Raw genomic sequence first — 102,428 nt, 5'->3', positions numbered from 1 at the left:
GTAGGCGGTGTTGAACTCGCGGTTGACCACGAGCTTATCTTTCAATACAAAGCCCAGGAAGCGGAGGCGGATTTCGGAGTGCGAGTCGTAGATGCGGCGGTGCACCGACGAAAGGTCGATGTTGACCTTGAGCAGGCTCCGCGATGATGAGGTGCACGTTGCGCGAGGTGCTGGGGTGCCGGAACGAGCCCGTATCGGTCATGATGCCCGCGTACAGCGCCTCGCCGATGCCCTTGGTGATGAGGTGCTGGTCGCCCAGGTCGCGGATGATTTCAAAATCAGCTCGGCCGTAGCTGCCGCGGTGGGCACCGAAAAAACAATGTCGGCGAAGTCTTCGGGCTCCTGGTGGTGGTCGATGAGGACCTTGGTGGCCGAGGACTGGCGCACGTACTCGCCCAACTCGTTGATGCGGCCCAGGCAGCTAAAATCGAGGCAGCAAATGACTTCGGCGCGGCTCACCAGGTCGCGCACCTGGCGGTCGTTCTGGCGGCGGTCGTACACCACCACTTCGTCGTTGCCCTCCATCCATTCGAGAAATGCCGGATAGTCGGAAGGGGTCACCACCGTCACGTGGTGGCCTTTCTGCTTTAAGTAGCCTGCCCAGGCCAGCGACGAGCCCAGCGCGTCGGCGTCGGGCTTGTGGTGGGTGGTAATAACAACCTGCTTGGGCTGCGCGAGCAAGGCCTGCAGGGCGGAAATAGGAGTTGACATCGACAACGTGAATGGCCCCAAAAAATAACTGAGGGCCGGTGGCTTACGAATAAATGGGGCGGCAAAAGTCGGAAGAAATCTTTTCTTAACAGCCAGCCCCCCGGAAGGTTCTCCCAAATCCAACGAACGGGCGAGCATGCCAAGCGAGTGAAAAGGCGGGTTTATCCTCCATATTGCCATTTCGTCCACTACTTGTAATGCGCACTATTTTCTTTGGGGCCGCTCGAATAAAAGACGGGGGAGGGGCCTGCTGGGCGCTGCTGGCAGTATTGCTGGGGCTGAGCGCCTGGTTCTACCACGATTCCATCCGGCTGTATCCGTCGTTTAATCATGCCTGGGCCCAGGCCGATTGGCTGGCCATCGCGATAAACTTTCGGGCCCGCGGCTACGATTTTTTCATCCGGCAACTTTTAATCTGCTTACCGACAACGGCATTACCGGCGCGGGCTTTCCGGTGCCCGCGTACGTGGCCGCGCTGCTCATGGGCCTTGTCGGCCGCGACGCGCCCGGCCTCATGCGCGCCGTGACGCTTGCCTTCAGCCTGGGTGGCCTCCTGGCTTTGTTTGGACTGGTGCGCCGGGCCAGCGGCTCTGCCTTCAAAGGGGCGGTAGCGGCGCTTTTCGCCTTCTGCAGCCCAATTTATGTGTTCTATCAAGCGAACTTCCTGCCTTCGGTTCCGGGCTTCGCTGCCGCTTTGGTGGGGTACTACTGGTTTTACCGAACCTTAGCGGAAGCTAACGCGCCTCCGACAACGCGCCGCCACCTGGCAGCGGCAGTGGCTTGGCTCACCCTGGCCGCGGCCATGCGCACCCCGTTTGTGCTGCCGCTGCTCTGCACCCTGGGCCACTTAGCGGTGCTTAGGCCGCGCCGCACAGCGGCTGAAGTAGGATGGCGAGCCGTTGGGCTACTGTACGGGGCGGCTTTCCTGGTATTAGGGGCTGACTTTCTGTATAATGAATACTTGAGCCACGCCTACCACGGCTCCATGTTCCTGGCCCGGCCGCGGGCTTTTTCATCGTGGGCCCAGGCCATGGAGGTGACCAAAACGGTGCGCGAGTATTGGCTCTGGAGTTTGCTGAGCAAGCCCCAATGGCTGCTGTTCTGCGCCGCGGCCGGGACCATGGCGGTGCAGCAACGCCGCGCGCTGCTGCAGAGCAGTTGGGCTGGCCACTGGCTGGCGTTGGTTGCCGGGGGCCTGGCTTATTACGGCCTGATGGGGCAGCAATACGCCATCCACGATTACTATTTGCTCGATACCTTCTTTCTGCCTCTCGTGCTCGGCTTTGGGGGCAGCCTCGCCGTGCTGCGGCTGGCGTGCTCAAGCCGCTACGGCTGGCGCTGGCCATGGCCGTGCTCCTGGTAGGCGCCCTGGCCGCCTGGCAAGCCCGAGCCGAGCAGGCGCGCCGGATTTCTCCTCCGCCAACCGACAAGAGCGTGCTCACGCGCGAAAATTTTGAGCGAAGTGCGCAATGGCTCGACTCGCTCGGCGTACCCGTACCGCTACCGTGTTGGTACTCGACGCCTACTCTTACAACCTGCCCCTGCTGCTGGCCCAACGGCGCGGCTGGACGATGTTGAAAAACAGAAAGTCGCCGGAGGACTTATCCGCTGAAAACCTGCGCCGGGCCATGCGGCTGCCGGCCAGCTACGTCATCACGCAAAATGCTACCTATGCTGCGGAGGTAGTGGATGTTTTTCCCGGCATTGCTGCCTACTTACGCCCGCTTGCCAACAACGGCCGCTTAACCTTGTGGCAGCTTCGCAAGTCTCCGTTGGCAGCCCGATGGACCGTCTACCCCGATTCTGCAGCCCAATCTGCCCCTGCCTGGCGAGCTGCTTCGGCGCACGTAACCGCAGGCCCGCCTGCTTTGGCTCAACCCGATGATGCACGCCTCCCCAACGGTTGTGCACAGCGCCTTATCTGCAGCTATTCCGCGCAGGCCGTCGGCATCAGCCCTGGCGAACAGCTGCTGCTGGCCGCCCGGTACCAGGCCGGCCCCGACACCGGCGCCTACCTGTCAGTTTGCCTGGAAGCCGGCCCCGGCGGGGCCTCTTACTGGCAGGAAAGAGTTGACTGCCGGCCTACACGTCCGGGCGAATGGGAGCCCGTGGGCGCTGCGCTGACCTTGCCCGCCCGGCGCGCTGCCACGGATATCCTGAAGGTGTACCTGATAAAAAAGGGCACGGGTAGCGTGGTCTTTGACGCTATGGAAATGAGTGTTTTACCAGCAACACCGCGCAGTTGACGACCGTTGGGTTGGGCGCCGGCCCGGGATTTGGTACTTTTGCTCTTTCAATTCTTCATTTTTATTCGAATTACCCTGCCCATGGCCACCAACCGCACATTCACGATGATTAAGCCCGACGCCGTCCAGGAAAACCACATCGGTGGTATCCTGAACATGATGGAAGAAGGCGGGTTCCGCATCGTGGAGCTCCAAAAATTGACCCTGACGGCCGAGCGCGCCGGTCAGTTCTACGCGGTGCACGCCGAGCGTCCTTTCTACAACGACCTGGTGAAGTACATGTCGAGCGGCCCCATCGTAGCCGCTGTACTTGAGAAAGACAACGCCGTAGCCGATTTTCGTACCCTCATCGGCGCTACCAACCCCGCGCAGGCGGCCGAAGGCACCATCCGGAAGAAGTACGCCAAGAGCATCGAAGCGAACGCCGTGCACGGCTCCGACTCCGACGAAAACGCCCAGATTGAGGCCGACTTCTTCTTCGGCGCGAAGTAATCGCCAAGCGCTTAGCTCAACAAAAAGTCAACAAAAAGCCCGCCCTGCATTGCGCAGGGCGGGCTTTTTGTTTGTGCCAAAAGCTGACTGTTTTTGTACCAATTTTGTATTGTTGAGCTTAGTTTACCGGCTGAAACCGATGCGACCGGGTGTTTTCAGCTCGCTGATGAAGTCGGTTTTCTCGCGGTTGTAGAGGTCGGCCAGGGAAGTAGGCTCGGTTACCGGCTCGGTTTGGCCCAGGATGGTGGCCAGGGCCTGGGCCTTTTCCTGAGCCAGCGCTTCGAACCGGTAGGAGGCAATCAGGCGCCCCTTGCGCAGCAGGGCTTTGTCGATGCGGGCCAGGTCGGCGTTGAAGGTGCAGATAATCTGGATGTGGAAGCCGTCGGAGAGCAAGCCGTCGGAGAGGTTGAGCAGGTTGCTCACGGCGTTGCCGCCGTGGCCGTCGCGCTTGGCCAGGAGCTCCTCGGCGTCCTCGATGAGCAGGATGGAGTTCGTGTTGTCGTGGAGCAGGTTGATGAATTCCGGGTCGGCAATGCGGGTGGCCAGGTTGGGCGGAATAAACAGCTTGGGTTTGTCGGTGAGGCCGCAGAGGTGGCGGATGTAGCTGGTTTTGCCGGTGCCGGGCGGGCCGTGCAGGATGATGATGCCTTTCTCGTCGGGCTGCTGCAGGCGCCGGAGAATGGCCTCGTGGGCGGGCAGCAGGTCGTCGTTGTAGTGGCTGGAGAGGTCCAGCGCCGGAATCTTGATGGGCAGCGGCGAAAACTCCAGCTCACCAAAAGCCAGCCGCAACACTTGGATGCGGTCGTGCTCCAGCTTGCCGGTATCGAGTTGGGCCGCCAAGAGCTCCTGCACCAGCGCCAGGCGGGTGGGGTCGGTCTGCGGGGAAAAGAACAGGCTGGCCGGCGCGGTCGCCGTAGGTGCCGCGCTCGTAGAACCACAGCAGCAGGTGCGGCGCGAGGCACAGGGCGTAGTGACTGATGTCGGGCGCTTTGTCTTTCTTGTCCAGGTACACCGCGTGGGCCACGGTGGCCTGCTCCAGGTCATACGTCTTGGCTAGCGCATCCAGGATGGTCTGGCGGGCTTCGGCGCTGGCTAGCTGGTAGATTTCACGGCGCGGCAACACTCCAAACGCCGAGTAAAACCAGGAGACGGGCTGGAAATAAGTGTCTCTATCGAAAGATTGCGAGAGGTCGGGAGTGGCAACCGGAGGCAATGCTGTTTTCTTGCCGTTGACTTTCATTCCCAAAAATACATTTATCAGGTTGGAAAGCAACCCCGCTGGTCAGCCAATAAATGTGGGGATAGTGCCCCGAAAATCACAGGTTTATAGAAGGGATTTGGCCCAATATGCCCGGCTCAGGGGTGGAGCGGGCCGATAACGCCTTGTTAAGCGCAAGCATGGAACCGGACGTTATTTCACCAAAAAAGCCTCGCAATTGCGAGGCTTTTTTGGTGAAATAACGAAGAATGTCAAATCCAGCCCAACGGCGCCTGGCTATACTTGCTCTACCGTGAGAAGGCCCTCGGGGTGCGCTTCTGCGGTTGGCTGGGCGCTGTGCTTGTGCTTGAAGAAGATGACGAACAGCACGGCAATTGCCAGAGAGTAAGCAGCGAAGGAGAGCCAGATGCTGGGCCAGTCTTTGGCACCGCTGGCATCGGTGAAGAACTCCTGGATGACGATACCGCTTACCGAACTGCCCAGCACGGCCCCAAAGCCGTTGGTCATCATCATAAACAAGCCCTGCGCGCTGGCCCGGATGCTGGGCTGTGTCTGGGTTTCGACGAACAGCGAGCCGGAAATGTTGAAGAAATCGAACGCCATGCCGTACACGATGCACGAGAGAATAATCATCCACAGGCCCTCGCCGGGGTTGCCGTAAGCAAACAGGCCGAAGCGCAGCACCCAGGCTATCATGCTGAACAGCATCACCTGTTTGATGCCGAAGCGCCGCAGGAAGAAGGGAATGGCCAAGATGAACAGCGTCTCGGAAATCTGCGAGATGGACATGATGATGGCCGGGTACTTCACCGTGAGGGTATCCTGGTAAGCCGGAGTCTTGTCGAAATCGTGCAGGAAGGTGTCGCCGTAAGCGTTGGTGAGCTGCAGAGCGGCCCCCAGCAACAGCGCAAACAAAAAGAAGGTGAGCATCTTACGGTCGCGCAAAATCGCAAACGACTTGAGGCCCAGGATTTCCATCAGGCCCTGGCTGGAAGTATTGGTGGACTGCGGCGGGCACTTGGGCAGCGTGAAGGAATAGAGGCCCAGCACGAAAGCCGCGCCGGCCGCCACGTAGAATTGGCTGGCCGATTTTTCGAAGCCCAGCAAGCTCACCGTCCACATCGCCACAATGAAGCCGATGGTGCCCCACACGCGAATGGGCGGGTAGTCCTTCACCACGTCCAGCCCCTGGGTTTTCAGCACCGAAAACGACACGGCGATGGAGAGTGACAGCGTCGGCATGTAAAAAATCATGTTCAGCAGCATCACCCAGAACATCGTGGTCGGGTTGTCGACCATCGGAATGGTGAGTAGCGTAAGGCCGCCCAGAATGTGCAGGATGCCGTACAGCTTCTCCGCGTTCACGTATTTATCAGCCACAATGCCCATAAGCGAGGGCATGAAAATGGACGCAATGCCCATGGTCGAGAAGATGGCGCCAAACTGCGCCCCCGACCACTGCTTGGTTTGAAACCAATAAGCGCCAATTGTTATCAACCACGAGCCCCAGATAAAGAATTGTAAGAAACTCAATACAATGAGGCGCAACTTAGTATTCATGCGGAGGCGGGATAAAAGGAAGGTGGGATTTAGCCGATAAAGATACACGGCTTCCCGCCACAAGTGGCAAAGCAGCGCGGTTACTGCGGTGGTTTTGCCCGCTGGGCCTTAACAAAGGTTAGCTCAGGGCCTTGCCTGATAATTAATGCCTGGTGCCGGAACTCGGGCCTGCATATTTAGCTCAACGACATTTCTTGGGCAGTAAAAAAGCCCCGGCCAATGAAGGCCGGGGCTTTTTGTTGTTAACGGAAGCGGGGGCTGCCTATGCCTGATAGCTGGGCGAGAACGTACCGGCCGGCTGGCCATCGGCCATCGGGTAATCGGTGTAGCCGTCGGCAAAGCCGTTGGGGCCGGGTGCGTAGAAGGTCGCCTGGTCGGCTTCGGCCAGCGGGGCGCCACTCTTGAGGCGCTCCACAAAGTCGGGGTTGGCGATGAAGGGACGGCCCACGGCCACGAGGTCGGCGCGGCCACTCTCCAGGGCCTCGTCGATGGCTTCCAGCGTGGTGTAGCCGCCGCTCAGAATGAGCGTGTTGGTGAATTTCTCCCGGATGGTGGCCACCGTCTGGGCGGGCACGGCCGGGGCGCCCATGCTTTCGTGGTCGACCAAGTGCAGGTACACCACGCCGATTTTCTGGAGCTCCTCGGCCAAGTAGGCGTAGGTCTCGTCGATTTCGGGGTAGTGCGCCATGTCGCTGGCCATGCCCCAGGGCGAGAGGCGGATGCCGGTGCGCTCGGCGCCAATGGCGTCGGCCACGGCCTTGGTTACTTCGAGCACGAAGCGGGCGCGGTTTTTTACGCTGCCGCCGTACTCGTCGGTGCGCTGGTTGCTGTTGGGGTTCAGGAATTGCTCCAGCAGGTAGCCGTTGGCACCGTGCAGCTCCACGCCGTCGAAACCGGCTTCAATGGCGAGCTTGGCGCTGTGGACGAATTCGTCGCGCACCTGGGCCAACTCCTCGGTGCGGATGGCGCGGGGGCGGGCTGGGGCTGCATCTGCTCCTGGTCGGTCCACATGTCGCCGGCGGCAGCAATGGCCGAGGGGGCTACGCCTTCGGCCCCTTCGGGCAGGTTGTGCGGATGGAAAATGCGGCCGGCGTGCATCAGCTGCACAAAAATGTGGCCGCCGTGGTGGTGCACCGTTTCGGTGACGCGCTGCCAGTTGGTTACCTGCTCCTGGTTGAACAGGCCCGGGATGCGGGCGTAGCCCAAGCCGTTGGCGGCCGGGGAAGTACCCTCTGTGATGATGAGGCCGGCCGTGGCGCGCTGGCGGTAGTACTCCGCCATCGCTCGTTGGGCACGTTGCCCAGGGCGCGGCTGCGCGTCATGGGGGCCATTACGATGTGGTTGGTAAGGGTCAGGGAACCCAATTTGGCGGGCTCAAATGCTTTGTTCGACATAGGATAGGATAAGCCGCGGGCGTGGGCGCGGCGGCGAATGAATGAAACGCGGTAATAAACCAGGTACGTACACGAATTGTTTGACAAATGGTTGTATTGAGCTGGGCATTAGGCTGAGCATCAGGCAGAAAAAGCCCGCCCCACAAAGTGGAGCGGGCCTTCTCAGGGCAATTCACCGGTGAAACCAGCAAGCGGCCGGTTTACATGGGCGTGGCTTCGGCGAAGCGGCGGTTCACCTCGTCCCAGTTGATGAGGTTGTAGAAGCCGGCGATGTAGTCGGGCCGGCGGTTCTGGTACTTGAGGTAGTAGGCGTGCTCCCACACGTCGAGGCCGAGCACTGGAATGCCTTTGCAGCCCGCGTCGGGCATCAGCGGGTTGTCCTGGTTGGGGGTTGAGCAGATTTGCACCGAGCCGTCGGGCTGTTTGCACAGCCACGCCCAGCCCGAGCCGAAACGCGTGGTGGCAGCTTTGGTGAATTCCTCCTTGAACTTGTCGTAGCTGCCAAAGGTGCTGTTGATGGCCTCGGCCACGGCGCCGGTGGGCTGTCCGCCGCCGTTGGGCGACATGATGGTCCAGAACAGGGAGTGGTTCCAGTGGCCGCCGCCGTTGTTGCGCACGGCCACCGGGGCCTTGGCAATGTTGTGCATGATTTCCTCGAGCGACTGGTTTTCCATCTCGGTGCCCGCAATGGCCGCGTTCAGGTTGGTCACGTAGGCCTGGTGGTGCTTCGTGTGGTGGATTTCCATCGTTTGCGCGTCGATGGTGGGTTCCAGCGCGTCGTAGGCGTAGGGGAGTTTGGGGAGTTCGAAGGCCATAATTGAAGTGTTTTGGGTGGTCGGGATGTGAAAAACTATCCGGGCAAAAACAGCCCAACTAGCTACCTAGTTACGACCATTTTCAGCCCAAGTTCAAAAGTAGATTTATTTACGTTTTAAACTAAAGAATTCTTGCATCAACGCGGCGCATTCGGCGGCCTGCACCCCGCCGCGCAATTGCGTGCGCGGGTGCAGCAGCGCCCGTGCCGCCGAAACCCCACTTTGGGCTCCTCGGCCCCGAACACCACGGCCTTGAGCCTGAGCCCAGTAGCTGGCCCCGGCGCACATCACGCACGGCTCAATGGTGACGTAGAGCGTGCAGTCGGCCAGGTATTTATTACCCAGGTGGTTGGCGGCGGCCGTCAGGGCCAGCATCTCGGCGTGGGCCGTTACGTCGCGCAGCCTGCTCGGTCTGGTTGTAGCCCCGGCCTATTATCTGCTTCTCAAATACCACCACGGCGCCGATGGGAATCTCCTCGGCGGACAGCGCTTTTTCGGCTTCGGCCAGGCTTGGAGCATGAAATAGTCGTCGGTCATGGTAATTAGAGCCCGGGCGATGCGGGTCCGACAAAATTAGCCCAATAAAGAAGCCCCGGCGCTGCGCAGCGCCGGGGCTTCTTTTATTGGGCTAAAGAAAAGTCAAGCCAGGAAAGAAATTCGCCTGTGCCGGCTGCCTTACTTCAGGGTGATGGCATTCATCACGGCCTGAGCCGTGGACTGCCATTGAGTCTGCTCTTCGGCCGGGGCCACAAAGGTGAATACGTACAGCTGCTGGCCCTGAATGGCGTACTGCACGGCCTGGTAGCGCTTGATGGGCGCCGCCTGGGCGGTGCGCCGCGCATCCGATACGGTCGACACGAATTCGAAATAGATGAAATCGCGCCCATTTACGGTGCGGATATCTTCCTTAATAAAATCAACCTTGGTATACAGGCGCTGGATGCTGGATTTGTAAATCTTAATCAAAACGCCATAGTCCATGCTTTCGAAGGTGGTGGGGCGCACGGCCACGCTGTAGTCCACGCGCCCGCTGGGGTTGGAGTACACGGCCAGCGGCTTGCGCGGCGAGGGGTACTTCACGGCAATGCCGTCGTCGGGCAGGGGGCAAAGCCGGCCGGTACGCCCACCGTCAGGCCCGAGCCCAACTTCACATTGGTAAGCTTGGGCTTGGGGGCAAAGGCGGTTAGGCCGAGAATCAACAGTAAAAACGAGAAAACCTTCATAGTAAGCAGCAACGATGCGGGGATAAAGTAGTGCCACGGCTTAGGGCCGTGGCACTGCCGGGAATAGGAAGCAGCGCTTAGCGCCGCGCGGCGGGGTACTTAATCCGCACCTTCTTCCAGTACACGTAGTTGCCGGTTTTGGCTTCTACCAGGTAGGTGCCGGCCGGAATCTTGCCCAGGTCCACGGGCGCGCCGGTGTTGTTGACCGGGTCCAGCTCGGTTTGGTAGATAACGCGGTTTTTGTAGTCGGTCATCACCAGTGTGCCGGGTTTGGTAAACTGCTGCGTAAAGCTGAGCAGGATACTGGTGGAGTTGGGCTTGGGGTACACGTCGATGCCCGACAGGGTTTCGATGCGCTTGATGGGCCCTCGAGCGTCACGGCCCCGGCCGAGCCCTTGGACTTAACGACCGTGCCCGACTCGTCGGCCTTGCTTTTGGTTTTGATTTTGGTTTGCGCCTGAGCGGTGCCGGCAAACAAGAGAGCGGCCGCGAGTGCGAAGGAGGGAAGGAATTTCATGACAATTGAAGGATTGAGAAGACAAAGGAACGCACTTGCCGTCGGCCTTTGCATACTCCGTACCAAAGTTTGAGTTTCGACCCGCGAGCCCAGTGGCTAACTTCGCGGCAGATTCAGTTAATAGTTAGCAGTGAACCGTTAACAGGGCAACCGGTGGATAAACAACTGGTGAACCCTGGAAAGCGCAGCCTGGTAGTTGTTAATTGTTCACTGCTAACTGTTAACTGAAAAATGCTCCGTACCCACACCTGCGGCGAACTCCGCCCCGAACACATTGGTCAAACCGTCACGCTTTGCGGCTGGGTGCAGCGCACCCGCGACAAAGGCGCCATCCTCTGGATTGACCTGCGCGACCGGTACGGCCTCACCCAAATAGCCCTGGAAGAAGGCGTGGAAGCCAATGAAGTGCGCGAAACCGCCCGCACGCTCGGCCGCGAGTTTGTGCTGAGCGTGACCGGAAAGGTGGTAGAGCGCCATTCCAAGAACGACAAAATGCCCACCGGCGCCATCGAGATTCGTCCCGAAAAGCTCGAGATTCTAAATGCCGCCAAACTCCCGCCCTTCCTCATCGAAGACGAAACCGACGGCGGCGACGACCTGCGGATGAAGTACCGCTACCTCGACCTGCGCCGCACGCCCGTGCGCAACAACCTGATGCTACGCCACAAAATGGCCCAAGCCGTGCGCCGCTACCTCGACGGCCAGCACTTCATCGAAGTCGAAACGCCGGTGCTCATCAAGTCCACGCCCGAAGGCGCCCGCGACTTCGTGGTGCCTTCCCGCATGAACCCCGGCGAGTTCTACGCCCTGCCGCAGTCGCCGCAGACGTTCAAGCAGCTGCTCATGGTATCGGGTTTCGACCGCTACTTTCAGATTGTTAAGTGCTTCCGCGACGAAGACCTGCGCGCCGACCGCCAGCCCGAGTTCACGCAGATTGACTGCGAAATGGCCTTCGTGACCCAGGAAGACATCCTGAACACCTTCGAAGGCCTCACCCGCTACCTGTTCAAGGAAATCAAGGGCCTCGACTTCCCCACCGTGCCCCGCATGACCTACGCCGACGCCATGCGCCGCTTCGGCAACGACAAGCCCGACACGCGCTTCGCCATGGAGTTCGTTGAGCTAACCGACATTGTAAAAGGCCAGGGCTTTCCCGTATTCGACAACGCCGGGCTGGTTGTGGGCATCAACGCCGCCACCTGTGCCCAATTCACCCGCAAGCAGCTTGACGAGCTGACGGATTTCGTAAAGCGCCCCCAGATTGGCGCAACGGGCCTCATCTACGCCCGCGTCGATGCCGGCGGCGAGGTGAAATCATCGGTTGATAAGTTCTACTCGCAGGAAGAGCTGCAGCGCTGGAAAGCAGCCTTCCATGCCAACGAAGGCGACCTGCTGCTCATCATCGCCGGCGAGCCCAATAAAGCCCGCAAAGCCCTCAGCGAGCTGCGCCTGGAGATGGGCCAGCGCCTCGGCCTGCGCGACAAAGACGATTTCTCACCGCTGTGGGTGGTCGATTTTCCCCTGCTCGAATACAGCGAAGAGGAAAACCGCTACTTCGCCATGCATCACCCCTTCACCTCGCCCAAGCCCGAAGATGTGGCCCTGCTCGACTCGCCCGAAACCATCGGCCAGGTCCGCGCCAATGCCTACGACCTCGTGATTAACGGCGTGGAAGTGGGCGGTGGCTCCATCCGCATTCACGACCGCGCCGTGCAGGCCCGCATGTTCGGCCTGCTCGGCTTCACCCCCGAAGAAGCCCAAGCCCAGTTCGGCTTCCTGCTCGACGCCTTCGAGTACGGTGCCCCGCCCCACGGCGGTATCGCCTTCGGCTTCGACCGCCTCTGCAGCCTCTTCGGCGGCGCCGATTCCATCCGCGACTTCATCGCTTTCCCAAAGAACAATTCCGGCCGCGACGTGATGATTGATTCTCCCTCGCCGATTTCGGGCGCTCAGTTGAAGGAGTTGAGCATAGCCACGGCGGTGGTGGCGAAGTAGTATTTAGAAACAGTAGAAACAAAAAGCGGCGGCTGATACTTCAGTCGCCGCTTTTTTATGCCCAATTAAGTAGTGCTGGTATTCATTTATTATATAATCTGAATATTTGGCCGGTTAAAAAGAGACCGTTCACCGAGTAACCCGAATCCTTCAGCGAGGTGGTAAATCCGAAGGCAGACCCGCCCAGTAAGTTTGAGCAGTTATCCTCTTAAACGCTGTCTGCTCGTGTCTAAATTCTACGCCTTCGCCGCCTTGGTTCTGTTTATGGGTTTGAGCACTTCGCTTATTCGCCTGCAACTTGTGTCGTCGCCCGTATCGAAGATGCGCGTGCCTACTTACCGCTCCGTATCGGTGGCCTCGCACGCCATGGTGCAGGTAGCCCGTCCCATCGTTCGTATTTACAATTAAAGAGCCATTGGCTACTTAAAGCATTCTAGCCATTTGCTGCAAACAAAAGAGCCGCTCCCATAAGGAAGCGGCTCTTTTGTTTGCGGGATATCAAAACTTAGAAGTTCCGCTCGCCGGTCTCACGTTTACCCAGCATCACCGAGCCCACCATGGCTGCCAGCAGCAATATCGAGGCAAGCTCAAACGGCAACGCGTATTGCTGAAACAACACCAAGCCCAACCGGTCGACCATACCAATCTGCGAATCGAAGCTAGCGGGGTCGTAGCCAGCCGGAGCGATGTCGCGCATAGCGGCCACCAGTATCAGCAGCAGAGAGCCGCCAGCTATGGCGGCCGCAACCTTGGCCAGGGCCGGCTTGTGGGGCTCGGTTTCCTCATTCAGGTTCAGGAACATAATCACGAACAGAAACAGCACCATGATGGCACCAGCATACACGATGATGTTCACGGCGGCCAGGAACTGCGCGTTCAGCAGCAGATAGTGGCCGGAAAGTGTGAAGAACGTGAGGATGAGGAAGAGTACGCTGTGGACCGGGTTTTTGGCCAGTACCACGCCCAGCGCACTCAGCAAGGCCACGAACGAGAGGAAGAGGAAGAGAGGGGACATAGGTAGCGTGGACTCTGAGAGTCCGCGTTTTGGACGGTGTGAAGGAATTACTGCAAAACGCGGACTCTCAGAGTCCACGCTACAAGATGTTACGCCATTTGAGCCCGTAGCTTGTCAGCTTGCTCGGGCGTGAGCTGGATGCCGCGCTTCGAGCGGTTGTCCGGCGTCACGGGCTCTACCAGCCGGTCTTTGCCGTAGATGAATTCGTCGCGCTCGAAGCGCGGCGGGGCCATTTTGTCGGCTTGCAGGTACACAGCGGCTTTCGGGCAGGCTTCTTCGCAGAGGCCGCAGAAGATGCAGCGCAGCATGTTGATTTCGTAGCTCACGGCGTACTTCTCCTCGCGGTAGAGACCTTCCTCGCCCTTCTTGCGCTCGCCGGCCACCATGGTGATGGCCTCGGCGGGGCAGGCCACAGCGCAGAGGCCGCAGGCGGTGCACCGCTCGCGGCCGGCTTCGTCACGCTTGAGCACGTGCAGGCCGCGGAAAACGGGGGAGAAGGGACGGGTCTCGTCGGGGTAGCGAACGGTGACTTGCTTCTTGGTCGCAGCCCGGAAAAAGTGCCGCATCGTAATGGTAAGGCCCTGGAAAATAGCCGGTAGGTAGGCCCGCTCGGCCAAGGTCATGGGCTTCTTTTCGAGGACTTTGGCGCGTTTGCTTAAGGATTCCATGGTCGTTAGTTAATTACGCCGAACGTAATCAGGCCGCCCGTAAGTAGGATGTTGAAGATGGCCAGAGGGATGAGGATGGTCCAGCCCAAGCGCATCAGCTGGTCGTAGCGGAAGCGCGGCAGGGTCCAACGCACCCACATGAAGAAGAAGATGAAGGCGAAGATTTTGGCGAACAAGCCCACCAAACCGAGGATGGTGATGATGTTCTGAGCCGTCACCAGTTCTAGGCCTTGCGACGATACCAGCCAGTTGCGCAGCTCGGCTTGGAACGGAAAGTTGAAGCCGCCGAAGTACAGCACGCTCATCACGGCCGAAGCCACGAACACGTTGATGTACTCTGCAAAGAGGTACAGGCCCATTTTCATGGAGCTATACTCCGTGTGGTAGCCGCCAATCAGCTCAGTTTCGCACTCTGGCAAGTCGAAGGGCGTCCGGTTGGTCTCAGCGAAAGCGCACACAATGAAGATGATGAAGCCCAGCGGTTGCTTCATTATGTTCCAATTGAAGATGTCCTGCCATACAAAAGAGGCATCCGACGTCTGCTGGAAGGTGATTTCACGCAGCGACAGCGTGCCCGACATCATCAGCACGGCAATCAGGGCGAGGCCCATGGCGATTTCGTAGCTGATGTTTTGCGAGGCCGCGCGAATGGCGCCGAGCAGCGAGAACTTGTTGTTCGAAGCCCAGCCGCCAATCATGATGCCGTACACGCCTAGCGAGACCATGCCGAACACGTAGAGCATGCCGACGTTGATTTCAATGCCTTGCAGGTGAATGACCGTATCCCCGAATTGCAGCACGTTGCCGAACGGAATTACCGCCGATGACATCAGGGCCGTGGTCATGGCCAAGCAGGGCCCAAACACAAACAGCGCCCGGTTAGCACCAGCGGGGAAGAATTCCTCTTTAGTGAAGAGCTTCACGGCATCGGCCAGCGGCTGCAGCAAGCCGAAGGGACCCGCGCGGTCCGGGCCCACCCGGTCCTGCAGAAATGCGGCGATGACGCGCTCGGCATAAGTAGAATACGTGGCAATCAGCAGCGAAACGCCGAAAACTACCAGAACGACGAGGCCTTGCCAGCCCAGAGCGGGAAGAGTCATATGTTATAATCGTTTGTCATGCTGAGCGCAGCCGAAGCATCTCGCTTGCACAACTAATTCAATCGATTGAGTTACTACCACACGCGAGATGCTTCGACAAGCTCAGCATGACGTTCGGTTTTAATTAGCCATTGATGCCGCCCAAGCGCAGGGGCGGGTTGCGTTCCAGTTCGCGGGTGGTGCTTTCGGGCAAGTCCAGAATTACCTGCGGGTTTACCACTGGCAACTCGTAATGATTCTGTGAGATAACCGAGGCGCGGTTGATGTGCGCCGGCCCTTCCAGTGTCCAATCCGAGGTTTCCTTTTTATCGAAGCGGCAGGTGTTGCAAATCCACTCCTTTACTTCTCCGTACTGGTCTTTGCGGGCCGTCACGCGAAGCACGTCCTTGCCTTTATACCAGAGGGTTACTCTGCCGCAGCACTTCTCGTTTTCGCAGTCGCGGTGGGCGTTCACGGGTTTTGTGAACCACACACGCTGTTTGAAGCGGAAGGTTTTGTCGGTCAGCGCGCCCACCGGGCAAACGTCGATGACGTTGCCGCTGAACTCGTTGTCGATGATGTTTTCGATGTAGGTGCCGATTTCCGACGCATCGCCGCGGCCCAGTACGCCGTGCACGCGCTCGGGAGTGAGTTGGTCGGCGGTGTACACGCAGCGGTAGCACAGGATGCAGCGCGTCATGTGCAGCTGGATTAGAGGGCCGATGTCGATTTTCTCGAAGGTCCGGCGCTCTTCCTCGTAGCGGGTGGTGCTCACGCCGTGCTCGAAGGCAAAGTCCTGCAAGTCGCACTCGCCGGCCTGGTCGCACACCGGGCAATCGAGCGGGTGATTGATGAGCAGCATTTCCACGATGCCCTTGCGCACGTCCATCACCTGCTGCGAGGTGGTGTTCTCGACCACCATGCCGTCTTGCACCGTCGTGATGCACGAGGCCACCAGCTTGGGCATGGGGCGTGGGTCTTTGGCCGAACCGGCCGCCACGCGCACCAGGCAGGCGCGGCATTTGCCGCCGGTGCCCTTCAGCGGGGTGTAGTAGCACATGGCGGGCGGCACCACGCCCCCGCCAATCTGGCGGGCCGCGTTCAGGATAGTGGTTCCGTCCGGAACCTCTACCTCAATGCCGTCAAAGGTAATTTTAGCCATTGTATGGGAGGATAATCGTCAAGGATATTAGGCCAGCACCGGGGCGCCGCGGTACGCCGCGCCGGGCATGGTGGCCTCTTTGGGGTTGGTCACGTGCCACTCAAACTCGTGGCGGAAGTGACGCACGGCCGCAGCTACCGGCCACGCCGCGGCTTCGCCGAGCGGGCAGATGGTGTTGCCTTCAATTTGCTTGGCCACGCTCACAATCAGGTCGATGTCGTGCATCGAGCCGTGGCCGTGTTCGAGGCGGTGCAATACTTTTTCCAGCCAGCCCGTTCCCTCACGGCAGGGCGAGCACTGCCCGCACGACTCGTGATGGTAGAAGCGGCTGAAGTTCCAGGTGTTTTTCACGATGCACGTGGTTTCGTCCATCGCAATGAAGCCACCGGAGCCGAGCATAGTGCCCGTAACGAAGCCGCCGTCCGACAGCGACTCATAGGTCATCAGACGGTTTTCGCCGGCGGCAGTTTTCAGGATAAGCTCCTTGGGCAGAATCGGTACTGACGAACCACCGGCCACTACGGCCTTCAGGTCGCGCCCTTTCCAGATGCCGCCACAGTACTCATCGGAGTAGATGAATTCCTCCACCGGCACGCCCAGCTCAATTTCGTAGATGCCGGGCTTGTTCAAGTGGCCGCAAGCCGAAATCAGCTTGGTGCCCGTGCTTTTGCCCACGCCGATTTTGGCGTACTCGTCGCCGCCTTCGTTCACTATAACGGGCACGGCCGCAATGGTTTCCACGTTGTTTACCACCGTGGGACGGGCGTAGAGGCCCTGCACAGCGGGGAACGGCGGCTTGTTGCGCGGGTTGCCACGCTTGCCTTCCAAGGATTCAAGTAGCGCGGTTTCCTCGCCGCAGATGTAGGCGCCGGCACCGGGGTGCACGTGCAAGTCGAGCGAGTAGCCCGAGCCGAGGATGTTTTCGCCCAGAAAACCGGCCGCATAGGCTTCGGCAATGGCTTTTTCCAGAATGCGCAGCACGTACAACAACTCGCCGCGGATGTAGATGTAGCTGGTGCGCGCGCCCAAAGCATAGCTGCCCGTAATCATGCCCTCGATGAGCAAGTGGGGCAGTTTTGACATCAGCTGACGGTCCTTGAAGGTGCCCGGCTCCGATTCGTCGGCGTTGCAGACGAGGTAGCGCGGCACGCCCTCGGGCTTAGCCAGGAAGCTCCATTTCATGCCCGTGGGGAAGCCTGCGCCGCCGCGGCCGCGCAGGCCCGACTTCTTCACTTCTTCCACCACTTCGTCGGGCGTCATGGTTTTGAGCGCCTTCTCTACGGAGCGGTAGCCGCCGTGCTTGCGGTAGACTTCGAAGGTATCGATGCCTTCGACGTTGATATGTTCAGTTAATAGCTTGCGGCCCATAGTGGTAAGCGTTGTGCTGATGGCCAGCCGATTAGTAGTTCTTCAAGGAGTTGGGCAAGCCCGTTTCTTCCCATGGCAAAATGGGGCGGTGTACCAGACTCTTCAATTCGCTGAGCATGGCGTCCACCGCTTCCGGGGTATCCAACTGCTCGTAGTATTTCTCGCGCACCTGCACGATGGGGGCGAAGCCGCAGGCAGCCAGGCACTCTACTTCTTTCAGGGTGAAGGTACCGTCGGGCGAAGTGCCGCCCACTTTGGCGCCGGTGATGCGCTCGAGGTGCGCCGTCAGCTCGTCGGAGCCGCGCAGCATGCAGGGGCCCGTGCGGCAGATTTCCAGCACGTGCTTGCCCACCGGCTTCAGGTTGTACTGCGTGTAGAAGGACGATACTTCGTACACTTCAATGGGCTTGATGCCAAGGGTTTCAGCTACCAAGTCCTGTACTTCGGGGCTTACCCAACCGCCGAACTCGGCTTGCGCAATGTGCAGAATCGGCAGCAGGGCCGACTTGCTCCGGTCTTCTGGATAGTGCGTGAGCAGGCGCTTGATTTCCGCTTGGGCAGCGGGGGAGAATGTCGGTTTGGTGGGCGCGGTGGTCGGCTCCATATCAATCAGATTCAACGAAAACTAAGCGTCCAGCTCGCCAGCGATGACGTTCATGGACGAGAGAATGACAATGGCGTCCGAGAGGTGGTGCCCACGGCCATTTCTGGGTAAGCTTGGTAATAGATAAAGCACGGCCGGCGGAAGTGCAGGCGGTAAGGCGTGCGGCCGCCGTCCGAAATCAGGTAGAAACCCAACTCGCCGTTGCCGCCTTCCACCGAGTGATATACCTCACCAACAGGCGCATCAATCTCGCCCATGATGATTTTGAAGTGGTAAATCAGGGCCTCCATGTTCTTGTACACTTCCTGCTTAGCGGGCAAGTAGTAGTGCGGGGCATCGGCGTGGTAGGGGCCTTCGGGCAGGTTTTCCAGCGCTTGCTTGATGATGCGCAGGCTCTGCCAAATCTCCTCGTTGCGGACGATGAAACGGTCGTAAGTATCGCCATTAGTGCCCACCGGAATGTCGAACTCGAAGTCTTCGTAGGAAGAATAAGGGTTCATGGCGCGTACGTCGTAGTCGACGCCGGCCGCCCGCAGGTTGGGACCGGTGAAGCCGTAGTTCAACGCCTTTTCCGCCGAAATTGGGCCCACGTTCACCACGCGGTCCATGAAAATGCGGTTGCGATTGAACATCGACTCGAACTCCTTCATCACGGCCGGGAAGGTCTTGAGCCAGTCGCGCAGCTTCTGCAGCGCCACGGGCGAGAAATCCCGCTCCATCCCGCCCACGCGGCCCATGTTGGTGGTCAGGCGCGAGCCGCACACCTCCTCGTATATTTCGTAAATCTTCTCGCGCTCCTGGAACACGTATAGGAAGCCGGTGAAGGCGCCGGTGTCCACGCCGAGGATAGAGTTACAAATCAGGTGGTCAGCAATGCGGGCCAACTCCATCATAATCACGCGCATGTACTGTGCTCGCTTGGGCACGGTCACGCCGAGCAACTTCTCCACCGTCATGTGCCAGCCCATGTTGTTGATGGGCGACGAACAGTAGTTCATCCGGTCGGTGAGCGGCGTGATTTGGTAGAACGGCCGGCGCTCCGCGATTTTCTCAAACGCGCGGTGGATGTAGCCGATGGTGGGCACGCCCGACACAATCCGCTCGCCATCCATTTGCAGGATGTTCTGGAAAATGCCGTGCGTAGCCGGGTGCGTGGGGCCCAGGTTCAGCGTCGTCAGCTCCTGGCTGAAGTCGTTGAGCAGGGGCATGAGCTGGCCGTGGCGCTGGGCGGCGGCCTCCTCGTGGATTTTATGGGTGCCTTCCAGCGTGTCGTTTACTGCCATGATATATGTATCAGGGGCCTATCGGCCGAAAAACAGGTCGGTTTTGTCCTCGCGGGTACCGTCTTCGAGCGGGTATTCGCGCCGCATCGGGAAGTAGTCCATGTCCTCGACGTTGAGGATGCGAATGAGATTGGGGTGGCCGGTAAAGATGACGCCGAAGAAATCGTAGGTCTCGCGCTCCATCCAGTTGGCGGTGGCGTAGAGGTCCGTGAGCGTTGGCACCACCGGGTCGGCGATGGGGAAGTAGATTTTAATCCGCAGGCGGATGTTCTGCGTGAGGCTGTGCAGGTGGTAAATCATGCCCAACTCCTTGCCCTCGTTCTCGGGGTAGTTGATGCCACACATCGTGGTCAGGAAATGGAATTTGATTTCCTGGTCTTGCTGCAAGCCGGCGATGATGTCGTGGATGCGCTCCCGCGTGGTGGTCACCGTCAGCAGGCCGTAGGGCTCCTCCACATCGGTGAAAGTGGCCTCGCCAAACAGGCGGGTGAGCAAAGCCAGCACCCGCGCATTCTGGACCTTAATCGGGTCTTCGGCAACAGCGACTTCGGGAGCGGCGGCAGATTCCTGAGGATTCATTCGGGGTTGGTAAGGGCCGGTAGTCGGAAAAAGGCGGCCTTTCTTCCGACTACCCGCTACCTGATGCAGATTACTTAATGTTGTACGACGCCAGCAGGGCCTGATACTCAGGAGCGTTGCGGCGGCGGAAAGATTCGTTCTTGGCCAGGTCCTGCACGCGCATCAGGCCGTCGAGCACTTGCTCGGGGCGGGGCGGGCAGCCGGGCACGTACACGTCGACCGGGATGATGCGGTCGATGCCTTGCAGCACCGAGTAAGAGTCGAAAATGCCGCCCGAACAGGCGCAGGCGCCCATGGCCAGCACCCAGCGGGGCTCGGCCATTTGCTCGTACACTTGCTTCACGATAGGAGCCATTTTCTTGGCAATGGTGCCCATTACCATGAGCAAGTCGGCCTGGCGGGGTGAGAAGCTGGGCCGCTCGGAGCCGAAGCGCGAGATGTCGTAGTGCGAGCCCATGGTGGCCATGAACTCAATGCCGCAGCAGGAGGTAGCGAAAGGCAAGGGCCAGAGCGAATTGGCGCGGGCAATGCCCACCACTTTCTCCAGCGAAGTGGCAAAGAAGCCAGCGCCTTCAACGCCCTCGGGAGCCTCGACAGTTTTGATTTCCGGAACTCGGGTATCCATAGTTGAGATAGGTCTGATTTGGGGGCCTAATGGCCTATTTGCCAACACAAGCTGCGCGGCAAAAGTTTGGCTGAATTAGGCTTCGTTCCAGCGCAGAATGCCCTTTTTGATGATGTAGAGGAAACCCGCGAGCAGGAAGAACATGAATAGTATCATAGCGATGAAACCATCGGTGCCAAGGGCCCGAAAGTTCACCGCCCACGGATACATGAAGATGACTTCCACGTCGAACAGCACGAACACAATGGCCGTGAGGAAGTACTTCACCGAAATCGGCGTGCGGGCGTTGCCCACCGACTCGATGCCGCACTCGAAGGAGGCGTCTTTCACCGTGCTGTGACGTTTCGGGCCCACGAGGTGGGAAACAATCATGGCGAAGGCCACAAAAGCCAGCGCCAAGCCGAATTGAATGAGAATGGGGAGGTAATCGGAAGGCTGATAATTGGCAGCCGGCAGGACTAATAACATAACAATCAGACTAGTGGCAAGCAGGCCCCAAGGGCGCTGAAGGGCAAAGGTAGCGCGCACGGGTTTGGGGCGCAATGTTGGGGCTATGCGCAGGCCAAGAACCGATATCAGGAACGCAAGCTGCTACAAAAGCTGCGCCAATCGCAATCGGGTAACTATTTGTAAATCAATAATTATTTGCGGCTTCCTGCTGGCAATAATCAGGAGCTTATCACGCCTGGCTCAGCAAAACCCTTGACAACTATTCTACGCCTTGCCAGAAAGCGGTACGGTAAGAGGTGCTGCGCAACGTCCCCTGGATTTCGGTCATGCCGGGAGGCGCGCAGTTGATGCTGATGGATTAGCGCCAATGTGCTTTCTTTAGCAATGCAACCCGCTGGGCAGGTCTACACCCGCGGCGGGCTCTGGTACGACGAACTTCTCCAAACCATGCTAAACCGCGAAATGCCGGTGGACAGTGCGCCTTTCGAGCAAAGCGCGGAAGCCGTTTTTGTGCTGGACCAGGCCGGGAATTTCAAGCGCGCCAACGCCAGCTTTGCGCACTTGTTGGGCTGCGCCCCGCGCAATTGCCGGGCACGGCATTTTTGCAGTACCTCGCTTCGGGCGAGACGGAGCGGGGCGAGCAGCACCTCGCCCGGGCCGCCGCGGGCGAAATTGTGCGCTACGAAACCAGCGTGACGGCTGCCGCCGGACCCCTGAAACTGAATCTTGAGCCTGCTGCCGGTACTCACCGAGGCAGACCAACTCGCGGGCGTCTATGGCATCGCCACGCCGGTGCCTGGCCCACCCACCGCCACCGAGGCGTTGGTGGCGCGGGAGCATCAACTTTCCGTTATTTTCAATACCATTGCCGACGTCACTTTCGTGCTCAACGTGGAAGAGGATGGCCGCTACCGGTTCATTTTTGCGAACAAAGCCTTTGAAAGAACCACCGGGGTGCCGGCCGAAAAAGTGGTGGGCAGCTACGTCGACGAAGTAATTCCGGAGCCGTCGCTCAGCATGGTGCTGGCCAACTACCACCAGGCCGTGACCACGCTGGAACGGGTAATCTGGCAGGAAACGTCCGATTACCCGACCGGCCGGGTCACAGGCGAGGTGAGCGTGACGCCCGTGTGCGACGAGGCCGGCCGCTGCTTCCGGCTGGTGGGAGTGGTGCACGACATCACCAAGGAAAAGCAGGCCGAGGAAGAGCTGCGCCTCAGCAACGAGCGGTTTGCCTACGCCCTGAAGGCCACTTCCGATGCCATTTACGACTGGAACGTGACCAACGACACGCTCTATTGGGGAGAAGGATTTGCGCACTTGTTCGGCTACCGGCTGGGGCAGAACCCGTCGCCCTTCAGCGATTGGGCCGATTACATTCATCCCAAGGACAGCCACCGCACCGTGACGGGCCTGCTGCACACCGTGTACGAAACCACGGATACCTTCTGGGAAGACGAATACCTGTTCCGCCGGTCCAATGGTTCCTGGGCCGTGGTAGCGGACCGGGGCAACATCCTGCGCAATGCCAAAGGCCAGGCCGTGCGGATGATTGGGGCGATGCAGGACATTACCGAACGCAAGAAGGCCGAGGTGCAGCAGCAGGCGATGGCCGAAAAGCTCATAAAGCAAAACGCCTACCTGCAGCAGTGCGGCTTCATGGTATCGCACAACCTGCGCGCGCCGCTGGCCAATGCCTTGGGCTTCGCCGATTTGCTTTCCCGCATCGACAAAGAGTCGCAGGTATTTGCCGATTCGCTGGCCAACCTGCGCATCAGCCTCCGCCGCCTCGACGACGTGGTGGCGGATGTCAACACCATTCTGTCTATCCGGGACCAGCAGGATGCCGACCTTACGGAGCCCGTGGCCCTGGCGGCCGTGTGCCGGCAGGCCCTCGAGCACGCCCGGCCCGACCTGGAGCAATGCGGTGGCGAAGTGCTTAGCTCAATTCCGGAAGCGCTGTACGTGGACGGCAACCGCGCCTTTTTTCTCAGTATTTTCGACAACTTGCTTTCCAACGCCATCAAGTACCGCTCGGCGGCGCGTCCCTTGCGTATTGAGATTACGGCCTCGTGGACCCCCGGCCAGGGCATCACCATTAATTTTCGTGACAACGGTTCCGGCTTCGACCAGGAGCAGGCGGGCGGCGACGTTTTTCAGCTTTACCGGCGCTTGCACGCCGACGTGCCCGGGCGTGGAATTGGGCTATACCTGGTGAAAGCGCACGTCGAAGCCATGAACGGACACGTCTCCGTCCTGAGCCAGGTCAACGTAGGAACCGAATTTACCCTCCAATTCAGGCCCCGTGCGGATGAGAACCTATCTGATTGACGACGACTACCTCGCCATTTACCTCACCGAGCAATTGTTGCGGGCCGAAGGCTTTTCCAATTCCATTTGCACATTCCGGTCGGCCGAAGAAGCCCTCGATACGCTGGTAAAAGGCGAGCAAGAGGTGCCGCAGGTCGTGTTTCTGGACCTGAACATGCCCGTGATGGACGGCTGGGAGTTTCTGGAGGCCCTGGCGCCCTACGAGAAGAAACTGCGCGGCAACTGCCACATCTACATCCTCACCTCGTCGCTGGCCCTCACCGACTTGGAGAAATCCAAGCACTACGACCTGGTAGCTGGCCTGATTCACAAGCCCCTCGACAGCGAAGAAATCCGCGCCATTCAGGCACAGCTGGAAAATGACTTGGAGGCTTGATAAAAGCCAGATAGCCTGCAGATTGAGCTAAATTAAAACCAAGATTCGTGGTAAAAGCAAAAGCCGCCTCCAGTGCTGGAAGCGGCTTTTACATATTGAACTGAATTTAAATCAGTTCCAGGAAAACGCTCTTACAAGCCTTTGTCGCGGTTCAGGTCTTCGGCCGGCTCCGAACCCAGGAAGGGGTAGCGGTAGTCGGTAACCGGCACGAAGGTTTCCTTGATGGCGCGGGGCGACACCCAACGAATCAGGTTGAGCTGCGAGCCGGCTTTGTCGTTGGTGCCGGAGGCGCGGGCGCCGCCGAAAGGCTGCTGGCCCACCACGGCGCCGGTGGGCTTGTCGTTGATGTAGAAGTTGCCGGCCGCGTTCATCAGGCGCTTGGAAGCCAGGTCGATGGCGTACCGGTCCTGGGCAAACACGGCGCCGGTGAGGGCGTAGGGCGAAGTGGTGTCCACCAGCTCCAGGGTCTCTTCAAACTTGGTCTCGTCGTAGACGTGTACCGTGAGCACCGGTCCGAACAGCTCCTCGCACATGGTCACGTACTTCGGGTCTTTGGCCACGATGACCGTGGGCTCGATGAAGTAGCCTTTCGACTTGTCGTGGCCGCCGCCGGCAATGATTTCCACGTTCGGGTCGGCCTTGGCGTCGTCGAGGTACTTGGCGAGCTTATCAAAGGAAGCCTCGCTGATAACGGCGTTGACGAAGTTGCCGAAGTCTTCCACGTCGCCCATTTTAAACGAGGCGAGGTCTTCCTTCACGTAGCCCAATATTTCGGTGGCCGTGTTCGACGGCAGGTACACGCGCGACGCAGCCGAGCATTTCTGGCCCTGGTATTCAAACGCGCCCCGGCTCATGGCCACGGCCACGGCTTTGGGGTGAGCCGAATGGTGAGCCAGGATGAAGTCCTTGCCGCCGGTTTCGCCCACGATGCGCGGGTAGGATTTGTAGAGGTGAATGTTCTGGCCGATGGTCTTCCAGATGTTCTGGAACACGCCGGTGGAGCCCGTGAAGTGGATGCCGGCAAAGTCGCGGTGTGCGAAGATGACGTCGCCGGCCGTGGGGCCGTCCACGTACACGAGGTTAATCACGCCGTCGGGCACGCCGGCTTCCTTGAACAGCTCCATCAGCACCTGAGCCGAATAAATCTGGGTGTTGGCGGGCTTCCACACTACCACGTTGCCCATCATAGCGGCCGACGACGGCAGGTTGCCGGCGATGGACGTGAAGTTGAACGGCGTGAGGGCAAACACGAAGCCTTCCAGCGGGCGGTGCTCCACGCGGTTCCACATGCCGGGCAGGCTCTCGGGCTGCTGCTTGTAGATTTCCTGCATGTAATACACGTTGAACCGGAAGAAGTCAATCAACTCGCAGGCTGCATCGATTTCAGCCTGAAACGCATTCTTGCTCTGGCCCAACATGGTGGCCGCATTGATGCGGGCGCGGTACGGGCCAGCCAGCAAATCAGCTGCTTTCAGGAACACGGCGGCACGGTGCTCCCAGGGCAATTCAGCCCAAGCCGTGCGGGCAGCCAGGGCGGCCTCAATGGCGAGGGTAACGTGACTGGCGTCGCCGGCGTGGAAATGGCCAATGGTGCGCTGGTGGTCGTGGGGCGGGCTGATGCGCTGCGTCTTGCCGGTCCGTACTTCCTTCCCGCCGATATACATCGGAATGTCCAGCTCCAGCTGCCGCAGGCTCTTGAGCTGCTGCTGCAGCTCGAGCTTCTCTTTGGAGCCCGGCGCGTAGCCTTTCACGGGTTCGTTAATCGGGACGGGGACGTTGAAAAAGGCGTTGGCCATAAGGTGCGGGTTAGGTGTTTATGGAGTTTTGAGTGGGAGGAAGCAAAGGTAAAGCGAATCTCAAAGCCGTTTCGCCAGCTCCTTTACTTGCTGCTCCAGGTCCTTGAAAGAGCCGGTATTGTAAATCGTAAAATCAAAGTGCTGATACGTATCCATCGCGGTTTCGCTGGGATGGTTGTCGTCGCGGGTGCCGTCGCCGCGCTGCTTGAGCGGGTCGCCTTCGATGCGCAGCATCAGGCCGCCGCGGGCCCGGATGGGGTCGGCTTCGTTGGCGAAGCGCACGTCGGGCACCAGCACACAGGCATCGTGCGGCAGCGCGGCAAAAAAGGCATCGACCCACACCATGGGCTCCCACACGCGCAGCGCCTGGCCCACTTGCTGCAGCATTTCGCCCCGGGTGCGCTGGAAGGTGGGCACCAGTGGGCCTTGCCTTTCTGGGTGTAATAAGGTGCCACGTCTTCGCCCGTGAGGGCCGCGCAGACCGACTTGATAGAATCGCCGAAGGAGCGGATTTGCCAGAGGCGCTCGGGCTGCTGGCGCTGCAGCAGGCGCGCCACGGTGTCTTTGCCGCTGCCCCGGCGGCCCGACATGCCAATCAGATGTATCATAAGGGGGCTATAGAATGTGCTTCAATTCGCTCAGACAGCTGATTTCGTGCGTTATCTGGTTGAAATGGCGGCGTTTGTCGGGGTTGAAATATACCTGGTCGATGCCGGCGTTGTAGGCGCCCAGCACGTCGCATTCCAGGTTGTCGCCTATCATCAGGCTTTCGGCAGCGGTGGCGCCGGTGCGCTCCAGCGCGTGCTGGAACATGCGCGGGTCGGGCTTGAGGTGGCCGCTGTGCTCGGAGGTAATCACTTCCTCGAAGTAATGCGTCAGGTTCGACGAAGCCAGCTTGATGCCCTGGATGTCGTTGAACCCGTTCGTTATTAAGTGCAGGCGGTAGCTCAATTTCAGGTAATCCAGCACCTCGTGGGTAAAGGGAAATACCGCCGATTTCTGCGGCAGAATGTCGGTGAATTCGGCCGAAATGGTGGGCGGAATATCCGCCTCCGCTACGCCCAGCTTGGTCAGCGTCCGCACAAAGCGGACCTCCCGCAGCTGCTTTTGCGAGATTTTATTGCTTTGGTACAAGCGCCACAGCGCGTGGTTAACGTCGCTGTACACGTTGATGAATTCCTCCACGGTGAAGGTGCTGAAACGGGCAAAATTGTGCCGGTCGTAGAGCGTGCGCAGCGTCTCGTTGGCGTTTTTCTCGAAGTCCCACAGTGTGTGGTCGAGGTCAAAGAAGAGGTGGCGGTACGTTTTCAAACAGCAAATACGAATAGTGAATAATTAACCGACGCTCCCGGCCAGCGCCATGCTCAGCACCCCCGCCAGCATAATGCCCTTGCACCAGGCACTGAGGTGCTTAAAGTGACGCCGGCGGTCGGCGCGCAAAAGCAGGCGGGCCAGCTGCGCCAGCGGTAGCAACACCAGCAGCAGCAGCCACGTGCCCAGCGGCCAGTGCCCGTTCATCAACAACCGCGCGGTGGCGCCCATGGTTAGCAAGGCCAGGCAAGCCAGGAAGATGCCGGCCACCCATTTGGTTTGGGCCACGCCCACCACGAGGGGCAGCGTGCGGCAGCCGTGCTGGGCATCGCCGCGCATGTCCTCCACGTCCTTCACAATCTCGCGCACCACCGTGAGCAGAAACGCGGCCAGGGCATACGGCCACACCACGCTGTTGCTGTCGTTGCGCTCGAGCTGCAGCGCAGCTCGGGCAGCAGCACCAGCGCCGCCGTGAGCGTGGCAATGCTCACATTGCCCACCAGCGCCACCCGCTTGAACCGGGCCGAGTAGCCCCACAGCAGCAGGGCCGTACCCAGCGTGACGGCCCCCAGCACCGGATGCAGCCAGCCTGCCAGCAGCACGCCCACGCCGCTGAGTAGCAAGTGGGCCAGCATGGCCTTGCGGCGGCGCACCACCCGCCCAATCACCAGCCGGTCGGGCCGGTTGATGGCGTCGATTTTGACGTCGTAGTAGTCGTTGATGATGTAGCCGCCAGCGGCCACCAGCAGCGCCGCCAGCACCAGGAGCCCGAAGCGGGCATTGAGCAGGGCCGTGGACAGGGGCAGCTCCGGCAGCAGCAGGCCGGCCCGCACCAGCACCAGGCACAGCAGCATGATGAGCAGGTTGGGCCAGCGCACCAGCGTGGGCAGGGCCGTGCCCAGCCCGGCCGCTGGGGGCGGGGGCACGGCAGCAGGCAGCTTGGGCGGGCGGGAAGTCATGGGGTGCACTTGCGGGGGCAAAGGTCGGCGAAAGTGGCGGAGCCGGCTGCGCGTTGGGCCGGCGAACGCAACAAAAAAGCTTCTCCGGAGGGGAGAAGCTTTTGGTGGGTTGCCCCGTTGTGGTTGAGCTGACTCAGACTTTGCGCACGTTGACGGCGTTGATTCCTTTGCGGCCTTCCTGTGTTTCGAATTCCACCCGGTCATTTTGTTGCACGGTCGCCCCGTTCAGGCCGGTTACATGCACGAAGAAGTCCTCCTTCGATTGGTCGTCGGTCACGAAGCCATAGCCTTTGGCTTCGTTGAAAAATTTAATGATGCCGGTTTTCATGCAAAAAAACAAAAATGGAAAGATGGGAAACTGCCCGGGTAAAGGCTGCAGGAATGCCTGAAACGGTTTTACGCATTTCAGGGCAGCTTACGCGGGAACTCAGCGGCGGGTTGGCTGGCCCGCACGCTAATCCCAGCCGTTATTTGTTATCGCGCCACTCGTACACCCACTTGGCCTGGATTTGCTCCAGGTGGCCTTCGGTGGCCTGCTCGCGGGTGCCGTCGAAATTGTGCAGGCTCAGGACCCACTCAATCAAATCGGTGAAGCGAATGCGGTAGATTTTGGCTTCGGTGAAGTCGTTGCCAAACTTCTCGTAGAGAGCCATGGCAATGTCCTCGTGGTCGGCCCAGTGCATGGGCGGCTCAAAGTGATTCATTCTCTTTAGGGTATGGGGGTAGGAGGGTAGGTGGGTAGGAGTTATTTTCAGCAGAGCGAGCGAGGTCAGCAAACTTCCCTCACACCCTCCTGCCCTCCTACCCCCGTACCCTAAAAAATTAGTGTCCCAGGAAGTGCTGGGGCGGCACGGTGACCACCGCCTGCGTGCCGGCTTGCACCACGCACTGGCAGGCCAGGCGGGAATTGATGCGCGGGTTTTCGGCGCGGTCAATGAAGTCTTCTTCCTTGTCGCTGATTTCGGGCAGGTCGTCGCCGCCCGAATTGATGTAGACGTGGCAGGTGCTGCAGCCGCACACGCCGCCGCAGTTGTGCTGGAGCTGAATGCCGTTGTTGAGGGCCACGTCGAGCACCGACTCGCCGGGGGCCGCCACGTGGGTTTGGGCCGGCTGGCCGTCGCTGAGTTGGAAGGTGATGGTAGTGGCGGGAACAGACAAAACTTAAAGCGAAAAATGCGAAAAATGACTCGGCGGTTGCCGCCGCAAAGGTACTCCGCCCGGCCCCGGCATCAAAGTTGGGCCTGAATGCTGGCGGTGAGCTGCGCGTAGAGGGCCTGCCACGCCGGATGCGCCGCCAGCGCCGCCTGGTGAGCCGCCACGGTGGGCGCATCGCGGCGCACGGCCGGCCCGGTTTGCACCGCGAAGGGCGGATTAGCCAGGGCTTTGTCCACCGTTTCGCGCACCAGCGGCGCCAGCAGGGCCGGCGGCAGGTCGGCTTCGGCCAGCAGGGCGTCGGCAATGCCCAACAGGTGGTTGGTGAAATTGTTGGCAAACACGGCCGCCACGTGCAGCTTGAGCCGCTGCGCCGAGTCGAGCCGCCGCACGTGCTGGCTCAGGCTGCGAGCCAAGTCCAGCAACGTGGCTTCGGCCGAAAGGTCGTTGGCTTCGATGCACAGCGGCACCGTGGGCCAGTCGATGGCCCGGCCGGGGCTGAAGGTTTGCAGGGGATAAAACACGCCGCCTCGCAAATTGGGCTGGCTGTCGAACACGCTGAGCGGCAAGGCTCCCGCCAAATGCGCGACCAGCGCCCCGGCCGGCCAGGTGGGGCCGGCCAGCAGCGGCGCCACCGCGGCATCGGGAACGGCCAGCAGGTACACATCGGCCGTCGGCAGCGGTGGAGCCAGGCTGCTCAGGGCCACTGCGCCGGGCAGTTGGGCAGCCAGGGCCGCAGCCGATTGAGCCGTTCGGCTCCACACAAAGGCCACGCTATGGCCCGCCGCTACCAGCGCCGGGCCCAGGTGGCTGGCCACGCGCCCGGCGCCCAGCAGGCCAATGCGTAATGAACCAGGAGTATCGTGCGGCATTACCGGCGAAAATCAAAAAGCAAGCTCGGCATGCCCGCAGATGGAAAATTGGGCTAGCCGACTGGCTGGGGTCGTACTGTGCGGGCCGGCTCGGGCGTGCCTGCGGCATCGGGGGCTTCGGCTACTGCGCCCTTGCGCCCGCGCTGGCGCACACTCAGGCCGAAGCCCAGCGCCATGAGCAGCGTGCCGCTCCACAGCAGGTTGATGAAGGGCTTTTCCATGGCTTTCAGAATGACATAGTCCTTCTGGGTGGTGCTCGCGGAGAAGGTGAACTTGCCGGCCACGGGGTCGATGTTATCCAGGGTCAGGCGCACACCCAGGTCGTCCACTTCGTCGGGCACGCGGCCCACCAGGCGGTTGCGCACCACAAACACGGGGTGCACGTGGTACTTCCGCTTTTCGCCGTGCACAATCATGTCGGCCTGCAGGGCGAGGTCGCCCTTTTTCAGGTTGAGCCCGGCCGTTTCGTGAGCCGGCTCAATGGCCCGGAACACGGCAAAGTAGTCGTTCAGGAAGATGGTGTCGCCCACGGCCAGCACGTGTTCCTTGGCCTCGCTCCACTGCTTTTCCTTGCGCGGGTCGAGCACCGAGCTCACGTGCGAGTAGATGTCGTGGCCCCAGAATTTCTTGATGGCCGGCGAAGCCAGCAGACCGCCTTCGCCCATTTCGTCGTTTACCTGCGCGCGCGGGTAGAGCACAAACTGCTCGCCCGTTTCCTTGTCTTTGTAGGCAATGCGGTAGTAGGTGTTCTCGGGCATGATGGCGACGGTGTCGCCGGTCTTGTAGTAGGTCTTGCCGTTGGCCACGATGGGGGCGCGGGCCAGGGCCTTGTAGTCGTCGTCGGTGCGGAACAGGAACTGCTTGTCTACGTAGCCCGGCACGCCGGGTACGTCGAAGTACTGGCCAGTGTAGGTCAGCTCGTACTTCTGCATGGTGGTGGTTTCGTTGCGCCACAGCAGCACGTTGTCGCGGTTCAGCTCCTCATCGAACTCGCGCGAGTACAGCAGGCCCGACACGTTGCGCGAAATGATGTTAGAATACCCCGCCGAAGCCAGAATACCCAGCAACATCAGCGCGATGCCGAGGTGGGCCACGGCGCCGCCCGAAAGCCGCACGCCCCGGCGCAACAGGGTGAAAATGGTGCCGAAATTGGCCAATACGCCAAACAAGCCCGCCAGCGTGAGCACCACGTAAGCCGGCGAAATGCTGAGGCCATTGTAGCGAACCAGCAGTACCACCAGCGCCGTGCCCAGCAGGGTGAGCAGGGTAGGAGCCGTGAGGGAGTTGACCAGCGTGGTCTTGTCGTTGCGCTGCCACCACATGATTTGGGCCACGCCCGAAAGCAGGGCCACAAACACGCCCATCCAGAGCTGCATTTTGGAATAGTGGGCAATCTGGTCGGCGGGCAGGGCCACGTTGGTTTTAATGCCAATTAGGCCCATCAAAGAGTTGTAAACCGGAATACTGGTGGTGAACAGCACCTGGAACGCGCCCAGGCACAGCACCGTAGCGCCCACAAACACCCACAGTTCGGGGTTGTACACAGTCAGCTCCCGCTCAGAAACCGGGATTTCCTTCCAGCGGTACACCAGCAACGCAATGGCCAGCACCGAGAATACGGCCATGTAAATGAACAACTGGCCCGACAGGCCCAGGTCCGTAAAGGAGTGCACGGACGCATTGCCCAGTACACCGCTGCGGGTGAGGAACGTAGCGTATAGAATCAGGATAAACGTGGCCACCACCAGCGCAAATGAGGTGCGCAAGCCGGTGCGCCGCTTCTGCCAGAGCACCATGCCGTGCAGCGAGGCCACCAGCACCAGCCAGGGAATGTACACGGCGTTCTCGACCGGGTCCCAGTTCCAGTAGCCGCCGAAGTTCAGGGTTTCATAAGCCCAGTAAGCGCCCATCACGACACCCACGCCCAGCACACCGCCGCCGATGAGCGTCCACGGAATGGCGGGCTTTACCCAGGCGGTGAGCTCTTTTTCCAGAGGCCGGCAATGGCGAAGGCAAACGGCACCAGCGTGAGGGCAAAGCCCAGGAACAGCGTGGGCGGGTGAATCACCATCCAGTAGTTCTGCAGCAGGGCGTTGAGGCCGGTACCGTCCTTGGGCACAAAGTCAGGGTTCATCTTGAACACCGGCAGGTCGGTCATGAAGTCGCGCAACAGGATAAACGGCGACGAGCCGATTTTCACCCCGCCCAGCACCACGCCGAGAATCATGCTCACCAAAAACAGCTGCACGCCGCTGAAAACGGCCATCACGGGCGCTTCCCACTTGCGGTTGAAGCGCATGATGAAGAAGCCCAGCACCACATGCCAGAAAATCCAGAGCAGGAAGCTGCCTTCCTGGCCTTCCCAGAAACAGGAAATCATGTACTCCACCGGCAGGTGGTTGGAGCTGTGGCTCCAGGCGTAGTAGTACTCGTAGCGGTGGGCCTGAATGATGTTGAACAGAGCGCCCACCACCACCAGTACGGCTAGGCCGTGCACGAAAAAGCTCCGCGGGCGATGCGCAGCCAGTTGGTGTCGTCGTCGCCCAGCTCCCGGCCGCGTGTGGCCTGGAAGTAACTATAAGCGGCAACCAGCGCCGCCGCAAACGCCACGATGACGCTGAGGTGGCCAATGTTTCCTATTAATAAGTTCATACGCAAAGAATATCGGGCAAATTTACCGCAGCGCGGCCACAGGCGGCAGCACTAACAACAAGCGGTCGGTGAAAAAGTGACCACGCGGCGGATGACACGTGATTTCGACCGCAATTTTTTCTATTCCGGCCTCCTGCCACTTGCGTACCGGCAACTGGCCCTGTCGGCGGTTGGTGGGCTGGTTGACGAGCTGCCGGGACAATAACACCTGACCGTTGCCAGGGTTGGTGATGACCACCGATAAATTGGATTTGGCGGGGTACTTGCGCAGGGGCAGCGCCAGCACGGCAGAGTTGGCAGTAGCCACACCGGGCAGTGTAGAACCGGAACCGTAGCCGTACCACCACTGGCGCAGGCGGACGGGAGCCGGGCCGGTATCGCCCCGGGTCGTCACCACCTGGTAGTCGTAGATGCCGGGTCCGGGCAGGGTGTCGGTGATGACATACTCCAGCACGGGCCGGCCGTAGGTGTCGCGCTGCACGGGTACCAGGCGCACCTCGGTGCTGCGGTACTGGTGCACCTCGCGGCGCATCACCCGGCAAGCGGGTGCCGCGTCCAGGGAGTCGGGCAAGGTCCAGCGCAGTTCCACTACCGGGCTGGCGGTGGGCAGCACCCGGGTGGGGTTGGGCGGGAAATAGCTCACGGGCATGCCCGCTGCCTTCGTGCTCACTTGCAGCGTGAACTGACAGAAATCCTTGAGGTAGCCGTCCACGTCCAGCAAGTATGGCTGCCCAGCCCGCAGCGAATCCAGCGTGACAAACACGTCGTCCTGGGTGCCGAGGGAAGTACAACTCAAGATGCGGTAGGTGGCCGGCTGGCAGGGCTGGCCGGTGAGCACCACCAACTGTACGCCGCGTACGTCGCGGCATTTTTGCCCACCAATGTTTACAAAATAGCGCCCCGACGTGGCCGGGGTAAACTCAAACCACTGGTCGTTGTGGTACTCGATGCACTTGCCCGTCAGGCGTTCGTCCACGCAGTCGCGCTGCACGGTGCAGCCGGTGGTGCTGGACGTCACCACTTCTTCGGCCCGGAGCCGCTGGCGGTTTTCAATGTTGTCGTTGGGTACTTGAGCCGAGGCGGCTGGACCCAAAGCAGCCAGCAGTAGCACCTGAAAAAGCGCGCAGCACCAGAAGCGAAAAGTCGTTTCTGCAGCTCCGGGCTTTATCAATGGCTCGCTCCTCAATGATTATTTGGCCGATGCCGTGGCCCCGTCCAAATCCTTCTTCACGTACTTGCTGGGGCACTTGAGCAGGATTTTGTCGGCCATAAAGACCTTGCCGCGCATGTTGCCGGTAATTACCACCTGCTCCGAAGCGTCGAAGTCCTGCGGCTTGGGGCTGTTGTAAATAACCCGTTGGGCTACGTGCAGGGAGTCTACCAGCGTGAATGCGAAGTAGTTGGGGTCCTTCATGGGGTCGTATTCCAGGTCGATGGGGCGCTTCTGGCCGTCGCGCAGCAGCTTGCCCACCACGTGCACTTTGGTGGTGTTGCCCTCGGCGGCCCGCTGCCGGGCTTCGCCAAAGCCCACGTACACGCTGGCATCGGCGGTGGTGCTGAGGATGATGGCGGCGGCCACCGCAATAATGGCCAGGACGAAAAGGTGCGACTTCTTCATATGGGACGTAGTCGAATTTTTGGATAGCTCAACAGTAAACTGTTGCCACTACTAAGTTAGCAACAGACAGCGGCGGGGTTGGGTGCCCCGCTATTTTTTTATTTGCTGCTCGAGCCGGCTCACTTTGCGGTCGAGGGAAATGAGGTAGAGCAGAAGGCCCGTCACAATGACGGCCACCACGGCCACCACCACGTAGATTTTGCCGTTGGCGCGCAGGGCATCGGCCATTTCGGGGGCTTCGGCCGATTGGGCAAAGGCGGTGCCGGCCGAAAGCAGCAGGGGCAATAGCAGCAGGAAAAAGCCAGCAAGGCGCTGGAATGGGCTAGTTTTCATCGAGTTTAAGTTTCAGGAAAGCAAAGCGGCTGCTAACCTGGGTGAGCCAAAAGGCAAACAAAATCCAGCCAATCACGGCCGGGTAAAACACCTGGCGCATGGTCTGGTCGAGGTCGTACTGGCTGAAGCCGGGGTTGCCGGTTTGGCCGGGGTGCAGCGAGGGGCCGCTGAGGCGCGGCAGGATAAACAGAAGCGGAATGACCGCCGCAAAGGCGAAGATGTTGTAGATGGCCGACACGCGGGCTCGCTGCTGCTCGTCGCGGAAGGAGCCGCGCAGCACTAGGTAGGCGCCGTAGATGAGCATGGCCACGGCCGCCCCGTTCAGGCGCGGGTCGGGCGTCCACCAGGCGCCCCAGGTGAAGCGGGCCCAGAGGCTGCCGGTGGCCAGGCCCAGCAGGCCCAGCACAATGCCCGTCTTGGCCGACTCGTGGGCCAGAATGTCGAGCCGGGTCGAGGGATTGCGCAGGTAAAGAATCGAATACCACACCGACACCATCAGCACCATTATCATGGAAAACCACATGGGCACGTGGAAAAACAGGTTGCGGATGCTCTCGTTGACGATGGGCAGGGGCGGCACGCTCACCAGTATCCCGGCTGCTGAGCCGCCCACCAGCAGCAGCACCGTCAGGGCTTTCCAGGCCAGGCCAGTGCTGCGCTGCTCAATCAGCCGCTGACCGCCCCAGACGCCCGCCACCGTGAAGAGCAAGCCCAGCACACTGCCAATAATTTTTGCACTAGTCATAAGGAAATCAATGCGCGAGAAGCAGCGGGCTAGCCGCGCCACAGATAAGGAAACAACACGTAAGACAGCGCCCCCACCAGCATGTTGAGGGCCAGCAGGGTCAGCAGCGACTGCTCGCTCACGCTGCGGTCGAGGCCGTCGAGGGCATTTTTGCTCACTTTGATGAGCAGCAGCAGCATGGGCACCATCACCGGGAAGCCGAGCACGGCCATGAGCGTCGCGCCGTTGCCGCCGGCCTTGGCCGCAATGCCCGACACCAGCGTGAGCGTGGTGGCAAAGCCCACGGCTCCCAGCAGCAGGTTGGCCACAAACAGCGGCGCGTCCTGAATGGGGTTGCCCAGAAATACCGTGTAGAGAAACAAGCCCAAGAGCGCCACTACCATCAGCAGCAGGGCATTGTAGAGCATTTTGGCCAGGATAATGGCCTGGGGCCGCACCAGCGTGTAGTAATACAGGCGCTGGCCCGGGCTTTCCTGCATGAAGCCCTTGGCTACGGCGTTGATGGCCGCAAACAGCAGGATAACCCACAGCAGCGCGTTCCAGGCAGGCGGCGGCGGCGTGCCGCCGCGCAGGCTAAAGCTCAGGAAACACACAAACACGGTGCTGCCCACGTACAGCAGCAGCCCGCCCAACGCCGACTTCTGCCGCCATTCGAGGCGGAAGTCTTTGGCTAGCAGGGTGGTAATTTCGCGAAGCAGGGGCACAGTCGAGGGTTCGGTTCCGAGCCGCAAAGATACGACCGAACCCGGCCGGAACGGCTGCAAAGAACGTCCTGCCGGGCAGAGCCGCAGCAGGACGTTCTGGCAAATCCTCGCCTTCTCTAGAAGTCGTAGCCCAGGGAGAAGTAGAACTTCGGGCCTCTGGTGACATAGTCTTCCTGGCCCCAGGCCACGTCTACTTTGCCGTAGAAGCCCAGCAGCGTGGTGCGGGCACCCACGCCGTAGCCGACCAGGAACGGATTGCGGAAGTTGATAACCGTGGCCGAGAAGAAATTGCCGGGCGGGAACACCGGCTGCGTGTTCGAAGAGTTGTCGGTGCCAAACGGGTTGCTGCCCGAATACGCCGTGCCGGCATCGGCAAAGCCGGTGAGCTGCAGATTGCGGAAGAAGCCCGAGTAGATGGGCTTGCGGGCGAAGTACTGCACAATGGGAATGCGCAGCTCGCTGTTGAACAGCACGTAGCGCGGGCCGCTGCGGGCGCTGTAGTCGAAGCCGCGCAGGTTGGTCACAAACTCCTGGTTGAACACCTGGTCGGGGGCCGAGTAGTCGAGCGGGAAGCGGGGCTCTTCGTAGCCGGCGTTGAGCCAGTTGTCCATGCCGCCCACCCGGAACTGCTGCTGCCGCCGCCCAAAGAACTGCCCGTAGCTGGCGCGGTTGGCCCACACAATGGAACGGCTCAATTTCTGGTAATGCCGCAAGTCAATCACAAACTTGCTGAAATTCAGGCGCTTATTGTCGAGGTTGTTCTGGCTTTGCAGGCTGGCTTTCATGCGCGTGCCCGATACCATGTTTACGCCGGTGGCAATGCTGTTATCAAATACTACTTCGCCGCTGTAGCCCAGGTAGTTGGAGCTCTCGTCTTCCTCGGTCGACACGTCGCCCAGGCGGGTCCGCGAAATGTTCACGAACCGGGGGCCGCCGCGCACGCTCAGGTTGTGGGTGAGCGGATACGCAATGGTGGGCGCTATTTCGTGGCGGCCGTAGCGGAAGTCGCCGCCGTTGATGTCGACGAAATACGCCTGCTTCTGGTACGCCACGCTCCAGTCGTAGCGGCGCGTGAGGTTGGTGTACGAAGCGCGGATGTTGCTGGTGCGCAGGTCAAACAAGCCGAATAAGCTGGCGTCGATGCGCTGGTTTTCGAGCACGTCGGTCAGGGCCGCTTTGAACTGCAAACCCAGCCCCAGCAATGGGTCGACGTAAAGGGCCGTCGACACATTGTCGGCCATAAACCGCGTGTCGTAGCGGTAGGGACCAGCCAGCGTCGTGGCTTCGGGAGTACGCTGGGCAGCGGTAGCCACCGAAGCGCGCCGCCGCTTGGCCTGCACGGCCTGCACCGGCTCGTCCTCCTCAAACTGGTAGTCGCTGGTGTTGACCTTGCCCTGGGCTTTGGCGGGCTGGGCGCGGCGGCCGGCAATGGTAGCCGTCGAATCGGCCGGGGCTGTGGCCGTCGAATCGACGCGCACCGAATCGGCCGGGGTCACGGCATCGGGAACCGGGGCGGGCGCCGGGGCCGGAACGGCCGGGCGGGGAGGCGCCGCGGCCTGGGGCGGCGCCGAGCGGGCTTCCAGGGTTTGCTGGCGGGCAGTTTTGGTGAGGGGCAGCCCCGCAGGCAGCGGGTAGGTGGGGTACACGTAGAGAATGTCGCGGGCCTGAGCCGGCGCCACAAACACCAGCGCCGACGTCTGCGGGCTGTAGTCGAAGTCCTGGGTGTTGGGCAGCCAGTTGGTGAGCAGGGTTTGCTGCTTGGTTTTCAGCGAGTAGCGGTACATGGCCCGCACGCCGCTTTCTTCGCCCAGGTACAGGATTTCGTCGTCGGAGATGGCGCGGGGCCGCGTTTCGTTCGAGATGGTGCTCACCAGCGTTTCCACGGGGATGGGCCGCCCGTCGAGGTGGTACACAAACAGGTCGTAGTTGTTCACCACGTTCTGGAACGTGGCGGGGCGGGCCCGGCCGGCTGAGTCGAGGTAGCGGTTGGAGCTGAACACCAGCCCCTGGCCACCGGGCAGGAACACCGGCTGCACGTCGTCGAACAAGTCGTTGGTGAGCTGCTCGGCCTTGCGGCTGCCGGCCCGCAGCAGGTAAATGTCGTTCTGGCCGTCGCGCACGGCGCTAAACACCAGCGCCTTGCCGTCGGGCGCATAGCTCATGCTCAGCACCTGGTCGTAGGCACCGAACAGCGACGCGGGCCGCGAAAACCGGATGGCCTCGCGCACCCGGGTCACGAGGCCGTAGCCGTCGGCGTCGCGCAGGCGCAGGGTCATTTCGCCGCGGCGCATCTCGGCCATGGCTACCTGGGAGTTGCCGCGCCAGGCCAGGGCTGGCAGGCGCGTTTCTACTTCCTGGTCGGGCGTTTTGTGGCCGCCGCGGCTGATGATGTGGCGGTGCGTGCCGTCGCGGTCCATCACCATCACGCGGTAGCGGCCCTGCTCGTTCTGGGCGTAGGCCACCTGCTTGCCGTTGGGGCTGATAACGGGCTGCGAAAACACGTCGGCGTGCCGGTTGCGGCCGCTCTGGCGGAACTTCTTGTCGGGCTCCACCAGCGTGGCAACGGGCTGGCCGTTGAGGTCGCGGTAGTACGCGAGCCAGTCTTTCATAAAGACTTTAAACGGCACATTCAGCGAAGAGCTGATGCCCACTTCCACGTCGCGGGTGATGCGCGTCAGGTTCAGAATGTTCTGGATGGTGGTGTAGCCGTAGCGCTCGGCCACGTAGTTCCAGATGCTCTGGCCGGCCAGCGTGGAGCTGCGCAAGAAGTACGGAGCTGTGCGGTTGCCGGTGGGGTGCTGCTTGCTCATGTCGCGCATGAAGCCGTCCATGTCCACGCTCCAGCCTTCGGCGGCGTAGGCCGAGGCCCCGGCAATAAACCAGTTGGGCAGCTGCAGCAGGTAGCTGCTCTGCAGCACTTCCTTGAGCGAGCCGCCGTACATCATGTCGTTGAGCAATACCTCGGTAATCTGGGTGCTCAGGCTCGCGCTTAAACTCGGTTTCCTGGCCGGCGAAGGCAATCTGCACCTTGCTCATGCGGGCCAGCGGGGTTTCGCCGCCGTTTATCTGCTGCTGGGTGGCGGTGAGGCCCACGTTGCTCTGCCGCAGGTCGCCCACCGAGTTGTAAAACAGCATGGTGGTTTTGGAGTAGGGGTAGTACCCAATCAGCGCCGTGATACGTTGCAGCTCCTTTTCGGCGTACTCGGCTGCCCGGCGGGCGCTGGCCTGGCCGCCGTCGTAGTACATCACGTTGAAGTTCTGGGTGCTCACTGCTGCCACCGAAACTCCTTGTACTGAATGCGCACCCGGCCAAACGGCTCCTGGGCCGTCTGGGCCCGGGCCGCCGGCGCATCGAGCAGCGGGCAGAGCAGCGCCAGCACCCCCAGCGTACGCTTCGTGTATAGTAGAATGTTCATAGAAGAAGCAACGAGCAAAGACGAAAATTAGTCCGCTGAAAGCGCCGAAATTTTTGAAGGAGCCGCGCCCGGGTTTTGCTGGGTAGCAAAACCGCCCGGGCGTGCTGTAATAAAGGCTTTTACCGCGGATTTGTTCCAACCCCGCGTTTCGAAATTCAAAGAAGCTGCGGCCCCACCGGAGCCGGTATCAAATGGCTCAACTTACGCCAACCGGCTGCAGGGCGTTGTAGCGCAGCAGGCTCACGTCGGGCCAGATTTCGGCGCGGTCTTCCAGCCAGTCGGCCAGGAGCACGGCCAGCCGCGGGGCCAGCATCACGCCCTTGGAGCCGTAGCCCCCGCAGAAGCTCAGCGACGGCACCACCGGGTGCGGGCCCAGCAGCGGCCGGCGGTCGCGCACGGCCGGCCGCACGCCGGCCCGCTGCCCCACCACGGCAAACGGCAAATCCGTAACCACCGTGAGCCGGGCCGCCAGTTCCTCGCGCCCCACGGCCGTAGGGCCTTCGGTAAACGGCGGCCAGCGGTAGGTAGCCCCCACCCGGAACCGCTCGGGGCCCACCGGCACCACGTAGGCGCCCCGGTTGAGCACCTGGTCCGGGCTCAGGCCGGGGCATTCCACGTCCAGCACCTCGCCCTGGTTGGGCGTGATGGGCAGCCAGCTGAAGTAGGGGTTGCGCACGACCGCCGCGCCCTCGCAGCAGATGACGTGGCGCGCCCGCACCTGGCCGGCGTACGTGGCGCCATCGGCGTCGGTGCCGAGCTTAGCCCAATCAAAACGCTCGGTTCGCAGCCAGCCGTCGCGCATGCCCTCGGCCGCCAGCACGGCCAGCAGGCTCGCGCACCGCCACGTGCCCGCCGTGCTGCAGCCACGCGCCCCCAAACGGGGCGTGAATGCCGGCCAGCTGCGGGTCGCTCGTTTCGAGGTCGGCTACGAAGTCTTCCCAGGGGTGGTCGGCGCTGCGGGCCAGAACGGCATTCTGCTCTTCCAGGGAGCTGAAAATCTTGAAAATCGGGGTTTCGGTGAAAAACTGCTGGCCGTAGCGCTGCTCCAGCTCGCGGTAGAACGCGGCCGCGAAAGGCAGCAGGCTCGGCCCCGCGCCAGGTGAGGGCAAAGCGTTTGCCGGCCACCGGGTTCATGAGCCCGGCCGCGACGTTGGAGGCAGAATTGAGCTGCCCCGGGTCGTACACGAGCACGTGGTGGCCTCGCTCACGCAGGACGTAGGCCAGGGTAGCGCCCGCAATGCCGTGGCCTACTACCAGATAATCACAGTCTGTCATGGGTGGCAAGGTAAGGGACTTTGCGCTTAATTGAGAATGATAAGCATTATCCCGGCGCACTATTAATTGCGCCTTGATTGGTCGGGCTTAGCCTCAGCGCCGTAAAGGCAGGCGTCGTACCTTTCCGCATCGCTCAGAGACTCTATTTCGCATGACTGTCGCCGGTTTTACTTTCAACGCTTTTTCCGAAAACACCTACCTGCTGATTGACGACGCCACGCGGCAATGCGCCATCGTGGACCCGGGCTGCTACGCCCCCGCCGAGCAGCAGGCCCTGCGGCAGTACATCGAAACCAACGGCCTGCAGGTGGCGGTGCTGCTCAACACCCACGCCCACATCGACCACGTGCTCGGCAACCAGTTTGTGCTCACCACCTGGCCCGGCACCCCGTTTCTGCTGCACCGGCTGGATTTGGCTACGCTGCGGGCCGTGCCCACCTACGCCGCCAACTACGGCTTTCCGCAGTATCAGCCCGCCGAGCCTACCGGCGAGCCTGGTGGCCGGCCAGCCCGTCCGCTTCGGCGAAGTTGAGCTGGAAGTGCGGTTTGCGCCGGGCCACGCGCCGGGCCACGTGGTGTTCTACCACGAGCCCACGGCCACGGTCATCGGCGGCGACGTGCTGTTTCAGCGCAGCATCGGCCGCACCGATTTGCCGGGCGGCAACCACGCCGAGCTGCTGCACAGCATCGAAACCGAGCTGATGACCCTGCCCGATGCCACGGTGGTGTATCCCGGGCACGGCCCGGCCACCACCATCGGGGAGGAGCGGCGCAGCAACCCGTTTTTAATGAGGAATGAAGGATGAGGAATGAAGAATTCCCATTCCTGATAATTTCTCAAGCTTCATTCCTCATTCTTCTTTGACTTTGAAAAGACACCTGCCCAACGCCATTACCTGCCTGAACCTCTTGTGCGGCTGCCTGGCGCTGACTTGCATCTTTAACGGCCGCCTGGACCTGGGTGCCTGGTTTGTGGCCGCCGCGGCCGCGGCCGATTTTGCCGACGGCCTCGTAGCCCGGGCCCTGCGCGTGTCGTCGGCCATCGGCAAAGACCTGGACTCGCTGGCCGATATGGTGTCGTTTGGGGTGGTGCCGGGGGCCATTTTCTTTCAGCTGCTGGCCCAGGGCCTCAAGCCAGGCGGGCTGCCCGAATGGGTGCCGTACCTGGGCTTTGCGGTGAGCATCTTCTCGGCCCTGCGGCTGGCCAAGTTCAACAACGACACCCGGCAGACTACCTCGTTCATTGGCTTGCCCACACCGGCCTGCACGCTGGTGGTGGCCTCGCTGCCCCTCATCCTGGCGTACGACCAGTTTGGGCTGGCGCCGATTATTCTGAATCCCTGGCTGCTGCTGGGCCTCACGGCGCTGCTGTCGGGGCTGCTGGTGGCCGAGCTGCCGCTTTTCGCCTTGAAGTTCAAAAACCTGCGTTGGGCTGATAACCGGCGGCGGTTTATGTTTTTGCTGCTGGCCGTGGGGCTGATACTTGTTTTGCGCGCGGCGGCGGTGCCGCTGGTGGTGCTGCTGTACGTGCTGTTATCGGTTCCGAAGACAGCCGCGCGGGGTGCAGAGTAATCAGTACTCACAATAATTCGATTATTTGGTTGTTATGAAGCTGCCACCGGGTGAACCTGCTGACGGGCCGTACTGTTGCGGAGCCTGTCGGCCCAGTCGCCGTGTCAGCAGCAGGGTCAAAACATTGTCTATGCGTCCATTTTTCTCTTCGTTGCGTTTGCGGGATTAATAATGGAGGCGGTTGCACCGGCGCGGGCACAGTCGGTAGGAACGGCCATGGCGCACGGTATCATCAAGTGGGGCGGCTACGCCGAAGTGCCCAGCCTAAGCACGCGCAAGCAGAAAGTGCCCACCTTCAACGAGGCCCATCCGGCCTTCGACGACCAGGTAGGCTGGTATAGCCTGCGGCTCAACGGCGCGGTGGGCCAAGGCGAGCTGGTGAACCTGGTGTACGAGCCTTTTTCGGCGGCCGATACTAAGCTCTTCAACGCGGCCAAGCTGCCGGCCGGGCCCGAGCCCACTCACGTCGGGCACCGAGATGAAGCAGGTGGTGACGCACCTGAGTTTGCGCCCCGTGCGCCGCAACCCCCAAACCGGCCAGCCCGAGCGCCTGCTTTCGTTTGATTATCGCTACACGCCCGGCGCCGGCAAAGCTGCCGCCCGCGGCACGGCGGCCCGCCCGCACGCCACGCGTTCGGTGCTGGCCTCCGGCGACTGGTACAAGCTGGGCGTGGCCGAAAGCGGCATCTACAAGCTCGACAAAACGGCGCTGCTCGACGTGATGGGCCTCAAAACCCTGCAGGGCATTAATCCCAACAACCTGCACGTGTACGGCAACGCCATGGGCGTGCTGCCCCAGCCCAACGCCGCCCCGCGCCCCGACGACCTGGCCGAAAACAACGTGCTGTTTGTGGGCAACGCCGACAATGTGTTCGACGACAACGAGTACGTGCTGTTTTACTCGCCCGGCGCCCATACCTGGGAAGCGCAGGGCGGCATATTCAAGCACCGCAACAACATTTACACCGACACCACCTACTATTTCGTGACGGTGAACAGCACGGCCGGGCGCCGCGTGCCCACGGCCGCCGCGCTGGCTGCCACCAGCACCACGCCCACTATCACCAGCTTCACGCACCGCGCCTTTCACGAGCACGACCTGCTCAACCTGATGCACAAGGCCGGCTCCAGTGGCTCAGGCTCGGGCCGCAACTGGGTAGGGGAGAGCATGGCAAACACCGGGCAGCTGGAAATTCCATTTAGCAGCATCCCCGACCTGCTGCCGGGCACGCCCATCCGGGTCACGTCGTCGGTGGTCGCGAATTCGGCGGCCGCCAGCGCTTTTCAGCTCACTTTGAACGGGGCCTCGCTGGGCAGTCAGCCCCTCGATGCCAAGCCCAACTACGAGTTTGGCGCCATTGCCACCGTGAGCACGGTCACCAAACAGGTGGCCCTTCCGGCGCCCGGGGAGGTGCTGCGGGTGGGCCTGAGCTACAGCAGCGGCGACCCCGGGGCTGTTGGCTACCTCGACTACCTGGAAATCAATGCCCAGCGGCAGCTGCTGCTGAGCGGCGCGCAGCTGGAGTTTCGCTCCCTGAGCAATATCGCGCCCCAGGCCTTGAATCGGTTTGAGCTGGCGAACGCCACTGGGGCGGTGGTGTGGGACGTGACCAACCCCGCCGGCCCGTGGCCCGCCCGCTGAGCATGGCCGGGGCCACTGCCACCTTCGTGGCGCCCGCCGATACCCTGCGCGAGTACGTGGCGCTGCAGCCCAACGGCACGTTCAACCGCCCGCGGGCCTTTGGCAAAGTGCCCAACCAGGACCTGCACGTCCTCAACAGCAACCCCAACGCGCTGCTGGATTTGGTTATCGTGACCTATCCGGCGTTTAAAGGGGAGGCGCAGCGGCTGGCCAGCCACCGCGCCGCCCACGACAAGCTGCGCGTGGCCGTGGTGACCACGGCAGAAGTATACAACGAGTACGGCTCGGGCGGGCAGGACGTGACGGCCATCCGCGACCTGATGAAGCAGCTGTACGACCGGGCCCCGGCCGGCAAGCAAATGCAGCTGCTGCTGTTCGGCGACGCTTCCTTCGACTACAAGTCGGGCCCTTACAACGACAAAGCATTCGAGCCCACGTGGTGGAAAGACCGCAGCCCGTTCAAATCCGACCCGGACTTTGACGCCGTCAACCAGAACTACGTGCCCACCTACGAGTCGCGCGAGTCGCTGGCTCCGTTTTATGGCGGCGCATTCGGGCAGGCCAGCTATTCTTCCGATGACTACTACGCCCTGCTCGACGACAACGAAGGCGAGTGGGACGAGCAGCGCCCCGGCAGCGAACTGCTCGACATGGGGGTGGGCCGCCTGCCCATTCGCATGCCCAGGGGTGAGAAGACCAACGCCAGCCAGGCCAAGGTGGTAGTCGATAAAATCATCGGCTACGATGCGGTGCCGGCTTACGGCAAGTGGCGCAACCGCATTACGCTGGTGTCGGACGATGGGGAAGGGGATTTGTTCGTGGGCCAGGGCTCGGAGCTGATTGCCAAGAGCATCCAAACCGATTATCCGGTGTACAACGTGCACAAAGTGTACCTCGATTTGTACCCGCAGGTGGCCGTGTCGGCGGGGCAGCGCTCGCTGGAAGCCAGCCGCGCCATCGACCAGTCCATTGAGCAAGGGTCCCTGATTGTCAACTACCTGGGCCACGGCGGCCCCAAGGGCTGGACCGACGAGCAAATGTTGACCAACGCCTCGGTGCTAGCCCTGCGCAACGCCAACAACCTGACGTTCTTCACCACCGGCACCTGCGACTTCAGCACCTACGACAACCCCGATTTTACTTCGGCCGGGGAGCAGGCCCTCACCGATAACGCCACCGGTGGGGCCGTGGGGCTGTTTACCACCACCCGCGTGGTGGACGCCGGGCTCAATGCCGGGCTCAACCAGGCGTATTTCAACCGCGTGCTGCGGCCCGTGAACGGGCAGATGCCCAGCATCGGCACCGTGGTGATGCTGAGCAAGAACGACTACCCCGGCGCGGGCCAGCCGGGCGTTATCAACAACCGCAACTACGTGCTGCTGGCCGACCCGAGCATGACGCTGGCCTACCCCCGGCAAAGCGTGGTGCTCGATAGCATCCGGACCCGCGTGGCCGGCGCCTGGGCGCCCGCCGATACGCTCAAAGCATTGGCCCGGGTGCGGCTGCACGGCCGCTTGCAGAACAATGGCGCGTTCAACAGTGCTTTCACGGGCCGGGCCCAGGTTTCTATTTACGACAAGCCCACCACCGTGATGACCCTGGGCAATGAATACAACCCGGCCGTTTCCAGTACGTTGCGCGACGCGCCCCGCCCGGTGGAGGTGCAGGAGAACCTGATTTATGGCGGCCAGGCCGAAGTGAAAAACGGCGAATTCAGCCTTTCCTTCGTCGTGCCCAAGGACATTAACTATAACATTGGGCTGGGCAAAATCAGCCTGTACGCCTTCGATGGCACCAACCGCGTCGACGCCAACGGCTACCACTCAAATCGGTGGGCGGGGCGGCTTCGGGCGTGGCCCGCGACACCATTCCGCCGGTTATCAACCTGTTTATGGACAGCGAGTCGTTCGCGTTTGGCGGCCTCACCGGACAGAACACCACCCTGCTGGCCAACCTCAGCGACGACAGCGGTATCAACACCACCGGCGCGGGCATCGGCCACGACATCACGGCCGTGCTCGACAACGACCCCAACAAGCTGCTTGTGCTCAACGATAGGTACGTCTCCAACGTAGGGGACTTCCGGGCCGGCAAAGTCAATACCTTGTTTAAAGACCTGGCGCCCGGGCCCCACTCGCTGCGGCTCAAGGCCTGGGACACCTACAACAACTCGGCGGAACGAGAAATCGAGTTTGTGGTGGCCCGCGACGAAAAGCTGGCCCTGACCCACGTGCTCAACTACCCCAATCCGTTTGCCAACTCAACTACGTTCTTCTTTGACCACAACCAGGCCGGCTCCGAGCCGGACAACCTGGATGTGCAAGTGCAGATTTTTACCGTGGCCGGTCATTTGGTACGCACCCTAACGGCCACGGTGCCCACTTCAGAGGCACATCAGCAAAGTATTACGTGGAATGGCCGCGACGAATACAATGACCAACTGGCCCGCGGCGTTTACGTGTACCGCCTGAGCGTGCGCTCGCAGCACAACGGTAGCACGGCTTCGAAGTACGAAAAACTCGTCATCCTCAATTAATCCGCCTTTATTTGCGTTCGGGCCGCGTCCGGCCTTCTTTCCCTCCTCTATGCAGCCTCTTTTTCCCCATTCGCGCTTGGCCCTGGTGGCCGGCTTGCTGGCCGTTGCGGCCACTTCCCACGCCCAAAGCCGCACCCAAAACCAAGGCACCATTACCACGGCCGTTCCCATTCTCACGCTCAGCCCCGATGCGCGCGGCTCGGCGCTGGGAGAAGCCGGGGTGGCTACTTCGCCCGATGCGAACGCCGGGTATTACAACGCTGGTAAGCTGGGCTTTGTGCCCTACAAGTACGCGGCTTCGCTCAACTATTCGCCCTGGCTGCGCAACATTACCGACGACATGAGCCTGTCCTACATCTCGGGCTATGGCAAAATCGGGCAGCGCTCGGCCCTGGGCGCGTCGCTGATGTACTTTGATTTGGGTACCATCGACTACCGCACCGGCGGCAACCTGCCGGCCGGCTCGTTCAGCCCCAAGGAGTACGCTCTCACGGTTTCCTACGGCCAGCAGCTCACCGACAACTTCGGCGTGGGCATCTCGGCGCGCTACGTGCGCTCCAACCTGGTGGGCACGGTACAGGGCAACGACGCCCGCCCCGGCAACGCGGCAGCCGTTGACCTGGGTGCTTACTACTCCAAGGACGCCACCATCGGCACGGGCTTGTACAACCTGGCCTTCGGTGCTTCCATCACCAACATCGGCAACAAGATTACCTACAACGACGCCGAGAACCCCAGCTTTCTGCCCACGACCCTGAAATTGGGCACGGCCCTGACCCGGGAAATTGACCAGTACAACAAGCTCACGCTCGTGTTCGATGCCACCAAGCTGCTGGTGCCCTCGCCGTACTACGATGTAAACGGCGTGCTGCTGGCCAACGACCCCATCGTAATCGAGCGCAACCGCGAGATTGCCGACAAGCCCATTGTGCCCGCCATCCTGGGCTCCTTCAGCGATGCCCCCGGCGGGTTTAAAGAAGAGCTGCGCGAAATCAACCTTTCTACCGGCCTGGAATACAACTACAACGACCTGCTCTATGCGCGCGGCGGCTACTTCTACGAAGCCCCCGACAAGGGCGACCGCCAGTACGCCAGCCTGGGCCTGGGCGTGCGCTACCAGGTGTTCGGCATCGATGGCACGTACCTCATTCCTATCGGCGACAACTCGCAGAACAGCCCCCTGGCCCAGACCATCCGGGTGTCGCTGCACTTCAACCTGAACAAGCTCTCGGAGGCTTTTGACGAAAAAGGGGCCGGCGGCACCACCGGCGACGTACCTTCGAACTAAGCAGCCTTAATTTCGTTGCACAAGAACTCCCCTTCTCGGTTGAGGAGGGGAGTTTGTTGTTCAATACCTTCGCTGATTATCCTCTTTTAGCCTCTAATAGATGCTCGACCGTACCGTCGCTCCTCCCGTTCAGCCGCTGGCCCGCGTTACCCTGCCGGCGGCCGACGTGCTTACCCTTCCCAGCGGCGCGCGCCTGCACGTGCTGGCCAACGACGCCCAGCCCGTGGTGCGGCTACAAGCCGTATTCCGGGCCGGCAAAACTGCCGAGCCCCGTCCCGGCCTGGCCTCCGTCACAGCCCGCATGCTGCTGGAAGGCACCACCACCCGCACCGCCCGCCAAATCGCCGACGAAGTGGCGTTCTACGGCGCCTCGCTGGAGTGCGACGCCGGCTTCGACCGCTCCACGCTCACGCTGTACTGCCTGACCCGGCACCTGCCCGCCTTGCTGCCCCTGGTGACGGATGTGCTCACCAACCCCGCGTTTCCGGAAGCCGAGCTGCAACAGCTCAAAACCCGCACCATCCAGAACGTGAGCGTGGAGCGCCAGAAAACCAGCTACCTGGCTTCCGAGCGTTTCAACGAGCTGCAGTTTGGCTCGGAAACTCCGTACGGCCGGCCCTTCGACAGCGCCACGTACCAGGCCCTGACGGTGGCCGAAGCCCAGGCTTTTCACCAGACCGCCTACGCCTTTGGCAACGCCGAAGTGTTTTTGTGCGGCGATGTAGCCGCCGAGCGCGAGCCTGGTGGCCGCGGCGTTCAGCACGCCCCCCATCACGACCCGGCAGGTAGTGGCTTCGCCCATTTCCAACGAGCCTTCTGCGAACGGAAAAGCCTTTGTGACTCCCGCCAACCGCGTAGACGTGGCCGGCAGCTTGCAGGCCTCCGTGCGCATGGGCCGGAGCTGGCCCAGCCCCAAGCACCCCGATACCCACCGCCTGAAACTACTGGTGAACGTGCTGGGCGGCTACTTCGGCTCGCGCCTGATGCGCAACATCCGCGAAGACAAGGGCCTGACGTATGGCATTTACGCCAGCGTCGCGCCGCGCGAGTTGGGCACCTCCCTGCTCATTGGCACCGATGTTAAGGGTGAAAGCGCCGACTACGCGGTGAGCGAAATCGAGATGGAGCTGCGCCGCCTGCAGCAGGAGCTGATTCCGGCCGAAGAGCTGGAAATCGTGAAGAACTACATCCTGGGCAAGTTTGCCAATGAGCTGTCCACCGTGTTTGAGCAGTGCGACAAGTACAAAAACACGGTCTTCCTGGACCTCCCGGCCGATTACTACACCCAGTTTGTGGAGCAAACCGAAGCCGCCGATGCAGAAACGCTGCGCCAGGCTGGCTCAGGAATACCTCACGCCCGACAACATGCAAGTCGTGATTGCCGGTCCCGCCGCCGTGGCGGAGCCTACGGCGTAGGTGTAGAAAGCTCGCAGCCCAGGGCACCTCACCCCCGGCCCCTCTCCAAAAGAGAGGGGAGCCACGGCACAAGTGTTTAGCTCAATTGTAAAGTAAAAAGGCCCGGCTCAATTGAGCCGGGCCTTTCTTTTGATTACCGTCAGGCTCCCTCTCTTTTGGAGAGGGGTCGGGGGTGAGGTGCCCCAGCCCGAGGGCGCCTACGCTGGCGTTTGAATAGCCGGCGGCGTGGGGTTGTATTCCGGGGTAGCCGTGCGGTGCTCGGCGCTTTTCTTGCCTTTGTCGTCCTTCACGTCCTTACGGCTGAAGGGGCGGATGATGAGGCGCAGGGCCTGGTCGGAACTGAAGTAGCTGAAGGCCCAGTCCACGAAGGCCACCACTTTGTTACGGAAGCCCACCAGCGTCATCAGGTGGACGAAGAGCCAGGTGAGCCAGCCAAAAAAGCCGTTGAAGTGGACGTTCTTGGGCAAGTCCACCACGGCTTTGTTGCGGCTCACGATGGCCATGGCCCCTTTGTTTTTGTACACGAAGTTTTTGGGTGCTTCGCCGCGCAGCAGGCGCTGCAGGTTCTCGGCCAGTTGGTCGGCCTGCTGTTGGGCTACGGGCGCGAGCATGGGCAGGCCGCGGGGCATGTCCTCGGTGACCATGTTGGCTAGGTCGCCGATGGCAAAGACATTGGGCAGGCCCTCTACCTGGTTCCAGCGGTTCACGGTCACGCGCTTGTTACGGGTCACGGCTTCGGCGGGCAGGCCGGGGACTTCGGCGCCGTTCACGCCGGCGGCCCACACTAGGTTTTCGGTCGGGATGTATTCGGTGTCGGAGAAATAGGCGCGGCAGTGCTCATAGTGCTTGATGGACGTGTTGAGCAGCACCTTCACGCCCAGGCTCGTCGAGGTAGCGCTTGGCGTCGGCCTGCGAGGCCGGCGACATGGGGCCCAGCAAGGCCGGCCCGGCTTCGACCAGGAAAATCTGCATCGTGCGCAAGTCCAGCTCGGGGTAGTCCTTGGGCAGCACGTGCTTGCGCATCTCGGCCAGCGAGCCGCTGATTTCGACGCCCGTGGGGCCACCGCCCACCACCACGATGTTGAGCAGGGCCTGGCGCTCGTCGGGGTTCTCGGTGAGCAGCGCTTTTTCGAAGTTCTGGAAGATAAAGCTCCGCAGGTTCAGGGCGTTGGGGATGCTCTTAATCTGCATCGCGTTGCGCTCGATGCTCTCCAGGCCGAAGAAGTTGGTGAGCGAGCCGGTGGCCAGCACCAGGTAATTGTAGCGGATGTCGCCCACGCTGGTTACCACCGTGTTGGTGGCGGAATCGACGCGGTGCACGTCGGCCATGCGGTAGAAGAAGTTCTTCTGGCCCGCAAAAATCTTGCGGATGGGGTACGCAATGCTGTCGGCTTCGAGGGCGCCGGTAGCCACCTGGTAGAGCAGGGGCTGGAAGTTGTGGTAGTTGTTGCGGTCGACGACTACCACCTGAACGGGCGCGTGGCGCAGGGCCTTGGCCAGGCGCAGGCCGCCAAAGCCGCAGCCGATGATAACCACGCGTGGGTGGGACGAAGCCGGAAGATTGGTATCCATAAGGGAAAAGCAGGAGTTAACCCTCGCTTTACCCGGAATGCCTTCAAGATGTTGCCGCTCGTCTCGTGGCCGAGCTGCCGTACCCCTACGAATTGAGCTAAGCCCGGCTTAGTCGTCGTAGTTGTCCTTCTTCTTGAACTCGCCATTTTTCACCTGCTGCACCAGCTTGAGCCAGCTGAAGGGGTTGAGCAGCGGGTTGTTGGCGTACACGCTCGGGCCCATGCCCATGCGGGTATCCTGGTTGTACTGCTGGTTCGACATGGTCTGCCGGAAGTTGGCCACCGCGCCCATGGGCTGGGTGTTGAAGATGCGGCGCATGAGCTGCTCGTTCAGGTTGTCGGCGGCGGCGCTGCCCCGCTCGGTGGGCAGGCGCAGGGCCAGAAAGGCCTTTTTGAAGTCGCGCTCGGTGGTGTAGGGAAACACGCGGACTTCCTCCAGCATGGTGGCGTCTTCCCGCAGCCGAATGATAACCGAATAGCTCTGGCGCTGGAAATCGGCCGGAATAATAATGGTTTCGTTGGCGTAGCCCAGCGAGCGAATCACGATGCTGTCGCCGGCCAGCACGGCCATGGAAAAGTAGCCGTAGGCGTTGGATGCCGTGCCGCGGCCGGCATTGGGCACGTAGATGGTGGCGCCGGGCACGCCCAGCAGGCTGTCGCCGCTGGCCACAATGCCCGTGAACTGAATCACCTTGCGCTTGCCCTGGGCCTGGGCCGAGGGCGCCGCCAGCAGCAGCATGCCCAGCAGGGCCACAGCAAAGAATAAGGAGAAGCGACGAAGACGCAAGAGGTCAGGCATGTTTAGGAGAACGTAAAACAAATATACGGCGCCAGGGTCGGGGCCAATTGTAACTTTGGGCAGAAAGAACCAAGGGCGCACGCCCCCTTCCCAGACAGCAGATGCGCTTGAAACATTTCACGGTTGCTTTTGGGCAGCAACTTTTTAAATCCTTGGGCGACGAAAGCCGGGTGCGCATCCTGCATTTGCTCTGGCGCAACCGCGAAATGGTGGTGGCCGACCTGGAGCAAGTGCTCGATTTTACCCAGACCAAAACCAGTCGGCAATTAGCATACCTGAAAAACGCGGGCCTGGTGAGCGTGCGCCGGCTCGACAACTGGATGTATTACTTCCTGAAGGAAGAGGCGGCGGAATTGCTGCAGGAGTTGCTTGGCTTCATGGAAAAAGACCCGCAGGCTGCTGCACGACCAGCAGGTGTACCAAACGCTGTGGTCGAACCGCGAGCCTGGCCGCGTATAAGCTCCAAAACCGGCACTGGCACGGGGCGAAGTAGCGTTCTGCGGTTTTCATTAAGCACGTCATGCTGAGCGCAGTCGAAGCATCTCGCATGTAGTCACTAATCCTTACGATTGAGTTACTGCTGCACGCGAGATGCTTCGACTGCGCTCAGCATGACGGTTCTTTCCTCTTAATAATTATGCCTCAATGAGCAACGACCGCCGCCTTTTTGTGTGCACCAACCAAAAGTCCGGAGTGGGGGAGGACGTGGCCAAGGCTCTCAAGAAAGAGCTCAAAAACCAGGGCCTGAAAAAGCAGGTGGTACAGGGCCAAAAGCTGCGCACCCAGGTGCAAACCTGCAATTGCCTGGACCTGTGCCGCGACTGCAAGAAGGGCCCCGGCGCCGCCCTCATCGTCTACCCCGAAGGTACTGTATATGGCAACGTGCGCCCCACCGATGCCGCCGAGCCTGGTGGCCGAGCATCTGGGCCGGGGGCACGTGGTAAAGCGCCTGAAACTTGACTAATCCAGCGGCTGGCTTCCCCGAAAAGTGTGCTTATCTTGGGACGGCCTTGTCGAGTTCAAACCGTAAGCGGACGTATTCCGTTGTTAGCTCAATATAAAGTTTTTACTCCCCTACACATGCGCTTCCCCCTTGCAGCCCTGGCCCTGGCCGGGCTGACTTTTGCCGCCTCGGCCCAGACCACGGCGCGCCTCGATTCGGCTACTACTGCCTCCTCGGCTGCAACGTCGGCGTTGCCCGCTGCACCACCGAAACTTCCGAACGATGTCAAGCCCAAGCGCCTCACCATTCTGCCCATTCCGGTGATTTTCTACCAGGCTGAAACCGGCCTGGGCTACGGCCTGGGCGGCCTGCTCAGCGGCCGCTTCTCCGACGATACCCTCACGCGCCCCTCCAACATCCGGGCGCAGTACTGGCAGACCCAGAAGAAGCAGTCGCTCATTCAGCTGGTGCACACGGTGTACACTCCCGGCGAGAAGTTCTACCTCAACGGCGAAATAAGCGCCTACGACCAACTGCTGTATTACTACGGCATTGGCCCCAAAAGCCAGAGCATCGACGAGTCGGAAACAGCTTACAAGCTGTTCATTATCAACCAGCGCATTCAGAAGGCCATTGCGCCCAAGGTGTTCTTTGGAGCCCAGTACCGCTTTACCGGCATACGGGATATCGAAATTCCGACTGGCACCGTGGATGCGCAGGGCACCAACGTCAACGTGTTTCTGCGCGACCCGCGCGTGACGCCCCGCGAGCGGGAAGACACCCACGTCTCGGGCCTGGGCCCGGTATTTACCTACGATACCCGCGACGTGCCTTTGGCCGCTTTCCGGGGCAATCTGGTGGATGCCAGCGTGATGTTCAATGGCTCCGGCCTGGGCTCCGACTACCGCTTCGTGCGCTACCAGGCTCGATGCCCGCCACTTCCAGCCGGTGTTTTCTGAGCGCACCATCCTGGCCCTGCATTTCCTGGGGCAGTTCCACACCGGCGATGTACCGTTTCGGGAGCTGGCCGGCCTCGGGGCCAACCTGGGCGGCTCACTTTACAACAACGCCAACCTGCTGCGCGGCATCTACGAGCAGCGCTTCCGCGACCGCCAGATGGTTACCTTTCAGGCCGAGCTGCGCCAGAAGCTGTTCTGGCGCATCGATGGGGCCGTGTTTGGCGGCGTGGGCAACGTGAGCAACTACATCGACAAGTTCAGCCTCAGCAACACCAAGTATGCCGGCGGCGCGGGTATTCGCTTCAACTTCATCCGCCGCGACCGGCTCAACCTGCGTCTGGACTACGCCGGCGGCACGGGCAGCAAGCCGGGCATCCTTTTCGCCATTGGCGAGGCGTTCTAGCTCAGTTAAAATTAATTGAGCAACTGGCTGACCATTTTGATTTTAAAGCTTCTCTATTGCTAGAGGAGCTTTTTCTTTGGGGAAGCAGCAGCGCCAGGAGTACCGGCGGATGATGGTATGGGCGGTTGCGTTTCCTCCGGAATATATTTTAGTATAAGCGAAGGATTCTTAAATTCCTTGACTTTCAGAACGTAACCTTAAGGCCACGGTTTAGGATAAGCAGCAATGTGCTAAGCTGAACTATACCTTTTGTTAACCTCTGGCGTACGAACGGTTTATGGACCACGCTACGCCTGCTCGCTTTCTCGGTTCCCAGGAGGCTACTGCCCCGGCTCCGGTTCTTCAGGCCGTGGTTTTGCCGGCCGCTCCGCGACGAGGACGCGAAGCCTCGCGGCTGCACCGGCAGCTGCCGCCGCCGCGCACCGGCTTGCAGCTGAGCGTCATCATCCCGGCCAAAGATGAGGCGGCCAACCTGCCCGCTACCCTGGCTGCCCTGGCTGCCCAGACCGATTTGGAAGGCCGGCCGCTGCCGCCGGGCTGCTACGAAGTCATTGTGCTGGCCAACAACTGCACCGATGCCACGGCCGCCGTGGTGCGCCAGCTGGCTGGCCGGTACTGCCACTTGCCGCTGTACGTGGCCGAGCTCAGCTTGCCTGCCGCTAAAGCGCACGTCGGCAGCGCCCGCCGCTTGCTCATGGACGAGGCTTGTGCCCGGCTCGAGCAGGTTGGGAGCGCGCTCGGCATCATCGCCAGCACCGACGCCGATACCTGCGTGGCGCCCACGTGGCTGGCCGCCATCCAGGCCGAAATCGCGGCCGGGGCCGCCGCCGTAGGGGGCGCATCTTTACGGAAATCAACACCGTGGCCCTGACCCCGCTGCGCCGCCTGCAGCTTCGCGATACGGCCTACCACCTGCTGTGCGCCCGCCTCGAGGCCTTGCTCGACCCCAACCCCGCCGACCCGTGGCCGCGGCACCACCAGCATTTTGGCGCCAGCCTGGCCCTCACGGCCCGCGCCTACCGGCAAGTGGGCGGGCTGCCCGAAAAGTGCTTTCTGGAGGACGAGGCCCTGTGCCACTCTCTGTACCGGCACGACTTGGCCGTGCGCCACAGCCCGCACGTGCAGGTGCTTACCTCGGCCCGCCGGCAGGGCCGGGTCGAAGTTGGCCTCTCGTGGCAGTTGCGCGAATGGCTCCACATGAGCCGGGAGCAGCGCGAGCCGCAAGTGCCCAACCCCACGGAGCTGGCCGCGCGGTGGCTTCTGCGCCGCCAGTTACGTCATTATTGGGCCAGCCGCCCCACACAGCAGCACCAAGGCCTGGCCATGCGCCTGGGCTTGCCCGCGTTGGCGCTATTGGCTCGGGTGCAACGCGCCGCTACCTTTGGCGAGCTCTGGCAAGGGCTGCTCGATAGTGCGGTGGTGGCTCCACTGACCACCGTGCCGTTGGCGCAGGCCTTGCTGGAGCTGCCGGTGCTTATCAAGCAATATAGCTTGCAAAAAGCTGCTTAGTTGGAGCTAAAGGGGCTTAATGTCAGCTAAATCGGAATTTAGACAATCCTGTATTGGCTCAACTTTTTCAAACAGGTCGAGCCGGTACTTTTCGTGGCGTTGGCCGGTGAGGTGGCGCAGGGGGCCCTGGTTGGCGGCTTTGCTGAGGAACAATTCGTGCACATCGTCTCCGGTTAGGGGGTAGTCGTGCACGGGAGGCGTCCAGTGTACGAGCAGGAGGTGGCCGCCCGGCGTGAGCATGGCCACCAGTTGGTCGGCGGCGCGGGCCAGGTCAGCAGCCGACCAGTAGTAGCCTACCTCGGACATCAGAAGTAAATCGAACGACTCGTTGGGCAACTCTTCGGGCACCTGCATGCGCTGTAGTTCCACTTGCGGCAGCTTGGCGCAGCGCAGCCGGGCCTGGGCCAGGGCGGCTTCGCTCACGTCCACGGCCAGCAAGTGGCCGCAGCGCGGGGCCAGTTGGGCCGTTAGCACCCCCAGCGAACAGCCTATTTCAAACGCGTTAGGGTAGTGCGCCCGGGGCAAAGCCGCCAGGGTGGTGGCGTACTTTTCCCGCTCGTACGGGCTGGTTTCAAAATTCCACGGGTCGCGGTTGGCCTGGTACACCTGGTCGAAATATTCCGGGGGCAACGAGTTGGGCTGATTTTGATTCATGGGACAAGTGCTTCAAAGTAAACTTCGTACGGGCCGCTGAAATGCGCCAGCATCTCCTTCGATAACAGGAAGCCTCCCGGGTCGTCGGTAAAAATGCCGGGCGCAACTTGTGAACGGTGCGCGGCAATGGCCCGTTGCTTTAGCCCCACCACTGCGGCTATATCCAGTTGAAAGCCGCGTACTTCGTCTGCTGCCGTGGGCAAGTCGGCCGGGGCGGCCCGTTCCCAAGCCCATACTACATATTCGAGCCGGCGAGGCGGGTTTGGCATGCTGGCCAAGGCCGCTTGCACTAGGTGGCTGGTGGCGCGGTGGTCGGGGTGCGGGTCGCGCCGCCAGGGCACCACCACCGTAGCAGCCTGTTGGGCTATTAGAAAATCCTGGAGCTGAGCCACCGCCTGCACAAAGCTGGGTTCATTGGTAGTGGCCGGCACCCGGCTGTCGGGCAGGCCGAGCAAAAGCGGCTCAACGGCATCGGTGCCCAGGATGCTGAGGGCGTGGCGGAATTCGGTTTCTCGTACCGCGCGGCGGGCCAGAGCCGAAAATAACTCGGAGGCGGGGTGCGACATGGTACCGTCGCTTACCAAGACCGCAGTTACGGGGTTTCCTGTTTGGCCCAGTAGGGCCAGCAGCCCTCCGCAGCCCAGGGCCTCGTCGTCGGGGTGCGGGGCCACTACTACCGTCGAGCCCAGCTCGGCCACGAAGCTGCCAGGACGCACCGGATAAGAAGCAAAGGGAAGACCAGCAGTATCATTCAAGTGAAAGCAGCTTGGAGGTGAATCCTAGCTTACGAATTCTTTGCCTTCGAGAACGAAGCGGCCCACATCGGCCAGGGCCCCATCGGGGGCGGGCTGGCGCAGGTAGTGCGTGAGGTCGCGGTGCAGGCGCTCGAAGGGGAGGGGCTGCAGCAGGCCCCGGGCGCCCACGCTGCGCTCGGCCAGCTGCAGGATGCTGAGGCAGATGGTTTCGACGGCCGTGCGCGTCATGTTGGCGTAGGCCACGGTGGCTTCGGCCGCTTCGGCGGTGGTCGCGCCGGGGCGGGCGGCGTGCTCGGCTGCGCTGCGCAGCCACTGGCGGCCGCTTTCCAGGGCAATGGCCATCTCGCCCAGCCGCTGACGCTGGTAGGGGTCGTCGGTACGGCCCAGGCCGCGCAGGAAGCCGCGGGTCTCTTCGTACACAGCGGCGGCCCCGCCCAACTGCACGGCGGCAAACCGGATGGCGCCGCCGCTAAACGTGGGCTGCCGGTAGTAGGCATTGGGCGGGCCGATGAGGTCCTCCGGCCCAATCTCCAGCCCGGTCAAATCGGCTCGGAAGCTGGCCGTGGCCCGCATCCCCAAGGGCCGCCAAAAGGAGCGGTCCAGCACCGGCGGCTGGGCATCGGCTGGCAGCACAAATAGCTGCCAGCCTTTCCTCAGGCAGCGCCCCGCTGATGAGGGGCCGCGCCAGGTACCCGGCGCCCGAAGCGAAGGTTTTGGCGCCGCGCAGGCGGTAGCGGCCGTTGGGCAAGGCTTCCAGGTGCACGCCGTCGGCCGGGTTCTCGGTGTTCCAAACGCCGAACAGCAAGCCGGCGCGGGCATCGGCGGCATAGCGAGCTACCTGCCCGGAAGTGCCGAGCTGCTGAATCAGCATGAGGGCATTCAAATGGCCTTCGTACACCCGGCCCACCGCCAGATTGCCTTGCCCCATCGACTGCAGCACCCGCAACAGCGGGAGGGTAGCGGCCGTGGCTTGCAACCCCGCGCCGCCTAGGGCGGCCGGCAGGGCCGCCGTGAGCAAGCCTGCCGCGCGCAGCCAGTTGAATTCCTGGGTTGGAAATGCGCCCACCACGTCGGTTTCGGCGGCCTGGGCTGCCAGGCGCGGGACCAGTTGTGCAGCCGCAGCTTCGGCCTGCGCCGGGCTAGCTAAGAGGCGTGGTATTGCGGCTGCACCAGCCCAGGTGGTGGGTTCGGCCGCCTCCGACCAAGGCTCGGCACTTGTTGAAGATAATAACTCAGTGGCCATGGTGTTAGGGGGCGAATCAGGAGTGAATAAATCAACCGGAAGCCTACTCTATTGTTCTGCTCTGGCTTCGTCAAATCGTTGCTGAGCGGGTGGTAACAATTCCGTAATGCCTGAGCTAGGTCCTCGCCGGGGCGGGGCCGTACCTTCGCGGTGGCAATTGTGCCCTGCTTATTCGCCCGTTTTTATGTCGTCCCGCCCCATCCGCGCCGCCCTGCTTTCCGTGTACCACAAAGACCGGCTGGCCCCCTTGGTGCAGGTGCTGCGGCAGCACGGCGTCACGCTGTACTCCACTGGCGGCACCCAGAAATTCCTGGAGGACGAAGGCGCCGAAGTAACGGCCGTGGAAGACCTGACCGGCTTCCCGGAAGTATTCGGCGGCCGCGTGAAAACCCTGCACCCCAAGGTATTCGGCGGCATCCTGCACCGCCGCGACAACGAGGCCGACCTGGCCCAGGCCGAGCAGCACGGCATCCCGCCCATCGATTTGGTGGTGGTGGACCTGTACCCCTTCGAAGAAACCGTAGCCAGCGGCGCCGAGGAGGCCGATGTCATCGAGAAGATTGACATCGGCGGCATTTCGCTGCTGCGCGCCGCCGCCAAGAACTACCGCGATGTGCTGGTTGTCAGCAGCCGCGACCAGTACGCTGCCGTGACGGAGCTGCTGACCACCAAAAACGGTTCAACTGACCTCGAAGACCGGCGCCACTACGCCGCCGCCGCCTTCGCCACCACTTCGCACTACGACACCGAGATTTTCGGCTACTTGAGCCAGGGCACCGCCGTGGCCGGCACCGCCCTGCGCCTGAGTGCCCAGCCCGCCACGCCCCTGCGCTACGGCGAAAACCCCCACCAGGCCGGCACGTTCTACGGCGACCTGACGGCGCTGTTCGACCAGCTGCACGGCAAGCAGCTCAGCTACAACAACCTCGTGGACGTAGACGCGGCCGTGGCCCTGATGGCCGAGTTTTCCGATGGCCAGCCCGCCTGCGCCATCCTCAAGCACACCAACGCTTGCGGCGTGGCCCAAGCTGCCACGCTCCGCGACGCGTACGTGAATGCCCTGAGCTGCGACCCGACGTCTGCCTTCGGCGGCGTCATCATCGTGAACAAGGAAGTGGACGCCGCTACCGCGGCCGAGCTCAACCAGCTCTTCTTCGAGGTCCTGATTGCGCCCAGCTTCGCCGCCGATGCGCTGCCCGTGCTGCAAAGCAAGAAAAACCGCATTCTGCTGCGCCAGAAGCCGGTGCAGTTCCCGGCCAAGCAGGTAAAGACCTTGCTCAACGGCATTATTGAGCAGGACGCCGACCGCCAGACCGAGACCGTGAAGGACTTCCGCACCGTGACCCAGTCGGCCCCCACCGACGAGGAACTGACGGCCCTGGAATTTGCTGGCAAAATCTGCAAGCACACCAAGAGCAACACCATCGTGCTGGCGCGCGCCGGCCGCCTGCTGGCCTCCGGTGTGGGCCAGACCTCCCGCGTCGACGCCCTGCGCCAGGCCATCGAAAAGGCCCGCAGCTTCGGCTTCGACTTGCACGGCGCCGTGATGGCCTCCGATGCATTCTTCCCCTTCCCCGACTGCGTGGAAATTGCCGGCGCGGCCGGCGTCCGCGCCGTGGTGCAGCCCGGCGGCTCTATCAAAGACGCCGACAGCATCAAAGCCTGCGACGAACTGGGCATGGCTATGGTGCTCACCGGCGTGCGCCACTTCAAGCACTAATAAGTAGAAGGCGCCGATAGAAAACTCCCCTCCTTAGTTAAGGAGGGGATGTTCGAGCCAACGGCTCGGACGGGGGTGGTTGCCCTCGTCGAACGACACGCGAACGAGTTGGGCTGGAATCGTTCGGATGTCGTTCAACGACTTCACCACCCCAGCTCAACTTGACAGTTGAGCGTCCCCTCCTTAAAAAAGGAGGGGAGTAGGTTCTTCTTACCTGGCTGACCGGCCCGGAAGTTATGTTTAACCTCCGCCGAAACCTTCCGTACCTTTGCCCATTATTTTGCCCGAGCAACACCTTGGGCTCCGCCTTATTGCAGCTAACTCAATGGGTTTCTTTAATTTCCTAACCAGCGATATTGCCATCGACCTGGGTACGGCCAATACGCTCATCATCCATAACGACAAAATCGTGGTGGATGAGCCGAGCATCATCGCCAAAGACCGCACCACCAATAAAGTCATCGCTGTGGGCCGCCAGGCGCAGCAGATGCACGAAAAGACCCACGACAATATCCGCACCATCCGGCCGCTGAAGGACGGGGTTATTGCCGATTTCCACGCCGCCGAGGAAATGATAAAGGGCATGATTAAGATGATTGACACGCGCAACCGGCTGTTTCAGCCCTCGCACCGCATGGTCATCTGCATCCCGTCGGGCATCACCGAAGTGGAGAAACGCGCCGTACGGGACTCTGCCGAGCACGCCGGCGCCAAGGAAGTCTGGATGATTCAAGAGCCCATGGCCGCGGCCATCGGCATCGGCATCGACGTGCAGCAGCCCGTGGGCTCGATGATAATCGACATCGGAGGCGGCACCACCGAAATCGCCGTGATTGCCCTGTCGGGCATCGTGTGCGACCAGTCCATCAAAACTGCCGGCGACGTTTTCAACCAGGACATTCTCGACTACATGCGTCGCCAGCACAACCTGCTCATCGGTGAGCGCTCGGCCGAGCGCATCAAAATCGAAGTAGGCGCGGCCCTGACCGAGCTCGACGTGCCCCCGCCCGACCACGAAGTGCGCGGCCGCGACCTGATGACGGGTATTCCGAAAGTCATTCGCGTGACCTTCTCGGAAATCGCCATTGCCCTCGATAAATCGGTGGCGAAAATCGAAGAAGCCGTACTGAAAGCCCTCGAAATCTCGCCGCCCGAACTCTCGGCCGACATTTACGAAAACGGCATTCACCTCACCGGCGGCGGCGCCTGCTGCGCGGCCTCGACAAGCGCTTGGCGGCCAAAACCAAGCTGCCCATTCACATTGCCGAAGACCCGCTGCGTGCTGTGGTGCGCGGTACTGGCCAGGCCATCAAAGACATCCAGGCTTTCAAAGGCGTGCTTCTCACTTAAGTTAAATGAGGAATGAAGAATGAGGAATGAGGAATTGGTCGTTGGGCTGATTCTTCATTCCTCATTCTTCATTCTTAATTAGAATAAGCCCCGTGCGGAATTTATTTCTTTTCCTATTTCGCTTTCGCGGGGCGCTGATATTTGGCTTGTTGGAAATATTCAGCCTGTATTTATACGTTACCAATAGCTCGTATCAGCGGGCGGCTTTTTTAATTCGGCCAATAAGTACGCCGGCCAGGTGCTGGAGCGCCGCACCCAGATAACCGACTACTTCCACCTGGCCGAAATGAACCAGCAGGCGGCGGTAGAAAATGCCAGCCTGCGCCAGCAGCTGTACCCGCCCGATACCATCGGCCGCGAAGCCGATTCGGTGGCGCTGCCGCCGGCCCGCACCGACTCGCTCAAGCGCATCCGCTACCAGCGGCCGGCCGCCAAGCCCGATACTTTATTGCTCGGCCAGCAGCTCATAGCGGCCCGCGACCCGAGTTATCCACTGATTCCGGCCCGGGTTATCAACAATATGCTCCGGAATGTGGATAACTACCTTACTTTGAACGTGGGCAGCGTGAACGGCGTGCGCCCCGGCCTGGGCGTGATAGCTGCCGGTGGGGTGGTGGGCCGCGTGAAGGTGGTGAGCGAGCACTACGCCACCGTGACCAGCCTGCTGCATTCCAAAACCAGCATCGCCTCCAAAATCAAGCGCGACGGCACGTTCGGCACCATCCGGTGGCTGGGCGACGACCCCACGCACGCCTTGCTCGACAACGTGCTGCGCGAAACGCGCCTGGTGAAGGGCGACACGGTGGTGACGTCGGGCTACAACGCGGTATTCCCCGAGGGCGTTTTCGTTGGCACCATCGACTCGTTTGTGAAAGAGCCGGACAAGAACTTCTGGACGGTGCGGGTGAAGCTGGGCGTCAATTTTGCCAACTTGACCTACGTGTACGTGGTAACCGCCAAGCCCAAGGTAGAGCGCGACACCGTGGAAGCCCGCTCGGGCGTGAAGCTGGAAGGAGCCCCGCGACCATGAGTGGACTCCGGTTTCTCCTCATTCAGATTTTGCGCTTTGCGCTCTATGCCGGCGTGCACGTACTACTGATTAGCCGGCTGGTGCTGTTCGACCTGGGCTGGTGCTTTTTCTACCTGGGCTTCCTGCTGTTTCTGCCCATCGCCACGCCCATTGTGGTGCAGCTGCTGCTGGCCTTCGCCATGGGCCTGACCATGGACATCTTCTACGACACCGGCGGGTTGCACGCGGCGGCGGCGGTGCTGCTCGGCTTTTTGCGACCCTGGGTGCTGCGCCTGCTCACCCCGCGCGACGGCTACGACAGCTCCGATTCGGTGAACGTGCACCAAATGGGCGGGCAGTGGTTTAGCGTATACATGGCGCTGCTGGTGCTGCTGCACCACGCGGCGTTTTTTCTGCTGGAACTGGGCAGCTTCCGGCATTTTGGCCTCACGCTCGGGAAAATGCTGGTCAGCGCACTCTTTACCAGCCTGGCGCTGTTAATCGTGCAGCTGCTGTTTTTCCCGGTTCGGCGCGGGCGGCAGTAGTCTGCCGTAAATTTGTAGCTATGCAATACCTGGAAGGCCGCAAATATGTCGTGCAAGGCATTTTTCTGGTGGTGGCCCTTATTTTCCTTACCCGGCTGTTCTTCATGCAGGTGCTGGACGGCACCTATAAGCTGGCCGCCGACAAGAACACGCTCCAGCGCATCGTGCAGACGCCTTACCGGGGCCTGATTTACGACCGCAAAGACCAGCTGCTGGTCAACAACACCCCGGTGTACGACCTGATGGTGGTGCCCCGCGAAGTGAAGCAGGCTCGACTCGGCCCGGTTTTGCGAGCTGCTGCAAATTCCGCTGGAAGACCTACGGGCCGGCATGCTGGCGGCCAAAAAATACTCCCGCAACAAGCCTTCGCCTATTGTTCAGAACCTGACTTCGCGCGAGCCTGGCGGCCATTTCGGATAAGTTGAGCGACTTCCCCGGCTTTCGGACGCAGACGCGCATGGCGCGGGCCTACCGCACGCCCAACCTAGCTCACGCCCTGGGCTACGTGGGCGCCATCACGCCCGCCTTCCTCGAAAAGCCGAAGTATGCCAAGTACCGGCCCGGCGAAAACATCGGCATCTCGGGCCTGGAGTCGTACTACGAGCAAACCCTGATGGGGCGGCGCGGGGTGCAGTACAAGATGGTGAACGTGCGCGGCATCGAGAAGGGCAAGTTCCGGGACGGCGAGTTCGATACGCTCTCGGTGGCCGGGCAGGATTTGCACCTGAGCATCGATGCCGAGCTGCAGGCTTATGGGGAAAAGCTGCTGGCCGGCCGGCGCGGCTCCATTGTGGCCATCGACCCCAAAACCGGCGAGATTCTGGCTTTTGTCTCGGCCCCGAACTACGACCCGCAGCTGCTCACGGGCAAGGGCTCGGGCAACCGCTACATGGCCTTGCTCAACAACCCGGAGCGCCCGCTCTTCGACCGCCCCCTGATGGCCACGTACCCGCCCGGCTCGGTATTCAAGCTGGTGAACGAGCCTGGTGGCCTTGCAGCTGGGCGTGGTGAAGCCCTACACGGCCTTCGACTGCAACCAGAAGCTGGTGAAGTGCACGCACGACCACGAGCGGCCCAGCAACGTGAGCATTGCCATCAAGAACAGCTGCAACCCGTATTTCTACCAGGTGATGCGGGCGGCGGTGCTGCGCGGGCAGTCGCCCAACCGCTTCGAGGATGCGCGCCTGGGCCTGGGCCAGTGGCAAAAAATGGTGAAGTCCTTCGGCCTGGGCGAGAAGCTGGGCGTGGACATGTCGCAGGAAAAGCGCGGCCTCATTCCTTCGCCCGACTACTACGACAAGCGCCTGGGCCACCACCGCTGGAACTACAAAACCGTGTACTCGCTCAGCATTGGGCAGGGCGAAATCGGAATCACGGGCTTGCAAATGGCCAACGTGCTGGCCACCATTGCCAACCGCGGCTACTACTACACGCCGCATTTCGTGCGCGGCATTGGCAACGGCGGCCCGCTGCCGGAGTACCAGCAGCGGCACTACACCGCCGTCGATACCACGCTGTTTAAGTACATCATTCCCGGCATGCAGCAGGTGGTCGATAGCAAGGGCGGCACCGGCAACCTGGCTTCGTTGGCTCAATTCGGCATTTCGGTGGCCGGCAAAACCGGTACCGTGCAAAACCCCCATGGCTTCGACCACGCCACCTTCGCGGCCTTCGCGCCGGCGCAGGACCCCAAGATTGCCATCGCGGTATTCATCGAAAACAGCGGTTTTGGCGGGGTGAGCGCCGCGCCGGCAGCCGGCCTCATGATTGAGCAGTACCTGCGCGGCAAGGTGGCCCCCACCGCAAAACCTGGGAAAACTGGGTGATGTACGGCGACTTCACCAAGAATCTGCATTAGCCGTACAAAGAAGGTTTAACCAAAAACCGTCATGCCGAGTGCAACCGAGGCATCTCGCGTGGGGTAGTAATCCAATCGTCTGTCGTCCTGGGCAGAGCGAAGGACCTTATCAGGTCAGCACAAGTCGTTGAGCCGTGAGAAGATGCTTCGCAGGCGGACGCTAGATGAGCATGATGGGCGGAGCGAGCGAGATGCCTCGGCTGCGCTCGACATGACGGTTTTTGGTTATTGAAAGCCAACAATCCTTGCGTAAGCTGGTTATACACCTCCTCATTTACTACCGATACTACATATGGAATCTCTGCAAGGAAAAGTCGCCCTGGTAACGGGCGCGGGCAAAGGCATCGGCCGGGCCGTGGCCCTGGCGCTGGCTGCCGAAGGGGTGCAAGTGGGCCTGCTGGCGCGCACCGAAAGTGACCTGCAAGTGCTGGCCGCCGAAATCATCGCCACGGGTGGCACCGTTGCCACGGCCGTGGCCGACATCGCCGACCGCACCGCCGTGAACGTGGCCGTCGCCAAGATTCACCAGGAGCCTGGGCCCGATTGACATCCTCATCAACAACGCCGGCATCGGCAGCTTCGCCAAGTTTCTGGAGATGGAGCCCGAGCAATGGGAGCACATCATCCAGGTGAACGTGCTGGGTACCTACTACGTGACGCGCGCCGTGCTTCCGGTTATGATAGCGCGCCAGACCGGTGACATCATCAACATCTCGTCCACGTCCGGGCAGCGAGCTGCCGCCGGCAGCAGTGCCTACAGCGCCTCCAAGTTTGCCGTGCTCGGCCTCACCGAGGCGCTGATGCAGGAGGTACGCAAGCACAACATCCGCGTGTCGGCCCTCACGCCCAGCACCGTGGCCACGCCCCTGGCTCTGGAGAACAAGCTCACCGACGGCAACCCCGAAAAGGTGATGCAGCCGGAAGACCTGGCCGAATTCATCGTATCGCAGCTCAAGCTCAACCGCCGCATCTTCATCAAGGAAGCGGGCATGTGGTCGACGAATCCGTAATTGAGCTGGTTGCCGAAGATAAAAGCGGCCTCGCAACACTCGTTGCGGGGCCGCTTTGCTTTATTATGCCCGGTTGGGCTAAGTTTCAGGGAGAGTAACCGGCTATAGTTGCTCGAAAGGGGTGTTTTGAATGCGGTACGACTTCCAGTCTTTGTAGTCGAAGTGCCACCATTCGGCCTCTAACACGCTGAAGCCGTGTTGCTCCATCTTGCTGCGGAGCAAATCCCGCCGGGCGCGTTGCTCGGCCGTGCCACCGGCGTAGGCCGCATAAGAGCGCGGGCTCATTTCGTCGTATTGGCCCGGCATTTCGACTTCCTTGCCCGAAGCCAACTCGCATAAGCTCAAATCGATGGCGCAGCCGCGGTTGTGGCGGGAGCCTTTCTGGGGATTGGCCACAAACTCCTTGTTGGCGTCCGGCGTGCTGTCCCACATCTGTTTGGTGATGGCCCACGGGCGGTACCCGTCAAATACCAGGAGCTTGTAGCCAAGCGGCTTGAGCTCCTGGTTTACCTGCGCCAGCGCGGCGGCCGCCGGGCGCTGCAGGAAGGCCCGGGGCTGCGTGTACAGGGGCCGATGCATAAAGTTGCTGCTGGTGGCGTACCGGATATCAAGCTGGAGGGTGGGGTCCAGCCTGCTGCAGCTCCACCAGTTCCGAGGGTTTAAAATCGCCGGTTTCCTGCGGCGGTTTGGCGGCGCAACTGCTAATTAAAACCACCGCACAAAACGCCCCCAGCTTCCGGAATGGCGCATAGATTTCTGCGGAATCGCCCATAATGCATTCTATTAAATTCGATTAAATATAGGGGTCGAATGCAAAGGGAGGAATTTTCAAAATCAACGGCAGACTGGACCAGTCAACAAAAAAGCCTCCAAATGGAGGCTTTTTTGTTGACTCTTATACATGCCTACAGAATCCCGCTCAGGAAGCCCGGCACTATGCCCAACGCAATGGTGAGCAGCGCCAGCAGGACTAGCGTGGCCTTCTGGATGCCGTCTACCGGAACGGGCGTGGCGCCTTCCTCGGCGGGACGCATATACATGGCAATAATGGGGCGCAGGTAGTAGTAAAGGCCCACCATGCTCATCACCACGGCAAATACCACGAGGCCGATGTAGCCCTGGCCGGCGGCCGCAGCCAACAGGAAAAATTTGCCGAAGAAGCCGCCCGTAAGCGGGATGCCCGCCAGCGAGAGCATGGCCACCGTCATGCTGAAGGCCAGCAGGGGATTGGTTTTGCCCAGGCCATTGAGGCCGGCGTAGTCGTCGCGCTGGCGGTGGTCGGCCACCAGTTTCAGCACGCCGAAGGCGGCGATGGTGGCGATGGAATAGGCCAAGGAGTAGAAGAAAATGCCACTGGCGGCGTCGCCGGTGAGGTTGCCCCGGCTGGCCACGAGGCCGATGAGCAGGTAGCCGGCGTGGCTCACGCTGGAGTAGGCCAGCATGCGCTTCGTGCTGGTTTGGGCAGCGGCGCCCACGTTGCCGAGCAGCAGCGTGAGGGCGCACATGGCCTGAATGGTGGGCAGCCAGAAGCTCTGGGCGCCGGGCAGGGCCACGGCCAGCAGCTTGAGAAAGGCGGCGAAACCGGCCGTTTTCACCACGGTGCTCATGAAGGCGGTGAAGAAGGTGGGCGTGCCCTCGTACACGTCGGGCGTCCAGAAGTGGAACGGCGCGGCCGATACCTTAAAGCCAATGCCGATAATCATCATCAGGATGCCGATGTAGAGCATGGGCTGCAGGCTGGCATTCTGAGGTGCGGCGATGGCCGTGGCCAGCTGCGAGAGCACGAAGGTGCCCGTGGCCCCGTAGAGCAGTGCAATGCCGAAGAGCAGAATGCCGGTGGCGAAGGCGCCCATCAGGAAGTACTTGAGGGCGGCTTCGTTGGAGCGCGAGTCGCGCTTGCTTGAGCCGGCCAGCACGTACATGCAGATGCTCAGAATTTCGATGCCCACGAAGAGCATGATGAGGTGGTCGTAGCCCACCATCATGACGGCCCCCACCAGCGAGAACAGCAGCAGGGCGTAGTATTCGGCCAGGTTGGCTTCGCCGGCCACCACGTAGCTGCGCGAGAAAGGCAGCAGCGCAATGGTGGTGAGCACCACGATGCCGGTGAAGGCCACCGTGTAGTTGTCGACCACCAGCATGTTGTTGAAGTACGGCGCGTGAACCACGTTCCAGTCGGCCAGGTTGGCCCCGAACACGGCCAGCAGCAGCAGCATGGCGCCGGGCAGCAGCACCTTGTTCGAGCGCATGAAGCCCAGGAACAGGTTGAGGATGCCGAAGACGGAGAGGAGAATGATGGAGGTCATATGGTTAGCTGTTAGCCACTAGCTGTTAGCTACTAGCTCTTTTGCTGAAGGTGTTTGTGGTCGGCTTTTTAGCTCAGAAGCCAAACGTGCAAAGGCGACAGCTAACAGCTAATAGCCATCAGCTATAAGCTAAAATTAGCGCCCTACCAGCGCCAGGATATTGATAACGGCCGGCTCCGAAAACTGCAGGAACGTGCCCGGGAACAAGCCCAGCCAGAACACCAGCACAATTAGCGGCACCATTATCAGCAGTTCGCCGCCAGTCAGGTCGGTGATGGTTTCGGAGAAAGCCGAGTCGGGGCCGAGCATGACGCGCTGGAACATGCGCAGCAGGTACACGGCCGAGAAGATGATGGTGAGGCCGGCAATGGCGCCCGCCCAGGCATTGTACTGGTACACACCGGCCAGCAGCAGGAACTCGCCCACAAAGCCGCCGGTGAGTGGCAGGGCCACGGTGCTGAGCAGCATCACCAGAAAGCACACCGAAAGCACCGGCGTGCGGCGCGTGAGGCCACCCAAGTCGGGGATGAAGCGGGTGCCGGTGCGGCGCTCAATGGCGTCGGCCACGAAGAACATGCCCACCACGTTTACGCCGTGGGCCAGCATCTGCACCACCGCGCCTTGCAGGCCAATCTGGGTGAGCGAGAATACGCCGGCCGCCATCAGACCCACGTGGGAAAGCGACGAGTAGGCGATAAGGCGCTTCATGTCGCGCTGGCGAATGGCGATGATGGCCCCGTAGATAATGCCGATGATGGACAGGATGATAACCAGCTTGCCCCACTGGCTGACGCCCAGCGGCACCACCGGCAGCAGCCAGCGCAGGGTGCCGTAGATGCCCATTTTCAGCATGATGCCCGAAAGCAGCATGGTGGCCGGGGCGGGAGCCTCGGTGTAGGTATCGGGCTGCCAGGTGTGGAAGGGGAAGATGGGCATCTTCACGGCGAAGGCCGCGAAAATCAGCCAGAACAGCCACGACTGCTCGGCCGCGCTCAGCTTGAGGCTGTAGAAGGCCGACAGCTCCGACGAGTGTGCTGCCAGGCTGCCCACGCCGGGGCCGGTTTGCAGGTAGAGGTACACAAAGCCGGCCAGCATAAACAGCGAGCCCACCACCGTGTACAGGAAAAACTTAAGCGTGACGGCCACGCGGCGCTCGCCGCCCCAGGCGCCGGCCAGGAAGTAAATCGGAATCAGCGCCACTTCCCAGAAGAAGTAGAACAGGAAGGCATCGAGCGACATGAACACGCCGAGCAAGCCCGTTTGCATGAACAGCACCAGCGCGTAGAAAGCCGAAGGGTTGTCGTACTTGTGCTTGAAGGCGGCCAGCAGAATGAGCGGCACCAGGAACGTGGTGAGGAGCACCAGCAGCAAGCTCAGGCCATCGAGCCCAATGTGGAAGTTGATGCCGGCCGAGGGAATCCAGGCGTAGTTGAGGTTAAAGCCCGCCGTGCCGGTGGCTTTGAAGGCAAAGGCGGCGTACACCGCAAGACCAAATTCGAGGGCGGAAACACCCAGGGCCAGGGCCCGGGCGGTAGCTCCCTTGGTGAAATGCAGCAGCAAGGCGGCCGCAAGAGGGAGGAAAAGCAGTACAGCAGTCAGCATGAACGAGCGGGTTGGGCGCGTTGCGGAGAAGGGGAACCCACCCGCAAATTGACCGCAAACTTACGCACGGACTAGTAAGGCTCCGCTGTATTTGCGCAACTTCTACGGTTGGGCCGCTTTCCGGCGCCCTGGCCCGGGGTGGACAATGGCCAGCCGCTGGCAGTGAAGTAGCAGAATATGTAGTTTCATCCTGAGCCGGGCAGCTTTGAGTTGAGCCACCATGAGTGTTCTGCAGCAGGATGCGTGGGCGCTGTCAGGTAATTTCACCCGACCATGACCGAGAAATCCGCCGTTGTATCGCGCCTGGCGCCCACGCCCAGCGGCTTCCTGCACCTGGGCAACGCCGTAAACTTTGTGCTGACCTGGCTGCTCACCCGGCAGGCGGGCGGGGTGCTGCACCTGCGCATCGACGACCTAGACCGGGCCCGGCTGCGCCCGGCTTACCTGGATAATATTTTCCGGGTAATCGACTGGTTGGGCATCGACTACGACCATGGCCCCACCGGGCCCGATGATTTTCTGCGTCACTACTCGCAGCTGCTGCACCTGCCCGAGTACAACGCCGTGCTCCGCCGGATGGCTCAACTTCCCGGTTTGGTAACGGCCAGCACCCGTTCCCGCACCAACGACGCCGAGGCTTCCGTCCCGCTTGATACGCCTGGCGTGGCCTGGCGGGCCCACGTGCCGCCCGGTACCACCGTGGCCATTCCCGACGGACTACAAGGCGCCACCAGCATTCCCCTGGCCGCCCTTATGCCCGATTTCGTCATCCGCAAAAAAGACGGCGTGCCTGCCTACCAGGTAGCCTCCGTGGTAGACGACTTGCGCCTGGGCACCACCCTGGTTGTGCGCGGCATTGATTTGCAACCCAGCACAGCCGCGCAGCTCTGGCTGGCCAGCCAACTAATCGAAACGGCCGCGTTCAACACCTCGCGCGTTCGGTTTTATCACCATGCACTATTGACCGATGACGCTGGCCAGAAGCTCTCCAAGTCGCAGCAGCTGCCGCTGGATGCGGGCGTATTGAGCCATGCCCGGCAGGGTCCGCAGGCTGTATTTCATGCGGTGGCCAGGTTGCTGAAGATGCCGGTTGAAGCTGTGGAAAGTTTACAGACGTTGCAAGGGCACCTCACCCCAGCCCCTCTCCAAAAGAGAGGGGAGCCGGACGGTAACCAAACGAAAAGCCTTGACTTAAGATTGAGCCAAGGCTTTTCGTTTAAAATTGAGCTAAAACTGTGTGCCGTGGCACCCTCTCTTTGGAGAGGGGCCGGGGGTGAGGTGCCTCCGGGGGGCGCTACTGAGCCTGCCGCACTTCCTTCTTGAACTGCTCCGCCCAATGGTCAGCCAGGCGGGTGGGTTCCGGCAGCTTGTAGCCGCGCAGGCAGGCCAGCGTGAGCCTGGTCGCGGTGGCCTGGTCGCAGCGGTGGCCAGGGCTCACGAACAGCGGCAGCACCTTGTCTTTGCTGCGAATGACGTTGCCAATCAGCTCGCCGGTTTTGGCGTCGGTGAGCGGAGTGATGTTGCCCCGTTCAATACCGGGTTCCGTGAAAGTGCCCGTCAGCTTTTGCTTGGCTACGCCGAAGGTGGGCATGTCGAGCAGCACGCCAAGGTGCGCGGCAATGCCCATGCGGCGCGGATGTGCTATGCCGTGACCGTCGACCATGATGACGTCGGGCTTGTTCTGGAGCTTGGCGAAAGCTTCGATGACGTTGGGCGCTTCGCGGAAAGAGAGGAAGCCGGGCACGTAGGGCATGTCGACCACGCCGTAGTTGTACACCTTCTCTACCAGTTCGAGCGAGGGAAATTTCAGCACCACAAACACCGACAGGATGGTATCGGGCGTGGGGAACGACGAATCGCAGCCGGCGATGAGGCGCGGCTCCTGAGCCAGGGGCTCGGCCCGCACGCGCAGGCGCATTTCCTGCTGCTGCTGGGTGAGGGTTTGAACCAGAACGGGGTCGGGTGGGGGGCCGGGCGGGCGGTAGTAGGCCATGTTTTAATGAAGAATGAGGAAGGAAGAATGAGGAATTGCCGCGGAGAAGAAAAGTATCCTACGTGTCGGGGAGCCGTATAGGCAGCGGGTGGCAATAATTCTTCATTCCTCATCCTTCATTCCTCATTGCCTTGGCCAACCATTCTGAGCAACCCGCGGCCACCGGCTCGGGCCCGTGGCTCGAGCGCCGCTACTTCATCGACGTGGCGCGCCCGCGCCTCACCCCCGCCCAACTCATGGGCGAGGTGCAGGCCGACGTAGCCCGGTTTGCGCCCGAGTACCTGGCCGATTTCAAGAAGAAAGAAGGCCCGGAAAACGGTCTGCGAGTGGGCGAAGAATTCGAAATCAGTATTCTGGGGCCCTGGAATGGCTGCGTGCGCGTGACCGAGGTGGGCGACACCCTGTTTGAGCTCATCACGCTGGAAGGTCACCCCGAGGCCGGGCGCATTCACTTCGAAGCCCACTACCTGGACGAATCGCCCGACGTGCTGCGGTTCGAAATCCGCTCGCGGGCCCGCTCCCGCGATGGGCTGGTGGCCTTCGCCTACGGCACCCTCGGCGTGGGCAAGCGCGTGCAGGAAGCCACCTGGGTAGAGTTTTGCCGACGCGTGGCCGCGGCCAGCGGCGGCCAGGCCCTGAGCAACGTGGTGGTGGAAACCCTAACGCAAACCGAAACCGGCCCCAACGACCATGAGCGCCACGCGTAGCCAGCCCAACCCAAGCGCCCCGCCAGCCACGACGCTGCCGGCCCCTGCCCCCGCAAGGGCTACGCCGGCGCCGTGGGAGCAATACCGCGCCCGCCTCGACGCCTATGCCAACGCCGAAGTCAACTACGACTTCACCCGCCAGAACGAGTACACCAGTGCCACGGGCTGGCGCATCGACGACTACGAAACCGACCTGCCCGCCGAAGCGCCTGGCCCGCCCGCCGCGGCCGGCTCCTTTGCCGCGGCCCAGGACGTGCTGCGCCGCTACGCCTTCCCGCCACCGGACCTGATTACCGGCATTTTCTCGCCCGACGGCCCGCTCGAAAAGCGCATCATGGTACTGCGGGCGCAGTTTCTGTTCTTCAAGTTCTACTTCGGGGTGCGGGTGAGCGGCGTGACCGACGAGGCCGCCCGCGACACGCCCACGGGGCCCGAGCGGGTGTGGGGCTACGGCTACCGCACGCTCGAAGGCCACTTCGAGCGCGGCCAGATTGACTTTACCATCCACAAAAACCTGAACACCGGCGCGGTGCAGTTTCGCATTCACGCTGTGTCGCAGTCCGGCCAGATTCGCAACCCGTTTTATTGGGTAGGGTTCAAGCTGTTTGGGCGGGCACTGCAGCGCAAGTTTGCCCGCGAATCGCTGAGGCGCATGCGCGAAATGGTGGCCACGGCCCTGGCCCAGGGCACCCCCGCCCCGGCCCCGGTGCCCGTAGTAACTGCCTCAGTGTCTTAGTGGAACAGGCGGCGCTCGGCCCAGAACGTGCCGAAGGGCACCACAGAAGCCACCAGTGCCAGCGCCGTTTTGCCAAACGACCAGCGCCGCTCAATGGCCACCACAATCAGCAGCAGCACGTAAGCCACAAACAGCAGGCCGTGGGCCATGCCCACGTAGCGCACGGCGGTGGGCTGGCCCGCCAGGTACTTCAGGGGCATGGCAATGCCCAGCAACACCAACAACGAAACGCCTTCCAGGAAAGCAACGAGCCGCAGGCGGCCCAACGAGCTTAAAAACAAACGACCGGATACTGACGGCATAGCGGAAAAACATAAAATAGTGGCACAAAGCTACTCCGTACTTTCCCGGGCGCCCTGCCAAACCTTCGCGCCCTGGTTCGGTTTAGCCCCTGCTGCCTTCAGCTCAACTTATCCATTTCAACTCATTATTATGCTTCCAACCAAAGCCTATGCCGCTCCGGCGGTCAGTGCACCCCTGGCGCCGTTCGATTTCGAGCGCCGCGAAGTCGGCCCGCACGACGTTCTCATCGATATCCAGTTCTGTGGCGTGTGCCACTCCGACCTGCACCAGGTGCGCGACGAGTGGGGCGGCTCCATCTTCCCCATGGTGCCGGGCCACGAAATCGTGGGCCGCATTACAAAAGTGGGCGACCACGTGAAAAACTTTAAAGTGGGCGACCTGGCTGGCGTGGGCTGCATGGTCGACTCCTGCCGCACCTGCCCCAGCTGCCTCGAAAACCTCGAGCAGTACTGCGAAGTGGGCATGGTAGGCACCTACGGCGGCCGCGAGCGCGGCACCGGCCAGCCCACCTACGGCGGCTACTCCAGCCAGATTGTGGTCGACGAGAAGTACACCCTCAAGGTATCCGACAAGCTCGACCTGGCCCGCGTGGCCCCGCTGCTCTGTGCCGGCATCACCACCTACTCGCCCCTGCGCCAATGGAAGGTGGGCCCCGGCCACCGCGTGGGCGTGATGGGCCTCGGCGGCCTGGGTCACATGGCCGTGAAGCTGGCCGCCGCCATGGGCGCCGAAGTCACGGTGCTCAGCACCTCGCCCAACAAAGAGGCCGATGCCAAAGAGCTGGGTGCTCACAACTTTGTGGTGACCAAGGACGCCGACCAGCTCAAATCGGTTACCAACTACTTCGACTTCATCATCAACACCGTGTCGGCCCCGCTCGACCTGGCCGCCTACCTGAACCTGCTGCGCCGCGACGGCACCATGATTCTGCTCGGCGTGCCGCCCGAAGCACCCCAGGTGCACGCCTTCAATCTCATCGGCAAGCGCCGCCGCATTGCCGGCTCGCTCATCGGCGGCATCGCCGAAACCCAGGAAATGCTGGACTTCTGCGCCGAGCACAACATCATGTCCGATATTGAGCTGATTGACATCGCCGACATCAACGAGGCCTACGAGCGCATGCTGAAAGGCGACGTGAAGTACCGTTTTGTAATTGATTTGGCCACGCTCAACTAAGCTTTTGAACTTAAGTTGGCTCAACAAACGGCCGGCCTTCCCATGTGGAAGGCCGGCCGTTTGTGTTCGCGCCTCCGACTTGTTGATGCCCGGGAATTGGCTATAAGTATAAAAAAGGCCCTGCGTACTGCGCAGGGCCTTTTTTCGAATAAAGACAGGAAGGCTATTCTTTCACCAGTTTCAGGCGCTGCGTTTGCCCGTCGGTATGGCGCACCTGCACCACGTAGATGCCGCGGGGCAGCACGTCCAGCCCCGGAAGCTGAACGCTGGAATTGCCGGGGGCCAGCAGCGGCGTCCAGGTGCGCACCTGGCGGCCCAGGTTGTCGAACATGGTCACGGTGGCGCGGCCAGCTGCAATGGTCTCCAGGGTCAGGTTGATTTCCGACGTGAACGGATTGGGATAGCCTTGCGCGGTGGCCCCCGCCGTGCTGCCGAAGCTCACCGTTTTGGGACCGTAGAAGCTCTCCTTGTTGTCGAGGTCGAGCCTGGCGTAGGCGGTAGTAGCGGATGCCGTATTTTTTGGCGCCCTCGTCCCGGTACTGGTAGGCGCGCGGCGCGCTGCTATTGGGCGTGGCCGAAGCCACGAACCCTATCTTTTGGAAAGCCTTCCCGTCGCTGGATGCCTGTACTTCAAAGCCTTTGCTGTTGATTTCCTGGGCAGTAGCCCAATTTACCAGCGCATCGGAGCCCTGAGCCGCCGCGGTGAAGCTGGTCAGGGTTACGGGCAGCGGAACCTTGCGGTCGCCCAGGGTGAAGGTGGCGGCCAGGGTGCCGGTAATTCCGTCCCGGACGACGATGTTGCGGATGTCGTCGAGGGTGCTTCTGAATAAAGGCTCGAAGGGAATGCCTCCGGTGAGGGAGCGGAAAAGCACCAGGTCCTCTTCCAGAATGCCATTTACCTCCGAATCCAGGTAGTGAAACCCGAGGTCGAAGCTCTGCACGTTGTTGTTCTCGGGCGTGAACGTGAAGCTGCGTTTTACGCTTTTGCTCGGCGGTACCCCGTTGTACACGTAGCCCGTGAGGCGGGTGGCCAGGGTGATGCGCGGAGCCGGGCCGTTGGTCGTGAGGTCGACCCCAATGTTGCCAAAGGACTCCATCTGCCCGGAGTTGACGAAGCGCTGAGCGCGCAGAATACCCAATACGAAGCTGGTTTCGGACTCCCCGGATACGGCGGCATTGATGCCCAGGTCTACGCTGTAGAGGATGGGGTTGTCGGTACGGGTGGAGATAACCCCGCCCAGGCCAACAAAGCTCAACCCGGCCAGGACGTCCATCCGGTTGTTCAGGATTTTGGTGCCGCCGCCCTGTATCCGAAGGTTAGTAAACGCCGCCCCGTCGAAGACCTGCGTGCCCCCGGCCAGGGTGAAGACCCCGCCCGACTGCCCAAACCCGCCGTTGGGGTCCAGGAAGTCGCCGTATACCTGCAGCTCGCCGCCCGTCAGGAAGTTGCGTGCGCCCAGGGCGCCGTTGTTGCCCAGAATGCGCAGCGTGCGCACCTGCGCCGGCTGCACGTTGCTGCGAATGGTGGGGTACGGAAAACCGCCAGTGGAAAAGAAGGTGATTGTGACATCGGTGGTGCTGTTGGGAATAACCCCGGTGCTCCAGTTCAGCGGATTGAACCAGTCGTCGCTAACGGCGCCCGTCCACTGGGAAGGAACGCTGCCGGCTACGGTGAAGGTGGTACGGTAATTTGCGCCGCCGTTGTTGTCGAATATAAACGCCGTGGCGCCGCCGCTACCAGTATTATAAGCGGCCTGGAAGAAAAGCTCCAGCACGTAGACTCCAGGCCCGCTCGTGGCCGCCAGCAAGTTGGGGTTGCTGGTGGTGTTTACCCACTTTTTGTCCCGGCCGCTGGGCCCCGCGCTTTCAAAGTTCAGCGTGAGCGAAGTGAACGACGCCGGAGGGGTAGAGCCCTGCAGGTAGATTCGATAAAATAACTGAACGGCCTGCACTTCGTCCTGGCCGGTTTCCCGGGTATTCGACTCGCCCCCAGGGTCAGGATGCCCGTGCCTCGGTCGAAAATGCCGATGTTGGTCAGGGTGGTGAAGGGCTGCTCCGACACGTTGCCCTTGGCGGTGGTATAGTACCGCGTACCGTTCAGAATGATAAAATTGCTGTCGAAATCGGTTGCCTGGGCAGGGTTGGCAAACGCAGTGAAAAGCAGCAGCACAAGCCCGCTTAGGAACTGCAGGGCAAGGGCTGGCAATCTTTTTTCGGATAATGAATAAACCCTATATTCATTGGCGTTTATAGCTGTTTTCATGGCGCATAGGGTATAAATAGATTAAATGGTACAATTGAAAGGCAGGATATTTTACGGAATTTACGAAAAAAGAGTATGGATTAGTTAAATAAATTCTTACTTTTATACTGTTGAGCTAAACCGGACGATGCGTTTTCCAGTGCTACTTCATCCGGTAATGGCAGGACTTATTGCAAGACCTTGCCGAAAGCTAAAAACACAGATGCAGGGCCTGTTTGGCTGGTGCCATCTACCATTGAGAGCGGGGCCGTAACGAGGACGATAAGCCGAGGGCATAAAAAATGCCCTTCCGTCGGGAAGGGCACTCTGAAGATGGGAGCAGAAGCCGGAGCAGTTGGCCTGGCAAGGCACGCAGGCCGGGGTATTTTTGCTCTGTAAATAGTAACCAATCAATAAGATACGATGATTCGCTTTTGAATGGGGAGGCCGCTGCTGAACAGCGTGACGACATACGTGCCTTCGGCCAGGCCCACCGGCAGGGGAGGGGCGCCAGGTAGTGCGCGTCGCTCGGGGCCAGGGACGTAGTCAGGAGCACGCGGCCCAGCGCATCGCTGAGGCGCAGCGTCACGGCTTCCTCGTCGTAAGACTCAAGCAAAAGCTGGATGGGCTGGCCGGCGCTGGGTACAGGGTAAACCTCCGCCTGGCGGGCCAGGCGCGGCGCCGGGGCCAGGGCCACCACGGAGCTGTAGTGCACCACGCCGTCGCGGTCGGCCTGCCGCAGGCGGTAGTACATGCGCGCTACCAGCCGCTGCGGGTCGGGCCACTGGTAGGTTAGCGGCTGGGTGCTGGTGCCGGCCGCGGCCACCCGGCCCACTTCGGTAAACGTGGAATTGTCGGCCGAGCGCTCTAGGGCGAAGTAGGCGGTATTACGCTCCGTGGCCGTCGACCAGCGCAGCATGGCCATGCCACGGCCGTCCACGGAGCCGGTGAACGAGATTAGCTCCACGGGCAGGGGCGTGGGGGCGCGCTGCGCGTGGCCATGGCAATGCTGGTGCCGCGGGTGTTGTAGGCAATGCTGGCGCCGCTGGCGTTGTACTCGGCGTTGGTGATGTAGTAATACGTGTTGGGCTGCAGGCCCGTGACCGTGGCCGAGTGGCCGGTGCCGCTGTACACCACATGCCCGGCCCCCAGCGCGGTGCCCTGGCCAAACGCCGCGTTGCCGGTATAGAACCGGCCATCGGCAGCCACGAGCGGCACGGGCATGCCGCCAACGGTGGGCGCCATGGCCACCACCCGGCCCTGGCCCGTGCCGCTGGCCCCGAATTCTAAATCCATGGTACTGGCCGTGACCCGGACAATGCTAACCGTCCCGCCCTGGCTAGGTGCCGCTACCTGGGCCTGAGCAGTATTACTGAACAACCTGGCCGCAAGAAACAGCAGGATAATGAAGATGCGCCGAGGCATAAAATGAAAGTAAAATATGGACCTATATGATGATTGAATTAATAGTGGAGAAGAAATGGCATTATGAATATTACGATAAGAACGATTTCACTCTATTTCTTCCCGGTAGATAATAGGCAGCGGTGTTTGGTAACGCTAATATAGGACTTGGTTTTGTATGAATACCGCTTATTGACCTTTAAAGTAGGTATTCGCCAAATTTTGTATAATAATGTGAAGGAAGCTGAACGGTGAGAAGACAGCTGTAGAATTTGTGCTTTTGTTTATAATATAGTCGACTGAAATGGTGTTAATTTAAGCGGGTGTTTGTGGGATAGTTGGTAGGAAAATTGAGCCAACAGCACGAAAAAGGCCAGCCCATTGGGCTGCCCTTGGCGGAAGTGAGGGGTGATGAAGACCTACGCCATCACGCGCATGGCCGGCACGGCGGGCCAGGCGGTGTGCGTGACCTGCACCTCGGGCCACAGAGCCTTCTGGCCGGTGTAGTGCAGAAACACGCGGGCCGTGGTGATGACGTCCTTCTCGCAGTAAGTCACGATGCGCTTGAGGTTCTTTTCGGTCCAGTAGGTGTAGCCCACCTGCGAGCCGTCGATGTCGTCTTTGGGCGAGGGGATGCCGAAGATGCCGGCCAGCAGGGGCAGGGAAATGTGGCCCTTGTTGTCGCCAAACTTCCAGAGGTCCATGGTGTCGAGCAGGTGGGGCAGGTCCCAGGGCTTGTGGCCGGCAATGTCGAGCATGGGCGGAATGGGCTGCCCGCAGATGAGCATGCGACGGCCCAGGTAGCCGTAGTCGAACTCGCGGCCGTTGTGCGCGCAGAGGTAGTAGCCGTCTTTGCCGGCCGTGTCGAGCTTGGGCCGGTAGTCCTGGCTGGCGGGCGGGAAGCGCTCCAGAAACTTCCCGAAGCCGCTAAGCACCTCGCACTCGTCGTCATCGGCAAAGGATTTGACCCGAAACTCCAGGGCCTCATCTTTCAGGGCGCGGAAATAGCCCACCGAGATGCACACCACTTTGCCGAATTCGGCGTAGAGCCCTGCTTTTTCATACAGCTCCGGGTGGGTTTTGCCGTCGGCTACCTCCTTGGCGTGGCGCTTGCTGCTGAATTTTTCCCAGAGCGGCCGGTGGGTTTCGGGCAGCTCGTCGTGGCAGCCGTAACAGGGCACCGTCTCAATATCAACGAAAAAGACTTTGGTGAGGTCAACGTGACGGAGAATGTGCATGGCAGAGGCGGGCTATAGTCGAGTATGAAGGTAGCGCCCTGGTGCCCAACCGTGCAAAATTCGACCGTGCTATCCTCGGGTTTTAAAATTATTAACATACAAATATTAAATAAAAGCTAACCTGCAACGTTGGCGGGATTCTTTGCCTCATCTTGCGGCATTATTCTCCCACCAAGCCACTGTTTTCTGTGACTTTTGTCTACCGTTTCGCGCTGCTGGGCCTGCCCCTGGCGGCCATAGGCAGCCTGCCTACGCCCACCGCCCACGCCCAAACCGCCCCGGCCACGCTCCCGGCGGCGCCCACCGCCACCGGCTCGCTCACCGGCCAGGTGCTGGACTCGCTCAGCCGCAAGCCCGTGCCCTACGCCACGGTGGTGCTGCTGCCGCCGGCCCCCAACGACAAGCCCATCACGGGCGTGGCCGCCGACGACAACGGCCGTTTCTCCCTCACCAGGCTGGTGGCCGGCCCGGCGCGGCTGCGCATCAGCTACGTGGGCTACGGCACCCAGACGCGGGCCATTGCCATCACGGGCGGGGCCACCGATGCGGGCACGTTCCGGCTGCCGGTAGCCGGCACAGCGCTGGCCGAGGCCGTGGTTATCGGCACGAAGCCGGTGGTGGAAGTGCGGCCCGACCGCATCATCTACAACGCCGACCAGGACGTGACCAACGCCGGCGGCACCGCTTCCGACGTGCTGCGCAAAGCCCCGCTGCTGGCCGTGGATGGCGACGGCAACGTAAAAATGCGCGGCTCAAGTAACTTCAAGGTGCTCGTGAACAACAAGCCTCGCCCACGCTAGCCAGCAACCTGGCCGAGGCGCTGAAAGGCATTCCGGCCGACCAGATAAAGAGCGTGGAAATCATCACGACGCCCCCGGCCAAGTACGACGGCGAAGGCACGGCCGGCATTATCAACATCGTGCTGAAAAAAGGCGTGGACCGCGGCCTCAACGGCCGGGCAAGTGCGGCAGCCGGCAACCGGAACTCCAACCTGAGCGGCTCGCTCAACTTCAAAAAGGGCAAATTTGGGGCTACCTCGAGCTTTAGTGCCGGCGTGAACAACGGGCCCACGCTGGGCCTGGTCGACCGGGTGGGCTTTACCAGCCAGGGCCCCACCCACCTCACGCAAAGCACCACGGGCAGCCGCAAGGGCCAGTCGTACTTCGGCACGCTGGGCTTCGACTACGACCTGAACGAGCACCAAAGCCTGTCGCTGGCCGGCTCGTCGTACGGCTACAACGGCTTCAACGACGGCTCCCTGTTCACCCGCTTCGAGGCCCCCAATGCCAACACTGCCGTGTTTACCCGCGCTACCGACTCGCGGTACAAGAACTTCAACGGCGAAGTCACGGGCACCTACACCCGCACCTTTGCCCAGGCCCGCCGGGAGTGGAGCGTGCTGGGCCAGGTGGCCCGCAACAGCGGCCACAACGATTACGATTTCGACCAGTTCAGCGGCTCCGATGTGGCCCTGGAACCCGGGCTGGCCAACTACCGCGAGCGCAGCCGCAGCCGCATGCCGAGCCTGGAAGTCACGGCCCAAACCGATTTTGTGCAGCCGCTGGGCGAAAAGCAAACCCTCGAAACGGGCCTCAAGGCTATCTGGCGCCGCACCGAATCGGTGGCCGATGTGGAGGGCTTCACGCAGGGCGTGACGTCGGACTTTGTGCCTCTGCCGGCCCGCGGCACCGACTTTACCTACGACCAAAACGTGCAGTCGGCCTATGCCACTTATTCGTTTGCGGCCAGCAAGAAGCTCAACCTCAGCCTGGGCTCGCGCCTGGAGCGCACGGCCATCGCGGCGCAGTTCCGCACCACCGACACAGGCTTTGAGCGCAGCTACCTGTCGCTGCTGCCCAACACCTTTGCCCAATACGCGCTGAGCGAGTCCAGCAGCATGCGCCTGGCCTACAGCCGGCGCATCACGCGGCCGTACATCTACTACCTCAACCCGTACGTGAACCGCAACGACCCGCAGAACATCTTCTTTGGTAACCCCAACCTGAAGCCGGAACTCACCGATTCGTACGAGTTGAGCTACAATACCAACGGCAAAGCCGGCTCGCTGAACGTGTCGGGCTCGATGCGGCGCACCGGCAACTCCATCCTGACCGTGCGCAAGCCCACCGACGAGGCCGGTGTAACCGCCACCACCTTTGCCAACGTGGCCAACGAGGCTACTTACCAGCTCAATTTCTACGGCTCCACCAAGCCGGTGCCCAAGTGGGACATCAGCGGCGGGCCGAACCTGGAGTACGTGGTGCGCCGGAGCCCCACGCTGGGCCTGGAGCGCCGCGGCTTCAGCGCCAGCCTCAACCTCAACACCTCGTACAAACTGCCCAAGAGCTTCACCGTGCAGGCCTTTTTCTACGGGTCGCTGCCCTCGCCCGAGCTGCAGGGCCGCGACCTGGGCTATATGTACTCCTCGCTGGGCGTGAAGAAGTTACTCTTCAAAGACAAGGCCGACCTGACCGTGAACGTCTCCAATCCCTTTAACCGCTACACGGCCTACGGCAGCACTCTCAGCACCGCGTTTCTGGAGGAGCGGCAGGAGTACCGGTCGTACCAGCGCGGCTTCCGCGTGAGCTTCGGCTACCGCTTTGGGCAAGAGCAGCAAAGCAAGCGCCGCAAGTCCATCTCGAACGACGACGTGAAAGGTGGCGGCAGCAAGCAGGGCGGGTAGTAGTAGCCTTACCGAACAGCAAAAAGCCCCGGCCATATTGGCCGGGGCTTTTTTGGTGCTTCTGAAATAAGGGGGATTACAGTTTGCGCAGGGTCCGCTTTATCTGGCGTTGAGCCGTTTTGGAGTAGGCTTTCATTCGCTGCCGGCGGGCCACTTTGATTGGCTGCGGAGTAGCCAGTTTCAGAGTCGCCGACTTGTCGGTGGGGGAGAGGGTTATGCGCTCATCGGCAAAGCCACCATAGCTCACCAGCAGCTGCACCGGACCAGTAGTGGCAGGCAAGGCCAGGCTAAACTCCCCGGCGGCATTGGTCACGGCGCTCAGGTCGGTGCCCACCACTTCTACCACGGCCCCGGGCAGGATGCCGGCTGGGCTTACCACGTGCCCGGTGAACAGCTTGGTGGCGGCCGGCGCGGTCCGTGCGGCGCGCGGCGCGTCGCTGCCGCCGCGGGTTGCGGCCGGCACGAAAGCAGAACTGCTGGCAAATGTCTTGTTGTTTTGGGCCTTAGCCGTCTTCAGGCCCAGGGCGTAGGTGAGAAGCGAAGCGGCAAGGAGTAAAGAAGCGCGCATAAGGAAAAGCAGAAAAGGCGAGGCGATGAGCTTGCGATTATTGAATGATACAAACTTAGCCTTGCATGTAAACCGGAAAATATAGCTTTAGCCCAATTGCTTGTTTGCATCGGCCAACGGCTGGTTTGGCCAAGCCAAGGAAACACGCCGTTGGGCTGGTCAGGCAGTGGGCATAAAAAAACCCTGGTCCAGCTGGCCAGGGTTTTCTGCGGAAGAAAGGTGAGGTGTTTTGAGAAAGATGTTTTGGTATGGATGGAAGTTGTGCTTGAGCTAGTTAGCTGCGATTTCCTTGGTGCGGAGCAGGTATATCGACCCCATGGCTTTTACGGGCGCCATGCTCACTACTTCTTCCTGCAGGCCGCCGTAGCCACAAGTCAGCTTCACTACTTTGGCATCGGCGGGCACACGCAGCTCAAATTCGCCTTCGGCATTGGTCACGACGATGGTGCGGGTGCCGTGCAGCCACACCGTGGCGCCGGCCAGGGCCCCGTTGGCGTCTTGCACCACGCCGTGCACCAGCTTGTAGGCGCTGGCCTTGGGTGCCTCAACTGCCGACGAACGGCTGCTGCCCTTGGCAGCCGACACGTAGTTGAAGGCATACTGGGCGTGGGCGGGCAGTACGGCGAACAATAAGCCCATGGAAACTACAGCCGAGGCGATGCGGGAAGAAGTTGACATTTGCACTTAGAGGTCTTTTAGTTGGATGATGCAAACGTACTATGTAATCATACCATTTTCCAAATATTCGTAACGGTAAACTCACTAATTTTCTAGGATAAACGCAACTATATATTCCCGCGGGTTGGACATTAAAAAAGAAAAGGGCCCCATACGAACAGGATGGAGCCCTTTTGAAAAATCTATTTTTGCAGTTATCGAAGTCAGTAAAAAGCTGAAAAACAGGTGAGAAAAAGCTTCGTTTGCTACATCGACTCTGGAAGCCGCTGCTGCTGGCGGTACACCACAAACGAGTAAGCATAGCAAAACACTGCCGTTCCGATGATGAGCACGAGTACTATGGTCTTCATCCAGGCCATGGGAAGCAGCAGGGCCAGGCCCGCGATGGCCAGCCCGGAGACGAAGAAAAGGATACCACCTACCCGGTGGGTACGGGCCCAGACCGTGGCGCTCTCCAGCGTCCAGGGTGTGCGAATGCCCACAAAATAGTTGGGCTGCACGGTGGTGAGGTAGTTGCCCAGAAAGGCAAAAGACACACCCAGCAGTACCAGCACGCCCCGGTCGGACCCGGCTCCGGGATGCAAGGCCATGTAAATGCTGTAGCAAGCCAGCCCACTGACCAGCCCCACCAAAGCCAGGCGCAGCTTCTGGAAGTTGGCCGTGCTGCCGTCTAAGCGGCGCTTAGGGTCGAGTTTGGGCAGCACCGTGAGCAAAAGCGCCACGCCCACCGGCAGCGCCAGCGTCATCCACCACATGTTGGCGCGGCTGGTGAAGCCGTTGGGCCGGCCGTCGAGGCCAAAGTGCGTGGGCAGCTGCTCCGGCAACGCCGACCAGCTCAACGCCAGGTAAAGCGACGGCAGCGCCAGGAGCACCAGGGTAAGGATTTGCCAGGGAAGCAGGTTCTTTTTCATGACAGCGAAAGGCTGAATCAGGTTAGGATTTGAACTGGTAAAGCCAGCCCAGGAGCTCATCGAAGACGGTCATATTCAGGGTGTACACCACAAACTGGCCCTGCTTCTGGCTGGTAACCACTCGGCCTGGCGGAGCAGGTCGAGGTGGTGGCTGATAGTGGGCGCCGAGAACCGGAACTGCTCGGCAATGGCGCCGGCCGTGGCGGGCCCGTTGCGCAGCCGCTCCAGGATGGCGCGCCGCGTGGGGTCGTTCAGGGCTTTGAAGAGGGCGTTCATAGGGGGCGTTTCAATAATTAGGCAAATGTCTAAATAGTATCGAAATAAAAAAGCGTGGCTCCTTTTGGAAAGGAGCCACGCCAAAAATTATCAGGTCAGGGTAATGCCGAAAGGGTCAGGCGGTTTGCTCCACTTTGGGTTCGGCGGCGGTTTCGGGCCGGCGCATCCAGCCCATGCCGCAGCGCTGCTGCATTTGGAGACGGAATTTCTCCCGCTCCTCGGGGCTGAGGTGCTCCATTCGGCCGGCCATGCGCTGCTGCCAGGCCTTGCGGCGCCGGGCCCAGTCGCCGGACCGTCCGCCCCGGAACCCGCCAAACAGAATCCGGCTCAGGACGAGCAAGCCCAGCGTTTGGCCCAACGTGAGGGCCGGCCCATGAAACAGCTCCGGCACCAGCCAATTCCACAGGTACTGGGTGAAGAAAACGGCGACGGTGAGGAATAGCGCCGCAAAGAGGAAAAAGCGGAGGCCGCGCAGCAGCCAGAATTTACGGTCCATAATGGTGGGTAGTTTCTTGTTTTTGGTTGCTGGTTGCTCGTTTCTGGTTTTTTGTTTCTCGCTTCTCGTTGTTAAGACTCCTTCTATGACAACGAGCAACTAGAAACAAGCAACGAGAAACCAACTAATCAGTGAAAAGCTCGGTGTACAGTTTCTGCAGCCGTTTGCGCAGGTGCAGCACGGCGTAGTGCTTGCGCGAAATCAGGGTTTTGAGCGGCACACCGGTTTCTTCCTCCATTTCGCGGAAGGTTTTGTCTTCAAGCTCGTGCCACACAAATACCTGGCGCTGGGCGGCCGGCAGCTCGGCCAGCGCGTCGGCGAGGGCATCCATGAGGGTTTCGCGCAACAGGCGGTTTTCGGGCGAGTCGTCGGGCGCGGGCAGCAGGTCGGCCAGCAGCAGGCCATCGCCGTCGTCGGCCGCTTCGGCCGCTCCAAATGCTTCTTCCAGACTCACGGGGCGCTTGCGGCGGTACAGGTCGGTGATGCGGTTGCGGGCCACCCGAAACAGCCAGGCCGCGGCCTGCTCCACGGGCTTGAGCAAGCGGTAGCTTTCTACGAGGCTCGGCAAAGACGTCCTGCAGCAGGTCTTCGGCCTCGGCTTCGTCGGGGATGCGGCGGCGGATGAACTGCAGCAGCCGCGGCCGCTGCTGCCGCACCGCGTCGGCAATCTGGCGGTCTTGCTGCGTGGCCGTCATCGGGGCAAGGGAGGAGGGGAGCGAAAGTGCCATGGTTTCCATTCTGAACAAGCAGACGCTGGCCCTTCGAATTTACTTTAACTTTTTCTCGCACCCATGTAGTGTGGACTTTGCAAGTCCGCGCGTTGAGCGAATGGCCCCGCCCAGGCGCGGACTCACAAAGTCCACGCTACATAAAAAGGGGCCAGCTTTTTCCTTTTTCGAGGATACCTTTGCCGGCCGGCCGGCTGCACTGTTCTTTCGCCGGCCCTTTCGCATGGACAATACTATTCCCGAAGTTATCCGCACCGTTCCGCTGCAGTACTACGTGTTTTTCGCCTCGGCCTTGTTTGCCATCGGTGTCACGGGCGTGCTGGTGCGGCGCAACGCCATCATCATTTTCATGTGCGTGGAGCTGATGCTCAACGCGGTGAACATCCTGCTCACGGCGTTCTCGGCCTACCGCGCCGACCCCAACGGCCAGATTTTCGTGTTCTTCATCATGGCCGTGGCCGCCGCCGAAGTCTCGGTGGGCCTGGGCATCATCGTCATGATTTACCGCAACTTCCAGACCACCGACGTCAACCTATTGAGCCGACTGAAGTGGTAGCCTAGCCGAGTGACTGCGTGAGGGAGTGACTGGGTGTTTACACCAGCTTGCTCTTGCACAAGGTTGCTCACTACTTACCACTTTCACTCAGTTACTCCGTCGCTCAGTCACTCCATTATGCAAGAAACTGTTCTCCCTGGCGCCAACGCCCCTTATTCTACGTTTCTCTACGTCCTGATTCCGCTGCTGCCCTTCCTGGGCTTCCTGCTGAACGGCCTGCTGAACCGCAAGCTGTCCGGCACCGTGGCCGGACTCATTGGCAGCGCCACCGTGCTGGGCTCCTTCCTGATTTCAGTGATGCTGTTCCTCAATTTCGAGTACCAGTACACCGTGCAGCTGTTCGACTGGATTTCGGTCGGCTCGCTGCAAATCCCCTTCAGCTACCAGATAGACCAGCTCAGCCTGATTATGCTGCTGCTGGTCACGGGCGTGGGCTTCCTGATTCACGTGTACAGCATCGGCTACATGCACCACGACGAGAACGTGGGCAAGTTCTTTAGCTTCCTGAACTTGTTCATCTTCAGCATGCTGCTGCTGGTGATGGGCGCCAATTTCGTTATCCTGTTCATCGGATGGGAAGGCGTAGGCTTGTGCTCCTACCTGCTCATCGGCTTCTGGAACAAGAACACCGCCTACAACAACGCCGCCAAGAAAGCCTTCATCATCAACCGCATCGGTGACCTGGGCTTCCTGCTGGGCATCTTCCTGATTTACCTCACCTTCAACTCGGTGCAGTACGCCGAGGTGTTCCAGAAGGCGAGCCTGGGCCAGTTTGGCACCTATGGCGTCGGCATTTGCACGGCCATCACGCTGCTGCTGTTTGTGGGTGCCATGGGCAAATCAGCTCAATTGCCGCTCTACACCTGGCTGCCCGACGCCATGGCCGGTCCCACGCCGGTTTCGGCCCTTATCCACGCCGCGACCATGGTGACGGCCGGCATCTACATGGTGCTGCGGGCCAACGTGCTGTTCACGCTCTCGCCCGATACGCTGCAGGTTGTCGCCATTGTGGGCGCGGCCACGGCCCTTTTTGCCGCCACCATCGGCCTGGCTCAGAACGACATCAAGAAGGTGCTGGCCTACTCCACGGTGTCGCAGTTGGGCTACATGTTCCTGGCTTTGGGCGTGATGGGCTACAGCACCTCGCTGTTTCACGTGCTCACCCACGCCTTTTTCAAGGCATTGATGTTCCTCGGCGCCGGCTCCGTGATTCACGCCATGAGCAACGAGCAGGACCTGCGCCGCATGGGCGGCCTGCGCAAGGCGCTGCCCATTACGTTTATCACGTTTCTCATCGGCTGCCTGGCCATTTCGGGCATCCCGCCGTTCTCGGGCTTTTTCTCGAAAGATGAAATATTGAGCCATGCCTACGAGCACAATAAGGTGCTTTGGGCCATGGGCTTGCTCACGGCTTTCCTCACGGCTTTCTACATGTTCCGCCTGTTGTTCCTGGCCTTTTTTGGCGAGTTCCGCGGCACCGCGGAGCAGAAACACCACCTGCACGAGTCGCCGGCTTCGATGACGCTGCCGCTCATCATTCTGGCTGTTCTGGCGGCCGTGGGCGGCTTCATGGGCGCTCCCATGTTCACGGGTGGGCGCCACTTCCTGGCCGAATACCTGGCCCCGATTTTCACGTACTCGCAGCGCATCCTGCCCGCTGCCTTCAACGCCGAGCCCGACCACAATACCGAGCTGATGCTCATGGGCTTGTCCGTTGCGGCTGGCTTGCTGGGCATCATCCTGGCGTATGTGTTCTACGTGGCCCGCGCCCAGCGCCCGGCCGAGGACGACGCCCAGCGCTCGGCTCCCGAGAGCCTGGTGTACCACAAGTACTACATCGACGAGCTGTACGACACGCTGTTCACCCGGCCCATCATGGCGCTGTCCAACGGCCTGTATAAGTTCGTGGAAAACGGCATCATCAACCCGGTTGTCGGCGTGTTTGGCCGCGCCGTGAATGGCGGCGGCACCCTGCTCCGCTACGTGCAAACCGGCGCCGTCGAAACCTATTTGATTCTAATGGTAATCGGCATTGTGCTGATTTTAGGCTTAAACTTCGGCCGTTTTTAAATCCTAAAGCAGGACTCTGATGAACCGGTGCTTATTGTTTTTAGGAGACATCGGAGGTGGGGAGCTCATGCTCCTAATGATAGTATTCCCCTTACTGTTCATCATTCACTTCATCCCTTCGTTCATCGCCCGGAAGCGGCCGGATTTTCTGCTCATTCTGCTCATCAATATCCTGGCGGGTTGGTCCATCATTGGCTGGCTCATTGCTCTTTATCTGGCCCTTAGAAAAGAGCCGCTCAGGGTACCAGTAACTTCGGTGGCGGATGAACTGACCAAGTTGAACGACTTGCGCAACCAGGGAATACTAACTCAACAGGAGTTCGAACGTCAGAAAGTCCTGCTGCTGAATGGAAGACATGCTTGAGCACTGATTGCTTTAATAGCTTTAGTAAAACAAAAAGCCACTTGTGAGAAACAAGTGGCTTTTCTTTGCTCGGTACCAATTGGGCTACCCGAACCGGGGGCAGTAAAGCGTAACCATAGATAGAGCTATTGCTTAAATATCAAATGAAATAGTATGGTTTATTAGGTGCCGGGAGCTTAGATATAGCAACTTTTTTGAATGAATGGGGTATAGCAGAACATTCGCCACGGGCTGCAAAGCTGGTGACGGACATACGCCCTCTTTCACACCCCATTTTTATGCACCTAAAACCTCAACTCCTGCGCGGCCTCGCGCTGGGTGCGGCGATGCTTGGCTTGGCGGCCCCGCATGCCGAAGCCCAGACTGCCGATAAAAAAACGGCCATTAGCCTCACCGGCAATGCCTACGAATACAAAGGCAACTACGGCTCCAACTTCTGGGACTGGACCAGCAACAACTACGGCCCGGGCTTTAACCTCAACCGCTACCTGTCGCCGGGCGTGGACCTGGGCCTGCACCTGGGCTACGTGGAGCTGAAAGGCAGCCAGCCCGGGTTCCCGCGCAACTTCTTTAACACCAACCTGGCCACGGGCAACCTGGCCCTGAAGCTGAAGCTCAACAACGGCAAGATTCTGAAAGAAGACGCCGTTATTCAGCCCTATCTGCTGGTGGCTCCGGGCCTGACTTACCTCAGCCGGGAAGGCACCATTCGCGGCAATAATGTCGAAGGCAACAACATGTTGTTCGACATCTTTGGCGCGGCCGGCCTCAACTTCCGCCTGAGCGAAGGCGTGGGCCTGTTCATCCAGACCGGGCAGCACATTCCCCTCGGAGCCAACATCGACGGCGAGCCCAACCGCGACGAAGACTCCTTCGACGACCGCTACCTGCAGCACACCGCGGGCCTGACCTTCGCCTTCGGCCAAATGAAGGACGAAGACAAGGACGGCGTATCCGACAAAAAAGACAAGTGCCCCGGCACGCCGGCTGGCGTGGCCGTGGACCCCAACGGTTGCCCGCTCGATAAAGACGGCGACGGCGTACCCGACTACCAGGACAAGTGCCCCGACGAGAAAGGCCTGGCCGCGCTGGAAGGCTGCCCCGACCGCGACGGGGATGGCGTGCGTGACGCCGACGACAAGTGCCCCGACACCCCCGGCAAAGCCGAACTCGGTGGCTGCCCTGATGCCGACAACGACGGCGTAATCGACCAGAACGACAAGTGCCCCGATACCCCGGCTGGTGTGAAAGTAGACGCCAACGGCTGCCCGCTTGATACCGACGGCGACGGCGTGCCCGACTACCAGGACCGTTGCCCCGACCGTGCCGGTCCCGCCTCGAACAAAGGCTGCCCCGAAATGAAGGCCGAAGCCAAAAAGGTGCTCAACGAAGCCACCAAGTACATCAACTTCGAGTTCAACAAGGCCCGTCTGTTGCCTAGCTCGTACCCCAAGTTGCAGGAACTGGTGAAAATCATGAACGAGTACCCCGACTACAGCTTGAGCATTGCCGGCCACACCGACAACGTGGGTGCCGACGCTTACAACCTGCGCCTCTCGTACGACCGTGCCGCCTCGGCCCGTACCTACATGCTCAGCCAGGGTGTACCCGCCGAGCGCATTCAGTCGCGTGGCTACGGCGAAACCAAGCCGATTGCTCCTAACACGACCAAAGCCGGCCAGGCCAAGAACCGTCGCGTCGACTTTGACCCCTTCCTGACCGGCGACCCGAACCCGGCCGAGACCAAGTACGGCGCCGCGCCTACCATCTCGGAACTGCAGAAAACCCCTGCTGGTGTTCCCTCGGTGAAGAAGAAAGCCCCGGCTAAAAAGGCTCCGGCCAAAAAGGCCCCTGTGAAGCGCAAGTAACCCGAAGCGCTAAGTAAGAAAAAGGCCCGCTCGATGAGAGCGGGCCTTTTTTGCGTTTAAGCTGGTGCGATTCATCCCAGCAAGTCATGCAGAGCAAGGCGAAGCATCATTACCTCACTACTATTCCTAACCGCCTGTCATGCTGAGCCTGCGAAGCATCTTATCAGGCCAGCACGAGTCGTTGAGCCGTGGGAAGATGCTTCGTGCCTCAGCATGACAAGTGGAGCAGGTAAGCTATTGCCTCAAGCTGCTGGTATCTGATGCTGGCTGGGTTTGCCCAGTTCCTTACACCATCGCCAGCATTTGCCGGGCGTTGCCAATGGCTGAGGCATCGATGTCGTTATTGAAATAAACGTAGGCTTCCTGCACGGCATCAGATGCTTTTATTTCGTCTGCCACGCGGCCCAGAAAGCCTTCATCGTAAGGCGAGCGGTAGAGGTCGGGCACGCCGTGGAAACGGTAGTAGAGCACGGGCGTAGTGGCCACCACGGCATCGGGTAGCTGGGGGTGGCTCTGGCCGCAGAAAATCACCTGGCGCTGGCTCAACTCGTCGTACACTTCCGGCCGCCACCAGGCGGGATGCCGGAATTCGAGCACGTTTAGAAAAGCAGGGTCGAGGCAGTCGAGGATGCGGGCCAGCCGGTCGGGGTCGTAGGCCATGCGCGGCGGCAGCTGAAACAGGATGGGCCCCAGCTTCTCGAGCAGCCCCCGCGCCGTGGTGTCGTAGAAGTCGCCCAGCAGCTGCTGCACGTTGTGGAACTGCTTGTAGTGCGTGATGGTGGGGCGCTTTCACCGCAAACCGAAAGTCTGGCGGACTCTGCCGGTACCAGTTTTCCAGAAACGACAGCTGCGGAAAGCGGTAGAACGTCACGTTCAGCTCCAGCGTGCGGAAGTGCTGGCTGTAGTAGTCAAACCACAGCCGCATGGGCATTTTTCGGGATAGAACGCCCCGCGCCAGTGGCGGTAGTGGTAGCCCGAGCAGCCTATGTGGAATTGTGCCATGTTATTCCCGAACGGAGGAAATAAGAACCTACGTTGACGCGGGCATCGAAAGCAGCATCTGCATCTGCCGTGCGTTTTCCACGCCCACCGCGGCTATGCCGTTATTGAAATACAGGTACACCTGCTTCACGTGTTTGGCCGCCGTGATTTCATCGGCAATGTGCGCCAGGAATTCGGGGCTGTAGGGCGACTTGTACAGCTCGGGTACGCCGTGAAAGCGGTAGTACACCACATCGGTATTAGCCACTACTTCGTCGGGCGGCTCGAGGGGCGGCGGGTAGCTCTGGCCCACGAAGGTGATGCGGTGTTTGGTGAGTTCGCGCTGCACCTCGGCATCCCACCTGGGGTGGCGGAATTCGACGACGTTTTGGTAGGCAGGGTCGAGGCTGCCGAGCAGGCGTTCCATCAGCTCCTCGGTGTAGGCGGCTTTGGGCGGCAGCTGAAACAGTACGGGTCCCAGCTTCTCTTTTAGGCCTTCGGATACGGTGGCGTAGAAACTGGCCAGGATGGGCTGGGCTTCGGCGTTGAATTTTTTGTAGTGCGTGACCTGCCGCGGGGCCTTCACCGCAAATCGGAAATCGGCCGGGCTTTGGGAATACCAGGTTTCAAATGCTTTTAGCTCCGGCATGCGGTAGAACGTCACGTTCAGTTCCAGTGTATTGAACTGGGTGCAGTAGTATTCAAACCACTTGCGGGGCGGCAGCCCTTCGGGGTAGAAGATGCCTTTCCAGTCGCGAAAGGAAAAGCCGGAGCAACCGATGTAGTAGGTGGGCTTGGGCATGAAAGCAGAAGTAGATGCGGCTGCCGTTTACGCAGGATTGGGCCGCGTGGGCGGCGTCTGTGCGGGCAACCAACCGCTTTTTCAGGGTAGCGCCGCTGCAACGCCACTTGCGAAGCAGTGTCTGTGCTTCCATTAGCCGTTTGCGACGGCACCTGGCCCGGCCCTGCAACGGTGCCTGAAAATTGTACCTGCTTCCTCTTCAATCAGTGCTACCTTTCGGACTCAGCACGTTGCCGCTCTGTTTTTATTTTCATCCCCGCGTATGAAGAAACTGCTTCTCTCCGCCACCCTGCTGCTTGCCACCGTTGCGGTGAGCCAGGCCCAGGAATTCCAGTACCAGACCCCGCCCAAGGCCATTCAGGACCTGCTGCTGGCGCCGCCTACGCCGCGCGTGTCGCTGTCGTCGGACGGCCGCACCATGGCCCTGCTGCAGGTGCAGGACTTCCCCACCGTGGCCGAGCTGGCTCAACCTGAGCTGCGCCTGGCCGGCCTGCGCATGAACCCCCGCACCAACGGGCAGAGCCGCGTGAGCTACGCCGTGGGTATCAAGCTTAAGACCTTGCCCAGCGGCGCCGAAATCGACGTGAAAGGCCTTCCGGCCCAGGCCCGCATCAGCAGCGTGAGCTGGTCGCCTGACAACAAAACCATGGCCTTTGCCCTCACCACGCCCGGCTCCGGTACCGACGGCCGCGTGGAACTGTGGGTGGCCGACGTGGCCGGCGCCACCGCCCGCCGCCTGCTGGCCACGCCCCTCAACGACGCCTTTGGTAATTCCTTTGACTGGGTGTCGGATAGCAAGACCATTCTGGCCTGCACCGTGCCGGCGGGCCGGGGCGCCGCTCCCGCCGCCGATGCCGCACCCACCGGCCCGGCCGTGCAGGAAAGCGGCGGCGGCAAAAACCGCAGCTCCCACCTACCAGGACTTGCTGAAAAGCCCCACTGATGAGCGCCTGTTCGACTACTACGCCACCTCGCAGGCTGGTGAAGGTGAGCCTGGCCGACGGCGCAGCCCAACCCCTGGGCCAGCCCGGCGTGATTCAAACCGCGTCGCCCTCGCCCGATGGCAAGTACGTGCTGGTACGCACCCGCCACCGGCCGTATGCCTATACGCTGCCCATCAGCCGGTTTCCGCAGCGCATCGACGTGCTGGACCTGGCCAGCGGCGCCCCGGTGAAGACCGTGGCCGACCTGCCCCTGGCCGACGCCGTGCCCATCGGCAATGATGCCGCGGCTACCGGCCCGCGCGGCCACGCGTGGCGCGCCGATGTGCCCGCCACCATCTACTACGTCGAAGCCCAGGACGGCGGCAACCCCAAAGCGAAAGCCGACATCCGCGACAAGCTGTTCACCATCGAGGCGCCGTTTACGGGGGCACCCCAGGAGCTGGCGGCCCTGCCGCTGCGCTTTGGCGGCCTGAGCTGGGGCAACGGCCAACTGGCCCTGGTGGATGGCTACCGTTGGGCCGACCGCCACCAGACCACCTGGCAGCTGAACCCCAGCAAGCCGGCCGCCCCGCTCACCGTGCTGTTCGATGGCTCGTCGGAGGATAAGTACAAGGACCCCGGCACGCCCTATGAGCACCGCAATGCCCAGGGCAAATACGTGCTGCTAACCGGTGGCGCCAAGGGCCAGAGCATTTACCTGCTGGGCAACGGTGCCTCGCCCGAAGGCGACCGGCCTTTTGTGGACGAGATGGACTTAATCAGCAAGAAAACCACCCGCTGGTGGCGCTCGCAAGCGCCCGTGTACGAAGTTCCGGTGGCCATCATCGACGCCAGCGGCAAGAAGCGCCAGCTGCTCACCCGCCGCGAGTCGCCCACCCAATCGCCGAACTACTACCTGCGCGACGCCACCAAGAAAGACAAGCTCACGGCCGTTACCAAATTCCCGAACCCCTACGCAGCGTTCGGCGGCAGCTTCAAGAAGCAGGTGCTCAAGTACAAGCGAGCCGACGGCGTGGAGCTCACCGCCAACCTTTACCTGCCCCCGAACTACAAGAAGAGCGACGGCCCCTTGCCTACGTTTATGTCGGCTTACCCCTTGGAATTCAAGGATAAAAGCACGGCCGGGCAAGTGACTGGCTCCCCCTACACCTTTACGCGGATAGGTGGCGGCTCGCCGGTGTTTTGGGTCACCCAGGGCTACGCCGTACTCGAAAATGTCAGCGTTCCGATTGTAGGAGAGGGCACCAAAGACCCCAACGATACCTACATCGAGCAGGCGGTGAGCAGCGCCAAAGCGGCCATCGACGAAGGCGCCCGTATGGGCGTGGTCGACCCGGCCCGCGTGGGCGTGATGGGCCACAGCTACGGCGCCTTCATGACGGCCAACCTGCTGACTCACTCCAACTTGTTCAAGGCCGGCATTGCCCGCAGCGGTGCCTACAACCGCACCCTCACGCCCTACGGCTTCCAGGGCGAAGAGCGCAACTACTGGGAGGCGCCGGAAGTGTACAACGCCATGTCGCCTTTCAACTACGCCAATAAAATCAAGACGCCCATTCTGCTCATTCACGGCGAGGCCGACAACAACACCGGCACCTACCCCATTCAGAGCGAGCGGTATTACGCCGCCCTGAAGGGCCAGGGCGCTACTGCCCGCTACGTAGTGCTGCCCGCCGAAGCCCACGGCTACGCCGCCCGCGAAAACCTGCTCCACGTGCTGTGGGAAACGAATGCGTGGCTGGAGAAGTACGTGAAGGCGCCCGCGCCCCAGCCGGCGAACTAAGCCGAGCGACGTTCGTGGTTGATTGTATTTTTTAGCTCAATTTGTTGAAAGGCCCGGTACTACTTGCTGTAGGCCGGGCTTTTTGAATAGTTGAGCTAATTGCTGGGCTTATTATGATAGAAATTCGACCGTGGCTGTTGCAGAACTCGCCAACGGCAAGTTTTAAGCGGGCTGACGAAGGCGGGTACGGCGAAAGAGGCGCAGCCGTACGCTTTCTAGAGCACCCGAGGTAGGGCTAACGGGGCAATGGATGCACCTGGAAGACTTCTGCAACAGCCACGACCGTTTTCTTGAACTTCTCCTAACGCTTAGTCGCCACTTCGCATTGGGCAGCGCGCACGTTTACCTTTGACGGGCTTTCGTAAACCCGAGATTTTAGGATTCGCCCACTCAATTTGAATTCGTGACGTTAACGGCGTGGATACTGGTGGGGCTGTGCGCCGGATTTACCGCCGCGAGTTGGGTCGCATACCGCCGTGCCCACGTCCACGGGGCCGTGGCGTTGCTGATGGGCGCCGCGGGCAGTGTGCGGCTCCTGCTCATCGGCCGCGACCCCTTCCTGCACCCGTGGGACGAGCAATTTCATGCCTTGGTCGCCAAAAATCTGCTGGCCGATTGGTGGCGTCCCGTGCTGCGCGCTACCCCCGTGTTGCCCTACGATTACCGGGCGTGGGGCAGCAACCACGTGTGGCTGCACAAGCAGCCCTTGTTTCTGTGGCAAACGGCGCTGTCCCTGAAGGCCCTGGGCGTGAACGCCGCCGCCGTGCGCCTGCCCAGTGCCCTGCTGGGGACGCTCTTCGTGTGGCCGGTGTACCGGCTGGGCCGGTTGGCCGCTTCCCCGGCGGTGGGCTACCACCTGGCGGTGCTCTTCGCTTTTGCCTACTACCGCCTGGAACTCACCACGGGCTGGCAAAGCGTCGACCACGCTGACGTGGCCTTTGGGGCCTACGTCGGCGCCAGCCTGTGGGCGTATGCCGAACAACGGCGCGGCGGGGCACGGGCGGACGTGTGGGCGGCGGCCGTCGGCATGTTTGCGGGCGCGGCGCTGCTGTGCAAGTGGCTGCCGGGGCTGGTGGTGTACGCCGTGTGGGCGGGGGACGTGCTGCTCACCCCGGCGCGCCACCACCGGGCAGAGGTCCGGCGCGGGCTGGGCGCGCTGGGCCTGACCGCGCTCCTCGCCCTGCCGTGGCACGTGTACACGCACCGCCGGTTTCCCTTGGAAAGCGCCTTCGAGTCCCGGTACGCCGCCCAGCATTTCGCCCGCGTGTTGGAAGGGCACGGCGAACCGTGGCACTTTTACGTCGGGCACAACCTCTGGTACCAGTATCAGTGGGTGGTGGTCCTCGTCGGGGTGGGCCTGGTCGCGGTGTACCGAAGGCGCGCTCCGGACGGGCGATTGCGCCCGCTGCTCTGGAGCGGGGTGCTGGTGTTTGGCTTTTTCAGCGCGGCGGCCACCAAGATGCCCTCGTACACCTACGTGGCCGCCTCGTGCGTGCTCTTCCTGGCTGCGGCGGCGTGGGCCGAGGGCGTGGCGTGGCTGCGCCGCACCACCGGGCGGGCCGCGCTGCTGCTCGAAGGGGTGGCCTTGCTCGTCGTGGTGGGCGTGGACCTGCGGCCGACCGCGTTGCTCCGGCACCACACCCGGCGCTTTGCCGCGCCCGCCGCCCAAGCCGAGCGGGAAATCAAGCTGAAATGGGCCGCGGCCTACCGCCGCTTGGACGACGAGGTGCCCATGGGGCACGTGGTGGTGAATGCCCCGGGCGGTACCGAAATGGAGGCCATGTTTTTTTCGCACCGCGTTGTGTATGCCGGGTGGCCCAGCGAAGCAGAATACCGCGCCCTGCGCCAGCAGGGCTTACCGCTCGCCGCCTTTGCTCCCCGAGAGGTCCCACGGCCTGCCTACTTACGCGACGCGGACATTCGGATAATTCCGGACCCCATCAACGGATACGAAGCAGACAGCCACTGGTAAAACAACCACTTCGGCTGCGAAACCGCTTCGGCCGCGATTTCGACCGTTTCGCTGAACGACCAGAGGTCTTTCGCCAACTTGCGGCCGCAATTTGTTCCGCGCTCCCCCGCAATGCTTCCTCTCAGAAAGTCGGTGTACCTATTTCCGCTCATAGGCGCGGCGGGTATTTTATGGTATCTATTCCGAACCGAATACACTTTTACCGTCTACAAGGTACCGGGGTGTGAAGGGGAAATTACCCTAGTAATGCGCTCTGCTGTATTTGATAGGAGTGCCGCATTTGTTCCCGGCAATTATCACACGGAGGAAATCCCTACGCAGGATTGCTTCCTCTTACCCCAGATGAACGGCTTCGACGCGGTTTATGAATGTGTGGCGACGTGTGAAAACGGCGGCATCATCATTAATTATAAATACGCGCCACCACAGCCTCGTATTTCGGGCCACACAATGGCGAGAAAAGTAAACAATGAAACGTTTTACAACCTGAGGAAGTCCGAAGCCAATACCGTGATACTAGTGGAATAGACTTAGTAAGGGAGCTATTACCCGCCCTTGCTGGAACCACCGTTTCACTGAGCACCGCAACGGTACTTTCACGACCACTAACAACGCCGGATGCATTTCTTTGATTACATCTTTTATTGCCACTATCTGCTCTTCGGCTGGCTGAGGAGAGACGACTTCCCCGAAGTGAAGGCCGTGGTTATCATGGGCAGTAGCAACTTTTGCTTCTTGCTCACGCTGCTCTTCGCCTCGGGCTACTTTTTTCGCCTCATTCCCAATCCAGCGGTTGCGGCAGGGGGATGCGCCCTCCTGCTACTCGGGTACTACTATTATTTTATCCGCCAAGAACGCTATGTATCTATCGTGAAACGGTTTGCCACCTCCCGGAGCCGTCAACAAGTCCGAGACCGAACGTTTGCTGTGGTATGGGCCCTGCTCAACTACTTTGCCATTATCCTCTACGTCTGGCTTCGCTATGATTAACCGCTCCTTTTCTTAAACCGCAGGCTACTACTCAGTAATTGAGCTGCTGAAGTGACTACCAGCTCAGTTTGAGTTCAAAAAACTGGTTCACGAAATCAACGTTCAGAAAACGCATTCGGAGATGAGTTTCGTGAACTGCATTATAACCCTTCATGATTGACAAAATTGCCTGGCTGCACCTGCACGACGGCCGCTGCTGAGTACCCGCAGCCGCGGCAAAGACCGGTACTACATCCCCGGCGGCAAGCGCGAGGCCGGCGAAACCGACCAGCAAACTTTGCTGCGCGAAATCAGGGAGGAACTGACCGTGGCCCTTGACTCGGACAGCCTGGAGTACGCCGGCACCTTTGAGGCCCCCGCCCACGGGCACCCCGATGGTGTGCTGGTGCGCATGACCTGCTACCGCGCCCGCTACACCGGAACCCTGCAGCCCGCCGCCGAAATCGAAGAGGTAGTATGGCTCAACTACCGGCATCGTCCCGAAGTATCGGCCGTAGACCAGCTGATTTTTGATTGGCTGCGCGGGCAGGGGCTTTTGGCTGATTAGCTGCTACCGTTGGGCTGGTCCCGGCAACCCAATTCGTTGGATAGAAGTACTAACTTCTGTTACTGGCCTGCTTATGAGGCCAGCAACGCCGCTTCGCTATACCCACCCCGAATGTTGAATAAACCCACTTTGCTGCTGGCTGGCCTTGGGCTGCTGGGGGCCTGCAGCGGCCCGAGTAAACAAGAAAAACAGGAGGCGGCCGCCACCACACCAGCCCAACGGTTGGCTACGCCCGCCGCCCTCGCCGTCGATTTGCCGGCGCCCTACAGCAGCAAGTCGGTGTCGAACCGGGTCAACATTGTGCCGTGGCCGGTGGGCAAAACGCCCACGGCGCCGGCCGGCTTCGCGGTGGCCGGGTACGCAGGCCAGCTGCAAAGCCCCCGCTGGATTTATGTGGCGCCCAACGGCGATGTGCTGGTGGCCGAGTCGAGCACGGTGCCGGCCTCGACGCCGCTAAAAATTGCGGCCAAACTGAAGCTGGACAAGTCCCGGTCGTTGCGGCCCAGCAGCGCCAACCGCATCACCCTGTTTCGCGACACCAACCAGGACGGCCGCCCCGACGTGCGCACCACCTTTCTGGCCAACCTCAACCAGCCGCTGGGCATGCTGGTGCTGGGCAATTACTTCTACGTAGCTAATACCGACGGCGTACTGCGCTTTCCGTACCAGGCGGGTGCTACCACCATCACGGGCCCAGGCCAGCAGATTCTTAAGCTGCCCAAGGGCGGCTACAACAACCACTGGACCCGCAACCTGCTGGCCAGCCCCGACGGCAGCAAGATTTACGTGACGGTGGGCTCGGCCAGCAACGTGATGGAGCACGGCGCGGCCGAGGAAGCGCGCCGGGCCAACATCCTGCAAATCAATCCCGACGGTAGCGGTGAGAAAATCTACGCCAGCGGCCTGCGCAACCCCGTGGGCCTGGGCTGGGCTCCCGGCACCACCACGCTCTGGACCGCCGTGAACGAGCGCGACGAACTCGGCGACGAGCCTGGTGCCCGACTACCTCACCAGCGTGCGCGAAGGCGGTTTCTACGGCTGGCCCTACGCCTACTTCGGCCCCAACGCCGACCCCCGGCGTAAAGGCGAGCGGCCCGATTTAGTAAAGAAAACCCTCGTGCCCGAGGTGCCGCTGGGGGCGCACACGGCCTCGCTGGGACTGGCGTTTTATGACAAAAAGCCTTTCCCGCCAGGTACCACGGCGGCGCCTTCATCGGCCAGCACGGCTCCTGGAACCGCTCGCAATTCTCCGGCTACAAAGTGGTATTCGTGCCCTTTGCCGATGGCAAGCCCAGCGGCCCGCCCGAGGATTTTCTGACCGGCTTTCTGGTCGGGGGCGATTCTGGGGATGCCTACGGCCGGCCCGTGGGCGTGGCCACCCTGCCCGACGGCTCCCTGCTGGTGGCCGACGATGCCGCCGATAGAATCTGGCGGGTGAGCGCAGCTCAATAACAGCTCAACTACTGCTGGTAGTAGCGCTTGGGCGTCTTGGTAATGCCCCAGTACTGCAGCATCTGGCCGTTGAGTTCGGACTTGCGGTAGTCGGTGAGGGGTTGCCAGTCCATCATGGTGCAGGTGGCGGGCAGCCGCACAATGGGCGCGGGCGACTGCGCCAGCGTGGTAAACAAAGCCCGCTCGCAGGCATTGGACTTGTTGGGCTGGAACTGGTCGGCCAGGGTAAACACCGCCAGGAATGCCGCTACCGCCGTCGCGTACTGCCACCGCGAAGGCTTGGGCAGGTGCGTAAGCAGGTAAAACGCCGACAGGGCGAACGCTGCTATCATGCCGATGGTGATGGGTAGGATGGTGTCGCGCCGCACGATGAACTCGCGGTACGAGCGGTACCCGCCCAGGGGCAGCAGCAAAAGGTAAATCAGGGCAAACAGCGCCAGGAGCTTGAGCACGGCCAGGGTGTGGGTGCCCAATGGCGTGCGCTGTTGCCGGCCCAGCAAGAAGGCATTGACCAACAGCATGGCCAGCAGCAGCGGCAAGCCCACGCCGGTCAGGGGCTCATCGGTCAGGAACTGGGAGGTGAACTGGTAGTAGACGCCCAGCGGCAGCCGCGCGTAGCGTTGGGCCAGGGGCAGGTTGGTCCACAGGTTCTCCGAGTTGTTCAGCCCAATAAACAGGGAATACAAACTCAGCGCACTGAGCAGCCCGAACAGGATGAGCACGGGACGAGGAATGTCGCCCAGGGCCCGGCTGGCCCGGAGCAGCCACGGCTGGCCGGAGCGTGCGGCAAAGCGCCGGTACCAGCCCACCAGCAGCACGGCGGGGCACACCACCAGGGCCGTGCCCGGAATGGTGGGGCTGCTGAAAGACACTATTAACGCCAGCCCAACGAGCCCGGCGTAGCCCCACCACGACACCCGCAACGGCGTGCCGTGCACCGCCGCCCGAAAAAACGGCAGAAAAAACAGCAGCAGCAGCGCCAGGGGCAGCGCGTAAAACGCCGTGTAGGTTATCGACCAATCCACCACGCCCATCTGGTAGTTGAAGCCCGAGGTTTGAAGCAGGGGCGAGACCAGCACCGCCGCCAGCAGGAAGTGTTCGTGCAGCACGTGGGTGCGGTTGCTCACGGCCACGGCCAGTGCGTACACTATCAGGGCGTGGGCGGTGATTTTTACCAGGGCGCAGGCCGCGTACAGGCTATCGAGCGGGCTCAGCAGGTGCTGCAGCCACAGCGGTACGTGCCGGAAGTACTCAAACAGAAAGAAGTGCGCGAAAAAGCGGTTGGGTGCCGGGTACCGGTCGTTGTGCAGCAGCACCCGCAAGCCAAACGGGTCGCGCAGCACGTGGCTAAACCCCTCGCTGGGCCACACCACGGGCGCGAGGTCGCCGTCGAGCGCAAACTGCATGTAGTGCCAGAACGAATAGCCGAAATCGAATAGCAGGAACAGGAGCAGCAGGTAATGCCAGTGTCGCTTCAGCACGCAGAAGGGGGCTTGGGTAGGAGGGAAGCAGGCCGGCCGCTCCCGGTTTTCGGGGTGAAATTACGCTGCCATAAGCTGGCTGCTGGCCCGGTGTGGCCGCCCCGCTATCTTTCTGGCTCCTTGGGCCGGTGTGGCTTTACGCTCGCGCTGCGGGTCGCATCGCCGGCGCTCCGTACCTTGCCACCGCCAATCGGCTGCGGAACAACGGCTTGGAAAGTCGGGTTGTCGGTTGCTAGATTGCCGGGGCGCGTTCGACTCCGGTTTTGCGCCATTCTCAAATCCCACCAAATCGTACTTATGAGAAGCATTTATGCATCGTTGGCCGCTGTGCTGCTAGGCTCGCACGCTTACGCCCAGGCCCCCATCAAGACCCTGCCGTATCCGCAGACGAAAAAGGTCGACACCGTGACCACCTACTTCGGGACCAAGGTGGCCGACCCGTTCCGCTGGCTGGAAAACGACCAGGCCGCCGACACCAAGTCCTGGGTGCAGGAAGAAAACAAGGTGACCCAGGCTTACCTGGCCCAGATTCCTTTCCGCGACGCCATCCGCAAGCGCCTCGAAACGCTGTGGAACTACGAGAAGTACACCGCCCCCTTCAAGGAAGGCAAGTACATGTATTTCACGAAGAATACCGGCCTGCAGAGCCAGTCGGTGCTGTACCGGCAGCAGGGCGCCACGGGCACCCCGGAGGTATTCCTCGACCCCAACAGTTTCTCGAAAGACGGCACCACCTCGCTGGCCGGCATCAACTTCACCAAAGACGGCAGCCTGGCTGCTTACCAGATTTCGGAAGGCGGCTCCGACTGGCGCAAGGTGATTGTGCTGAAAACCTCGGACAAGTCCATCGTGGGCGACACGCTTAAGGACGTGAAGTTCTCGGGCCTGGCCTGGAAGGGCAACGACGGCTTCTACTACAGCAGCTACGACAAGCCCAAAACCGGCAGCCAGCCTGGCCGGCAAAACCCAGATTCATAAGCTGTATTACCACAAGCTGGGCACGCCGCAAACGGCCGATAAGATGGTGTTTGGCGGCGAGAAAACGCCCCGCCGCTACATCAACGGCTCCGTGACCGAGGACGAGCGTTTCCTGGTCATCAGCGGCGCCAACACCACCACCGGCAACGAGCTCTACATTCAGGACCTGAGCAAGGCGGGCAGCCCCATTGTGCAGGTGGTTGATAATGAGAAGAACGAAGTGAGCGTGCTCGACAACGTGGGCAGCAAGCTCTACATCGAAACCA

General features: G+C 61.2%; 114 protein-coding genes and 8 pseudogenes (1 of these 122 only partly in view). 53 read left to right on the top strand and 69 right to left on the bottom strand.

Going from position 1 to position 102,428, the window contains the following annotated elements:
- Positions 1 to 198 precede the first annotated feature (198 nt).
- On the bottom strand, positions 199 to 711 hold the full coding sequence (locus tag ACFQT0_RS26100) for a DHH family phosphoesterase (RefSeq protein ID WP_380205871.1): 513 nt from the start codon (positions 709 to 711) through the stop codon (positions 199 to 201).
- Positions 712 to 1,060: 349 nt separating this feature from the next.
- Here ACFQT0_RS26100 and ACFQT0_RS26095 point away from each other — a divergent pair, with 349 nt between their 5' ends.
- The 4 genes from ACFQT0_RS26095 to ACFQT0_RS26080 all read left to right on the top strand — a co-directional run bounded on the left by ACFQT0_RS26095 (position 1,061) and on the right by ACFQT0_RS26080 (position 3,449).
- Positions 1,061 to 2,074 (top strand): hypothetical protein, encoded by a 1,014-nt coding sequence (locus ACFQT0_RS26095; RefSeq protein WP_380199426.1) that lies wholly within the window; start codon positions 1,061 to 1,063, stop codon positions 2,072 to 2,074.
- Entirely contained in the window at positions 2,056 to 2,289 is a 234-nt protein-coding gene (locus ACFQT0_RS26090) for a hypothetical protein (protein ID WP_380205870.1), read from the top strand. The genes ACFQT0_RS26095 and ACFQT0_RS26090 overlap by 19 nt, the downstream gene beginning before the upstream one ends.
- Complete coding sequence (locus ACFQT0_RS26085) at positions 2,217 to 2,957, top strand: hypothetical protein (protein ID WP_380205869.1); 741 nt, start codon at positions 2,217 to 2,219, stop codon at positions 2,955 to 2,957. The genes ACFQT0_RS26090 and ACFQT0_RS26085 overlap by 73 nt, the downstream gene beginning before the upstream one ends.
- Before the next feature lie 81 nt (positions 2,958 to 3,038).
- Positions 3,039 to 3,449 carry a nucleoside-diphosphate kinase gene (locus ACFQT0_RS26080; RefSeq protein ID WP_380205868.1) on the top strand — a complete coding sequence of 137 codons (411 nt, stop codon included), beginning with the start codon at positions 3,039 to 3,041 and terminating at the stop codon, positions 3,447 to 3,449.
- A 123-nt stretch (positions 3,450 to 3,572) separates the two neighbouring features.
- Here the strand turns inward: ACFQT0_RS26080 and ACFQT0_RS26075 are convergent, their stop codons facing one another.
- The 11 genes from ACFQT0_RS26075 to ACFQT0_RS26025 form a co-directional block, all read right to left on the bottom strand.
- The gene (locus ACFQT0_RS26075; protein WP_380199422.1) at positions 3,573 to 4,301 is read right to left on the bottom strand and encodes an AAA family ATPase; all 729 of its coding nucleotides are present in this window, start codon (positions 4,299 to 4,301) and stop codon (positions 3,573 to 3,575) included.
- Positions 4,219 to 4,689 (bottom strand): hypothetical protein, encoded by a 471-nt coding sequence (locus tag ACFQT0_RS26070; RefSeq protein ID WP_380205867.1) that lies wholly within the window; start codon positions 4,687 to 4,689, stop codon positions 4,219 to 4,221. Before ACFQT0_RS26070 ends, ACFQT0_RS26075 begins: the two co-directional genes overlap by 83 nt.
- Before the next feature lie 255 nt (positions 4,690 to 4,944).
- Positions 4,945 to 6,228 (bottom strand): nucleoside permease, encoded by a 1,284-nt coding sequence (locus ACFQT0_RS26065; protein WP_380199420.1) that lies wholly within the window; start codon positions 6,226 to 6,228, stop codon positions 4,945 to 4,947.
- A gap of 262 nt (positions 6,229 to 6,490) precedes the next feature.
- Positions 6,491 to 7,168, bottom strand: coding sequence for an oxidoreductase (locus tag ACFQT0_RS26060; RefSeq protein WP_380199418.1), 678 nt, complete (start codon positions 7,166 to 7,168; stop codon positions 6,491 to 6,493).
- A complete protein-coding gene (locus ACFQT0_RS26055) occupies positions 7,066 to 7,509 on the bottom strand; it encodes an oxidoreductase (RefSeq protein ID WP_380199416.1) in 444 nt (147 codons plus the stop codon). Before ACFQT0_RS26055 ends, ACFQT0_RS26060 begins: the two co-directional genes overlap by 103 nt.
- A 313-nt stretch (positions 7,510 to 7,822) precedes the next feature.
- Positions 7,823 to 8,437 carry a superoxide dismutase gene (locus tag ACFQT0_RS26050; protein WP_380199414.1) on the bottom strand — a complete coding sequence of 205 codons (615 nt, stop codon included), beginning with the start codon at positions 8,435 to 8,437 and terminating at the stop codon, positions 7,823 to 7,825.
- A gap of 105 nt (positions 8,438 to 8,542) precedes the next feature.
- The gene (locus tag ACFQT0_RS26045; RefSeq protein WP_380205866.1) at positions 8,543 to 8,812 is read right to left on the bottom strand and encodes a nucleoside deaminase; all 270 of its coding nucleotides are present in this window, start codon (positions 8,810 to 8,812) and stop codon (positions 8,543 to 8,545) included.
- Entirely contained in the window at positions 8,775 to 9,008 is a 234-nt protein-coding gene (locus tag ACFQT0_RS26040; RefSeq protein WP_380205865.1) for a deaminase, read from the bottom strand. The genes ACFQT0_RS26045 and ACFQT0_RS26040 overlap by 38 nt, the downstream gene beginning before the upstream one ends.
- A 104-nt stretch (positions 9,009 to 9,112) precedes the next feature.
- Positions 9,113 to 9,517, bottom strand: coding sequence for a hypothetical protein (locus ACFQT0_RS26035; protein ID WP_380205864.1), 405 nt, complete (start codon positions 9,515 to 9,517; stop codon positions 9,113 to 9,115).
- Positions 9,514 to 9,636, bottom strand: a complete 123-nt coding sequence (locus ACFQT0_RS26030) for a hypothetical protein (protein ID WP_380199410.1) — start codon at positions 9,634 to 9,636, stop codon at positions 9,514 to 9,516. The genes ACFQT0_RS26035 and ACFQT0_RS26030 overlap by 4 nt, the downstream gene beginning before the upstream one ends.
- Before the next feature lie 101 nt (positions 9,637 to 9,737).
- Positions 9,738 to 9,989, bottom strand: coding sequence for a T9SS type A sorting domain-containing protein (locus ACFQT0_RS26025; RefSeq protein WP_380205863.1), 252 nt, complete (start codon positions 9,987 to 9,989; stop codon positions 9,738 to 9,740).
- A gap of 419 nt (positions 9,990 to 10,408) precedes the next feature.
- Here ACFQT0_RS26025 and aspS point away from each other — a divergent pair, with 419 nt between their 5' ends.
- Together aspS and ACFQT0_RS26015 are read left to right on the top strand one after the other, a co-directional pair.
- Positions 10,409 to 12,172 (top strand): aspartate--tRNA ligase, encoded by a 1,764-nt coding sequence (aspS, locus tag ACFQT0_RS26020; RefSeq protein WP_380205862.1) that lies wholly within the window; start codon positions 10,409 to 10,411, stop codon positions 12,170 to 12,172.
- Between the two features lie 225 nt (positions 12,173 to 12,397).
- Positions 12,398 to 12,580 (top strand): hypothetical protein, encoded by a 183-nt coding sequence (locus ACFQT0_RS26015; protein WP_380199406.1) that lies wholly within the window; start codon positions 12,398 to 12,400, stop codon positions 12,578 to 12,580.
- A 97-nt stretch (positions 12,581 to 12,677) separates the two neighbouring features.
- Here ACFQT0_RS26015 and ACFQT0_RS26010 read toward each other — a convergent pair whose 3' ends face one another.
- From ACFQT0_RS26010 to ACFQT0_RS25965, 10 genes and pseudogenes are all read right to left on the bottom strand, one after another.
- Entirely contained in the window at positions 12,678 to 13,187 is a 510-nt protein-coding gene (locus tag ACFQT0_RS26010; RefSeq protein WP_380199404.1) for an NADH-quinone oxidoreductase subunit J family protein, read from the bottom strand.
- 89 nt (positions 13,188 to 13,276) lie between these two features.
- Complete coding sequence (locus ACFQT0_RS26005; protein WP_380199402.1) at positions 13,277 to 13,855, bottom strand: NuoI/complex I 23 kDa subunit family protein; 579 nt, start codon at positions 13,853 to 13,855, stop codon at positions 13,277 to 13,279.
- A 5-nt stretch (positions 13,856 to 13,860) separates the two neighbouring features.
- Complete coding sequence (gene nuoH / locus ACFQT0_RS26000; protein WP_380199400.1) at positions 13,861 to 14,955, bottom strand: NADH-quinone oxidoreductase subunit NuoH; 1,095 nt, start codon at positions 14,953 to 14,955, stop codon at positions 13,861 to 13,863.
- Between the two features lie 124 nt (positions 14,956 to 15,079).
- Positions 15,080 to 16,096 carry a 2Fe-2S iron-sulfur cluster-binding protein gene (locus ACFQT0_RS25995; RefSeq protein ID WP_380199398.1) on the bottom strand — a complete coding sequence of 339 codons (1,017 nt, stop codon included), beginning with the start codon at positions 16,094 to 16,096 and terminating at the stop codon, positions 15,080 to 15,082.
- A gap of 27 nt (positions 16,097 to 16,123) precedes the next feature.
- Positions 16,124 to 17,464: an NADH-quinone oxidoreductase subunit NuoF gene (nuoF, locus tag ACFQT0_RS25990; protein WP_380205861.1), complete on the bottom strand. Its 1,341-nt coding sequence runs from the start codon at positions 17,462 to 17,464 to the stop codon at positions 16,124 to 16,126.
- 31 nt (positions 17,465 to 17,495) lie between these two features.
- Positions 17,496 to 18,068 carry an NADH-quinone oxidoreductase subunit NuoE family protein gene (locus tag ACFQT0_RS25985; protein ID WP_380199396.1) on the bottom strand — a complete coding sequence of 191 codons (573 nt, stop codon included), beginning with the start codon at positions 18,066 to 18,068 and terminating at the stop codon, positions 17,496 to 17,498.
- Between the two features lie 21 nt (positions 18,069 to 18,089).
- A pseudogene (nuoD, locus tag ACFQT0_RS25980) lies at positions 18,090 to 19,276 on the bottom strand (NADH dehydrogenase (quinone) subunit D).
- Between the two features lie 93 nt (positions 19,277 to 19,369).
- The gene (locus ACFQT0_RS25975; RefSeq protein WP_380199394.1) at positions 19,370 to 19,930 is read right to left on the bottom strand and encodes an NADH-quinone oxidoreductase subunit C; all 561 of its coding nucleotides are present in this window, start codon (positions 19,928 to 19,930) and stop codon (positions 19,370 to 19,372) included.
- Between the two features lie 70 nt (positions 19,931 to 20,000).
- Positions 20,001 to 20,555 (bottom strand): NADH-quinone oxidoreductase subunit B, encoded by a 555-nt coding sequence (locus tag ACFQT0_RS25970; RefSeq protein ID WP_092674994.1) that lies wholly within the window; start codon positions 20,553 to 20,555, stop codon positions 20,001 to 20,003.
- A 75-nt stretch (positions 20,556 to 20,630) separates the two neighbouring features.
- Positions 20,631 to 21,023 (bottom strand): NADH-quinone oxidoreductase subunit A, encoded by a 393-nt coding sequence (locus ACFQT0_RS25965; RefSeq protein ID WP_380199392.1) that lies wholly within the window; start codon positions 21,021 to 21,023, stop codon positions 20,631 to 20,633.
- Positions 21,024 to 21,452: 429 nt separating this feature from the next.
- Between ACFQT0_RS25965 and ACFQT0_RS25960 the strand changes: the two genes are divergently transcribed.
- The 3 genes from ACFQT0_RS25960 to ACFQT0_RS25950 are packed head-to-tail and all read left to right on the top strand — an operon-like array spanning position 21,453 to position 23,712.
- Positions 21,453 to 21,701: a PAS domain-containing protein gene (locus ACFQT0_RS25960; protein ID WP_380199390.1), complete on the top strand. Its 249-nt coding sequence runs from the start codon at positions 21,453 to 21,455 to the stop codon at positions 21,699 to 21,701.
- 30 nt (positions 21,702 to 21,731) lie between these two features.
- Positions 21,732 to 23,336: a sensor histidine kinase gene (locus tag ACFQT0_RS25955; RefSeq protein WP_380205860.1), complete on the top strand. Its 1,605-nt coding sequence runs from the start codon at positions 21,732 to 21,734 to the stop codon at positions 23,334 to 23,336.
- Positions 23,317 to 23,712 carry a response regulator gene (locus ACFQT0_RS25950; RefSeq protein ID WP_380199384.1) on the top strand — a complete coding sequence of 132 codons (396 nt, stop codon included), beginning with the start codon at positions 23,317 to 23,319 and terminating at the stop codon, positions 23,710 to 23,712. Before ACFQT0_RS25955 ends, ACFQT0_RS25950 begins: the two co-directional genes overlap by 20 nt.
- 131 nt (positions 23,713 to 23,843) lie before the next feature.
- On the opposite strand, the gene pruA is transcribed toward ACFQT0_RS25950, so the two are convergent.
- The 21 genes and pseudogenes from pruA to ACFQT0_RS25845 form a co-directional block, all read right to left on the bottom strand.
- A complete protein-coding gene (gene pruA, locus ACFQT0_RS25945; RefSeq protein WP_380205859.1) occupies positions 23,844 to 25,508 on the bottom strand; it encodes an L-glutamate gamma-semialdehyde dehydrogenase in 1,665 nt (554 codons plus the stop codon).
- A gap of 60 nt (positions 25,509 to 25,568) precedes the next feature.
- On the bottom strand, positions 25,569 to 25,925 hold the full coding sequence (locus ACFQT0_RS25940; RefSeq protein ID WP_380199382.1) for a hypothetical protein: 357 nt from the start codon (positions 25,923 to 25,925) through the stop codon (positions 25,569 to 25,571).
- Positions 25,926 to 26,123: 198 nt separating this feature from the next.
- Positions 26,124 to 26,819: a YjjG family noncanonical pyrimidine nucleotidase gene (locus tag ACFQT0_RS25935; protein WP_380199380.1), complete on the bottom strand. Its 696-nt coding sequence runs from the start codon at positions 26,817 to 26,819 to the stop codon at positions 26,124 to 26,126.
- A 24-nt stretch (positions 26,820 to 26,843) separates the two neighbouring features.
- Positions 26,844 to 27,227, bottom strand: a complete 384-nt coding sequence (locus tag ACFQT0_RS25930; RefSeq protein WP_380205858.1) for a UbiA family prenyltransferase — start codon at positions 27,225 to 27,227, stop codon at positions 26,844 to 26,846.
- Entirely contained in the window at positions 27,173 to 27,778 is a 606-nt protein-coding gene (locus ACFQT0_RS25925) for a UbiA family prenyltransferase (protein ID WP_380205857.1), read from the bottom strand. Before ACFQT0_RS25925 ends, ACFQT0_RS25930 begins: the two co-directional genes overlap by 55 nt.
- Positions 27,779 to 27,911: 133 nt before the next feature.
- Positions 27,912 to 28,106, bottom strand: coding sequence for a cold-shock protein (locus tag ACFQT0_RS25920; protein ID WP_380199376.1), 195 nt, complete (start codon positions 28,104 to 28,106; stop codon positions 27,912 to 27,914).
- Between the two features lie 139 nt (positions 28,107 to 28,245).
- On the bottom strand, positions 28,246 to 28,482 hold the full coding sequence (gene iscX, locus ACFQT0_RS25915) for a Fe-S cluster assembly protein IscX (RefSeq protein WP_380199374.1): 237 nt from the start codon (positions 28,480 to 28,482) through the stop codon (positions 28,246 to 28,248).
- A 118-nt stretch (positions 28,483 to 28,600) separates the two neighbouring features.
- Positions 28,601 to 28,936, bottom strand: a complete 336-nt coding sequence (locus tag ACFQT0_RS25910; protein WP_380199372.1) for a 2Fe-2S iron-sulfur cluster-binding protein — start codon at positions 28,934 to 28,936, stop codon at positions 28,601 to 28,603.
- 71 nt (positions 28,937 to 29,007) lie between these two features.
- Positions 29,008 to 29,802, bottom strand: coding sequence for a Rossmann-like and DUF2520 domain-containing protein (locus tag ACFQT0_RS25905; protein ID WP_380199370.1), 795 nt, complete (start codon positions 29,800 to 29,802; stop codon positions 29,008 to 29,010).
- A gap of 53 nt (positions 29,803 to 29,855) precedes the next feature.
- Positions 29,856 to 32,101, bottom strand: a pseudogene (ccsA, locus tag ACFQT0_RS25900) (cytochrome c biogenesis protein CcsA).
- A gap of 185 nt (positions 32,102 to 32,286) precedes the next feature.
- Positions 32,287 to 32,454, bottom strand: a complete 168-nt coding sequence (locus ACFQT0_RS25895) for a hypothetical protein (RefSeq protein WP_380199366.1) — start codon at positions 32,452 to 32,454, stop codon at positions 32,287 to 32,289.
- Positions 32,455 to 32,476: 22 nt separating this feature from the next.
- Entirely contained in the window at positions 32,477 to 33,547 is a 1,071-nt protein-coding gene (locus ACFQT0_RS25890; RefSeq protein WP_380199364.1) for a hypothetical protein, read from the bottom strand.
- 96 nt (positions 33,548 to 33,643) lie between these two features.
- Entirely contained in the window at positions 33,644 to 34,072 is a 429-nt protein-coding gene (locus tag ACFQT0_RS25885; RefSeq protein ID WP_380199362.1) for a cytochrome c maturation protein CcmE domain-containing protein, read from the bottom strand.
- A 90-nt stretch (positions 34,073 to 34,162) separates the two neighbouring features.
- Positions 34,163 to 34,405: a CcmD family protein gene (locus ACFQT0_RS25880; protein WP_380199360.1), complete on the bottom strand. Its 243-nt coding sequence runs from the start codon at positions 34,403 to 34,405 to the stop codon at positions 34,163 to 34,165.
- On the bottom strand, positions 34,395 to 35,150 hold the full coding sequence (locus ACFQT0_RS25875) for a cytochrome c biogenesis protein (RefSeq protein WP_380199358.1): 756 nt from the start codon (positions 35,148 to 35,150) through the stop codon (positions 34,395 to 34,397). The genes ACFQT0_RS25880 and ACFQT0_RS25875 overlap by 11 nt, the downstream gene beginning before the upstream one ends.
- 29 nt (positions 35,151 to 35,179) lie before the next feature.
- On the bottom strand, positions 35,180 to 35,848 hold the full coding sequence (locus ACFQT0_RS25870) for a heme exporter protein CcmB (RefSeq protein WP_380206141.1): 669 nt from the start codon (positions 35,846 to 35,848) through the stop codon (positions 35,180 to 35,182).
- A 122-nt stretch (positions 35,849 to 35,970) separates the two neighbouring features.
- Positions 35,971 to 38,799, bottom strand: coding sequence for a hypothetical protein (locus ACFQT0_RS25865; RefSeq protein WP_380205856.1), 2,829 nt, complete (start codon positions 38,797 to 38,799; stop codon positions 35,971 to 35,973).
- A gap of 321 nt (positions 38,800 to 39,120) precedes the next feature.
- Complete coding sequence (locus ACFQT0_RS25860; protein WP_380205855.1) at positions 39,121 to 39,270, bottom strand: hypothetical protein; 150 nt, start codon at positions 39,268 to 39,270, stop codon at positions 39,121 to 39,123.
- A 196-nt stretch (positions 39,271 to 39,466) separates the two neighbouring features.
- Positions 39,467 to 40,147 (bottom strand): NAD(P)/FAD-dependent oxidoreductase, encoded by a 681-nt coding sequence (locus ACFQT0_RS25855; protein ID WP_380205854.1) that lies wholly within the window; start codon positions 40,145 to 40,147, stop codon positions 39,467 to 39,469.
- On the bottom strand, positions 40,038 to 40,379 hold the full coding sequence (locus ACFQT0_RS25850) for a hypothetical protein (RefSeq protein WP_380206189.1): 342 nt from the start codon (positions 40,377 to 40,379) through the stop codon (positions 40,038 to 40,040). The genes ACFQT0_RS25855 and ACFQT0_RS25850 overlap by 110 nt, the downstream gene beginning before the upstream one ends.
- Positions 40,380 to 40,404: 25 nt before the next feature.
- Positions 40,405 to 40,545 (bottom strand): annotated as a pseudogene (locus ACFQT0_RS25845) (FAD-dependent oxidoreductase); the annotation flags it as partial.
- A gap of 151 nt (positions 40,546 to 40,696) precedes the next feature.
- Between ACFQT0_RS25845 and ACFQT0_RS25840 the strand changes: the two are divergent.
- The 10 genes and pseudogenes from ACFQT0_RS25840 (at position 40,697) to ACFQT0_RS25795 (ending at position 49,079) form a co-directional block, all read left to right on the top strand.
- On the top strand, positions 40,697 to 41,077 hold the full coding sequence (locus ACFQT0_RS25840) for an MBL fold metallo-hydrolase (RefSeq protein WP_380199346.1): 381 nt from the start codon (positions 40,697 to 40,699) through the stop codon (positions 41,075 to 41,077).
- Positions 41,043 to 41,351 (top strand): MBL fold metallo-hydrolase, encoded by a 309-nt coding sequence (locus tag ACFQT0_RS25835; RefSeq protein ID WP_380205853.1) that lies wholly within the window; start codon positions 41,043 to 41,045, stop codon positions 41,349 to 41,351. The genes ACFQT0_RS25840 and ACFQT0_RS25835 overlap by 35 nt, the downstream gene beginning before the upstream one ends.
- 61 nt (positions 41,352 to 41,412) lie before the next feature.
- Positions 41,413 to 42,117 (top strand): CDP-alcohol phosphatidyltransferase family protein, encoded by a 705-nt coding sequence (locus ACFQT0_RS25830; protein ID WP_380199342.1) that lies wholly within the window; start codon positions 41,413 to 41,415, stop codon positions 42,115 to 42,117.
- Between the two features lie 216 nt (positions 42,118 to 42,333).
- Entirely contained in the window at positions 42,334 to 42,681 is a 348-nt protein-coding gene (locus ACFQT0_RS25825) for a hypothetical protein (protein WP_380205852.1), read from the top strand.
- Positions 42,596 to 43,759: a hypothetical protein gene (locus ACFQT0_RS25820; RefSeq protein ID WP_380205851.1), complete on the top strand. Its 1,164-nt coding sequence runs from the start codon at positions 42,596 to 42,598 to the stop codon at positions 43,757 to 43,759. The genes ACFQT0_RS25825 and ACFQT0_RS25820 overlap by 86 nt, the downstream gene beginning before the upstream one ends.
- A complete protein-coding gene (gene porU / locus ACFQT0_RS25815) occupies positions 43,744 to 45,834 on the top strand; it encodes a type IX secretion system sortase PorU (RefSeq protein WP_380205850.1) in 2,091 nt (696 codons plus the stop codon). Before ACFQT0_RS25820 ends, porU begins: the two co-directional genes overlap by 16 nt.
- Positions 45,774 to 46,295 carry a T9SS type A sorting domain-containing protein gene (locus tag ACFQT0_RS25810; RefSeq protein ID WP_380206140.1) on the top strand — a complete coding sequence of 174 codons (522 nt, stop codon included), beginning with the start codon at positions 45,774 to 45,776 and terminating at the stop codon, positions 46,293 to 46,295. The genes porU and ACFQT0_RS25810 overlap by 61 nt, the downstream gene beginning before the upstream one ends.
- A gap of 49 nt (positions 46,296 to 46,344) precedes the next feature.
- The gene (porV, locus tag ACFQT0_RS25805) at positions 46,345 to 47,583 is read left to right on the top strand and encodes a type IX secretion system outer membrane channel protein PorV (RefSeq protein WP_380205849.1); all 1,239 of its coding nucleotides are present in this window, start codon (positions 46,345 to 46,347) and stop codon (positions 47,581 to 47,583) included.
- 100 nt (positions 47,584 to 47,683) lie between these two features.
- Positions 47,684 to 48,121, top strand: a pseudogene (locus ACFQT0_RS25800) (M16 family metallopeptidase); the annotation flags it as partial.
- Between the two features lie 352 nt (positions 48,122 to 48,473).
- Positions 48,474 to 49,079: a M16 family metallopeptidase gene (locus ACFQT0_RS25795; protein ID WP_380205848.1), complete on the top strand. Its 606-nt coding sequence runs from the start codon at positions 48,474 to 48,476 to the stop codon at positions 49,077 to 49,079.
- A gap of 117 nt (positions 49,080 to 49,196) precedes the next feature.
- Here ACFQT0_RS25795 and ACFQT0_RS25790 read toward each other — a convergent pair whose 3' ends face one another.
- From ACFQT0_RS25790 to ACFQT0_RS25780, 3 genes are all read right to left on the bottom strand, one after another.
- Complete coding sequence (locus ACFQT0_RS25790; protein WP_380205847.1) at positions 49,197 to 49,874, bottom strand: NAD(P)/FAD-dependent oxidoreductase; 678 nt, start codon at positions 49,872 to 49,874, stop codon at positions 49,197 to 49,199.
- Positions 49,837 to 50,571, bottom strand: coding sequence for an NAD(P)/FAD-dependent oxidoreductase (locus tag ACFQT0_RS25785; protein WP_380205846.1), 735 nt, complete (start codon positions 50,569 to 50,571; stop codon positions 49,837 to 49,839). Before ACFQT0_RS25785 ends, ACFQT0_RS25790 begins: the two co-directional genes overlap by 38 nt.
- 108 nt (positions 50,572 to 50,679) lie before the next feature.
- A complete protein-coding gene (locus ACFQT0_RS25780; RefSeq protein WP_380205845.1) occupies positions 50,680 to 51,369 on the bottom strand; it encodes a carboxypeptidase-like regulatory domain-containing protein in 690 nt (229 codons plus the stop codon).
- A 152-nt stretch (positions 51,370 to 51,521) separates the two neighbouring features.
- Between ACFQT0_RS25780 and ACFQT0_RS25775 the strand changes: the two genes are divergently transcribed.
- The 6 genes from ACFQT0_RS25775 to ACFQT0_RS25750 all read left to right on the top strand — a co-directional run bounded on the left by ACFQT0_RS25775 (position 51,522) and on the right by ACFQT0_RS25750 (position 55,183).
- Entirely contained in the window at positions 51,522 to 51,896 is a 375-nt protein-coding gene (locus ACFQT0_RS25775; protein WP_380205844.1) for an ArsR/SmtB family transcription factor, read from the top strand.
- A 142-nt stretch (positions 51,897 to 52,038) separates the two neighbouring features.
- Positions 52,039 to 52,329 carry a (2Fe-2S) ferredoxin domain-containing protein gene (locus tag ACFQT0_RS25770; RefSeq protein ID WP_380205843.1) on the top strand — a complete coding sequence of 97 codons (291 nt, stop codon included), beginning with the start codon at positions 52,039 to 52,041 and terminating at the stop codon, positions 52,327 to 52,329.
- Between the two features lie 120 nt (positions 52,330 to 52,449).
- A complete protein-coding gene (locus ACFQT0_RS25765; RefSeq protein WP_380205842.1) occupies positions 52,450 to 53,271 on the top strand; it encodes a hypothetical protein in 822 nt (273 codons plus the stop codon).
- Complete coding sequence (locus ACFQT0_RS25760) at positions 53,261 to 53,674, top strand: hypothetical protein (RefSeq protein WP_380205841.1); 414 nt, start codon at positions 53,261 to 53,263, stop codon at positions 53,672 to 53,674. The genes ACFQT0_RS25765 and ACFQT0_RS25760 overlap by 11 nt, the downstream gene beginning before the upstream one ends.
- A 277-nt stretch (positions 53,675 to 53,951) precedes the next feature.
- Positions 53,952 to 54,545 carry a glycosyltransferase gene (locus ACFQT0_RS25755; RefSeq protein WP_380205840.1) on the top strand — a complete coding sequence of 198 codons (594 nt, stop codon included), beginning with the start codon at positions 53,952 to 53,954 and terminating at the stop codon, positions 54,543 to 54,545.
- Positions 54,536 to 55,183 carry a hypothetical protein gene (locus ACFQT0_RS25750; RefSeq protein ID WP_380205839.1) on the top strand — a complete coding sequence of 216 codons (648 nt, stop codon included), beginning with the start codon at positions 54,536 to 54,538 and terminating at the stop codon, positions 55,181 to 55,183. The genes ACFQT0_RS25755 and ACFQT0_RS25750 overlap by 10 nt, the downstream gene beginning before the upstream one ends.
- Positions 55,184 to 55,189: 6 nt before the next feature.
- On the opposite strand, the gene ACFQT0_RS25745 is transcribed toward ACFQT0_RS25750, so the two are convergent.
- The 4 genes from ACFQT0_RS25745 to ACFQT0_RS25730 form a co-directional block, all read right to left on the bottom strand.
- On the bottom strand, positions 55,190 to 55,837 hold the full coding sequence (locus tag ACFQT0_RS25745) for a class I SAM-dependent DNA methyltransferase (protein ID WP_380205838.1): 648 nt from the start codon (positions 55,835 to 55,837) through the stop codon (positions 55,190 to 55,192).
- Positions 55,834 to 56,553: a PIG-L deacetylase family protein gene (locus ACFQT0_RS25740; RefSeq protein WP_380205837.1), complete on the bottom strand. Its 720-nt coding sequence runs from the start codon at positions 56,551 to 56,553 to the stop codon at positions 55,834 to 55,836. Before ACFQT0_RS25740 ends, ACFQT0_RS25745 begins: the two co-directional genes overlap by 4 nt.
- A gap of 63 nt (positions 56,554 to 56,616) precedes the next feature.
- Positions 56,617 to 57,135: an acyl-CoA dehydrogenase family protein gene (locus tag ACFQT0_RS25735; RefSeq protein WP_380205836.1), complete on the bottom strand. Its 519-nt coding sequence runs from the start codon at positions 57,133 to 57,135 to the stop codon at positions 56,617 to 56,619.
- Positions 57,062 to 57,835, bottom strand: a complete 774-nt coding sequence (locus ACFQT0_RS25730; RefSeq protein WP_380205835.1) for an acyl-CoA dehydrogenase family protein — start codon at positions 57,833 to 57,835, stop codon at positions 57,062 to 57,064. Before ACFQT0_RS25730 ends, ACFQT0_RS25735 begins: the two co-directional genes overlap by 74 nt.
- Before the next feature lie 184 nt (positions 57,836 to 58,019).
- On the opposite strand from ACFQT0_RS25730, the gene purH reads away from it, so the two are divergent.
- From purH to ACFQT0_RS25685, 9 genes and pseudogenes are all read left to right on the top strand, one after another.
- Positions 58,020 to 59,555 carry a bifunctional phosphoribosylaminoimidazolecarboxamide formyltransferase/IMP cyclohydrolase gene (gene purH / locus ACFQT0_RS25725; protein ID WP_380205834.1) on the top strand — a complete coding sequence of 512 codons (1,536 nt, stop codon included), beginning with the start codon at positions 58,020 to 58,022 and terminating at the stop codon, positions 59,553 to 59,555.
- Between the two features lie 325 nt (positions 59,556 to 59,880).
- Positions 59,881 to 60,905, top strand: a pseudogene (locus ACFQT0_RS25720) (rod shape-determining protein).
- Between the two features lie 238 nt (positions 60,906 to 61,143).
- On the top strand, positions 61,144 to 61,935 hold the full coding sequence (mreC, locus tag ACFQT0_RS25715) for a rod shape-determining protein MreC (RefSeq protein ID WP_380205833.1): 792 nt from the start codon (positions 61,144 to 61,146) through the stop codon (positions 61,933 to 61,935).
- Complete coding sequence (locus ACFQT0_RS25710) at positions 61,932 to 62,459, top strand: hypothetical protein (RefSeq protein WP_380205832.1); 528 nt, start codon at positions 61,932 to 61,934, stop codon at positions 62,457 to 62,459. Before mreC ends, ACFQT0_RS25710 begins: the two co-directional genes overlap by 4 nt.
- Positions 62,460 to 62,479: 20 nt before the next feature.
- A complete protein-coding gene (locus ACFQT0_RS25705; protein ID WP_380205831.1) occupies positions 62,480 to 62,884 on the top strand; it encodes a hypothetical protein in 405 nt (134 codons plus the stop codon).
- A gap of 32 nt (positions 62,885 to 62,916) precedes the next feature.
- Positions 62,917 to 63,396: pseudogene (locus tag ACFQT0_RS25700) on the top strand (peptidoglycan glycosyltransferase); the annotation flags it as partial.
- Positions 63,397 to 63,445: 49 nt separating this feature from the next.
- Positions 63,446 to 64,285, top strand: a complete 840-nt coding sequence (locus ACFQT0_RS25695) for a penicillin-binding transpeptidase domain-containing protein (RefSeq protein ID WP_380205830.1) — start codon at positions 63,446 to 63,448, stop codon at positions 64,283 to 64,285.
- 324 nt (positions 64,286 to 64,609) lie between these two features.
- On the top strand, positions 64,610 to 64,864 hold the full coding sequence (locus tag ACFQT0_RS25690) for an SDR family NAD(P)-dependent oxidoreductase (protein ID WP_380205829.1): 255 nt from the start codon (positions 64,610 to 64,612) through the stop codon (positions 64,862 to 64,864).
- Positions 64,851 to 65,327: a 3-ketoacyl-ACP reductase gene (locus tag ACFQT0_RS25685; protein WP_380206139.1), complete on the top strand. Its 477-nt coding sequence runs from the start codon at positions 64,851 to 64,853 to the stop codon at positions 65,325 to 65,327. Before ACFQT0_RS25690 ends, ACFQT0_RS25685 begins: the two co-directional genes overlap by 14 nt.
- A 102-nt stretch (positions 65,328 to 65,429) precedes the next feature.
- On the opposite strand, the gene ACFQT0_RS25680 is transcribed toward ACFQT0_RS25685, so the two are convergent.
- The 3 genes from ACFQT0_RS25680 to ACFQT0_RS25670 form a co-directional block, all read right to left on the bottom strand.
- Complete coding sequence (locus ACFQT0_RS25680; protein WP_380206138.1) at positions 65,430 to 65,957, bottom strand: M15 family metallopeptidase; 528 nt, start codon at positions 65,955 to 65,957, stop codon at positions 65,430 to 65,432.
- A 275-nt stretch (positions 65,958 to 66,232) separates the two neighbouring features.
- Positions 66,233 to 67,633 carry an NADH-quinone oxidoreductase subunit N gene (locus ACFQT0_RS25675; RefSeq protein ID WP_380205828.1) on the bottom strand — a complete coding sequence of 467 codons (1,401 nt, stop codon included), beginning with the start codon at positions 67,631 to 67,633 and terminating at the stop codon, positions 66,233 to 66,235.
- A 135-nt stretch (positions 67,634 to 67,768) separates the two neighbouring features.
- The gene (locus ACFQT0_RS25670) at positions 67,769 to 69,235 is read right to left on the bottom strand and encodes a complex I subunit 4 family protein (RefSeq protein WP_380205827.1); all 1,467 of its coding nucleotides are present in this window, start codon (positions 69,233 to 69,235) and stop codon (positions 67,769 to 67,771) included.
- Between the two features lie 273 nt (positions 69,236 to 69,508).
- Between ACFQT0_RS25670 and ACFQT0_RS25665 the strand changes: the two genes are divergently transcribed.
- On the top strand, positions 69,509 to 70,558 hold the full coding sequence (locus ACFQT0_RS25665) for a glutamate--tRNA ligase family protein (RefSeq protein WP_380205826.1): 1,050 nt from the start codon (positions 69,509 to 69,511) through the stop codon (positions 70,556 to 70,558).
- On the opposite strand, the gene nfi is transcribed toward ACFQT0_RS25665, so the two are convergent.
- Positions 70,530 to 71,228 carry a deoxyribonuclease V gene (nfi, locus tag ACFQT0_RS25660; protein WP_380205825.1) on the bottom strand — a complete coding sequence of 233 codons (699 nt, stop codon included), beginning with the start codon at positions 71,226 to 71,228 and terminating at the stop codon, positions 70,530 to 70,532. The genes ACFQT0_RS25665 and nfi overlap by 29 nt on opposite strands.
- Before the next feature lie 131 nt (positions 71,229 to 71,359).
- Here nfi and ACFQT0_RS25655 point away from each other — a divergent pair, with 131 nt between their 5' ends.
- Positions 71,360 to 71,935: a DUF1990 family protein gene (locus ACFQT0_RS25655; RefSeq protein ID WP_380205824.1), complete on the top strand. Its 576-nt coding sequence runs from the start codon at positions 71,360 to 71,362 to the stop codon at positions 71,933 to 71,935.
- Positions 71,919 to 72,671, top strand: a complete 753-nt coding sequence (locus tag ACFQT0_RS25650) for a DUF1990 family protein (RefSeq protein ID WP_380205823.1) — start codon at positions 71,919 to 71,921, stop codon at positions 72,669 to 72,671. Before ACFQT0_RS25655 ends, ACFQT0_RS25650 begins: the two co-directional genes overlap by 17 nt.
- On the opposite strand, the gene ACFQT0_RS25645 is transcribed toward ACFQT0_RS25650, so the two are convergent.
- Positions 72,668 to 72,973, bottom strand: a complete 306-nt coding sequence (locus tag ACFQT0_RS25645) for a DUF3817 domain-containing protein (protein WP_380205822.1) — start codon at positions 72,971 to 72,973, stop codon at positions 72,668 to 72,670. The two genes, ACFQT0_RS25650 and ACFQT0_RS25645, sit on opposite strands and share 4 nt — an antisense overlap.
- Positions 72,974 to 73,103: 130 nt before the next feature.
- Between ACFQT0_RS25645 and ACFQT0_RS25640 the strand changes: the two genes are divergently transcribed.
- Entirely contained in the window at positions 73,104 to 74,150 is a 1,047-nt protein-coding gene (locus tag ACFQT0_RS25640) for an NAD(P)-dependent alcohol dehydrogenase (RefSeq protein WP_380205821.1), read from the top strand.
- 20 nt (positions 74,151 to 74,170) lie between these two features.
- On the opposite strand, the gene ACFQT0_RS31775 is transcribed toward ACFQT0_RS25640, so the two are convergent.
- The 5 genes from ACFQT0_RS31775 to ACFQT0_RS25605 form a co-directional block, all read right to left on the bottom strand.
- Positions 74,171 to 76,102 carry a hypothetical protein gene (locus ACFQT0_RS31775; protein ID WP_449272086.1) on the bottom strand — a complete coding sequence of 644 codons (1,932 nt, stop codon included), beginning with the start codon at positions 76,100 to 76,102 and terminating at the stop codon, positions 74,171 to 74,173.
- Positions 76,024 to 76,320, bottom strand: a complete 297-nt coding sequence (locus tag ACFQT0_RS25620; RefSeq protein WP_380205817.1) for a hypothetical protein — start codon at positions 76,318 to 76,320, stop codon at positions 76,024 to 76,026. The genes ACFQT0_RS31775 and ACFQT0_RS25620 overlap by 79 nt, the downstream gene beginning before the upstream one ends.
- A gap of 322 nt (positions 76,321 to 76,642) precedes the next feature.
- Positions 76,643 to 77,359: a hypothetical protein gene (locus tag ACFQT0_RS25615; protein WP_380205816.1), complete on the bottom strand. Its 717-nt coding sequence runs from the start codon at positions 77,357 to 77,359 to the stop codon at positions 76,643 to 76,645.
- Complete coding sequence (locus ACFQT0_RS25610; RefSeq protein WP_380205815.1) at positions 77,350 to 77,817, bottom strand: hypothetical protein; 468 nt, start codon at positions 77,815 to 77,817, stop codon at positions 77,350 to 77,352. The genes ACFQT0_RS25615 and ACFQT0_RS25610 overlap by 10 nt, the downstream gene beginning before the upstream one ends.
- A gap of 398 nt (positions 77,818 to 78,215) precedes the next feature.
- Positions 78,216 to 79,034, bottom strand: a complete 819-nt coding sequence (locus tag ACFQT0_RS25605) for a ribonuclease H-like domain-containing protein (protein ID WP_380205814.1) — start codon at positions 79,032 to 79,034, stop codon at positions 78,216 to 78,218.
- A gap of 188 nt (positions 79,035 to 79,222) precedes the next feature.
- Between ACFQT0_RS25605 and ACFQT0_RS25600 the strand changes: the two genes are divergently transcribed.
- Positions 79,223 to 79,834: a carboxypeptidase-like regulatory domain-containing protein gene (locus tag ACFQT0_RS25600; protein ID WP_380205813.1), complete on the top strand. Its 612-nt coding sequence runs from the start codon at positions 79,223 to 79,225 to the stop codon at positions 79,832 to 79,834.
- 53 nt (positions 79,835 to 79,887) lie between these two features.
- The gene (locus ACFQT0_RS25595) at positions 79,888 to 81,717 is read left to right on the top strand and encodes a TonB-dependent receptor domain-containing protein (protein ID WP_380205812.1); all 1,830 of its coding nucleotides are present in this window, start codon (positions 79,888 to 79,890) and stop codon (positions 81,715 to 81,717) included.
- A 76-nt stretch (positions 81,718 to 81,793) separates the two neighbouring features.
- On the opposite strand, the gene ACFQT0_RS25590 is transcribed toward ACFQT0_RS25595, so the two are convergent.
- The 6 genes from ACFQT0_RS25590 to ACFQT0_RS25565 all read right to left on the bottom strand — a co-directional run bounded on the left by ACFQT0_RS25590 (position 81,794) and on the right by ACFQT0_RS25565 (position 85,214).
- The gene (locus tag ACFQT0_RS25590; RefSeq protein WP_380205811.1) at positions 81,794 to 82,285 is read right to left on the bottom strand and encodes a carboxypeptidase regulatory-like domain-containing protein; all 492 of its coding nucleotides are present in this window, start codon (positions 82,283 to 82,285) and stop codon (positions 81,794 to 81,796) included.
- Positions 82,286 to 82,555: 270 nt separating this feature from the next.
- Positions 82,556 to 82,963 (bottom strand): carboxypeptidase-like regulatory domain-containing protein, encoded by a 408-nt coding sequence (locus ACFQT0_RS25585; protein WP_380205810.1) that lies wholly within the window; start codon positions 82,961 to 82,963, stop codon positions 82,556 to 82,558.
- Between the two features lie 245 nt (positions 82,964 to 83,208).
- Complete coding sequence (locus ACFQT0_RS25580) at positions 83,209 to 83,874, bottom strand: SdpI family protein (protein WP_380205809.1); 666 nt, start codon at positions 83,872 to 83,874, stop codon at positions 83,209 to 83,211.
- 75 nt (positions 83,875 to 83,949) lie between these two features.
- Complete coding sequence (locus ACFQT0_RS25575) at positions 83,950 to 84,150, bottom strand: metalloregulator ArsR/SmtB family transcription factor (RefSeq protein WP_380205808.1); 201 nt, start codon at positions 84,148 to 84,150, stop codon at positions 83,950 to 83,952.
- A gap of 115 nt (positions 84,151 to 84,265) precedes the next feature.
- Positions 84,266 to 84,646, bottom strand: coding sequence for a hypothetical protein (locus ACFQT0_RS25570; RefSeq protein ID WP_380205807.1), 381 nt, complete (start codon positions 84,644 to 84,646; stop codon positions 84,266 to 84,268).
- A 124-nt stretch (positions 84,647 to 84,770) separates the two neighbouring features.
- On the bottom strand, positions 84,771 to 85,214 hold the full coding sequence (locus ACFQT0_RS25565) for an RNA polymerase sigma factor (protein WP_380205806.1): 444 nt from the start codon (positions 85,212 to 85,214) through the stop codon (positions 84,771 to 84,773).
- Between the two features lie 383 nt (positions 85,215 to 85,597).
- Between ACFQT0_RS25565 and nuoK the strand changes: the two genes are divergently transcribed.
- The 4 genes from nuoK (at position 85,598) to ACFQT0_RS25545 (ending at position 90,232) form a co-directional block, all read left to right on the top strand.
- A complete protein-coding gene (nuoK, locus tag ACFQT0_RS25560; RefSeq protein WP_380205805.1) occupies positions 85,598 to 85,930 on the top strand; it encodes an NADH-quinone oxidoreductase subunit NuoK in 333 nt (110 codons plus the stop codon).
- Positions 85,931 to 86,047: 117 nt separating this feature from the next.
- On the top strand, positions 86,048 to 88,000 hold the full coding sequence (gene nuoL / locus ACFQT0_RS25555) for an NADH-quinone oxidoreductase subunit L (protein ID WP_380205804.1): 1,953 nt from the start codon (positions 86,048 to 86,050) through the stop codon (positions 87,998 to 88,000).
- A 76-nt stretch (positions 88,001 to 88,076) separates the two neighbouring features.
- Complete coding sequence (locus ACFQT0_RS25550; protein WP_380205803.1) at positions 88,077 to 88,364, top strand: superinfection immunity protein; 288 nt, start codon at positions 88,077 to 88,079, stop codon at positions 88,362 to 88,364.
- Between the two features lie 278 nt (positions 88,365 to 88,642).
- Positions 88,643 to 90,232 (top strand): OmpA family protein, encoded by a 1,590-nt coding sequence (locus ACFQT0_RS25545; RefSeq protein ID WP_380205802.1) that lies wholly within the window; start codon positions 88,643 to 88,645, stop codon positions 90,230 to 90,232.
- A 285-nt stretch (positions 90,233 to 90,517) separates the two neighbouring features.
- Here ACFQT0_RS25545 and ACFQT0_RS25540 read toward each other — a convergent pair.
- Positions 90,518 to 91,157: pseudogene (locus ACFQT0_RS25540) on the bottom strand (DUF72 domain-containing protein).
- Positions 91,158 to 91,262: 105 nt separating this feature from the next.
- Positions 91,263 to 92,015 (bottom strand): DUF72 domain-containing protein, encoded by a 753-nt coding sequence (locus ACFQT0_RS25535; RefSeq protein ID WP_380205801.1) that lies wholly within the window; start codon positions 92,013 to 92,015, stop codon positions 91,263 to 91,265.
- A 262-nt stretch (positions 92,016 to 92,277) separates the two neighbouring features.
- Between ACFQT0_RS25535 and ACFQT0_RS25530 the strand changes: the two genes are divergently transcribed.
- The 7 genes and pseudogenes from ACFQT0_RS25530 to ACFQT0_RS25500 all read left to right on the top strand — a co-directional run bounded on the left by ACFQT0_RS25530 (position 92,278) and on the right by ACFQT0_RS25500 (position 99,703).
- Positions 92,278 to 92,958: a TolB family protein gene (locus ACFQT0_RS25530; RefSeq protein WP_380205800.1), complete on the top strand. Its 681-nt coding sequence runs from the start codon at positions 92,278 to 92,280 to the stop codon at positions 92,956 to 92,958.
- The gene (locus ACFQT0_RS25525; RefSeq protein WP_380205799.1) at positions 92,958 to 94,742 is read left to right on the top strand and encodes an alpha/beta hydrolase family protein; all 1,785 of its coding nucleotides are present in this window, start codon (positions 92,958 to 92,960) and stop codon (positions 94,740 to 94,742) included. Before ACFQT0_RS25530 ends, ACFQT0_RS25525 begins: the two co-directional genes overlap by 1 nt.
- A gap of 403 nt (positions 94,743 to 95,145) precedes the next feature.
- A complete protein-coding gene (locus ACFQT0_RS25520; protein ID WP_380205798.1) occupies positions 95,146 to 96,714 on the top strand; it encodes an ArnT family glycosyltransferase in 1,569 nt (522 codons plus the stop codon).
- Positions 96,715 to 96,846: 132 nt separating this feature from the next.
- Positions 96,847 to 97,242, top strand: coding sequence for a hypothetical protein (locus ACFQT0_RS25515; protein WP_380205797.1), 396 nt, complete (start codon positions 96,847 to 96,849; stop codon positions 97,240 to 97,242).
- A 90-nt stretch (positions 97,243 to 97,332) separates the two neighbouring features.
- Positions 97,333 to 97,704, top strand: coding sequence for a hypothetical protein (locus ACFQT0_RS25510; protein WP_380205796.1), 372 nt, complete (start codon positions 97,333 to 97,335; stop codon positions 97,702 to 97,704).
- A gap of 169 nt (positions 97,705 to 97,873) precedes the next feature.
- Positions 97,874 to 98,251 (top strand): NUDIX hydrolase, encoded by a 378-nt coding sequence (locus ACFQT0_RS25505; RefSeq protein ID WP_380206137.1) that lies wholly within the window; start codon positions 97,874 to 97,876, stop codon positions 98,249 to 98,251.
- A 111-nt stretch (positions 98,252 to 98,362) separates the two neighbouring features.
- Positions 98,363 to 99,703 (top strand): annotated as a pseudogene (locus tag ACFQT0_RS25500) (PQQ-dependent sugar dehydrogenase).
- A gap of 8 nt (positions 99,704 to 99,711) precedes the next feature.
- Here the strand turns inward: ACFQT0_RS25500 and ACFQT0_RS25495 are convergent.
- On the bottom strand, positions 99,712 to 101,184 hold the full coding sequence (locus tag ACFQT0_RS25495) for a hypothetical protein (protein ID WP_380205795.1): 1,473 nt from the start codon (positions 101,182 to 101,184) through the stop codon (positions 99,712 to 99,714).
- 297 nt (positions 101,185 to 101,481) lie between these two features.
- On the opposite strand from ACFQT0_RS25495, the gene ACFQT0_RS25490 reads away from it, so the two are divergent.
- Together ACFQT0_RS25490 and ACFQT0_RS25485 are read left to right on the top strand one after the other, a co-directional pair.
- Positions 101,482 to 102,162, top strand: a complete 681-nt coding sequence (locus ACFQT0_RS25490) for a hypothetical protein (protein ID WP_380205794.1) — start codon at positions 101,482 to 101,484, stop codon at positions 102,160 to 102,162.
- On the top strand, positions 102,137 to 102,428 hold the beginning of the coding sequence (locus ACFQT0_RS25485) for a prolyl oligopeptidase family serine peptidase (protein WP_380206136.1). Its footprint extends 1,181 nt past the window's final position; the window shows 292 of its 1,473 coding nt (coding positions 1–292); the start codon lies at positions 102,137 to 102,139; its stop codon lies beyond the right edge, outside the window. Before ACFQT0_RS25490 ends, ACFQT0_RS25485 begins: the two co-directional genes overlap by 26 nt.

It is taken from the genome of Hymenobacter humi (assembly GCF_042665855.1).
Taxonomy (GTDB): domain Bacteria; phylum Bacteroidota; class Bacteroidia; order Cytophagales; family Hymenobacteraceae; genus Hymenobacter; species Hymenobacter humi.
Note: the sequence above shows the minus strand (reverse complement) of the source record. Positions and strands in the feature narration are given on the sequence as shown.

Coding starts and splice junctions, on each gene's coding strand:
- ACFQT0_RS25580 (WP_380205809.1), bottom strand. CDS start 83,874: ATGAAAAAGAACCTGCTTCCCTGGCAAATCCTTACCCTGGTGCTCCTG.
- ACFQT0_RS26045 (WP_380205866.1), bottom strand. CDS start 8,812: ATGCTGGCCCTGACGGCCGCCGCCAACCACCTGGGTAATAAATACCTG.
- nuoH (WP_380199400.1), bottom strand. CDS start 14,955: ATGACTCTTCCCGCTCTGGGCTGGCAAGGCCTCGTCGTTCTGGTAGTT.
- ACFQT0_RS26050 (WP_380199414.1), bottom strand. CDS start 8,437: ATGGCCTTCGAACTCCCCAAACTCCCCTACGCCTACGACGCGCTGGAA.
- ACFQT0_RS25795 (WP_380205848.1), top strand. CDS start 48,474: ATGGGCCGGAGCTGGCCCAGCCCCAAGCACCCCGATACCCACCGCCTG.
- ACFQT0_RS25710 (WP_380205832.1), top strand. CDS start 61,932: ATGAGTGGACTCCGGTTTCTCCTCATTCAGATTTTGCGCTTTGCGCTC.
- ACFQT0_RS25925 (WP_380205857.1), bottom strand. CDS start 27,778: ATGACTTCCCGCCCGCCCAAGCTGCCTGCTGCCGTGCCCCCGCCCCCA.
- ACFQT0_RS26090 (WP_380205870.1), top strand. CDS start 2,056: ATGGCCGTGCTCCTGGTAGGCGCCCTGGCCGCCTGGCAAGCCCGAGCC.
- ACFQT0_RS26005 (WP_380199402.1), bottom strand. CDS start 13,855: ATGGAATCCTTAAGCAAACGCGCCAAAGTCCTCGAAAAGAAGCCCATG.
- ACFQT0_RS25675 (WP_380205828.1), bottom strand. CDS start 67,633: ATGACCTCCATCATTCTCCTCTCCGTCTTCGGCATCCTCAACCTGTTC.
- ACFQT0_RS25640 (WP_380205821.1), top strand. CDS start 73,104: ATGCTTCCAACCAAAGCCTATGCCGCTCCGGCGGTCAGTGCACCCCTG.
- ACFQT0_RS25950 (WP_380199384.1), top strand. CDS start 23,317: ATGAGAACCTATCTGATTGACGACGACTACCTCGCCATTTACCTCACC.
- ACFQT0_RS25575 (WP_380205808.1), bottom strand. CDS start 84,150: ATGAACGCCCTCTTCAAAGCCCTGAACGACCCCACGCGGCGCGCCATC.
- ACFQT0_RS25785 (WP_380205846.1), bottom strand. CDS start 50,571: ATGGATACCAATCTTCCGGCTTCGTCCCACCCACGCGTGGTTATCATC.
- ACFQT0_RS25865 (WP_380205856.1), bottom strand. CDS start 38,799: ATGATGTACGGCGGCTCGCTCAAGGAAGTGCTGCAGAGCAGCTACCTG.
- aspS (WP_380205862.1), top strand. CDS start 10,409: ATGCTCCGTACCCACACCTGCGGCGAACTCCGCCCCGAACACATTGGT.
- ACFQT0_RS25665 (WP_380205826.1), top strand. CDS start 69,509: ATGACCGAGAAATCCGCCGTTGTATCGCGCCTGGCGCCCACGCCCAGC.
- ACFQT0_RS25525 (WP_380205799.1), top strand. CDS start 92,958: ATGAGCGCCTGTTCGACTACTACGCCACCTCGCAGGCTGGTGAAGGTG.
- ACFQT0_RS25605 (WP_380205814.1), bottom strand. CDS start 79,034: ATGCACATTCTCCGTCACGTTGACCTCACCAAAGTCTTTTTCGTTGAT.
- ACFQT0_RS25895 (WP_380199366.1), bottom strand. CDS start 32,454: ATGAACTTATTAATAGGAAACATTGGCCACCTCAGCGTCATCGTGGCG.
- ACFQT0_RS26080 (WP_380205868.1), top strand. CDS start 3,039: ATGGCCACCAACCGCACATTCACGATGATTAAGCCCGACGCCGTCCAG.
- ACFQT0_RS26055 (WP_380199416.1), bottom strand. CDS start 7,509: ATGGCGGAGTACTACCGCCAGCGCGCCACGGCCGGCCTCATCATCACA.
- ACFQT0_RS25510 (WP_380205796.1), top strand. CDS start 97,333: ATGCATTTCTTTGATTACATCTTTTATTGCCACTATCTGCTCTTCGGC.
- porV (WP_380205849.1), top strand. CDS start 46,345: ATGCAGCCTCTTTTTCCCCATTCGCGCTTGGCCCTGGTGGCCGGCTTG.
- pruA (WP_380205859.1), bottom strand. CDS start 25,508: ATGGCCAACGCCTTTTTCAACGTCCCCGTCCCGATTAACGAACCCGTG.
- ACFQT0_RS25885 (WP_380199362.1), bottom strand. CDS start 34,072: ATGAAGAAGTCGCACCTTTTCGTCCTGGCCATTATTGCGGTGGCCGCC.
- ACFQT0_RS26070 (WP_380205867.1), bottom strand. CDS start 4,689: ATGAAAGTCAACGGCAAGAAAACAGCATTGCCTCCGGTTGCCACTCCC.
- iscX (WP_380199374.1), bottom strand. CDS start 28,482: ATGAATCACTTTGAGCCGCCCATGCACTGGGCCGACCACGAGGACATT.
- nuoL (WP_380205804.1), top strand. CDS start 86,048: ATGCAAGAAACTGTTCTCCCTGGCGCCAACGCCCCTTATTCTACGTTT.
- ACFQT0_RS25730 (WP_380205835.1), bottom strand. CDS start 57,835: ATGGCCACTGAGTTATTATCTTCAACAAGTGCCGAGCCTTGGTCGGAG.
- nuoF (WP_380205861.1), bottom strand. CDS start 17,464: ATGGGCCGCAAGCTATTAACTGAACATATCAACGTCGAAGGCATCGAT.
- ACFQT0_RS25590 (WP_380205811.1), bottom strand. CDS start 82,285: ATGCGCGCTTCTTTACTCCTTGCCGCTTCGCTTCTCACCTACGCCCTG.
- ACFQT0_RS25880 (WP_380199360.1), bottom strand. CDS start 34,405: ATGAAAACTAGCCCATTCCAGCGCCTTGCTGGCTTTTTCCTGCTGCTA.
- ACFQT0_RS25585 (WP_380205810.1), bottom strand. CDS start 82,963: ATGTCAACTTCTTCCCGCATCGCCTCGGCTGTAGTTTCCATGGGCTTA.
- ACFQT0_RS25705 (WP_380205831.1), top strand. CDS start 62,480: ATGCAATACCTGGAAGGCCGCAAATATGTCGTGCAAGGCATTTTTCTG.
- ACFQT0_RS25985 (WP_380199396.1), bottom strand. CDS start 18,068: ATGGAGCCGACCACCGCGCCCACCAAACCGACATTCTCCCCCGCTGCC.
- ACFQT0_RS25755 (WP_380205840.1), top strand. CDS start 53,952: ATGGACCACGCTACGCCTGCTCGCTTTCTCGGTTCCCAGGAGGCTACT.
- ACFQT0_RS26010 (WP_380199404.1), bottom strand. CDS start 13,187: ATGTCCCCTCTCTTCCTCTTCCTCTCGTTCGTGGCCTTGCTGAGTGCG.
- ACFQT0_RS25545 (WP_380205802.1), top strand. CDS start 88,643: ATGCACCTAAAACCTCAACTCCTGCGCGGCCTCGCGCTGGGTGCGGCG.
- ACFQT0_RS25570 (WP_380205807.1), bottom strand. CDS start 84,646: ATGGACCGTAAATTCTGGCTGCTGCGCGGCCTCCGCTTTTTCCTCTTT.
- ACFQT0_RS25530 (WP_380205800.1), top strand. CDS start 92,278: ATGAAGAAACTGCTTCTCTCCGCCACCCTGCTGCTTGCCACCGTTGCG.
- purH (WP_380205834.1), top strand. CDS start 58,020: ATGTCGTCCCGCCCCATCCGCGCCGCCCTGCTTTCCGTGTACCACAAA.
- ACFQT0_RS25650 (WP_380205823.1), top strand. CDS start 71,919: ATGAGCGCCACGCGTAGCCAGCCCAACCCAAGCGCCCCGCCAGCCACG.
- ACFQT0_RS25825 (WP_380205852.1), top strand. CDS start 42,334: ATGGCGCACGGTATCATCAAGTGGGGCGGCTACGCCGAAGTGCCCAGC.
- ACFQT0_RS26065 (WP_380199420.1), bottom strand. CDS start 6,228: ATGAATACTAAGTTGCGCCTCATTGTATTGAGTTTCTTACAATTCTTT.
- nfi (WP_380205825.1), bottom strand. CDS start 71,228: ATGGCCTACTACCGCCCGCCCGGCCCCCCACCCGACCCCGTTCTGGTT.
- ACFQT0_RS25970 (WP_092674994.1), bottom strand. CDS start 20,555: ATGGATACCCGAGTTCCGGAAATCAAAACTGTCGAGGCTCCCGAGGGC.
- ACFQT0_RS25840 (WP_380199346.1), top strand. CDS start 40,697: ATGACTGTCGCCGGTTTTACTTTCAACGCTTTTTCCGAAAACACCTAC.
- ACFQT0_RS25745 (WP_380205838.1), bottom strand. CDS start 55,837: ATGAATCAAAATCAGCCCAACTCGTTGCCCCCGGAATATTTCGACCAG.
- ACFQT0_RS25645 (WP_380205822.1), bottom strand. CDS start 72,973: ATGCCGTCAGTATCCGGTCGTTTGTTTTTAAGCTCGTTGGGCCGCCTG.
- ACFQT0_RS25965 (WP_380199392.1), bottom strand. CDS start 21,023: ATGTTATTAGTCCTGCCGGCTGCCAATTATCAGCCTTCCGATTACCTC.
- ACFQT0_RS25610 (WP_380205815.1), bottom strand. CDS start 77,817: ATGCCTCGGCGCATCTTCATTATCCTGCTGTTTCTTGCGGCCAGGTTG.
- nuoK (WP_380205805.1), top strand. CDS start 85,598: ATGGACAATACTATTCCCGAAGTTATCCGCACCGTTCCGCTGCAGTAC.
- ACFQT0_RS25905 (WP_380199370.1), bottom strand. CDS start 29,802: ATGCCGCACGATACTCCTGGTTCATTACGCATTGGCCTGCTGGGCGCC.
- ACFQT0_RS25690 (WP_380205829.1), top strand. CDS start 64,610: ATGGAATCTCTGCAAGGAAAAGTCGCCCTGGTAACGGGCGCGGGCAAA.
- ACFQT0_RS25860 (WP_380205855.1), bottom strand. CDS start 39,270: ATGAACATTCTACTATACACGAAGCGTACGCTGGGGGTGCTGGCGCTG.
- ACFQT0_RS25960 (WP_380199390.1), top strand. CDS start 21,453: ATGCTAAACCGCGAAATGCCGGTGGACAGTGCGCCTTTCGAGCAAAGC.
- ACFQT0_RS26100 (WP_380205871.1), bottom strand. CDS start 711: ATGTCAACTCCTATTTCCGCCCTGCAGGCCTTGCTCGCGCAGCCCAAG.
- ACFQT0_RS25780 (WP_380205845.1), bottom strand. CDS start 51,369: ATGCCTGACCTCTTGCGTCTTCGTCGCTTCTCCTTATTCTTTGCTGTG.
- ACFQT0_RS25490 (WP_380205794.1), top strand. CDS start 101,482: ATGAGAAGCATTTATGCATCGTTGGCCGCTGTGCTGCTAGGCTCGCAC.
- ACFQT0_RS25875 (WP_380199358.1), bottom strand. CDS start 35,150: ATGACTAGTGCAAAAATTATTGGCAGTGTGCTGGGCTTGCTCTTCACG.
- ACFQT0_RS25550 (WP_380205803.1), top strand. CDS start 88,077: ATGATAGTATTCCCCTTACTGTTCATCATTCACTTCATCCCTTCGTTC.
- ACFQT0_RS25995 (WP_380199398.1), bottom strand. CDS start 16,096: ATGGCTAAAATTACCTTTGACGGCATTGAGGTAGAGGTTCCGGACGGA.
- ACFQT0_RS25765 (WP_380205842.1), top strand. CDS start 52,450: ATGCGCTTCCCCCTTGCAGCCCTGGCCCTGGCCGGGCTGACTTTTGCC.
- ACFQT0_RS25920 (WP_380199376.1), bottom strand. CDS start 28,106: ATGAAAACCGGCATCATTAAATTTTTCAACGAAGCCAAAGGCTATGGC.
- ACFQT0_RS25975 (WP_380199394.1), bottom strand. CDS start 19,930: ATGAATCCTCAGGAATCTGCCGCCGCTCCCGAAGTCGCTGTTGCCGAA.
- ACFQT0_RS25670 (WP_380205827.1), bottom strand. CDS start 69,235: ATGCTGACTGCTGTACTGCTTTTCCTCCCTCTTGCGGCCGCCTTGCTG.
- ACFQT0_RS25535 (WP_380205801.1), bottom strand. CDS start 92,015: ATGCCCAAGCCCACCTACTACATCGGTTGCTCCGGCTTTTCCTTTCGC.
- ACFQT0_RS25820 (WP_380205851.1), top strand. CDS start 42,596: ATGAAGCAGGTGGTGACGCACCTGAGTTTGCGCCCCGTGCGCCGCAAC.